Genomic DNA, 115,343 nt, shown 5'->3' on the forward strand with positions numbered 1-115,343 from the left:
AAAGGATACATGGTTGTTCTCAATCTAAATTTGTGCCACATTATAGGTAAATCGCGCTTGTTTAGCAAAATTTGTCACTATCATTACCCGACAAGTCACTATAATTACCCTACAAAAGGAAAGCAAATGACCAATCAATCACAGGTAGCAGCGCAACCCTTATCAGCGGACGCTAAAAAAGTATTAGATTTTTGGCTGCAGCAAAATACTAAGCCATTTTGGTTTGCCAAAGATGAGGATTTTGATAAAACTGTAACGGCTAAATTTTTAGCCACACTTGAGCAAGCCAAACGAGGCGAGTTAGGGGATTGGCGAGCCAGTACAAAAGGGCGACTGGCAGAAATCATTGTATTGGACCAGTTTTCGCGCAATATTTTTCGAGATTCTTCACAGGCTTTTGCCCAAGATGGCATGGCGTTAGTATTGGGACAAGAAATCGTCAAACAGCCAGATTTTGACAAGTTAAATCAAGACGAACGCAATTTTGCTTTAATGCCTTTTATGCATGCGGAATCGGCAACCATTCATCAGCAGGCGTTGCCACTGTTTAAAAAATACGCCAGTGCCGATACGTTAGCGTTTGAATATAAGCATCAAGCCATTATTGAAAGATTTGGGCGTTATCCGCACCGCAATGCGATTTTGGGTAGACAATCCAGTGAGGAGGAAATCGCCTTTTTACAACAACCCAACTCGTCATTTTAACTTTTATTAAGTTGTTGCTGGGTCGCCCAATCAATATGTTCTTGTGTGTTTTCGCTTAGCATGGGGCGTTTTTGTTGCAATTTTTCAATAATTGCTTGGCTAATTGGTGCATTGCCCAAGGCTACTGCCACATTGCGCATAAAATTATCGTAGCCCGTGCGGCGAATCGGCGAGCCTTCAGTTTTTGTCAAAAAATCTTGTGCGTCCCACGCCCATAACTCAAGTAGTGACACCTCATCTAAACGGTGACGCGGAGTAAAATCCTCAATCGTCGCTAATCTGGCAAATTTATTCCAAGGACAAATCAACTGACAATCATCACAGCCAAAAATGCGATTACCGATTTTAGGGCGAAGTTCTACAGGGATTTTGCCATCTAATTCAATGGTTAAATACGAAATACACAGCCGTGCATCGACATCATAATGCCCGGTGGGTGTTTTGCGGATAGCATGGGTAGGGCAGACATGAATACAAGCACGGCAACTGCCACAATGCGATGATATGGTTTCGATTTGCTTTTTATCCTCTGCCAAAGGCAAGCTGGTAAATAACTCCCCCAACACAAAAAATGACCCCGCTTGTGGATGAATCAGCAAGGTGTGTTTGCCTGTCCAGCCCAAACCTGCTTGCTCAGCCAACGCGCGCTCAAATATAGGCGCGGAGTCACTAAAGGGACGAAATACAAAGTCGTTGGCATATTGCGGATAATCGGTGGTCAGTTTGTCTTGAATCAGTCTGGCTAGGGTTTTTAATAAGCCTCGCATGGTTTTATGATAATCACGTCCGCGAGCATAGCGGGCAATAATCGCTGAGTTGGGGCGCTCGTTGTCTGGCACACTGCGTTTGGGCGGCGGCGTGACCAGATAATCTAAACGCACGCTAATGATACTTTGCGTCTTGTCAACTAACAACGCAGGGTTAGCACGTTTATCATGATTGTCTTCAAAAAACAGCATATCGCCATGTTTACCTTGTGCTAGCCAGGTTTGCAAGGCATCAAGCTGTTTGCTAAAGATGGGATTGCTAGGATGGACAAAGCCACAATCAGCAAACCCCAACGCCTTGGCTTGCGCCTTTATCCAGCCCTTGAGTGCATTAAGTTCGTTTGTAGTGTCCAACATGCCAACAACCAGGTAAAATTAAAATGCTATTATAGCAAAATAAACACCTACCACATCATTGGAACATCTTATGCAAAGTAATGCACGGACGGATAAAAATACTGTGATGCAAAACGCCATTGCCTTATATAGCCCCAAACAAATTTATGACATTGAAAAAAACTGGTTTAGCAATAATGACAGTTTTGCCTTAATGCAACAAGCTGCATGGCAACTTGCACACATCATCAAGCAGGAAAGTAGCAATCAAAAAGGCAGTTACCTTCAAAAAAGCAGTCACCCTCAAAAATCGGTATTGGTAGTAGCAGGCGCTGGTAATAATGGCGGCGATGCTTGGTTGGTGGCACATTATGTGAACAAGCTTTGCCCACATTGGTCAGTTACCGTAGTACAAGTCGCAGCGCCTAGCACCCTCGACAGCCAAACAGCAAAGCACATGTACCTGTCAAACTGTGCAAATGCGGCAAAATACTTGACGTTGACAGCATTTTTACAGCCATTCTATGAGCTTGGTTTAAGCTATCAGTATGATGTGGTGATTGATGGGTTGTTGGGGATTGGACTCGATGGCAAGCCTAGCGATGATTATCAGACAATCATCAATTGGATTAATCAATACCGCAAGCAAGTTCACGCTTGTCAAGTCATCAGCATCGATGTACCCAGCGGACTTAATGCCGCTACGGGCGAAGTGTACGATGACATTGCGATTAAAGCAGACAAGACACTTTGTTTAATCGGGCGAAAGGTCGGACTGCATATCGGGGATAGTAAAGATTATGTTGGCAGCGTTATCGATGTGCCTTTGCTCCCTATTGAGCAATCAGGCATCTTGCTGCATTCCACGCTACCTAACTTACCACAACGTCAGCAGGTGAGCCATAAAGGTACGTATGGTCATGTACTTATCATCGGTGGCAATCGGCTACAGGATGGGCATGGCATGGCAGGGGCAGCGATATTGGCCGCTAGTGCAGTATTGAGCAGTGGTGCAGGCAAAGTCACCGTTGCTTGTCATGGTGATTTTCATCCAGCCATTGTCACTGCGTTGCCCAATGCCATGACCGCGGATTTACACAATATCGCTAGCGTCATCGAGCTGATTAACGCGGTGGATGTGGTTGCCATCGGCATGGGTTTAGGTAGAGATAAAGCAACGTTAGAGTTATTTAACCAATATCTTACGGCCATCAAACAATCAGAGAAGCTATGCGTTATTGACGCCGATGGTTTATACCATTTGGCAGATGGGGCAGGCATGAGTGACGGTTTAAATGCGCCAATTCAACCACGATTGGGACAGTCAAACCAACGGTTTTACCTAACGCCGCATTCAGCGGAAGCAGGACGTTTGCTCAATCAACACTATGCTGACATCGATCGAGACAAAATCAGCGCGATTCGGGCATTAGCTCACCAATATGGGGGCAATTGGCTTATCAAAGGGGCACAAACGATTGTGCTTGAACGTGCCAGTCTTGAGCGTGACAGTTTTGAACGAGACAGCATTGATATTTGCGGCTTGGGCAATGCCGGTATGGCAACCGCTGGCATGGGTGACTGCTTGGCAGGTCTGATGGCGGGCTTATTGGGGCAAGCAATTGCCGCACCCATGCTAACCTCCGTGCTCATACATGCCAAAGCGGGTGATACGTTAGCAGAAAAAATGGGTGAATATGCGTTGCAAGCCAATCACATGGCATCGGCAATCGGTGACATCATCCATCAAATCACGCAAGATTAAAATCACGGCAGGTTAAGAATGTTCAATAGAAAAAAGGTGAGAATTCACTCACCTTTAACCTTTATATATCTTTAATCTTTACACGCCTTTAACCTTTGATTGAACGCTAAAGTTATATAGCATGCAAAGTTATTTACAGTATTGGCTCACTGTTTGCGCGACTTGCTGACGGCGTAGCTCAATTTCACGACCATCTAAATATTTACGTTCACCTTTATTATCCATCTCATAGACGCGCCCGCCTTGGTTTAGATTAGCAAGGGTATTTTGTAATGATTTACAGCGCTCAGCATCTTGCTGTTTTTTGAGTTGCTGATTTTGTGCTTCAAGTTCAGCAACGCGTTTTTGATCGGCTGTCAGCGTTGGTGATATACCTGATGCAGCACCTGTGCTATTGCCAGCGGTTGCAGGTGCACGACTACTAGGTCCAAGTTCACGGGTATTAACCACTTGCACTTGTCGCAAATTAACACCATTGGTCGGGGCATATTGGCTATAATGCGGCACACCATTTTTGTCAGTCCACTTGTAATAAGTTGCTGCATTTGAATTCGCCATAATGAATGGTGATAACATGAGTGATAACAAAAACAGTGGCTTTAACATTGTTTTTCCTATGCAAGAAACTAGAAAGTTATGCGATAGCCTATCACAGCTTGATAGCTTTTAGCAGTAAATTTTGACAAGATAATCGTTTAACTTCCTAAAGGTAGTTTTCTAAAAACGACTGGCTCAATCAGTCCGAGATTTTAAAGTTTATCAAGCCTTAAAACCAATCCTTAAAACCAAGCCTCAAACGAATTCATTTGCCTATAACTAAAAGTTATAAATTCTAGTAGCTTTTTTTTATTGACAAGTCTGTAAAAAACTCACATCATAAGTCCTCTACTGGTCGTTAGTAACAATTATCGTTGGTTACTAATTGGTAAAATCTAAGCTAATTGGCGCTATCCGCTGATTAGGCTCTACAATTGGATGAGAGTATTTTTTACCGTTGTTGTTGTTTATGAATCTAAACAAAAGAATCTAACAACCCTGACTTATCGGTCAACAAAGACAAAAAGTAGCCATCAATTTACTCATTACGTGATTTTCGTGATGCTTTCTTTTTTGGTTATCATGCTTTTTGCCCTCGTCTGATTTGTTCACTGTTACCTTATGGCAGTGTTGAAGATTCTTGCTAATCATTTAGCAATTTTTATCTAAAACAACTTCCCAGTATCATTTTTGAAGACGACCATAAAAGGTGATGACAGTGACTCAAACTACCCAAGCTCCCAATATGACGGGAGAAAACCAAACGGCTCACGCTGCACCCAATTTTGACAAAAAAACCGCCAAAGCCTCAGCAGGTGAACCTGTCATGATGTCTGGTGCAGAAATGCTGGTGCAAGCGCTAATTGACGAAGGTGTTGAATACATTTTTGGCTATCCAGGCGGCGCCGTGTTGCATATTTATGATGCTTTGTTCAAACAAGATAGCATTGAGCACATCCTCGTGCGTCACGAACAAGCAGCGGGTCATATGGCAGATGCTTATTCCCGTGTCACAGGTCAAACTGGGGTGGTATTGGCGACATCAGGTCCAGGCGCCACCAATACGGTTACCGCCATCGCTACCGCGTTTATGGATTCCATTCCGATGGTTGTCATCTCAGGTCAGGTGCCTTCAAGCCTCATCGGTGATGATGCGTTCCAAGAAACTGATATGATTGGTGTGTCACGTCCTGTCGTCAAACACAGTTTTCAAGTACGTCATGCCAGCGAAATCCCAGAAATCGTGCGTAAAGCGTTTTATATCGCAAGCTCTGGTCGCCCAGGTCCTGTGGTGATTGATGTACCCAAAGACAAAACCGCGCCTAACGAAAAATTCCCTTACCATTTCCCTGAGTCGGTCAGTATGCGTTCTTACCAACCATCGGTTCGCGGTCATTCAGGACAAATTCGTAAAGCCATCGAAACCTTAATTGCTGCCAAACGCCCTGTTTTATATTCAGGTGGTGGCGTGATTGCATCAAACGCAAGTGCAGAATTAACCGCATTAGCCCGTTTACTTAATTTACCGGTGACCAATACTTTGATGGGTTTGGGCGCTTATCCAGGATCGGATAAACAGTTTTTAGGTATGCTTGGGATGCATGGGACGTATGAAGCCAATATGACCATGCACAATTCAGATGTGATTTTGGCTGTGGGCGCGCGTTTTGATGACCGTGTGACCAACAATACGCAAAAATTCTGTCCAAACGCTAAAATTATCCATATTGATATCGACCCTGCATCAATCTCAAAAACCATCAACGCACACATCCCGATCGTCGGTGATGTAAAAAATGTGCTAGGTGATATGCTCGCCGTATTAACAGAAAATAACGCACAGCTTGACCAAGCCGCATTAAATGATTGGTGGGCGCAAATCAATGAATGGCGTAAACGTCATGGTCTACGCTATGACAAAGACGACAGCAATGGCATGAAACCACAGCACGTTGTTGAGCGCTTATACGAGTTAACGCATGGTAAAGCTATCATCACTTCTGATGTGGGTCAGCACCAAATGTTTGCCGCCCTATACTATAAGTACGATGAGCCGCGTCAATGGTTAAACTCAGGTGGGTTAGGCACCATGGGGGTAGGATTACCTTATGCAATGGCAGCCAAACTTGCTAATCCAGAGCGTGATGTGGTCTGCATCACCGGTGAAGGCTCAATTCAGATGAATATCCAAGAGCTATCAACTTGCCTACAATATAACTTACCAGTGAAGATTTTAAATCTTAACAACGCCCAGTTAGGTATGGTCAAACAATGGCAAGACATGATTTATGAAGGTCGCCATTCGCACTCTTATATGGATTCATTGCCAGATTTTGTCAAACTTGCAGAAGCTTACGGTCATGTCGGTATCCAAATCACTGACCCAGCCAAACTTGATGAACAACTTGCTTATGCTTTATCACTCAAAGATCGATTGGTATTTATCGATGTGCTCGTCGATAAAAACGAGCATGTTTATCCAATGCAATTAGCAGGTCAGTCAATGCGTGATATGTGGTTAGCCAAAGGGGAGCGTACCTAATGAAACATTTAATTTCTGTCTTAATGGAAAATGAATCAGGGTCACTGTCTCGTGTGGTTGGCTTATTTTCACAACGTGGCTACAACATCGAGACATTGAACGTCGCGCCAACCGATGACCCGACTTTATCGCGTTTGACCTTGACCACAGATACCGATCAAAATAAGATTGAGCAAGTGACCAAACAGTTGCACAAGCTGATTGAAATCGTTAAAGTAACCACGCTGACCGATAGTGTACATATTGAGCGCGAACTCATGCTGATCAAAGTACGTGCCACGGGTAGCAACCGCGAAGAAGTGAAGCGCTGTGCGGATATCTTCCGTGCAAGTATTGTTGATATCACGCCCAATGTCTATACCATTCAAATTGTCGGTGACACCGCAAAATTGGACGGCTTTATCGAATTGATGGGACGTGAACGCATTTTAGAGGTGGTACGTTCTGGTGTTATTGGTATCGCTCGGGGTGAAAAAATCCTCAGCGTCTAAATTTACCAACCTTTTAATAGTAGTTGTTTTTTACACAAGGAAATAGTTATGAACATTTTTTATGATAAAGATTGTGATCTATCAATCATCCAAGGCAAAAAAGTTGCGATTATCGGCTATGGCTCACAAGGTCACGCGCACGCATTAAACCTAAAAGACAGCGGTGTTGATGTTACGGTAGGTCTTCGTAAAGATTCATCATCTTGGAAAAAAGCAGAAAATGCCGGTCTAAAAGTGGCTGAAGTAGAAGAAGCAGTTAAGCAAGCTGACTTAGTCATGATTTTGACCCCTGATGAATTCCAAAAACAACTTTACAATGACGTGATTGAGCCAAACATCAAACAAGGTGCCACGCTTGCATTTGCCCATGGTTTCTCAATTCATTATAACCAAGTGGTACCACGCAAAGACCTAGACGTCATCATGATTGCGCCAAAAGCACCGGGTCATACCGTTCGTAACGAATTTACCACAGGCGGCGGTATTCCTGACTTAATCGCCGTTTACCAAGATGCCTCTGGTCAAGCCAAACAAGTGGCGTTGTCTTATGCGATGGGCGTCGGCGGTGGTCGTTCAGGTATCATTGAGACAACGTTCAAAGACGAAACTGAAACGGACCTATTTGGTGAGCAAGCGGTACTGTGTGGTGGTGCGGTTGAGCTGGTCAAAATGGGCTTTGAAACCTTGGTTGAAGCAGGTTATGCCCCAGAAATGGCGTACTTTGAATGTCTACACGAATTAAAATTGATTGTAGACTTGATGTACCAAGGCGGTATTGCTGATATGAACTACTCAATCAGTAACAACGCAGAATACGGTGAATACGTGACAGGTTTAGAAGTTATTAATGACCAATCACGTGAAGCGATGCGTAATGCCCTAAAACGTATCCAATCAGGCGAATATGCAAAAATGTTTATCGCTGAAGGTATGTCAAATTATCCATCAATGACAGCGCGCCGCCGTCAAACCGCTGAGCACGAAATCGAAAAAACAGGTGCCAAACTTCGCGGTATGATGCCTTGGATTACCTCAAGCAAAATCATCGACAAAGAGAAAAACTAGTTTTGTACCCAGTTAGTTTTACCAATGGCATCATACCCAATTGGTAAAAACAATAAAATGACAATAACCCTGCGCTGTGTAAAGTTACATGGACAGGGTTTTTTAGTATAAAATAATCGGTATCGATATAAAGTTTATGAGATTTGTTTTGAATATAGCGTCTGTTTGGCAGTTGTCGACTGCAACTTTTTTACACACTTTTAGCGGTATGAGTTCTTTGCCTGCATTGGCAAATCCTTTGAATCACCTGATGGGAGATAGCTATACGTTAAATTGGCAAGCAATTTATCTGTTCGGCACGCTAATTGTCGCCCTACTGATTGCGTATGAATCCATCGTTTTGAAGAAAAACTTAGGAAAATTGCCGCAATCGACGTTATTTAGCGTGAGTTCCATATTAGAAACTGTGTGGCTTATGGTATCCGTGGTCGCCGTATATTATGGCGCATTTAGTAGCATTGCCAAAGTCGTGCCATTTGCCTATATTCTGTATAGCGTATTTGGTTGGATTTACGGATTTTATCTACTCAAAGATCAGGCGGGCGATATTAAAGATGTCGATGATATGAGTATGCCCATCAAATATATGGACTACAGCCTATCATTTTCACTGGTGATTACGGTGACCAGTATTGCGATATTTATCAATATGTTGATGAACGGTGTTATCGCCTTTAATCTAGTTTAATAAAGTCAATTTAAATGCCTTTTTAATTGTAACTTTGTGGTAAAAAAATCAAAAAATAGTAGGTGAAACGCTAAAACTAGGCTATACTGTCATTATTCGCTAAAATACACTTAACAAACTTTTGGCGATGACAATTTATAACATCCTGTATTTACCTAAGTAATTGCAAGCGTTATAGATAACATAGTTAATTTTTAATGTAGGATTTTTTATGTCAGATAAAGCTACTGGTACTGTAAAATGGTTCAATGAAAGTAAAGGTTTCGGCTTCATCGCTCAAGACAATGGCGGTCAAGACGTTTTTGCTCATTACAGTGCAATCCAAGGTTCAGGTTTTAAAACACTTAAAGAAGGTCAACGTGTGAGCTTCGTATTGAGCCAAGGTCAAAAAGGCCCACAAGCCGAACAAATCGAAGCACAATAATAATAACTACAAGCTTAATTGTTTGTTTATTAACTGCTTATCTTAATTAGCTTGCAATAAAGAAAAACAACCAGACGATAGGTTGTTTTTTTTGCGCGTTTGTTTTGTGTTCCATATTCATATCAAACACAAGACATTGTATGTTGAATATTTAGTTAAAAAATTTCCCTAATTATTTTAGTTATGATATATTCGAAAAATTCAAGAATTTTTGATGTTTTCCAACCATTTTTTTATGACTTAAAATTCATAGGATTTTCTTGATTTGTTGGGTAAGTTATCGCAACATATATTATTAACGAAGATAATGGGTATTGTGAGTATTCACAGTATAACTATTCTTTTTAGCTTGCTAAGTTAGCTCACCAAGCTAGTTTAAGTTAAAAAGAATAGGATGTTCATTTTATCATGACTGGGGATACTTGGATTTATCCTCCTTTTTTAATTCATATAACAAACGAGGAACGTATGAAAGCATTAGTTGCTGTTAAACGTGTAGTTGACTATAACGTAAAAGTTCGTGTAAAAGCGGACAACACTGGTGTTGACTTAACCAATGTTAAAATGTCTGTAAACCCATTTGATGAGATTGCTGTGGAAGAAGCTGTACGCCTACAAGAAGCGGGCGTGGTCTCTGAAATTGTTGTTGTATCTATCGGTCCAAAAGAAGCACAAGAACAAATCCGTGGCGCAATGGCACTGGGTGCAGATCGTGGTATTTTAGTTGAAACTACCGACACTGTGCGTCCACTACAAGTGGCAAAAATTTTAAAAGCGATTGCACAAGCTGAAGCTGCTGACATCATTTTACTAGGCAAACAAGCGATTGATGATGACAACAACCAAACAGGTCAAATGCTAGCGGCATTATTAGATGTGGGTCAAGCAACCTTTGCATCCCAAGTAAAAGTCGACGGGGGCAGTGTCAACGTAACACGTGAAATCGATGGTGGCTTACAAACCGTTCAGTTATCATTGCCTGCGGTTATCACCACTGATTTACGTTTAAATGAACCACGTTATGCCAAACTGCCTAACATCATGAAAGCGAAGAAAAAACCATTAGAAGAGAAAAAACCAGAAGATTATGGTGTTTCTACCGCTAGTAACATTCAAATCGTAAAAGTAACGCCACCTGCAGAACGTAAAGCGGGTGTTAAAGTTAAATCGGTTGACGAGTTGGTCGATAAATTAAGAAACGAAGCTAAAGTTATCTAATCATTTAACTACCTTCAATTTAATTCGTCATTTAACGATAGCGATTATCAAATATTAAGGAAAATCTCATGGCAATTTTAGTATATGCAGAACATGATAATAAAGAGCTGAAAAAAGCAACACTCAACACCGTAACGGCAGCAAGCAAAATCGGTGGCGATATCGTTGTATTAGTTGCAGGTCTTGGCTGTGAAGCCGTAGCAGAACAAGCCGCTAAAGTAGCGGGGGTGTCAAAGGTGCTTTGCGCAAGTAATGCTGCTTTTGAGCATCAACTGGCTGAAAACGTCGCTAAACTCGTGGTATCGCTTGCAGGTGATTATAGCCATATCGTGGTACCAGCGACAACAACAGGTAAAAACTTCTTACCACGCGTTGCCGCTTTGTTAGACGTCAATATGCTAACTGATGTAACCGCTGTGATTGATGCAGAGACATTTGAGCGTCCAATCTACGCAGGTAACGCCATTGCAACCGTTAAAGATACTGAAAGCAAAAAAATTATCACAGTTCGTGCCACCGCATTTGATGCAGCGGCAGCAGAAGGTGGCGCAGCCAGCATAGAACAAGTAAGCGCAGGCGAAGATGCGGGCAAATCAAAATTTGTCGGTGAAGAGTTAGCAAAATCTGATCGTCCAGAATTAACGGCTGCAGAGATTGTTGTATCGGGTGGTCGTGCATTAGGCAGCGGTGAAAACTTCACCAAATATATTGAGCCACTGGCTGATAAGCTAGGGGCTGCGATGGGTGCATCACGTGCCGCAGTTGACGCAGGTTATGTGCCAAACGACCTACAAGTAGGTCAAACGGGTAAAATTGTCGCACCAAACCTATATATCGCCGCAGGTATCTCAGGTGCTATTCAGCATTTGGCAGGTATGAAAGATTCAAAAGTTATCGTTGCCATTAACAATGACCCAGAAGCGCCTATCTCTCAAGTAGCTGATTATTTCCTAGAAGGTGATATTTTTACAATCTTGCCAGAGCTAACTAGCAAACTGTAATTGTCGCTGTCATAAGCTACCAAGCGATAAATATATAAGCAATAAATATAAAAAAACCTCATATTTTTTGAGGTTTTTTTATTTGCTATTTACTGGGTAAGCACTGACTTAATTATCGCTAAAAGTATATTGATTGTTGTATAGCGACTAGGTAATATAATAAAAATTATGGGATTTTATTGATAGTAAATTTTTTGGGAATAAATCGTGAAAATGGATTTAAAAAAATTCCGTACAGAAATGCAGCAGCGGCTTAGCGAGCAGCAACTAGACAATGTGAAAGTACGTCCCTTTATCTGTTCAGGGTCACCCCTTAATTGCAAAATCATGATGGTCGGCTACAATCCAGCTCGCGAAGTTAATTTAGACGTGTTTGATGCAAATATTTGGCATGATGACATAGGGTTTGATCGTGAATCGTTTGCTGAGCATTATGACATCGCTAGCTACAATGATGATTTACAGTGGAATCGCAACCATATATTTCAGCAAAATTTGATTGATGAAATCTCCAATCATCCTGTGATTGAAACCTACCTTTATAGTGTTATCAACCCTAAAAAAACTTTATTAAGCCCTCAGCATAAACACACGCATCTATTTGATTGGCTATATAGCATTTTAAAACCTGTCTTAGTCATTACCCAAAATATTGATGTAATTAAATATTTTGAGCGAGAAGCCAATAAAATTCTGGTGAGAAATACTTTTAATGCCATCACTTATCGCGATTTACACTGTGTGATTTTGCCCATCAGCCATTTATCCAAAAAATGGAATGACACCGAAATGTACCATTTGAAAGAAGAAATTGATGAGCTGTTTAATTTAATTACTGTTTAGAGAATAGTGTTTAATTGATAAATTTATAAACCAATAATAAAAAAGCTTAACAGCATCATCTGTTAAGCTTTTATAATTAAAGATCAAATTTACAGCCAACCTGCCTTTTTAAAGCGATAGTAAAGCGTGAAACAAATGGTCAAAATAACGGCTAATAAGACATAGTAGGCATAATGCATTTTTAGTTCAGGCATATTGTCAAAGTTCATCCCATAAATCCCTGCGACGGCGGTCGGAACCGCGAGTATACCTGCCCAAGCGGCAAGTTTTCGTACCACCTCATTCTGACCCATATTGACCACTGCCATGTAAGTATCCATGGCAACACTGAGCATTTCGTTAAGTCCATTGACCGCATCGAGCGCACGCAGTAGATGGTCATTGACGTCGCGAAAATACGGTTTGGCTTGGCTAGGAAAACTTGGAATTAAATCAGTCTTTTTATGATTGATAAAAAAATTACAGATATCTTGTACGGGTAAGATGACAGCACGCATATGTACGAGCTGTGATTTTAATTCATACAAATTCCGCAGCGTATGTTTGTTAAAGTTTTCAGAGAAAATTTCCCGTTCTTGCTCACGCAAATAACGTCCTAATTTTTCAGTGATAGGTAAGTAGTTATCGACGATAAAGTCTAGAATGGCATGCAGTACAAAGATGGGTCCAAGGCGTAATTTTTCTGGTCGGCGATGACAAAAATCTCGCACACTTTCGTAGCTATGAGAGGCACCTTGACGAATAGTGATGATATATTGCTTGCCCATAAAGATAGCCGTAGTGCCATAACGAATGGTGTTTTCGGTCAATTTGGCAGTTCGTACCACCACGAACACGCTATCATTACCATAGCTTTCAACTTTGGCGCGTTGATGCTCAGCGAAAGCATCTTCAATGGCAAGTTCGTGCAAGTCAAATGCCTCTTGGACTTCTCGAATGGTTTCAATACTTGGGTCGTGTAGTCCTACCCAAACAAACACGTTGTTGTTGGATAATTCGCGGCGCACATCATCAAGCTCAATTTCGCCGATTTTTTCCCCAGATTTACGAGAATAAGCGAAGCAGTTGGCAATCTCATTTTTCCCTTTAAAGCGATCTTCGGTGATTTCAGCTTCAGGGTTGTACTCGGGGGGTGGTACATCGGTAGGTGCATAGACTTCGACAGTGCCGTCATCATCATAATCTTCGCCATAGATATAACTATCATCACCGTGCAAATCGAGTTCTTCATCAGCGATTTCATCATACATGACATCAGCGTTGGCGAGGGTAAAAGCATCTGCAGACATATCATGTGGCGGATTAAGCGTTGAGGCTAAAGGCGGCGTTACGCGCTGGGTCGTCTGAGTGGGGTGCTCTAATAAATCGTCGCTGCGTTCAGATAAATTTTTGTTTTGGTGGGGTGGCGTCATAACCAAAAACCTCGCTATCACGATTTGAAAGAGTTGTATCAGATCGAATAAATGTGTCCAGTCGTTATCAAAGTACTAAAAGGTAGCAACCACAAAACAGCAAGTAAACATCAAAGTAGGCAAATGCACCTGTGTGTTCTTGCTATTTTGTAATTCTCAGTGATTTTTAAACGAATAAAAAAAGAAGTCATGCATTGACAATGCAATCATACGGCTAAAATTAGATGGATAATGATAACAGTGAAAAATGACAATCTCAAGATAATTATACGTGACAGACCGCTAAAACCTAGTTGAATCTAGTTAACCATGGACTTAGCAACGGGGATTTTTTCACTATCGCCTTAAATAGCGTACTGCTGCAGTGTTTCTATATCTACTAACTCTAAGAGGCTCTCATGGCATGCGGCAAGCTTTAGCGGCGGCGCAACCCCCGCATCCAATGCTTCCACCCAGCGTAGGGCACACAAGCACCAAAAATCATTGGGCTGCAGCCCTGGAAAACCAAATTCGGGTAAAGGTGTCACCAAATCATTGCCTTTGGCAACAGAAAACTCTAAGAATTCTCGGGTCATTTTGGCGCAGACTGTGTGTAAGCCGACGTCACCAGCGCCGGTATGACAAAAACCATTTCGATAATAACCTGTTAACGGGTCAAAACAGCAACTCGCTAGTGCGGTACCCAGCACATTGGTTTGGTTTAATTCAGCTTTTGGATGATAGGACATAGTGAGCTCTTTTTACGTTTTAATTGGGTTAGATGGAAGATTGGCTAAAGTTGAGAGATAGACGTTGGTAGTTTTTCTAAAGCAGTGCTTTGAGTTTTTTGCATAAAATCTCGCTGGTAAAATTGCTCGAGTGCGGCTTTGTTTGCCTCACTTACTGCCTTGTCAAATACCTCAGCCAAACGTAATTTTAAATACCCTAAGGCGATACCAAAAAAGATTTGGCTTAACGCATCGCTTTGTGCATCGAGCTGTGGTGCATTAGGCAGTAAATTAGACAATAGACTGGTCGAGCGCTCAATAAATGGATGTGGGGTAGCAATTGATGGCTGAAAGCGCTCGGTAGCAAAGGCACGAACAGTTTGGTTGATAATGCCGAGGCTCAGGCTTATTAAAGCGGCAGATTTTTCATCAGCGAAAATTTGCGGCATAAGGTGCGCCAAAATCACACTGCTTTCTGTGATGAGTAATTGATTATCGGTGAGCAGGGCAGGTACTTGGCTAAAAGGGTTGACCGCTAATAATTCTTGTGGGTTTTCCCAAGGCATGACAAATATAAGCTCGGCATCAATCTGCTGGCGTAAACAGGCGACCATCACGAGACGGGCGAAAGGGGAGGTGGTTGAGACAAAGAGTTTCATGGGTAAATTGGATTTCCCTATACTGGTTGCATGGGTGTAAGTTTTAATAAATAAGTTTCAATAAAATTTTATAGGAGTTTAGCATAAAAAATTGGGCAATAAAAAAATGCCTAACCCCAGTGAAGCTATGATACAATGAAAAGGAAAAGTGCCCTTATTTTATTCTTTGCTTATTTTATTTTTGTAAGTGCCCTTCTCATCGATTATTCTATGATTTTACATGGTAATTCATGGTCTATGTTTTCATATGGCCGCTTGTTGTCATGTCTAGTGATATATCATTTAATCATCCTTAGGATTTATTGTGTCAAATTTAGCATCAAATTCCACAAACGTGGCAAATCAGTCTGCTTTTTATCTTAATACAAAAAATACTTGGCTATTACCCGATGGGGTTGTCGATTTACTATCAACCGAAGCGGTAAAGCAAGAAACCCTGCGTTATCAATTGACCCGGATTTTAATCAGCCATGGCTATGAATTTATTAGCCCGCCCATGATTGAATATACCGAAAGCTTGCTCGGCTATGCGTCTGAAGATGTTAAATTACAAACTTTTAAAATCATTGATCAGCTAACGGGTCGGCTCATGGGGGTACGCGCGGATATCACCCCACAAATTGCGCGGATTGATGCGCGTCTACACAATAATCAAGACACTAGTAACCCAGCAAAATCAATTTCCCGCTATTGTTATGCAGGGCATGTAATCTATACCATGCCAAAGGGCTTATTTGGTTCGCGCACCCCGCTACAGTTGGGCGCTGAAATTTTTGGTACCGATTCACTAGCCAGTGAAGTGGAGCTATTAGATGTGCTATTTACCTTGTTAGATAGCACGGATGTGATTGCACGCTCGCATATTGATATTGGTCATGTGGCGATTTTTCAGCAGCTTTGCCAGCTTGCCAGTGTACCTACGCATTTGCAAGAAAAACTAATTGAGCTCTATGCTAATAAAGCGTTACCCGAGCTGAAACTTTTGACCAGCAAAATGCGCCAGTTTGGCGAACTTGCCAACGATTTTTATGTGCTTGGCGAGGCAGGTAATGACTTGCAAAAACTGAGCGAACGACTATCAACTCAAGCCAAACACGATGCTATCATTGCCAAAGCCTTGTCTGATTTGACTTATCTGGTGAGCTATCTTGAAGAGCACTGGGATGCCAATGTCAGTGTCGATGTCACAGGGTTGGGATATCACTATCATACAGGCGTTGTCTTTAATGTGTACGTGGCAGATGAGTCATTGCCGCTGATTCGTGGTGGTCGTTTTAGCAATCATTTTCATCATGAAGTTGATAATACCGATGCCGTGCGTTCCGGCGTTGGCTTTAGCTGCGAGCTAAACCGTTGGCAAAATCATATCCAAATACATGAGCAGCCTTTTACCGTGGTGCCTTATAGCCATGTACAAACTATTTTACATGTACCCAATCATCCGGATGCGCCAGCGCTCAAACAAGCGATTGACTCACTACGCCAAGAAGGGCATCGGGTGATGATTGCGCTGGATGAAACCGATGAACCTGAGCAAACCACCCATCGCTTGCAAGTAGCGAATGGGGTTTGGTACTTAGAGCATTTGGCAGAAAATTAATTTTTAAGCTGTTGTAAACTTGTTTTTAGCAATTACTTTGATAAAAGGTGACTTATCATGAAACATACGGGAAAAAACGTCGTTGTCCTTGGTAGCCAGTGGGGCGATGAGGGTAAAGGCAAAATCGTTGACTTATTGACTGAAAAAGCCAGTGCGGTGGCGCGCTATCAAGGCGGTCATAATGCCGGTCACACCTTAGTCGTTGGCGGTAAAAAAACCGTATTACATTTGATTCCGTCGGGTATTCTACGTGAAGGCGTCACTTGCTATATCGGTAATGGCGTGGTGCTAGCCCCAGACGCGCTATTAAAAGAAATGCAATCACTGGTTGAAGCAGGCGTGCCTGTGCGTGAGCGACTACGTATTTCACCCAACTGCCCACTGATCATGCCACAGCATGTAGCGCTTGACCAAGCTCGTGAAATCAAACGCGGCAACAATAAAATTGGCACAACTGGTCGTGGTATCGGCCCTGCCTACGAAGATAAAGTAGCGCGCCGTGCGTTGCGTTTTGCTGACTTGTTGCGAGCTGACTTCGCCGATAAACTAAAAACTAACCTTGAGTTTCATAACTTTGCCTTGACCCAATACTATGGCGTGGACGCAGTCGATTTTGATGCGACCTTAAAGTTGGCAGAAGAATGGCGTGATGCGCTAAAAGACTTGGTGGCTGATGTGACGGGCGAGCTTGACAAGCTATGCAAAGAAGGCAAAAACTTAATGTTTGAGGGCGCGCAAGGTACGTTGCTTGACGTTGACCACGGCACTTATCCCTTCGTTACCAGCTCAAACACCACCGCTGGCGGCGTGGCGACGGGCACCGGTCTTGGACCCTTGTACTTTGACTACGTATTGGGTATCACCAAAGCTTACACCACGCGCGTGGGGGCGGGTCCCTTCCCAACTGAGCTATTTGATGATATCGGTGAGCACATCGGTACTGTGGGTCAAGAATTTGGTGCTACCACGGGCCGCGCCCGTCGTTGTGGTTGGTTTGATGCGGCGATTCTACGCCGTGCTGTGGTACTAAACTCATTATCTGGTATCTGCTTGACCAAGCTTGATGTGTTAGACGACCTTGAACAGCTCAATATCTGCACGGGTTATGAGTTGCCAAGTGGGGAAGTTTGCGGCTCTAGCGATGCGGAGTTCTACGAGAATGTCAAACCCATCTACGAAACTTTGCCAGGCTGGAAAACTAGCACTGTGGGTGTGACAGAGTATGACAAGCTACCTGAAAATGCCAAAGCTTATATCAAACGCATTGAGCAGCTGATCGAGTGTCCCGTTGACATTATCTCAACAGGTCCTGACCGTGCCGAAACCATCGTGCTACGCGACCCTTACGATGCCTAACCCTCACTCATCAAAAAACCCGATGTGACATCGGGTTTTTTATTTTAGGGTAAAAAATGCTGAATGATAGCTTACTCGCCTTAGCCAATTTATTAACCTCTGCTTTAACCGCTATCACAGGCGTGGGCGGCGGCATGATACTCATTGGACTGATGCCATTTTTTGTGCCTGCTGCAGCGATTGTGCCAGTGCATGGCGTGACCCAGCTTGTCAGTAATGCCACGCGCGCTTGGTTTGGGCGCGATGCCTTAGACTTTACCTATTTTTGGCAATTTTTGGCGGGCTCATTGACGGGACTGTTAGTATTTGGCGTGTTAGTGCGCTTTATCCATTTAGAGCTTATTCCGTTATTTATCGGCATTTATATCTTACTAATAACTTGGTCAAACACTTTTAACCGAGTGATTCGCCGTTTTGAAAGTTTCTTTTTGGTCGGGTTTGCACAAACGGGCTTGGGCGTGTTTGTTGGCACACCGGGTCCGCTCAATATCGCCATGCTCAATAAATATTATGATGATAATAATGTCGTTGTCACCACGGGCGCCTTGATGATGACGGTGGTGCATACCGCTAAATTGATAGTTTATGTGGCGATGGGATTTGTGTTTGCCGACTATTGGCAGTTGCTAGTGATGATGGTCATTATGGCAACCGTGGGCTCATGGCTTGGTATCCGACTGCGCCATAAAATCCGTTTAGACTGGCTAGAAAAAATCCTGCCGTATTTACTGACCCTCATAGCACTCAAATTGATTGTCGATATCGCCCGCCGCTATTTTTTTTGAACCGCTAATGCCAAAAAATCTCAGTGATAAGCGCCATGGCAATGATGATAAATATCAAGCCACATAATCGATTAAGCCACATTAAGCGATTGCCCAATTGCAGCCAATCCGACAGTTTTTTGCCGCTCATGGTATAAACCAGCTGCCACGTTATCTCAATCATAAAAAAACCCACCGTGAGCATGAGGTATTGCGGCAGTAAAGGCGCGGAAAAGTTGATAAATTTGGGAAAAAATGCTGCAAAAAACAAAATCGCCTTGGGGTTGGACAACGACACCCAAACCCCTGTTTTAAACAGTTGCGCGGGGTTCGGTATGACCTGTAACTGGTCACTGTGCAATTCGCTATCAGCTTCGCGCCAAGATTTCATGCCAAGATAGGCTAAATACAGCGCGCCAACGACTTTGATAATGGTCAGCAAAAAAGGCGCTTTGGTACTGATAAGCCCTAGCCCTAACAGTGACGTTGTCAGTAATATAAATAAACCCATGCTCAGCCCTGCTAATGTCCATAGAGTTTTTTTGATGCCATAATTGACACCAAATTGGAACGCTAACAGCATATTAGAGCCAGGCGCTGCCGAGATAAGGCAAGTACTGATTAAAAAAAATAAGAAATTTTGCAGGGTCATTAGAATTTTTAGTAAATAAGTGAAAGATAGCCAGTCAACGGTTAGTCAGCGGCCTTGGCAGAAGGTGGAATGACAAACTGCCATTGTGGGTTAAAAAACCGTCGAAAAATCAGCAAAGTCGCTATTGTACACCCTAAGGTACTGCTGGTGGCAATTAAAAACAGGGTTATAATTTGATAAAGCACGGCTTGGTGCGGGTCTGCGCCTGCCAAAATTTGTCCTGTCATCATACCCGGCAAGCTCACTAATCCTACAACCATCATGCTATTAATCGTCGGTGTGATACCATTTTGAATGGCAGCGATGACATAGGGTTTTGCAGTTTCCCAAGGCGTGGCGGACAATGCCAAATAGGTATTAATCATACTTTGTTCGCGATGAAAACTGCTGACAAGTTGGTTCATAGAGAGTGAGACAGCAGTCAATGAATTACCTAAAATCAGCCCCAATAACGGTATCATCACTTGGGGGCGAAACCACGTAGCAGCGTTATCTGACAGCACCCACCCACCACCAAATATAGCCACCACCCAACTACTGACAAACACCGCCAATGCCGTATCCCAAAATAAACCTTGATAAGGTTTGTTAACCCGATTTTTGGCAGCGATAGTGGCGATAATCGACATAAAAGTCAAAATTGCTAACACTTCATACCATTGCTCTCTGGCAAAAATCCACGCAAGGACCAGTCCAATGAGACTTAGTTGAACCACCGTGCGAAAACTTGCAATGAGCAGGGATTTGACGATACCCAATTTCAACCAAACACTGATTGCCATCACCAGTAATAATGCCAGACTTGCTAGCGCCACTTGTAGGTAGGTGATAGGATGCATGGTGCTGGCTAACATCATCATGGCTGATTGCCTTGTACTATGGATGCGCGTATTTTGCTATCGATTGTTAACTCGTCATTGCTCAATTGACCATTAGCCATCGTCCAGTGGCTAGTGCCAATCGCCAATAAGCGCTGAATTTGGGTCGGCTCATGGCTGATCCACACCACGCTAGCATTGGGGGTGGATTGATACCAGTGGTTAATCAATGTTTCGACTTGGTGGGTGGTAGTGGTATCAAGGGAAGCAGTAGGCTCATCGAGTAATAAAATGGTCGGGTGCAACTGTAGCGTGCGTAATAAGTTGACAAGCTGTTTTTCGCCACCCGATAAGCTGCGGCTATCTTGCTGTAAAAACTGGGGTGATTTGCCAAGGTTAACTAGCTGCTGTTCATGCCAAGATACATCGAGTTTTTTGTCTTTATAAAGTGCAAAGCTAAAGGGCAGGGTCAAGTTATCTAAGACGCTGCCCTCAATCATCTCACTTAGTTGCGCAATATAGGCCACCTGTGAGCGCCAAATAGCCGGTGTCAAGTCGGTCAAATTTTTGCCGTTTAACGTGATGTGACCTGTTGACATAGGTAATAGGCTTGATAGTAGCTTTAGCAGTAACGATTTGCCACTGCCAGACTGTCCTGTGATGACAATAAAATCATGGTCATGGATTTCACCTGAAACATGATTAACGAGTGTTCGATTGTCGATTTGGTAGGACAGTTGGCTAAATTGTAGCATGGCTTTTTAAAGTATAGTGTTTTTAATGGATAGCGTTTTTAAAGTATCGTGATAGAGTTATGACAAGGTGGTTTTATCCCAAAGCACTTCTTGACCAGCATCCAACCGAGCAACGACACGCGCCAATACAAACAGCCAATCGGATAGACGATTGATAAACTGTAGACTGAGTGGTGAGACATTATCATCCCGCGAGTTTAATGCCACGAGTAGGCGCTCAGCGTCTCGGCAATAACAGCGAGCGATATGCACTTGGCTAGTCACCATGGTGCCTGCAGGCAAGATAAAATCTTTGAGGGGTGGTAAATGGGTGTTCCACTCATCAATTTGATTTTCCAGCTCCGTCACATACTCTGCCAAAATCCCGCGGTATTCGGGCATAGCAAGTTCACCCCCTAGATTGAAAAGCTGATGCTGCAAGCGGCTTAGTTTAGCATCAAATTGGGCGTGGTTGGGTTGGACATGGTTAGGTTGGGATTGGCTATCTTGAGTAAGATAGCCCCGCAATAAACCGATTTGGGAGTTTAATAAGTCAATTTTGCCCATGGCGTCAAAGCGTAAGTCTGCCTTGGAGACGCGTGAACCATCCGCCATGCCAGTGGTGCCGTCATCGCCCGTTCGGGTGTAAATCTTTGATAATCGATTGCCCATTATAGAGACCTTAAAGTGTGAAATATGCCAAATCATAGCACTTTTAACAAAATTTCGGTATGATAACCGATTGTCTTTTTTACCCAACTTGCACAGGTGACTATCCCATGACACAGCTGACACAGCCCATGCCGATTACCATATATGACTCGATGAGTGGACAAAAACGCCCATTCATGCCCTTAGAAGCAGGCAAAGTTGGCATGTATGTCTGTGGGATGACGGTGTATGATTATTGCCACATTGGTCATGCACGGGTCATGGTCGGCTTTGATGTGGTCGTGCGCTGGCTGCGTCATATTGGCTATGATGTCAATTATGTGCGTAATATTACCGATATTGATGACAAAATTATTAACCGTGCTAAGAACAATGGCGAAAGTATCTATCAGTTGACAGACCGCTTTATCAAAGCCATGCATGAAGATGCGGATAATCTGGGCTGTGAGCGTCCTAACAGTGAGCCAAAAGCCACGGATTTTATCCCGCAGATGCAGCATCTAATCCAAACGCTGGAAAGCAAAAAGTTAGCCTATCAAGGCGCAACGGGCGACGTCTATTATGCGGTCGAAAATTTTGCTGAGTATGGCAAGCTCTCAAAGCGTCGCCTAGCCGATATGCAAGCAGGTGCCAGTGAGCGGGTAAATGTTGAGACTGACAAAAAAAATCCGTTTGACTTTGTATTGTGGAAATCTGCCAAAGAAACAGAGCCATCTGAGACCAAATGGCAATCACCTTGGGGTGTGGGTCGCCCAGGTTGGCATATCGAATGTTCGGCGATGAGTACTTGCTGCTTGGGCGACACCTTCGATATCCACGGCGGCGGGCATGATTTGCAGTTTCCGCACCACGAGAACGAAATTGCCCAATCTGAAGGCGCAACTGGTAAAACCTATGCCAACAACTGGATGCATGTGGGCTTTATCAATGTTGACGGCGAGAAAATGTCAAAATCACTGGGTAATTTCTTTACCATTCGCGATGTGATGGAACAATTTCACCCAGAGACCATTCGCTTCTTTATTTTATCGAGTCATTATCGCAGTCCAGTGAATTTCTCAGATAGCGCGCTTAAAGAAGCCCAAACTAGCCTCACGCGTCTGTATCAAGCATTAAAATCGGTCGAAAACTTAACTGAACAGGCTGGCGAGATTGATAAAACCCCATTTGAAACCCCTTTTAATCAAGCGATGTGCGATGATTTCAACAGTGCCGGGGCAGTGAGTGTATTATTTAGTCTGGCACGTGAAATCAACAAAGCGGTCAATCTTGAAACCGCTGAGGGCAATGCCCAAGCGCTGGCGTTGGCAACATTGCTAAAAGATTTGGCACAACCGCTCAATATTTTACAGCTTAATCCAACCGATTTTTTACAAGCGAAAGTGGGCGAAACGACCGGGTTAAGTGATAACGAAATTGAAGCATTCATCGAAGCGCGCAAGCAAGCCAAAGCGGACAAAGACTTTGCCAAAGCCGACCAAATTCGTAATGATTTGAAGGCGCAAGGCGTTGAGCTTGAAGACGGTAAAAATGGCACGACTTGGCGCCGTGTTTAAGCTGATTTAAACCCGTCACCATTTAAATTGCTTGATAATTTAACCGATTTTAGCTAGAATAGACGGTTAATCAAAAACTAAACGATGGTGTCAATTGAACATACCAATGACAACACGCTAAATCCAAAGGCTGGGCAGGGAACTGTTCAGCCTTTTGCGGTTTTTTGGCTGTCAAATTTTTCACCACGACAAAATTTTAATTACTATTTAACTACTTTTAACTGCTCCGAGGTCTTTATGTTACGAATCGTTGATGAAGCACTTACCTTTGATGATGTGCTGCTACTACCTGCTTATTCTGAAGTCTTGCCTAAAATGGTAGATTTAAAAACTCGTTTGACGCGCGGTATTGAGCTAAATTTACCCATCGTATCTGCCGCGATGGATACTGTGACTGAATCGCAAATGGCGATTACCATTGCCCAGCTTGGCGGTATGGGTATTTTGCACAAAAACATGGACATTGATTTACAAGCCATGCAAGTACGCCGGGTGAAAAAATTTGAAGCCGGTACGGTTGTTGACCCTATCAGCGTATCACCCGATACCAGTGTTGGCGAATTGCTTCGCATCACCAAAGAAAACAAAATCAGCGGTGTGCCTGTGGTAGAAGGCAACCAAGTGGTCGGTATCGTCACCCACCGTGATATCCGTTTTGAAAATAACCTAAGCCAGCCTGTTCGTAATATCATGACCCCAAAAGAAAAATTGGTGACAGTTAAAGAAGGCGAGCCCACAGAAAATATCAAACGTTTGCTACACGAACACCGCATCGAAAAAGTGATTGTTGTGGATGACAATTTTCAATTAAAAGGCTTGATTACTGTCAATGATTTCACCAAAGCGGAAAACAACCCAAATGCTTGCCGCGATAGCAAAGGTCGCTTACGTGTTGGCGCGGCAGTGGGTACGGGGGCAGATACCGAAGCCCGCGTTGAAGCGCTCATCGCTGCCGATGTGGACGTGATTGTCGTAGATACCGCACATGGTCATTCAAAAGGCGTTATTGATCGCGTGGCTTGGGTGAAAAACAACTATCCAAACATCCAAGTGATTGGCGGTAATATCGCCACTGCTGATGCGGCACTAGCGTTGCGTGATGCGGGTGCCGATGCGGTCAAAGTGGGTATCGGTCCGGGCTCTATTTGTACCACGCGTATTATCGCAGGTATTGGCGTGCCGCAAATTTCAGCGATTAGCAACGTGGCTGAGGCGCTAAAAAATGACATTCCACTGATAGCCGATGGCGGTATCCGTTTTTCAGGCGATATGGCAAAAGCTTTAGCAGCGGGTGCCTCTTGTATCATGGTGGGTTCTCTACTTGCCGGTACCGAAGAAGCGCCAGGGGAAGTAGAGCTATTCCAAGGTCGCTACTACAAAGCCTATCGTGGTATGGGTTCGTTAGGTGCGATGTCAGGACAAAACGGTTCATCCGATCGTTATTTCCAAGACGCCAAAGAAGGGGTAGAAAAATTGGTACCCGAAGGTATCGAAGGTCGCGTCCCTTACAAAGGTCCAATGAACGGTATCATCAACCAATTAGCCGGTGGCTTACGTTCGTCAATGGGTTATACAGGCTGTGCCAATATTGAAGAAATGCGTAGCAAACCACAATTTGTGCGTGTGACTTCGGCCGGTATGAAAGAATCTCACGTACATGACGTACAAATCACCAAAGAAGCCCCCAATTACCGTGTAAACTAAGTGATAGGTTGGTTGCGCTAAAACTGGGTTAACTACCCAGTTTTTTTATAGCCCAATTTATCGCCTAAATTTTTTATAGCCTAGATTGACCCCTTGCCGAGTGACCCATAAAAACAAACAGATGTCGCAACATGCGTGAAATTTTGCTATGCTAAAATTTTATATTTTGATAACAACAACGGGCGACAAAGGAGAATTAAATGAGTTATTTTGGTACTGATGGTATTCGTGGTAAGTTTGGGGAATTTCCGATACATCCGCAGTTTTTAATCAAATTAGGCTATGCCACGGGTAAAGTGCTGCTAGCCAACCAAGCAGCTCCAAACGAAAATCATCGTCCCAATGTCGTCATTGGTAAAGATACGCGACTCTCTGGCTATGTTATTGAAGCCTGTCTGCAAGCAGGGTTTAACGCCGCAGGCGTAGATGTACATATGCTAGGCACTATTCCAACTCCTGCCATCGCGCATTTGACCCGAAGTTTTCACGCTGATGCGGGCGTAGTGATATCCGCATCCCACAATCCGTTTTATGACAACGGTATCAAATTTTTCTCCAATGAAGGCAAAAAGCTGTCAGATGAAATTCAGCAAGCCATCAATGAAAAAATTGATGAAATCAAAGATATCAATGTCGTCATTGACACTCCAGAAGCGCTAGGCAAAAGTTATCGTGTGGAGGATGCCAAAGGTCGCTATATCGAGTTTTGTAAGGGCACTTTCCCCTACAATCTAAATTTAAATGCCCTAAAAATTGTCGTTGACTGTGCCAATGGCGCAGGATACAGCGTCGCACCCCGTGTATTACGTGAGTTAGGTGCTAGCGTAATTGCCATTGGCGATAAACCCGATGGCATTAATATCAACGACAATGTCGGCTCTACCCATCCGGCAAACTTGCAACAAGCGGTGCTTGACCATGATGCCCAAGTGGGTATTGCTTTAGATGGCGATGGCGACCGTATCATCATGGTCAACGAAAAAGGCGAGTTGGTTGATGGTGACGGCATCTTATATATTTTAGCCACCCAAGCAGAGCAACAAGTCGATGGCGTGGTAGGTACCTTGATGACCAACATGGGTCTGCAATTAGCGTTTGATAAAGCGGGCATTGCCTTTGAGCGCGCCAAAGTTGGCGACCGCTATGTCATGCAAGGGCTTGAGAAAAATCGCTGGGTACTGGGCGGTGAGTCATCGGGTCATATTTTAACGCTAGATAAAGCCAGTACGGGCGATGCGATTGTGGCAGGTTTGCAAGTGCTTGCGGTGATGGCGCAGAGCAAACAATCATTATCAGAGCTGATGAAGGGTTATACCCAGCTCCCACAAAAATTGGTCAATGTCAGATTGGCGCAAAAACAAGATCCCTATACCTTCCCAGAATTGGCAAATGCGTTTAAAGCTGCCGAAGAAAAATTGACAGGACGGGGTCGTTTACTGATTCGTCAATCAGGTACAGAGCCATTGATTCGGGTGATGGTCGAAAGCGATGATGAGATTGAGTGCGATATGCTAGCCAATGAACTTGCTGAAAAAGTACGTCAAGTGATGGCGTAAAGTTGACATTTCATAAGGATAAAAAATGAGTATTGATTTTACCAGTCAACGATTATCTTATGAGCAAGGCGAGCTTATCGAATCACACTTGCCAGAGCAGCCGTTTGGCTTACTACAAACTTGGGTGCAACAAGCGATTGATGCCAAGCAAGGGGAAGCGTATGCGTTTTCACTGGCGACTTGTGGAAGTGATAGGCAGCCAAGTGTGCGCACATTACTGATGCGTGAAATTATCCAATTGGATAACGCAGGCATTGGCCTCGTGTTTTATACCAATTACGACAGTGCCAAAGGCTGTGATTTGGCGACCAACCCCAATGCTGAAGCATTATTTTTTTGGCCGAGCCTAGAAAGACAAATCCGTCTTACCGGCGCTGTGCAAAAAGTTAGCCGTGAACAATCCGCCCGGTATTTTCATAGCCGCCCCCGTGACAGCCAACTAGCGGCTTGGGTCAGCGAGCCACAAAGCAGCGTGGTTGCCAGCCGCGAGGTAATGGAAGACAAATTTGCCCAATTAACTGTGCAGTACGGGGACAACCCAATTCCTTTACCAGAATTTTGGGGAGGCTATCTGCTGACCGTAGAGAAAATCGAATTTTGGCAGGGAAGAGCCAATCGTATGCATGACCGAATTGTCTATTCGCTAGATGGCGACCAATGGGTGATGGAACGCTTATTACCTTAAACTACAAGCCATAAAAAAACACGGTATTTTAAACCGTGTTTTTTTATTTGATAAAAATTAGTTTTGCAGTGAACGTAGTAAACGTACAAATTCAATATACATCCATACCAGTGTTGATAAGATACCAACGCTTAAGACCCATTCATAGCTTTCATCCACCCCTGCAGCATAAGCTCGCTCAACGCTATCAAAATCTAATAACAAGCTCAATGACGCAATCACAATCACCAGCAAGCTAAAACCAATACCCACCACACCACCGCTAAAAAAATACGGCAGTGAGCTACCAAATAGGCTAAACCCGATTTGTACCAGATACACCAGCATGATAGCAATTACAGCCGACATCATCACAGAACGAAATTTTTGGGTGACTTTAATCACGCCACTGCGATAAAGCGCTAGCATCACTGCAGCGGTTACAAAAGTTGCGACCAACGCCGTCGGCGCAACTGTGGGAAACTTCATGCTAGCAAACAGCGAAATCGCGCCAATCACGATGCCCTCTAAAATGGCATAGGGAATCGCCAATGTTTTAGCTATATGGGGTTTTGAGATAATTACCATACTCAATACAAAAGCCAACAAGATACTGGCTAAAGCCGCTACACTAACAAAACCTGAAGTGACGCCACTAGTTAGGAAATAGCCAAAAAATCCAACACCCGATAACGTCGTCAAACCTAACAGAAAAGAGGTTTTTCGGATGACCCCTTTGACCGTCATCGGTGTCGTGCTAACCGCAAGTTCAGCGCGGGATATAATCGGATTTGCCATAAAAATTTGCTCCCAAGAGTTAAAAAATTTCAAAAGTTAGTTATATATCAATCGCCTTAAATTAGCAAATAGCAATGAGTTTGTATACATTAACTGCACAACGAAGGTTAGCAATTTTGTAATATAAAATACTGATTGGGCATAACGTGAGCCAGTAAGCTGTGATAAAATAGTTCAATCTTTATCAGTTAATTTTCTGCTATGACGTCCACACTTATTCCCAATCCTGCCTTTGGGCGTATCGGCATTATGGGTCGTGCCAACAAGCCAAGTGTCATTCAAAGTATCTACCAAATTTGTGACTTTTTTCATGAGCAAGGGTTGCCTTTATTAATTGACCATCAGACGGCACGGTTGCCGGCATTGAGTTTTGCACGTCTGGGCGAGATTGCTACTATTGAACGCAGTTTGCTCGGCGGTGCTTGTGATTTGGTCATTGTGGTCGGTGGGGATGGCTCGCTGCTACATGCGGCGCAAGTACTGGTCAAACACAAAGTCCCAGTGGTGGGGGTGAACCGCGGACGTTTAGGGTTTTTAACTGACATCTATCCTGATGATTTAAACGTAAAATTGACCAGTATCTTACAAGGTCATTATCAGCTTGAAGATAGATTCTTGTTAAAGATGGAAATCCGTCAAGGTGCCCATGTGATTTATGAAGATATGGCGCTAAATGACATTGTGCTGCATGCGGGCAAGTCAGTGCATATGCTAGATTTTCATTTAAAAATTGATGGGCTTAATGTCTATCGTCAGCACAGTGATGGTCTGATTGCCTCCACACCGACGGGTTCCACCGCTTATGCGCTATCAGGTGGCGGGCCGATTATTCATCCTAGTATGGATGCCATTTGTCTGGTGCCCATGCATCCACATACCTTATCAAGCCGCCCGATTGTGGTCAGCGGCAACAGCGAAATCAAAATCCGCATCCATAAAGATAACCGCACTCAGCCGATGGTGAGTGCAGATGGCAAACCGTCGGTGCCGCTCAACCAAAACCAGCGCTTAGTGATTCACAAGCATCCTAACAAACTCACGTTATTACACCCACCTGGGGTGGATTTTTTTGAAGCTTGCCGTACCAAACTCGGTTGGAATAGCTACGCTGAAGAATTTAGCATGGATAATTAAAAGAAAAGCCACCTGAATCATTCGGTGGCTTTTTTATGAAGAAATACCTTAATTAATCAGCCCATTTGCCGAGCGTTTTGAGATAAATCCATCTGGGATTTGGTTATGATCGGCTTGCCAGCGCTGAAATGCCAATTTAGTATTGGTGCCTACGACGCCATCTGACCCTTTGGTATCATAACCCATTGCCGTCAAACGCTGTTGCAGTTGGCGTACTTCATAAGTAGCAAGTGGCTGCTCATAGCGCGGCCAAGATTGCTGTAAGCCTGGTTGCCCGATAATGGCTTTGGCAAGTAAGCTTACCCCCATGGCATAATTGGAGGAATTATTGTACACCTTAATGGCATCAAAATTTTTGGTTAATAAAATCGCAGGACCCTCTTTACCCGCGGGCAGCCACAATTCTGCCATCGCATCCATGGGCGCATTTGGGGTGATAAATTGAACGCCCAAATTTTGCCAGTCCGCCATGGTTTTTTTGGTACTGACCTGGCGATAATCAAAACCATTTGGTAATCGTACCTCATAGTACGAGCCCATACCACGTTGCCAGCCGGCATTTTTGAGATAGCTTGCGGTAGAGGCTAACGCATCAGCGGTATGCCAAGGGTTACGATGACCATCACCATTGCCATCTACTGCTTCATCTAACCAAGTTTTGGGAATAAATTGGGTATGTCCCATGCCACCTGCCCAAGAGCCGCGCAGTTGCGACCAATCAATATCACCACGCTCAAGCAGCGACAACAGCGCTAGTAGCTGATCCTCTGCAAAACTGCGGCGACGACCATCATATGCCAATGTCGCCAAACTATTGACCAGTGATGAGTTGCCTGTGCCTTGACCATAAGAAGATTCCATACCCCAAATGGCAGTCACAATAGAGGCCGGCACACCATACTGATTTTCAATGCGATCAAGTAGCGCGCTTTGGCTGGCAAAATTGCGCTGACCGCCACTGACACGACCACTCGATGCGGCACCATCGATATATTCCCAAGGCATTTTGGCAAATTCGGGCTGCCCTTTATCCAGTGACACCACTTGCTCGCTGTAGTTGGCACTTGACAGCAAGCGTTCAACATCAGCACGGGGGTAACCTTTTTGCACGGCGCGCTCAATAAAATCCGATTTCCATTGATAAAAGCTGCTGTATTGATTGGTTGGAACAGTCACAGGTGGCACGGGCGTGACTTTCGGGGGTGCCGTAATCACCACAGGGGTAGTCGGCAACGTACCTGGTAATTTTTGGGGTTGGGTCTGAATAGGTGCTGATGAACAAGCTGCCAACAAGGCCGCTAAGCTGACAGGTAGTGCCAGTTTTTGACCAGCTAAACGATGCGACAAACAGAGCGATAAAGCGACGATAGACGACGAATATTTAACATACATAGAGCAATAACCTCAATTAATACAAGCCAAATGCGTACAAACATAACAACTGTGGTAAAAAAATTGAATATAGCACAAAAATAGGAAATTTTAATTGTTAAGGAATAATTGATATAAAAATACTACAAAAATTGCGGAAAAATATTTGCAAGATTTTGGCAGTTTTGCCAGTGTTTTTGGAAAATAGGATTGATAATTGGTCAAAAAAGTTTATGATAATCGGTTTACAGTAGCTAATTTTGAGGAATAACTATGCTAAAAGTCAATCAATATTTTGATGGGAATGTGGCATCAATCGGTTTTCAAACAGCCACCCTACCTGCGACCGTGGGCGTGATGAAAGTAGGCGAATACGAATTTGGCACGAGTCAATTTGAAACCATGACCGTCATTAGCGGGGCTATCTCGGCATTGTTGCCAAACCAAACTGACTGGCAAACTTTTAAAGCCCATGAAACCTTTACCGTCGATGCCAACCAAAAATTCAAGGTAAAAATTGACGAAGAAACGGCTTATCTTTGCACTTACCAAGATAAATAAGAAATAAAAAAGCGATATCAAATCCATGATATCGCTTTTTTTAGCCGAAAAATTTATTGAATACCGCCAAATTTCCCCGCATTAAAATCTAAGATGGCTTGACGGATTTCGGCTTGACTATTCATCACAAAGGGTCCGTAACCCACCACAGGCTCATTAATCGGCTCACCACTCATCAGCAAGATTTTCGCTCCTGCTTTGCCCGCCGTTAAGCGTACAAAATCCTCGCCCGTATCGCCACTTTCAATCTCAAAAGTGATTAATTGATTGGCGTGTGCTTGCTGGTCGTGATCAGCGTTGATGATAACATCGCCTTGCATCGACAATAACAACAAATTGTGAGTGCGAGAAATCGCGACTTCTACTGAGCGATTGGGTTCAATACTGATATCCCACAAGTTAATGGGGGTAAAAGTCGTGCCAATGCCGCGTGCCTTATTATCATCCTGGGGGGCTTGGGTATTGACAGTAGGGGTAAACTCCCCAGCAATTACCTTAACTTGTCCTGCATGCAGTCCTTCATCATCATGTAGACTGATCACAGGCATGTCATCATTGGCAAGATGTTGGTATTTGGCAGGCGTGGCTTTATCTTTGGCAGGTAGATTGACCCAAAGCTGTACCATACTAAAATCACCACCTGCTTGGCTAAATTCAGGGGAGTGAAATTCCTCATGAATCACGCCATTGCCCGCCGTCATCCATTGCACGTCACCTGTCTTAATAGTACCGCCACCGCCACTAGAATCACGGTGAGACACTTCACCTGCATAGGCGATAGTCACCGTTTCAAACCCTTTATGCGGATGTTGTCCGACACCGCGAGGGGCTTGAGCATTGGGCTCAAAATACTGTGTTGCTGCATAATCGAGCATTAAAAAGGGATCGGTGCGTTTATCACCCACCATGTGATTGAACATAGGGTTGACATGAAAACCATCACCCACCCAATGGGGGCGTGGGGCGGCATGGATTTTATCCACTTGTCGATAGGTTTTATTGCTATTTTGCTTGCTATTTTGCATGGCCATGATTTTTCTCCTTATTGATAGCTTTAATATAGGAGCAAAAAAGCTATTTTCAAGTATAAATTACATTATATTGGTTATTGTCAATATTAACTAATATAAAAGATAAAAAAAGGCAAAGTTAATTGCTAACTTTGCCTTTATAAATTGTTTACTTGTCTTAATCATCAAGTTCTGACCAACGTGCCATTTTTTCAAGTAGCAAATCATCAATCTCGTTGAGTCGTTCACTGGCTTGGGTAGCGGCTGCCATATCGCTCACAAACCAGCTGCCATCAGCTAATTTGTCTTGAAGTTCAGCTTGCTCTTGCTCGAGTAGCGCGATTTCATTGGGGAGACTATCTAATTCACGCTGTTCTTTGTAGCTCAGCTTTTTCTTCACTGTATCAGTTTTTGGCGCATCAGTGTTAATGGCTTCTTTGGGCTTTGCTGTTGTCTTTTCTGATTTGTCCGCTTTGGGTTTAATCGCTTGTTCACGGGATTTTTGCGTCAAATAGTCTTGATAGCCGCCCACATATTCTTTGACAATACCATTGCCATCACTATCTTCATCAAAAACCCAAGTTGATGTTACGACGTTGTCCATAAAGGTACGGTCATGGCTAATCAATAAGATGGTGCCATTAAAGCTATCGACGGCTTCTTCTAATAGCTCTAGGGTTGCCATATCCAAGTCGTTGGTCGGCTCATCAAGTACTAAGATATTTGCAGGTTTCAGTAGCTGTTTGGCTAGCAAAACGCGGTTACGCTCACCGCCTGACAAGGCTTTGACGGGTGTTCTGGCGCGTTCTGGGGCAAATAAGAAATCTTGCAAATAGCCGATGATATGTTTCTTTTTACCTGCCACTTCTACAAAATCAGAACCTTCTGCGACGTTTTGTACCACGGTTGCTTCTAAATCAAGTTGGTCACGCAACTGGTCAAGAAAGGCGATTTGTAGATTGGTGCCTAATTTTACTGAGCCAGATTTGGTGATATCAGGCTGTGGAATATCCAAAATCGCATGAATGAGCGTGGATTTGCCGACACCGTTTTTACCGATAATACCAATACGATCACCACGCATGATACTGGTGTTAAAATCTTTTACCAAGGTTTTATCGCCATAACCTAGATTGAGATGCTTGACATTGGCAACCAATTTGCCGCTGTTGTCGCCATCGTTCATGCTGATATTAACTTGTCCGACTTGCTCACGGCGGGATTTACGTTCTTCACGCAGCGCCTTTAACGCGCGCACCCGACCTTCATTGCGGGTACGGCGCGCTTTGATGCCTTGACGAATCCAAACTTCCTCTTCAGCCAGTTTTTTATCAAAATTGGCATTGGCTTTTTCTTCGGCACTCAGTTGTTGTTCTTTAAGTTCTTGGTAGCGGGCATAGCCTTTATTGACATTGCCTGCTTGCTTGGTGACGTCATAACTGCGTAGAATACCGCGGTCAAGCTCGACAATGCGGGTGGCGATTTTGTCAATAAACGAGCGGTCATGCGAGATAAACAGCAGGGTTAATCCTTGCGCGTTTAACAAAAATTGCTCAAGCCATTCGATACTTTCGACATCCAAATGGTTGGTCGGTTCGTCAAGTAGTAGCACATCAGGTTTGGTAATCAGCGCACGGGCAAGCAGCACACGGCGTTTGCGACCGCCCGATAATTCACTAATATCGGCGTCGCCGTCCAAGTTCATCATGGACAGCATGGTCTGTACTTCGCGGGTCAGGTCCCACCCATGGGCATCATCAATTTTATGCTGCAAATCTGACATTAATTCGCAGGCTTTCATGTCACCGCTGGCGCATTTGTCGCTGGCTTGCTCGTAGGCTGTCAGCCATGTTGCCACGTCACCGGCACCTGCCATAACGATGTCGCTGACTTTGCCCGACGTTTCTGGAATGTCTTGCTCGAGCATGGCAATTTTCAAATCACCACTGATTTGGAATTCGCCACTGTCAGCCTTGACTTGACCGCTAATGACCTTAAACAAAGTTGATTTGCCTTCACCATTGCGCCCAATCAAACACACGCGTTCGCCTTGTTCGATATTAAAATCAATACCGTCCAAAATCGGTGCAATACCAAATGCCAAATGAATATCTCGTAAATGAATCAGTGCCATAACTTTCTCAAAGTTTAGTAAAAATATTTGTATAATAGGAAAATGCGGCTATTGTAGCAGACTTTATGGCAAAAAATTGTGGGGAAACTTATGAGGTATTCTAAATGAGCGAAAAAGATCACCAAAAACAGGCAAGCGATGAAAATGGGTTGGTTACCATGGTGGAAAAATTAACCCAAGAGTTGATTGACTTACAAACGCAAGTGCTGTTTATGGAAGATACATTGGATAAACTTGATAATATCGTTACCGAGCAAAGCCAGTTAATTGCTGACCAACAACGGCAATTACAGCTACTTTATCAAAAATTGGAAACTCAAACGCAAGGCTCACAAATTCAGCCGTTTGATTTGCTTAGCGATAAACCGCCGCATTACTAATTTTATTGACAAAAATTGAAATTTTTATCAACATGGCAAGCGTTTTATGCGCTATAGACTGCCAATGTCCTAAATAGGAAAAAACAATGGTAGCTAGTTGCATCTGACTATCAGCAACAACCTCGGCAAGAATTGACCGTGATACATATCAAACGCAAACTGCTTTATCAATGCTTTATCAAGGCGTGCCGTCAAAGATAGGCAAGGATGAGAGGTTAAATGAGTCATTTTTTTAACGTAAATTTTGTACATGTATCTATCAATTTTCACCAGCATAGCAAATAAGTTTCACAAGTATTTCAAGCAAGCATAGTGCTGTGACCAAATAATCTGCTTTCATTTATTGTTAGGAATATCCTATATGAGTCATAATGAATCTTTAATCAGTGTTGCCGAAGAAACATTACATGAAGCCAAAACAGTCATGTTTAATATGCTGTCCAAAGTGGTAGAAATCGGTGGTTCTGATTTATTTATCTCAGCGGATTTTCCACCCAGTATTAAATATCACGGGCTCATGAAACCGCTCAATAAACAACCACTGACAGCTGAAAAAACCAAACTGTTTGCCTATAGTTTGATGAACCAAAAACAGCGCGAAGAATTTGCAACCAATCTTGAGTGTAACTTTGCGATTAATGTGCCCAATGTATCGCGATTTCGGGTTAATGTGTTTCAGCAGCAATTACAAGTGGGTATGGTGATTCGTACTATTACGGCAGAAATACCCAACTTTAAACAGCTGCTGCTACCTGAGCAGCTCAAAAAAATTATCATGGAAAAACGTGGGTTAGTGTTGGTCGTAGGGGGAACGGGGTCAGGTAAATCAACATCGCTGGCGGCAATGATTGACCATCGTAATGAAAACTCCGCAGGTCACATCATCACCGTCGAAGACCCAGTAGAATATGTGCACAAGCACAAACAATCCATGATCACCCACCGTGAAGTAGGCGTGGATAGTCATTCATGGCATAACGCACTCAAAAACACCTTGCGCCAAGCGCCTGATGTGATTTTGATTGGGGAAATTCGTGATACTGAAACCATGGAAAACGCCATTGCATTTGCTGAAACAGGTCACTTATGTTTAGGCACTTTGCATGCCAATAATGCCAACCAAACCTTAGATCGTATTATCAACTTTTTTCCAGAGGAGCGTCGTAACCAATTGCTGATGGACTTGTCATCGAATATGAAAGCTATCATTTCGCAGCGTTTGATTCGTACAGAAGATGGGAAAGGTCGTCGGGCAGCGGTAGAAATTATGCTTAATACCCCATTGATGGCGGATTTGATATTAAAGGGTAATTTTCATGAAATTAAAGCGCTGATGACCAAATCTCGAGAATTGGGTATGCAAACCTTTGACCAAGCCTTATTTGATCTATACGATGAAGGCGCCATTTCGTATGATGAAGCAATTCGCAATGCCGACTCTGCCAACGAACTGCGGTTGCAAATCAAACTTAAAAGCCGACGCGGTGAAGGCGACACGCAAAGCACAAGTGAGCTAAAGCTTTAATAAAAAAACGCCCTGTGACTAAACAAGTAACACAGGGCGTTTTAATCAGCTATTTGAAAAACTAGAGTCAATTAATAATTAATAATCACTTACTCATTACTAATCACTTAAAAAATAACAGTTACTCATTCAACTCGCGAGTGGGTAATACATCTTTAATGGCATCACGTAAATCATGCATCGCTTTGACCGTGGTATCCCAATCGATACAGCCATCGGTAATAGACTTGCCATATTCAAGCTGGGTCAAATCCGCGGTCAAATCTTGACGACCGCCTTTAAGATGACTTTCAACCATCATCCCAATAATCGAGCGATTACCGTGTTTGATTTGCTCAGCGATATTTTGAATGACCATCGGTTGTAGGTAAGGGTCTTTATTTGAATTGGCATGGCTTGAGTCAATCATGATTTTGCCTGAGACTTTACCTTTAGCAAGTTCATTTTCTGCTTGGGCAACGGCAGTGGCATCATAGTTGGGTTTGCCATTACCGCCGCGAAGCACCACATGACCGTATGGATTACCTTTTGATTGGATGATAGACACCAGACCATCGGCAGATAGACCTAAAAAGCTATGACCAGATTTGACCGCTTGCATGGCATTGACAGCTACTGTCATACCGCCGTCTGTACCGTTCTTAAAGCCAACTGGACAAGACAGACCTGAAGACATCTCACGGTGAGTTTGACTCTCAGTAGTACGTGCGCCGATGGCTGACCAACTAATTAAATCTTGGATATACTGCGGTGTATTAGGATCAAGCGCTTCGGTTGCACAAGGTAAGCCTTTTTCATTCAAATCAAGCAGCAGTTTGCGCGCAACACGCAAGCCCTTATTGATATCAAAGCTATCATTCATGTCTGGGTCATTGATTAAGCCTTTCCAGCCCACTGTGGTACGAGGTTTTTCAAAGTACACACGCATCACCACATAAATACTGTCTTCAATTTCTTTGGATAAAGCCAACAGTTTATCGGCGTATTCATGGGCAGCGTTAACGTCATGAATCGAGCAGGGGCCAATCACCATCAATAAACGTTTGTCTTTACCGTCTAAAATATTACGCACGGTTTCGCGACCTTTGGTCACCGTCTCGATAGCTTTGGGGCTTAGTGGTAGTTCGTTTTTTAATTCCGCAGGCGTCACTAGCGGTAAAATTGCTTCAATATTCACATTATCTACATCAGCGATATCAGTTTTGGCAAAAGTTGTCATAATTCTCACAGGCTGTTGGCAAAAATTTAAAAAATCACTATAAACCAAAAAATTTATAATGTCATTACTTGAGTCAGTAGGAAAGCCTACTTTTAGTTTGGCAGTTGATAAAATCTGTTTGGTCAAAGTTTTTTTGGATGCTTGGGTAATCTGCATATCCTATAGCGACAGTATAACAGTTATTGTATCAGCATACTAGTACAAAATAACAAATAACTGTCATTTAAATTTTTTGATGGTTTTACTTTTCATCTGTTTACCCCTAAAATATTTTTTTAAAATGATAACCAAACAAGGCTGTTTAATCTCATGTACGCTAACGCCCCTGCACAAACCATTTCAGACCTTGCTGCAAACGCAACACTCGCAACCGATATTGTTAACCCAAGCACAGCCAGCTTTTATAACGTCAGCGAAGCGAGCTTTTCTAAGCTAAATGAAGAGAGCTTGCCACAGAACGTGGCTAAAACCAAATTTCAGCCGATTGTCATTGGTATCGTAGCAGGCGAGGTCTCAGGCGATGCGCTGGGGGCAGACTTCATGCGCCAGATGAATAATTTGCGTGATGACATTGTGTGGGTGGGCGTGGGTGGTGCACAGATGCAAGCGCAGGGGCTTAACTCAGTGATTGAGATGTCTCGTTTGTCGGTGATGGGCTTGGTGGAAGTGGTTAAGCATTTGCCAGATTTATTTAAAGCACGCGATGAGATTTTGGCGGCGTTTAAACAAAATGCAATCGATATTTTTGTCGGCATTGATGCGCCTGATTTTAATTTACGATTGGGGGAGCGGTTAAAATCAGCCGGTATTTATTGTGTGCAATATGTCAGCCCATCGATATGGGCATGGCGGGAAGGGCGAATTGAGAAAATCAAACGAGCCACCAATTTGGTGCTGTGTTTGTTTCCGTTTGAGTTGTCTGTCTATCAAAAACATGATCATCCTGCCGTGTGTGTCGGGCATTCACTTCTCAAGACCATTGATGACAATTTGCTTACAACCCCCATGGACGAGCTGCGCCGTGAGTTGATTTGGGATAATGCCACCTATCATCAGTTTTTTGTCAAAATGGGCGAGATGGAGATGACTCATCTTATTGCAGTGATGCCAGGCTCAAGACGCAGTGAAATCGATGCGATTTTTCCAAAAATGCTCAAAGCCATTCATCAACTGTTGATTATGGATGATAAGCTATGCTTTATCGTACCAACGGTCAACGAGCATCTACTGACTATCGTAGAGCAATATCTGGAAGCCCAGTCAGCGCAGGTGCGCCATCATGTCACAGTGAGCTGTGATGAAACACAAGCGGATTTTAGCCAACGGGTGATGGCGGCGTCAGATTTGGTGCTGCTCGCATCGGGTACCGCCACGCTTGAAGCCATGCTACTGGGTAAACCGATGGTGGTGGTATATTCACTCAATAAAATGACCTTTTGGCTGGCAAAACGCCTAGTCAAAGTGCCGTATGTAGCACTGCCTAATATTTTGGCAGGTCGAGAAATCGTACCAGAATTGCTACAAGAAGACGCCAACCCAGACAATATTTGCCGTGTGGTACAGCAATCATTAAAAGTTAAAAACTATAACGAGCAGCTGCGAGATTTGCGGCAAACGTCAGAATGGCTGCGTGAGCAAAGCAACATCGACCCCGCCAATGCGGTGATTGACAATTGGCTGACGTGGAAAAAACAGTAAAAATCTCAGGCAAAATTTGACGCTTTATCAAGTTGGGCGCGGTGATAATGATGGCAAACTTACGTCCAATCTTCTGAGGTGAATGTTGCCATCAAATCATGCGCTTTGGTTCTTGCATCAAGCACAGTCATAAAGGTATAAGCGCCGATGAATTTACGGCTAATAAACATCAGCTCTTTAGGCGGCACGCTAAAGGATTTTGAGGTCGCTGATTTGCTGGCAAGCTTAATGACACGGTTATGTAAATCACTTTTTGCCCAAATATAATTGCCATGTACATCAAGTACATGGGGTGGAATCGTCGGATTATGACTTGGCAAACTAAAGGGTTCACTGGCAAGCAAACATAGCTCTACCATATCATTTTTCACCGAATCACTAAGATTAGCAAAGAATTCAAAATGCTTGCCTGCTTGATCAATCGCTTGGCGCATTTTGCTACGGTCGTGAAAAAAGCCTGCCAACAGCAAATTACGGGCGATGAGTAGCAGATTGTCATCAAACTGACGAATGGCGCCAAAGTCCAATAACACCAATTGGTCAAGCTGTGTATCAGGCTGCTGTGCAAGGCGAATCAGATAGTTGCCAAAATTGGGGTCGGTCTGCATATCGCCCCATTCAAAAATCTCACGCAGCATAATTTCAATCGAAGCCTGCCCAATCGCATTCCGTCTTTCTTGTGGCAGCGCAAATACTTGCTCATTCAAAATCGACACGCCATCTTCATAGGTCATACATAGCAGCCGATCGGTGCTATAAGCTTTGAAGATGCGCGGCACCACATAGCGACTATCCCCAACAAAACGTTGAAAAAATAGCTCAGTGGTATCTGCCTCTAGGAGGTAGTTGACTTCATGATGCAGCAGGTCACGAATTTCTTCAAACCAATCATCGAGTTGGCGCGTTTGCGGGACAACATTGGTGACTCTAAGCAGTTGGCGGAACAAATCCAAGTCACTGTCTACGGCATCAGCGATATTGGGATATTGCACCTTAAATACCACTTGTTCGCCCGTGGCTTTATGAACTGCTCTATGCACTTGCGAAAGTGAAGCGGTGCCAATTGGGATATGGTCGATATCAAACTCATGGATGGTATCGCCCAATTCTTTTTGCAGTGCTGATTCGATAATTGACCATGAAAAAGCAGTCGTCTGACTGTTCAATGTCTGTAAGGCTTCTGTGATTTCGGGGGGCAAAAAATGCTCGCCGTACAGGGCTAACATTTGACCGATTTTGACCACCGAGCCTTTGAGTTTACCCAGCTCATCCACCAAATATTGGGCTTGCTCGCGCATAAAAGCTTGTTTTTGTACCGCTTTTTCTTCTTTTGACTTAAATAATCCAAAGGCGCTATTGGTCGCCCATCGTCTGCCGATATTGAGCGATGCTTTGGCAATCGATAACCGACGGTCAAGCGCCGAGGTTTTGAGCTGTTCAAGCGGTTGGTTATCGTGATTTTGCGGATTTGCCATACAAGGTGCCTAATGTTTTTGAAAGAAAAAGCCAAATAAAAAGCAAATCATTTTAACACATGATTTGCTTTGATTGTTGTTACCGATTTTTAATAAAGTGGATTAAGACTTGCCGTAACCACTTGGCGTAAGACAGTGGCTAGATGTCTAAATGCCATCTTATTGGTTGTTGGTTATTTGGCGCTAGATTGAATAGCGCGCCAACCGATATCACGGCGATAGTGCATACCATCGAAGCTAATAGCGCCACAAACTGCTAAGGCTTTGGTTTGGGCATCCAAAATATTATCACCGAGCGCCGTCACGCAAACCACACGACCGCCATTGGTGATAATCTCACCATTGTCAAACGCTTTGGTGCCAGCATGGAACACTTTGACATCCATATCCGTTTGCGCATACTGAGACTCAAGCGTTGGTAACCCATGGATGACATCGCCGTTGCTCGCGCTTTCTGGATAGCCTTTGCTAGCCAGTACCACACCCAAGGCAGGACGCTCATCCCACTCGGTTTGTTTGGGAAGATTGCCATCCAACCCTAATGCTATCAAATCGACCATTGAGCCTTTTAGGCGCATCATAATGGGCTGTGTTTCTGGGTCGCCAAAACGGCAGTTAAACTCAATCACATAGGGGTCATTGTGGTCATCAATCATCAAGCCTGCGTACAAAAATCCTGTATAAGGCGTGCCATTGGCGTTCATGGCATCGACCACTGGCTGAATCACACGCGCAATCACCTTGTCATGTACTTGCTGTGTCACCACGGGGGCAGGTGAGTAAGCCCCCATACCGCCTGTATTAAGACCGCTATCACCTTCGCCAATACGTTTGTGATCTTGGCTGGTTGCCATCGGTAAAATATGGTTGCCATCTATCATACAGATGAAGCTGGCTTCTTCGCCTTGCAAGAACTGCTCAATCACCACACGGCTGCCCGCATCACCAAATTTGTTGCCCGATAACATATCATTGATGGCATCAACGGCTTCTTGTTCGCTCATCGCCACAATCACGCCTTTACCTGCGGCTAAACCATCGGCTTTAATGACAATCGGCGCGCCTTCGGCTTTCACATAAGCAATCGCTTGCTCGGCATCGCTAAAAGTTTGGTATTTGGCGGTAGGAATATGGTGTTTTATCATAAAATCTTTGGCAAAGGCTTTTGACCCCTCAAGCTGCGCGCAATACGCCGTGGGTCCCCAAGTTTTGATACCTGCTTTTGTTAAGTCATCGACCATACCTGCCACAAGTGGTGCTTCAGGACCAACCAGCACAAAGGCAATGTCATTGTCTTGGCAAAATTGAATCACCGCCGCATGGTCTTTAACGTTTAAATCGACATTTTGTAGTTTGTGTTCAAGCGCTGTGCCTGCATTGCCGTTGGCAACAAAAACTGTGCTAACTTTGCTATCTTTGGCGCATTGCCATGCCAATGCGTGCTCACGTCCACCTGTGCCAATTACTAAAATATTCATATTGTTTCCTTAAAAATGTAAAATAGCCGTATGGCAGCCATTGTAACAAATTTTGGGATCTAAATTAAATGACAAAGCATTTTATTATTGGCGTAGATGAAGTCGGGCGAGGGCCGTTATTGGGCGATGTGGTGGTTTGTGCGCTCATCTTCGATAAGGCAATTTTATCTGTCAAAGAAGATAGCCTCAGCACTGATTTACCCACGGCTGATAGTGTGAGTATTAGCCACACTCATCCGCTAAGTGCGCTAACTGACTCCAAAAAACTGTCAGAAAAAAAACGAGAAGCGTTATTTTCCTTGATTGAACAAACGGCGAGTGCGCATCAAGTTGTCAAAATTTCTGCCAGTCTAATAGACCAGCTCAACATCTTACAAGCGACATTGCTAGGGATGAAACAAGCAGTGGCAGGCGTGATGGCGCAAATGTTAGCGCAATACCCAACGGCGACCTTTAGTGTCATGGTGGATGGCAATAAACTGCCCGTGTTGTTTGATTTGCCCAATTATCAGCAAATTACCCATGAGCAAGCGATTGTGAAAGGGGACGGCAAACATGCGTGTATCAGTGGCGCCAGTGTGATTGCCAAAGTGACGCGTGACCGAGACATGGTGGCGTTGTCAAAGTTATATCCTGATTATGGCATTGAGCAGCATAAAGGCTATCCCACCGCCGCCCATATCCAAGCGATACAACATTACGGCATTTTGCCCATGCACCGCAAAAGTTTTGCCCCCATCAAACAGAGGATTTTAGACAAAAAAGGTGAACATACAGTCAATATCCGGTAGTAATGAGTGCAGGTCTAAAGTCGCCTTTTGGGCGAGTTTAACTAGTAAAGTGTGCTGAGCATGACGAGTAAAAAGATGGTCTTGCTCGCAGACCTGCAAGCTGTGCCCGATTTGTTTTCAACCTCTCGGTGGACAGCGCGCCAAACAAGGTCTGATAGTCGCCCTGTATGTTCAAATCCATCATAGCAAATTGTAGGCTTTTTTCAAACTAGCTTATACTAAATCAATCTGCCAATTAGCGGCTTGCAATTGGATATTTAAGTTTCTGAGTTTGACCGCTATGTCATCTGCTTGTTTTTGCAGTCTGACCGGTTCAATCACTTTTTGCCATTTAATTTCTCGATAGCTATAGCGATCGCCTTCCGTCTTAGCATTATCAATCGCAGTTTGCAGCAGGCGATGGCGTTCGGCAAGTTCATCACGCTTGACTAAAGTGCTGAGCATGGTTGAACCGTCGGGCATGACAGCGATGGCATTGGTGCGATGGATATGGTCTATTAACGCATACAGCTCGCTCATGACTTGATTGGCTTGTAGCAGCAGTTCATTCGGGTTTTCACTTGGGGTGTCGCCGTCTTGGACTTTGACGTTTTCAGCAATGCGCGATTTCAAGCTGGCGAGCTTTTTTTGCATATCGGCACGTCGTAACAAAGCTTCTGCAAGTTTCATGGTTATCTCCTTATTGGTCAATTTAAACGTTAAGCTCATATAATTGGGTTAAAAATTGGGTAGGATAATCTGTAATCACACAATCGACGCCCATCCCAATCAAGCGTTTTGCCACCTCAACTTCATTCACCGTCCAAGCGGTGACTGTTAAGCCATAAATTTTGGCAATTTCCAACAGGGTTGGGGTGATAAGCGGATAATAAATGCCCACTTGGCTACAGCCTAAAGCACAAGCGCGATTAAAGGTTTGCAATATTAAGTTTTTACCCGCTGCATCAGGCGTCGGCAAAAAAGCAATTTGGCTTGCCATCATGGTTTCGGGTTCAAGTATTTTAGGCTCAAGTAATAATCCTGTCGGAAAGTGAAAGTTTAAAAATTGCTGTTGGCTTTGAATTTGGTACAAAATATCGGTATCAAAACTGGTCAAAGTGACGGGTAAAGCTTGCCATACCTCTTGTGATAATAGCCTAAGCAGATTTTTAACCAACGAAGCTGGCTGGGTTTTAGCATGGGTTTTGATTTCCAGTTCAATATGGCGAAAGTGTTGCAAATAGGGTGGTAAATCGTCTAGCAACAATACATGATGTTTTAAAAACCCTAGTTCAAAACGTTGGGAAAAACGCCCATAGTCCGATTGCACAATGGATTCTAATTCCGCCCATGTTTTATCAGCAATCCACGATTGTTGTCTTGCAAGCCGATTTAAGGTTTCGTCATGTACTACCACAAATTTGCCATCGGCGGTCATTTGAACGTCAAATTCAACCCCATCAAGCTGCTTACCATGTTTTTGTAATTGCTGCACGTAGGAAAATCCGTCTTGACAGTTCTCTAGCATTTCAGCCCGCGCAGCACGATGACCGAGTAAATAATACGTTTGATTTGGATGGCGCATACCATGGCTCGCAATAGACAATAAAATTTTATGACTACTAAAAATTATTACAACTAAATTTTATTATAAATAATAGTGAACAACTACCCAATTTGCAAAACTTTGCTTTATAATGGCATGGTAATAAATTCTGCGTGAAAGGTGCCTTATGTCTATGATTTTCCCACAAAATACGTTGTCAAAAAAAATGCTTACGCCGTTATTGATGGCGTGTTTTGCCTTAACCGTCGTGGGATGTAGTCGCAATGAGCAAAAAGACGAGCAAACTGGCAGTGCTGCAAGCAGTGAGCAAAAGCCAATTGAAACGTCTGATATTGCCTGTAACAATGAGAAGGCAACCAGTGCTATTCACAGTTATCTGGCCAATCGCATCGACCAGCAAGCCAAAAAGCAGTCTGACATCATTCAGCAGCAAGCAGGTACGATTGTTGATATGACTATCTTGCAAAATGGCTTGTCGCAAGTGGCAATCAACCTAGAAGGCGTGAATGGTAGCAATGGTAAATGCCAAGCGACGGTGTCATTTAATATGCCTCAAGCGCAGCTCGATAACGCGGATAAAATTTATACCCGTCTAAAAATGCCAGCCGCCGCCGAGCAAATCACGTCGCGTGGTTATCAACTACAAAATAGCACGTTGGTGGCAAACAATGTTGGGTTTGGTCTATCAGCCAGTGGCACCAATTACCAAGTCAATAGCACCACAGGCGACGATGTGATTGGGCTAGTCGGTGAGATTATGGCAAATTCGGCATTAGCGCAAACGCTGACCCAGCCATCTAATACGCCCTTAGCCGGTTCTTCGGCAGGCGCCATACCCGTTGTACCAACAGTGACTAGCAAACCCAGTGTCGCTGCCAACAACAGCCAAAATTCAACGACCAAACCTGTCAAAAAACAAACCACAGAAGAACCAAAAACAGACAGTGAAAAAAACGACAGCGAAAAAACCAAGACTGACGTGACCACCACATCAGACAAGAAAAACACAGCATCAGATAGCGCGGATAAAAAATCGGTAAAAAAATCTGAGTCAACCACCGCAAATGCTGATAGCAAATCAACCGCTACTAAGTCAGCGGCTAGCACAAGTACAGACAAATCGACCAAGTCAGTATCGCATGAAAAAGTCCCAACCGACACCAATGTCAAATTAACCATTGAAGAAAAAAACGAGCAATACTAACGTAAACCACTGTTAGATGATGTGTTTAACGTATATCACCCAGTCATCAATTTGTTTTAGCATGTTTTGATGTAGTAATGTGACTAAACATAAAACAAATTGATGCGTCAATTCTCTGCCTGCCACCATAAGGATATGAACATGGCTCATTTTGCCTCACAAATCGCTGTTAAAGCTACCTATATGCGCGGTGGTACGTCAAAAGGTACTTTTTTCAAGCTTGATGACTTACCTGAACGCTGCCAAACCCCAGGGCAAGCCCGAGATAATTTTTTACTGAGAGTGGTTGGTAGTCCAGATCCGTATGGTAAGCAAATTGACGGTTTGGGAAATGGCTCATCATCAACCTCCAAAGTGGTGATTTTGTCAAAAACAGACGTTGCCGATCATGATGTGAATTATTTATTCGGTCAGGTCGCTATTGATAAAGCGATGATTGATTGGTCAGGTAACTGTGGCAACTTAACCGCGGCGGTCGGTTCATTTGCGATTGCCAATGGGTTGGTGGATGCCAGTAAAGTGCCCCAAAATGGCATTTGTGAAGTGCGAATTTGGCAGCAAAATATCAGCAAAACCATCATCGCGCATGTACCTATGACCGATGGTCAAGTGCAAGAAACGGGCGATTTTGAGCTAGATGGTGTGACTTTTCCAGCAGCCGAAGTCAAAATTGAATTTATCGACCCTGTGGATAGCGATGGCGATATGTTCCCGACGGGCAACTTGATTGACAAACTTAAAGTACCTGAAATCGGTGAATTTGACGTCACGATGATCAATGCAGGTATCCCAACGATTTTTTTAAATGCCAAAGACTTGGGTTTTACGGGTGCGGAGCTGCAAAAAGACATCAACAGTAACCAAGAAATTTTGGCGAAGCTTGAAAAAATCCGTGCCCATGGCGCAGTTAAAATGGGACTGATTGCAGAGTTAACAGAAGCTCAAACCCGTCAGCATACCCCAAAAATTGCTTGGGTTGCGCCACCCGCCGATTATACCGCCTCTAGTGGCAAAGCAGTCAAGGCAGGCGATATTGATTTGCTTGCCCGCGCGATGAGCATGGGTCAACTGCACCATGCCATGATGGGTACAGCCTCGGTTGCGATTGGCACCGCAGCGACCATTAAAGGTACGCTAGTCAATCAAGCGGCAGGTGGCAAAGCCTTGTCTGAAGTACGCTTTGGTCACCCATCAGGCACGCTACTGGTCGGGGGTGAGTCCTCGAAAGTAGATGGCAAATGGCAAGCCAAAAAAGTGTCTATGAGTCGCTCAGCGCGACGTCTGATGGTGGGTGAGGTGTATGTGCCTGGCGATGCGTTTTAATCAATAAATCATTCACAAGCCAACTAATAGCCCAATACCCAAGAGCCTAATACCTAAGTCCCCAATACCTAAGAGCCCAATAATGACAGATAAGCACTCACACTGGATTGAACTGACGCACGCACCTAGCCAAGGGGTAACCGTGGTTCAAACCCTATCTGGCTGTGAGTCTATGCCAACCAAGTCAAACAATGATGCAGTGGGGCAGTCTAGTTTGAATGCTATGTACGGTCAATTCAATCTAGGCTTGCATGTAGGGGATGATAGCATGCAGGTGCATCAAAATCGTGCGCACTTGCTGCAATCCTTGCAACAATATCATCCCACATTAAACAGCATTCATTGGCTTAATCAAATTCATGGTAATGACGTTTATCAGGTTACTGATAAAATTGCTACCGCAGTGATATCTGCCGATGCGCATATCACGCGTTTGCCTAACGTTGCCTTAGCGATTATGACAGCAGATTGTGTACCCGTCATGATAGCCACCGATGCAGCAGATGATAACAAACTGATTGCGGCAATTCACGCTGGCTGGCAAGGTCTTAGTAAAAATATTATTGCAAAAACAGTGCAAAAAATGGTACACCAGTTTGATTTTGCAGCGGGGGACAATGCGACTGCCGAAATGCACAAGGTCACTCGTGGGTGGCACGCTTGGATAGGCGCTAGCATCGCACAATCGAGCTATGAAGTGGACAGTCGTGTCAAAGATGCCGTGTTATCAGTGTTAAACGTATCTGAGGCTGTCGCTACCCAGTTGTTTCAGCCAAATGCTGATAAGGTCGGTCATTATTTTGCCGATTTGCCTGCAATAGCGGAATTACAGCTCAAGGCTTGTGGTATTTATCAGGTGCATAAAAGTGGTTTAGATAGCCATGGTGATGCACGATTTTATTCATATCGTCGGCAAACCCAGCATCAATTGCCTGCAACAGGTAGAATGGCAACACTGATTTTTATGGACTAATTTAATTATAAAAAAAGGCAGTATGTTAATCCTACTGCCTTTTTTGTGAAAGCTAAATTATTGCATGATTTTTACATAAGCCTGCGCTCTTAATTCTTGCATCCAATCATCTAGCGCTTGCGGTGCCATACGTTGGTATAGGATTTCACGCGCCATGTTTTTACGATAGACATCACTCACATCTTTTTGGCGTTTTTCATCGACTTTAACAATATGCCAGCCAAATTGTGTTTGGAATGGCACAGAATAGTCATTTACCGACGTTTTTTTCATCATTGCTTCAAAGCTTGGTACCATATCACCTTCACTGACCCAGCCCAAATCGCCGCCGTTACTGGCACTTCCTGGGTCTTTTGAGTAGGTGCTTGCTAAGGTAGCGAAGTCCTCACCTTGACGCAGTTTTTCATAGATAGTGTCGATCTGCTGTTTCGCCATGTCAGCCGGTAGGGCAGTCGATGGGCTGATTAAAATATGGCGGGTATGCCATTGATCGATGATTTTTTGTTGACCGCCGCGTTTATCGACCAGTTTAATCACGTTATAACCTTCTGCCGTGGCAATGGGGTTGGTGACTTGCCCGACTTCAAGGGCGGTGATGTTTTTTGACAATTCTGTCGGTAACTCTGCCGCGACGTGGTAGCCCATATCGCCCCCTTGAATTTGCGCGTTATAGTTGGTTTGCGCGTCAGTCATGATTTGCTCAATATTGGCATTCTCAGCTTGCAAGTTTTTGGCAATTTGGGTGGCTACGGTCAGCGCTTGTTTTTTTTGTTTGTCGCTGGTTTTACCTGCGGCATCGGCTACAAAAGGCACGCGAATATGTAAGGTGCGATATTGTGATTTTTCTAAAGCGTTGCTCTCTGGTGATTTTAAGAAGTTGTTAATATCTTGATCTGAGATTTTAATGCGGCTGGCAAGTTGTTGCTGCTGCAAAGTTTGTATCGCCAAGTCTTCACTGACTTTTTGACGCAATGCTTGGTAACTACCTACGCGCTGGGCGTCAAGTTTTTGTTGGAATTCGGCAAGGCTTGCGACCCCATTTTGTTGTGCTAAATTGGTCAACGCAGCATTCACTGCATTCTCTTCAGCCTGCAGTCCTTGGCGTTTGATGATGTCAAGTTGGATTTGCTTAGTAATTAGCTGATCCAATACTTGCGGATAAAGTTGCTGTGCGGGTGGTACAGGTTTGTTTTGCGCTTGAAGCTGTGCAGAAGCTTGAGCAACCGCGCGATCTAACTGGCTGCGTAAAATAGGGGTGTCGTTGACAATAGCAATCACGCCATCAATGACCTGATCTTGCGAGCTGTTAGTGACGACAGGCGCTGGCTCAACCAATGAGTTGGCGACCTCTGATGCTACGGGCGCAGTTTGGGAGATAGCTTTTGCTGTTTTTTGAGTGGTAGGTTTTGAGCCGCTGGCTTTAGTGTCAGCTTTGACTGATTTGGCAGCGTTGGTGGTTTTGTTTGCTGTCACAGCTTTGGTTGATTTGCTTGTGGTTTGCGCTGCAGGTTTGGTGCTAGATTTTTTGCTAGATTCCACCGTCGTTTTGCTGCTGGTTGTGTTGGTTTTAGTGGTTACCGCTGTTGCAGTCACGGCTTGCGCGCTCAATGTTGGCATAACCAATAGGGCGCCATATATCAAAGCGCTAGTGAGAGCAGATAGGGTGTTACGGTGAAAACTGGGTAAATTATGCATGACGGCATGGTTCATGACATGTATCCTTAAAATAAAAACCAAAAAATAAAAAAAGTAAATTCGATCATTCAGAAATCGTGGCAAAACCATTTAGCTTAAATGACGGGTCTTTGACCAAGTGGCTTGGAGGTTGCTAAATGATATTGCTAAGTGATGTTGTAAAGCTTGGGTCATTTTATACAATAATATTTGCTGGTGTATGTCTATATCATAATAAATCCTAAAAAACCTCAAGTTTTAGGCAGTTTTTTGCGTAAAAGGCGTTTAGTATTTAGGGTCATAACCCAATACCCGATTACGCATCAAGCTAGCCAGTCGACCGTCACCTTTGTTGGATAATCCATTTAAGCTAATTTCTGCCATGATAGCGTGGTCAGCACTGTCTTTATCACTTAATTCATCATAATAACGGCGAGCATAAATCGATAAGCCATAACAACAGCTATCATAAGTAAAGCCCGCTAACACATCACTAAAACGACTCTTCTCATTATCGTATTGCACAGCCCCTAAAAACTGCCAATTATCATTAATAGGTAAAACAGCAGAGCCGGTGAAAGCAGAGAGGGCTTTTTGTCCAAATCTACTCTCATTGCGTTTGATATACCCTAAGTTATAAAGGCTATTGTAAGTTGGCGCATAACGAAATTGGGTGTTGATATAGTTTAAATCAGCGTTGTCATCAACCGAGCCATCTAAATCCACCCAAAAATCTTGACGCGGTTGGGTGCTTACTTCAAAGACGGTACCGGTATTGTCAATTTTTAACCCATCATCGGTATTGTCAAGATGTACCCGAATATCACTAAAATAAATTTGTTTGCCCACGCTGGCATCCAAGCGAGTCAAACCATTGCCATCAATATAGCGATAATTTAATGAAGGGGTTAAATGGTTGTTGTCGGGCAGGCGATCATATCCCAAAAACCATGAATCTTCATACAATTGCGAAAAATTGAGCGATGCCAAACGGGTATTGAAGTTGGGTACGTCAGTCTGGTCTTTATAGGGCGAGTACACATATTTTAGGCGCGGGCTTAATAACTGATAGCCGCCCAAGGATTCATCAAATTTACCAAATGGGGTGCCTGCTTTAAAGAAATTTAAGCCACTGTCAATACTAAACTGCGGTACAAAAATAGATTGGCTTTTGCTATTTTTATCCAGTCCATTGGCGTTGGCTGATTCTTGGTCAAATTGGGTATAAAGGTGCTGTAAACTCACTGACGGCGTCACATATCCCCAAGTTCGCGTCATTGGATAGGCAGCAGTGAGTTTGTTATACAGTCTGCCACCGCTTTGCTCAGGTGCAGAACCATCATCGATTGGGCGTTTAAAATAGGCAAAATCGCTGATACCCGTCAAATCAAATTGGGTCACCCAAGGTACACGATATTTGACCGATAACTGCGGCAGACGGTCATACGGTTTATCTTTGTCCAAGATTTTGTCTGAATTGGTTAAATTACGATCCAGTGTTTGAAAGGTTTCAATCTTGGCAAGCGCAGTCAAATAGTCATTGTAATAATTGGCTTGAATGCGGCGCGGTAAATTTAATTGAACGGTTTCGTCACCCAAGGTCTCAAAATCGTTTAAGAATTTAGGATCTGAGACATACTGATAGAGCGCATCAATGGACAGGTTAGGGATATCTTTTGACTGCCAATGATGATTATAGTAAAAGCGCTTACGGTCTTCATCATCATATTGTTTGTCGTTGGGCAGATAAGAGCCTGTCAAGCTACCATAACCAAATTTTTCTGTCAGATAGCGGAACTCACCTGTCAACATCGGATTGCGATCAGTAAAAATGGTTGGCGTGACAGTGGCATCGTAATTTGGCGCTAGATTAAAGTAATAAGGTAACTGTACATTAAAACTCCCTTCCGTACTAAAGCCACCGCGTGGTAACAAAAAACCACTGGTGCGGCGATCGTCAATCGGAAAGTTGAAATACGGTAGGTACAATACTGGGGTGTTTTTGACTTTTAACGTGGCATTATAGGCTTCACCGCGACCCGTGTCGGTATTGATATCGATGTTTTTGGCATTGATTTGCCAAGTCGGATTGTCAGGCGCGCAGGTAGTAAACATGACATCGTCAATTTCAACACGGCTTTCATCGACTTTATTAAGCCGTTTGGCATAACCATACGCTTGTAGCGGTACGCTGGCAAACGCCACATCTTTGGCGGTTGCTTTGCTGCTATCCGTTTGATACGCCAGTTCGTCGGCAACGGTAATCAGCCCCCCTTTTGGGCTATCTTTAAGGCTTACACGTGGATTGCCGTCTGTCGATTGGGTGCTTTGCGCGGCATCCACCAACAAAACATTACCTTGAGCGGCCGCAATGCCATCTTGCACGTTAACGACCACTTTATCGGCAGAGATTTGCTGACGACCTTGGTTGATTTGCACATCGCCTGACAATTCAGCGTAGTTTTCATTGTCGTAATAGCCATAGTTAGACGACGCATAAATTGGGAAGCTGCTATTGGGCTGATCGGTACCGGCTGCCGCTAATGCCTGTTGTTGATAGATGGTCGAAGTGGGATATACCCAGTTGCCATGGCACATGGCATCTTTTCGGGTCCCTGCTTTTGATTGCGTGTTTGCTTGAGCACCTGACTGTTGACTATCAGGCGCGAGCGGGTTCAGTAAATTTGGATTAGAATTTGGATTAGCAACCGTGGCGCTAGTATCGTCCGTGGTTTGCGGGGTTTTGGGTTGATAAAAGGTTTTGAGCTTTTCTAGACTGGCTTGCTGCTGTTGATTTGGGGTAAAGTTGGGACGAGTACGCGCAGAGTTTGGTTTGATATCAGGCGCGCTAATCGGTGTGATGCCTTGATTGGTGGTTACATCGACAGTAGTAACCCTGTCTGCTGTGGTGGCGATACTACTATCGGTATCGGGCGTTGCAGCTGAGGTATCAAGGTTTTGTTTTTCAATACTCTGTGATTCAGTGCTTTGTGCTGTCGCTGCATCAGTCGATTCCGTAACGGCGGTTGTCGGCAACACCGCAAGTGCTGATGCTGAATACAAAGTAGTGAACATCGCGCCAAGCGTCATCGCTAAAACATTGGTATGTCGATAAATTTGGTGTAATGATTGATACAGGCGTGTAGGCTGGGTTGGCAAAGACGAATGTGAAGTTAAACGATTAGAAGTTGACGAAATAGGCGACAATTTCACAGATTTTTTCATTAGACATTTACCAAAGACGCAATATAAAAACCTTCACATCATATCACTAGCGTCATCAATATACTATTGCAAAAGATGTTTAAAATTGCAAACATGATAGACGCCACTTGAGAGATACGCAGATTTTCGGTAGCATAACTTATTTTTATTGAGTAAGCCCACCTTATGAACCATCCCGCCGCACAACTTGCTAACCAAGACCCTTGCGATAGCACAGCTTCGCCATCAAATACCGAGCCACTTGAACAAAAATCACTTGAACGACAATCACTTAAGCAACAGCCACTTAAGCAACAGTCACGGGAACAACAGCTGCACACTTGGTTAACCCAAGTTTTTCCAAATCAATCATTGCAGCATGAAAAAATACCTGGTGATGCCAGCTTTCGCAGCTATCATCGCTTAACCGTCGACAATCAACACTATATCGTGATGGATGCGCCGCCAGAAAAAGAATCGGTGAAAGAATTTATCGCCGTGGACAACTTAATGGCAGGTCATGTGCATGTGCCAAAAATGATTGCCACGGATGAACAGCAAGGTTTTATCGTCCTTGAGGATTTGGGAAATACGGATTTTGCCGATGTCATTGCCAAGGATTTAACGGATGCAGGCGAGCTGGCAAAAACTGCGCGCTATTATCAGCAGGCAATGCAGGAAATTTTGGCGATTCAAAAAATTGACATCAATGACGCCAAAGCCGTTATCCCAAGTTACGACGATGCCTTGCTGCGCCGAGAAATGGGCTTGTTTAGCGAGTGGTTTTTACCCTATATCGGCGTGACGATGACGCCAGACTTAGAGACGCTGTGGCTAGATTTGCAGTCTGATATTATCCAGCAAGTCATCGCGCAGCCTCAAGTGGTGGTGCACCGTGATTTTCACAGCCGTAATTTGATGGTATTAAATCACAGCGATGAGTTGGGCGTGATTGATTTTCAAGATGCTGTCATCGGTGCCTACACCTATGATTTGGCGTCTTTATTGCGAGATGCCTATATCAATTATGATGAAAACTGGGTGAACACGCATCTGGCTCATTATTATCAATTGGCGCAAATTGACAAAAGCTTGGCAGAGTTTACCGTGGATTTTAATATCATGAGTATGCAGCGTCATCTCAAGGTATTAGGTATTTTTGTACGTTTGTTTGAGCGAGATGGCAAAGACCGTTATTTGGTAAACCTTCCCAAAGTTTTCAATGATTTATTAACTTGTTTAAAAGCTATCAGCCAATGGGATGAGCGTCCTACTTTTGATAAGTTTGCTGATTGGATGACCGCCGTCGTTGAACCTGCTTTTCATCAAAAAATCCAAGGATAAAACCCCATGTCAACCACCATCACCCAAGCCATGATTTTATCCGCGGGTAAAGGCACCCGGCTGCGCCCTTTAACCTTGACCACGCCAAAGCCACTTGTCGAAGTCGGCGGGCAACCGCTTATCGTGTGGCATATCAAAGCACTCAAACAAGCAGGTATCACCGATATCACCATCAATGTGTCATGGCTTGCTGATAAACTGCTCAATGCAATCGGGGATGGCAGTCAATTCGGTGTCACCATTCATTGGTCGATTGAGCCAGAAGAACCGCTTGAGACAGCAGGTGGTATCAAGATGGCTTTGGCTACCGGAAAATTAAAAGACCAGCCATTTATTTTGGTCAATGGGGATGTGTGGACGCCTTTTGATTTTGCTCAACTAAGCCAGCTTCAGTTAAACGATTCGCAGGCTTATTTGCTACTCACCGACCAAGCGACGCACAACCCAACTGGCGATTTTGCCTTAGAAAATGGCAAGGTCAAGGTAGAAGGCACGCCAAAATATACTTTTGCAGGGATTAGTGTGATGTCACCAAGATTATTGGATACGGTCAAGGTAGGTGAAACTGCGCCGCTTGCGCCACTACTCAAACAAGCCATGCAAGCAGGTTTGGTAATTGGCGATTTGCTGAGCGATGCGTGGGTCGATGTAGGCACGCTTGAGCGTTTAGAAAATTTGAACCAAAAATTGTCGGCTAAAAAGTGATTTGACAGAAAATTGCATCTTTTGCCATTTTGCTTTTATTTGAAAGCCGAGCAAACTAAACGGTTAAAGCTAAAAAAATGACCCAAAACTGTGATAAAATTTGTCACAGTTTTATTTTTAGCATGTTACATACGACAAAATTTAATTCTGCAATTAATTCTGTAACTAATTCTGTAATATAGGAAAGCCAATGACCACCCCAATTTCTGAACGTCGTCTTGCCAACGCCATCCGTACCCTAGCTTTTGAAGCGGTGCAAAAAGCCAATTCTGGACATCCAGGCGCGCCGATGGGCATGGCAGATATCGCTGAAGTGTTATGGCGTAAGTTTTTAAAGCACAATCCAACCGACCCAAATTGGCTAAATCGCGACCGTTTTGTGCTATCAAATGGTCATGGCTCAATGTTGCAGTACGCTTTGCTGCACTTGACAGGGTATGACGTTAGCATTGAGGATATCAAAAATTTCCGCCAATTGCACTCTAAAACCCCCGGTCACCCTGAATATGGCTATACCGCAGGTGTGGAAACTACCACAGGTCCGTTGGGTCAAGGGATTGCCAACGCCGTAGGTTTTGCGATTGCAGAAAAAACCCTAGCCGCACAATTTAACCGAGATGGTCACCAAGTCATCGACCACCAAACCTATTGCTTTTTAGGTGATGGTTGTTTGATGGAAGGTATTAGCCATGAAGTTTGCTCATTAGCCGGTACGCTGCAACTGGGCAAATTGGTTGTGTATTATGATGACAATGGTATTTCGATTGATGGTGACGTTGAAGGCTGGTTCTCAGATGACACCCAAAAACGTTTTGAAGCTTATGGCTGGCAAGTGCAAAAAGTTGACGGTCACGATACCGATGCCATCACCCAAGCGACCCAAAATGCTATAGCTGAAAAAAATAAACCCTCACTCATCATTTGTAAAACCGTGATTGGCGCAGGTTCGCCCAACAAGCAAGGCTTGGAGGCCTCACATGGCGCACCTCTTGGTGCGGATGAAATTTTGCTCACCCGTCAAGCCCTCAAGTGGGATCACGAAGCGTTTGAACTGCCAGACGATATTTATGAAGGGTGGGACTGTACAGTTAAAGGTCAAGCGCTACAACAATCATGGGAAAGTGAGTTTGATGCTTATAAAGACGCTTACCCAGAGCTTGCCAGTGAATTACTTCGCCGTGTGAATGGTGACTTGCCAGCAAATTTTGAGACACAAGCACAGGAATTTATCAAGGCTTGTCAAGATAACCCAGAAAACATTGCAACGCGTAAAGCCAGCCAAAATTCAATCAATGCCTTACAGCCATTATTACCAGAGCTACTGGGCGGTTCTGCTGACTTGGCAGGGTCAAATCTGACTTGGTTTAAAAATGCCAAAGCGCTCGAAGATGATGCGGCAGGCAACTATATTCACTACGGTGTGCGTGAATTTGGTATGACGGCGATTGCCAATGGTATAGCCTTATATGGCGGCTTTATTCCGTATGTGGCAACGTTCTTGATGTTTATGGAATATGCACGCAATGCAGTGCGTATGTCAGCCTTGATGAAACAACGCGTCATTAATGTCTATACTCACGACTCAATCGGTCTGGGTGAAGATGGACCTACTCACCAACCTGTCGAGCAGTTATCAAGTCTGCGTGCCACCCCAAACCTACATACTTGGCGCCCGTGTGATACGGTTGAGTCAGCCGTGGCATGGGTAGAAGCGTTGAAAGCAAAATCAACGCCATCTGCGCTGATTTTTAGCCGTCAAAACCTACCGCACCAAGCGCGAGATATCGAGCAAGTAGCCAATATTGCCAAAGGTGGCTATGTGCTAGCCAAAGAACAAGGTGAGCTACGTGCCATCATCATCGCCACAGGTTCAGAGATTGAGCTTGCAATGAATGCTTATACTGAGTTGACTGCCGAAGGTTTGGGCGTGCGCGTCGTATCAATGCCCTGTGCTGAAGTGTTTGCCAAACAAGAAATCAACTACCGTGACAGCGTGTTGCCACCGCAAGTGCGTGCCCGTGTGGCGGTTGAAGCCAGTCATATCGATTATTGGTACAAGTTTGTAGGGCTTGATGGTAAAGTCGTGGGTATGACCACCTTTGGTGAGTCTGCCCCTGCCAAAGACTTGTTCCCATACTTTAACATCACCACTGATGCGGTCATTCAAGCCGTGAAAGCGGTTGTTTAAGCAATATCATGGATAGTATATATGCTAAAAGAACAACTTGGGTGGATTTTCCACCCATTTTGGTGTTATATGCTTTAAATACATTGAAAAACCTCGATGAAGACCTGTATATACAAGCTAAATCGGGTAATGAATTATCCGCTATTAAACTCTTAACTCAATTGATGACACAAAAGGATATAGCAAGTATCAAGCATTGCTTACAAGGAAAATCTCCTATTATCGCTCCTGTATTAGCGATAGAATTTTTGGGAAATAATAGACTTCCAATGGTATTTGGTCAAATTCTTGCCAATGAGTTAAATCTGCCCATCACCTTTGACATCGTACAAGCTGTAAAAGCGAACCATACTAAGGCTAGTGCTTATGAGCGAATCGTCAGACAAGCTATTTTTACTGGCGAAGTTGAACGTGGTCGAGAATACTTAATCGTTGATGATACAGTGGCGATGGGTGGTACATTAGCAGGACTTAAAGGCTATATAGAAACAATGGGCGGTAAGGTAATTCAAGCAATTGTATTAACTGGCTATCAATTACCTTTTTTTGATATTGTTCCAACCCAAAAAATGATACAATTAATTCAGCTTAAACATCCTGATTTAGCTCAATGGTGGCAAAATGAATTTCACTTTCCTCTCGAATACCTCACAAGCGGTGAACTCGGGCATTTCAAAAAACCAAAATCACTTGACGAAATCAGAAATAGACTCATTGAAGCAGGACTTTAAAAGAGCCTCTATTAATAGTCAAAAAATTTTAAAGATGACTAAAGTGGTAATAAGATAATCGAGGTTTCATCAATAAGACAAATTTCAGCAAGTACCTGATTATCTCTAATCCGCCAATCGCCGAGCACTAACCGTTGTTTATCGCCAATTTGATGAAGAGCAGGGCGGTGAGTATGCCCATGCATCAGTATATCGGCTTTTTGCAAGGCTTGTTTGACGGCGTGTTCATTGACATCCATGATTTGCAGGGATTTTTTGGCATTATCAGTTTTGCTTTTTTGGCGTAAATCTTGCGCGATTTGTTGGCGTTTTTTGATGGGTAGCGCGAGCAAAATTTTTTTACTGATAGGATGTTGGATGATTTTGCGAAAGCGTTGGTAACCTTTATCATCGCTGCACAGCGCATCGCCATGTTCTAGGCGAACTTTTTTGCCATTTAATGTCAAATAAAACGGCTCAAAAATCAATTGCCCGCCAAACTTGTTGCAAAATTGCTGCCCAAGCAGAAAATCCCGATTACCATGCATGACAAAAATCTGGCAATTTTTATCGGATAATGTTTTGAGCTTTTCTATAATCGGTTGAAGCGCATCTGTTAAGGTGTCTGTATCGGCAACATCATCCCCTAGCCAAGCTTCAAACCAATCACCCAGAATAAAAAACTGTTTTAGGTTAGGCAGTAAAGCCAGTTTATCCAAAAAATCTAAAAAAGCCTGCCCTAAAGGATTAGTGGCAGGCTCATTCATACTCAAATGTAAGTCACTGATAAGCACTTGTGCAATGGCTGAGGGATTATCGGTGACCAAATCTGCAAAACTTTGCATACAAAAAAATTATTTCTCAATTACTTTTGCATGGGTGATCACCACAGGCGTGGTTGGTACATCAGCGTGGAAACCGTATTTACCAGTCGGCACACCTTTAATTTTATTGACAATGTCCATGCCTTCAGTCACTTTACCAAACACGGCATAACCCCAGCCTTGTGGGTTTTTGCCAGAAAAGTTTAGGAAACTATTGTCTTTTACATTGATAAAAAATTGCGCAGTCGCTGAATGTGGGTCAGAAGTACGAGCCATCGCAATCGTGCCGACTTCATTTTTTAAACCATTATCCGCTTCGTTTTGGATTGGGGCATTGGTAGATTTTTCTTTCATGTTGGCGTCCATACCACCACCTTGAATCATAAAACCGTCAATGACGCGGTGAAAAATCGTGCCATCATAATGACCTGATTTGACGTATTCTAAGAAGTTTGCCACGGTGTTGGGGGCTTTTTCTTGATTGAGTTCGATAACGATGTTACCCATGGTGGTTTCTAATTCTACGTATGGCATATCCATTGTGTGCTCCTAATGGTTTTTATGGTTAAAAAAACGTATCTTGCAATTGTTGTGGCTATCCTAGCGATTTTCAATCAAAAAGTCAGTATTTAGTTTGCAAAGTTGGCAAAATTAAATGTTTCAATTAAATTCATTTAAGTTTTTTCAATGTCAAAAAACTGCTAGAATGGCAGATTAGTTCACCATTTTTGTAATAGGTAAGGGGCAACCAAATGACGGCGACGACCGACAAAAATACAAAAACCGACGATACAGCAACCAATAGTGAAAAAAATGACTTTATCCGTGCGATCGTACGCGATGACCTTGCTTCGCAAAAATATAGCCAGATTGTGACCCGTTTTCCACCTGAGCCCAATGGCTACTTACATTTGGGTCATGTCAAATCTATTTGTCTCAACTTTGGGCTTGCCAAGGAGTTTGCAGGGCTGTGTAACCTACGGTTTGATGACACCAATCCTGATGCTGAAGATCAGGAGTTTGTCGATAATATCAAAGATGATGTCAAATGGCTCGGGTTTTATTGGGCAGGCGAGGCGCGCTATGCGTCTAGTTATTTTGGTCAATTGTATGATTGGGCGGTGAAATTAATCAAACAAGGCGATGCCTATGTTGATTTGCAAAGTCCTGAAGATATTCGTGAAAACCGCGGTAATTTTGGTCAAGCAGGTAAAAATTCACCTTACCGTGATGCCAGTGTTGAAGAGAATTTGCAACGCTTTGACGATATGAAATCAGGCAAATATGGCAACGGTGAAGCGGTGCTTCGTGCCAAAATCGACATGGCAAGCCCCAATATGAATATGCGCGATCCAATTTTGTATCGTGTCATGCACCAAGCGCATCACCAAACAGGCGATGATTGGTGTATTTATCCCATGTACGATTATGCTCACCCGTTGTCAGATGCCATCGAAGGTATTACCCATTCGATTTGCACCCTAGAATTTGAAGACCACCGTCCGTTTTATGATTGGGTGGTAGATAAAGTGGGCTTTGAGAAAGAACCACACCAATATGAATTTGCCCGCCTAAACGTAAACCATATTTTGACCAGTAAACGCAAACTCAAAAAACTGGTCGAAGATGACTTGGTGAGCGGGTGGGACGATCCTCGTATGCCGACAATTGCCGGTATGCGCCGCCGTGGTTATACCCCTGAAGGCTTGCGAGATTTTTGTGACCGTGTAGGCGTCAGCAAGTCAGACGGCGTGGTGGATTTTGGCTTACTGGAATTTAGTATCCGTAACTCATTAGAGCATGTGAATCGTGCCATGGCGGTACTAAGCCCACTAAAAGTGACCATTACCAATTTTGATGAAGCCGTCGCCAATGTTGAAACACTCAAAAAAGACAGTGTAAAAACTAAACTCGACAATGGTGTTTTATGGTTGACCCAGCCTAAAAATAGCCATGATGACAGCCAAGGTACGCGTGACATTCCTTTTACTAAAGAAATTTATATTGATAAAGGGGATTTTGAAATCACGCCACCTGAAGGCTATAAACGTTTATCACCGCAAAACCCAGAAATCCGCTTACGCAATAGTTATGTGTTAAAGATTGAGGAGCACATCACCGATGACAATGGTGAAGTGGTGGGGTTAACAGCGACTATTGACCCAAAAACGTTGGGCAACAATCCAGAAGGACGTAAGGTTAAAGGTGTGATCCATTGGGTGTCAGCCAGTCTAGGTGTACCCGCGAAGGTACGTCTGTATGAGCAGCTGTTTACCCAAGAAGACCCTGCCAAAATTGACATCAATAATTTAGCTGAAGAGATTAACCCTAACTCGCTACGTGAAGTAGATGCCATTGTCGAGCCTTCTTTATCACAAGTCAATGCAGGCGAGCGTTTCCAATTTGAACGCGAAGGGTTTTTTGTGGCAGATAGTAAAGATTATTCACCAGAGCATTTGGTGTTTAACCGTATTGTGACCCTAAAAGACAGTTTCAAACCATAAATCATCTTTAACCTATTCATCAGCTGGCATAGCAATATGTCAGCTTTTTTTGTAAAAGGATATCTTAACCTATTGTTACTTATGGTTTTATTATTGTATTAGCTAGACTGTTTTGTTATTTTTTTACATGCGTAATATTTGTATTGTGCTAAACTACTGATCGTAAATTTAAGTCAGTCTTGCGTAATCAATCCGTTATTCTTGTTAGATTTTGTAACTTTTAATGGCTTGATTTTAATGGCTATTAGGCTTAAGGTATCGTTGTTGATCTGTTTTTCGTAAATGTATTGGTAGTTTTGGTAACTGTATGCTTTATCCAACAGCAAGTTAACCATGATTTGATTGAGAGTGTTGAAATGAAAACATTGTTAAAGAAAACGTTGTTAGGTGCTGTCATTGCACTGGTTGGCGTACAAAGTAATGCTGAATTAAATATGCAGACAGGTAGCCAAGCTAAGGTGAGTTGGGGTGGGCAGGGTAGCTTAGATAAAGCCCGTGCTATTATGTATAACAGCACGCCACAGACGACAAGTTTTAATAGCGGTAATTATAATAACTATAACAATGCATACAGTGAGGATGATGGCTACAATCCAGCGTGGTCTCAAGATAGCACACGGGCTTCGGGTAGCTATTTTGCCAATTCCAAAGGCGCTTTGGTAGTGGATGCGTTAACAGGCAATACTATTTATGAAAAAAATGCTGATATCGCCCGTCCGATTGCCTCAATCAGTAAATTGATGACGGCTGTGGTGGTAGCGGAATCAGGCGCTAACATGAGCGAAACATTGACGATTAGTCCCTTAGATTTCAAAACCCCAAAACAATCGGGTAGTGACCGTCTAAAAGTTGGCGATCAGCTTAATCGTGCTGAAATGCTGTTGATGATGATGATGAAATCAGAAAATCCCGCGGCTAAAGCATTAGCACGTACTGACCCTATGGGCTATGACAATTTTATCAGCCGTATGAATCAAAAAGCGCGTGAATTGGGGATGACGCAAACCCGTTATTATGACCCATCGGGTTTGGATTCTCGGAATGTGGCATCACCGCGTGATTTGGCAATTTTGGCGCGCTATGCTTATAAGCATAATTTAATTAGCCAGTTTAGTACCACGCCTAGCCGCCAATTTTGGGTAAATAATATCAATTCAGGTTACCGCACGGTTGCGGCGCGCAGTACCAATTACATGGTACGCGATGGTTTATACAATATTGGCCTATCAAAAACAGGGTATATTCGTGAAGCCGGCAACTGTGTTTTGTTTGAAACCAATGTCGGTAATCGTCCAGCCATCGTAGTTTTATTGGGCGCCAATGACTCAAAAACCCGTTGGAACGATGCAGAAAATATTATTGCTAACTTAAGCATGCGCCGATTCACCTAATCAATTCGCAATTTACTGACTAATTTTTTGATAAAAAAGCAAGGATAACTGTCCTTGCTTTTTTATGGGTGCAAAACTACCAAAACCAGCTATTTGGTGTGTTTTATAAGCTATTTAGCGTGTTTCATACAAGTGGTGGCAAAGGGTACTGCTTCTAGGCGCGCGGGCTCGATTTCTTCACCACTCACAGTGCAAATACCGTAAGTCCCATTTTCGATACGAAGTAAGGCATTATTCACCAATTCAAGGTTTTGCTTGGCTTCGACTAGCAAGTTTTTACGTACATCGTTTTGCTCATTAATCACCGCTTGGTCATCCCAATCTTGGGTCATATCCGTATCAGGATTTTGCATATCATGTTGGATTTTATGCACGCGAGTTTGGTATTCTTGTTTTAGGTCAAGTAATCGTTGTTTTGCTTTGTCAAGGTCAATCATACGGCCTCCAATTTAATAATAAAATATTGAACGCAGTGCTGCATTCATGTTTTTGTTCTTATAAGCTTATCATCAAGACCCTTCTTAATAAAGTGGTAATATAGTAGTAATACCGTGTTATCACCGCGCGTGGCGTTAATTGATAGCATCAATGTTAGTTGATAGCATCAATAATGTTAAAAATACTCAAAATATGCTAATCTACGCGTATTTTTTATTCAATTTTTGTTGTCATGTGACGACGTTTTATCAACCCCTACGGGTCACCATCCTGTTGTTAACTTAGAGGTTAATCCATGCAATTTGCTCGTTTAAACGATATTGATGTTTCTGGCAAAACAGTTTTGATTCGCGAAGATTTAAATGTACCGTTAAAAGATGGCAAAATTGCCAATGATGCCCGCTTAAAAGCAAGCTTGCCCACTATTCAGTTGGCTTTAGATAAAGGCGCAGCGGTTATCGTGTGTTCACATCTAGGTCGCCCAGACCCATCAAACCCTGAAGCCAAATATTCGCTGCAGCCAGTCGCAGATTATTTGGGCGATGCTCTGGGCAAGCCTGTCAAATTAGTGATCGATTATGCCCAAAATAATGTGACAGTAGCCCCGGGAGAAGTTGTGTTATTGGAAAATGTACGTTTTAATCCGGGTGAAAAGAAAAACGATGCCGCTTTATCTGAACGCTATGCCGCTTTATGTGATGTATTTGTGATGGATGCTTTTGGTACTGCTCACCGTGCCGAAGCGTCAACAGAAGGCGTTATCGCCAAAGCAAAGATTGCTTGTGCAGGTCCGTTGTTAGCGGCAGAACTTGATGCATTAGCCAAAGCTTTAGATAACCCAGCCAAGCCAATGCTTGCGATTGTTGGTGGCTCGAAAGTTTCTACCAAATTAGATGTGCTTAAATCATTGGCAAAAATCTGTGACCAAATCATTGTAGGCGGTGGTATTGCCAATACATTCTTGGCGGCCAAAGGTGCCAATGTCGGTGCATCGCTATATGAAGCGGACATGGTGGAAACGGCCAAAAGCATTATGCAAGAAACCCATGTTTTACTACCTGACGAAGTGGTCGTCGCCAAAAAATCACAGATTGATTTTGATGATTTTTTGGGCTCGCTAGAATCTGCCGATGCCGTAACCAAATCGGTCGATATCATTGCAGATGATGAAATGATTCTAGATATTAGTGCAAGCAGTGCGGCGAAACTTGCCGATGCGATTAAAAATGCCAAAACTATCTTATGGAATGGACCTGTCGGCGTATTTGAAGTCGATAAATTTGGTGAAGGTACCAAAATCGTCAGTGAAGCAGTCGCAGCAAGTGAAGGCTTTAGCATTGCAGGCGGTGGTGATACGCTCGCTGCGATTGATAAATACAAGGTCGCCGATAAAGTAAGCTACACATCAACCGGGGGCGGGGCGTTCTTAGAATTTGTGGAAGGTAAAACGCTACCTGCCGTGCACGCACTGAGCCAACGTGCCTAAACGCTAATAATCATTGTCATTAATTCAGCGATTTAAATTTATCATGGCTGAATTAATGTAATGTTAAGTTAATATTTGTATGGTAAACATTGTAATTAATTGCACCAAAAATATATTGTCGATAAGATATTATGCAAGTATGTATACCCATATGTTTGGCGTTTAAGGAATGAATATGTTAAAACGTAATTTAGTATTGGCAACTTTATTAGCCACTTTATCAATTACTGCGTGTAGTAAAAAAACGGAAGAAGCCGCAGCTAACGGTCAGCCTGAAGCTGCAGCGAGCGCAGCGGGTCAAGACATTAAAGACGCGACTGCAAGTGCCGCCAGTGCAACAGCAAATGCAGGTGACGCAGTTGCCAGTGCTGCTACCACGGGTGCCGCGGTTGCCCAAGGCGCAGCAATCAACGCGACTGAAGCTGTTGCCAATGGTGCCGCCCAAGCTACCGAAAACGTAGCTTCTGCTGTAGCGACTGGTGCAGCCAATGTAGCACAAGGTGCAGAAGCGGTTAAAAACGATGCAGCAAATAGCAACACTGATATCCAAACCACGGTACCAGAAAAACAAAAATATTAATTTTTAGCATTCAGCCTAAAAAAGCCCCAAAATTATTTTGGGGCTTTTTGATTGGGTTAGGCATGTTGTCATGATATCTATCATCGCAAAGTTATTTTTTTTGAATTCAAATTGTAGTGCACTTCTGTTATACTCAAGCCTTGTCCAACACGGCAAAACCCAGTTTTTCTAAAATTTTCAATTGATTATTAACTTTACTAAGAGAAAGTAATATGGCTTTGATTTCTTTGCGTCAGCTTTTAGACCATGCAGCAGAAAACAACTATGGTGTTCCTGCATTTAACGTCAATAACTTAGAGCAAATGCGTGCCATTATGATGGCAGCCGATGAAACCAACTCACCTGTGATTGTGCAAGCATCGGCAGGCGCACGCAAATACGCAGGTGCTCCATTTTTACGCCATCTTATTTTGTCTGCCATTGAAGAGTGGCCACATATTCCAGTGGTTATGCACCAAGACCATGGTACCAGTCCAGAGGTTTGCCAGCGTTCAATCCAATTGGGTTTTTCATCAGTGATGATGGATGGCTCGTTAAAGAGTGATGGTAAAACCCCTGCAGATTATGATTATAATGTGGCAGTGACGCGTGAAGTGGTAAAACTCTCTCACGCTTGTGGCGTATCAGTAGAAGGTGAGATTGGCGTTTTGGGTAGCCTTGAAACGGGTATGGCTGGTGAAGAAGATGGCGTAGGGGCGGAAGGGAAACTTGACCACTCACAGCTATTAACCAGCGCCGATGAAGCTGAGCAATTTGTCAAAGATACCCATGTTGATGCACTAGCGATTGCAGTCGGTACTAGCCACGGGGCGTATAAATTTACCCGACCACCTACCGATGATATCTTATCGATTGCACGTATCAAAGAGATTCATGCCCGTATTCCTAATACTCACCTTGTGATGCACGGCTCTTCAAGTGTGCCACAAGAATGGCTCAAAGTGATTAATGAAAATGGCGGCAATATCGGTGAGACTTATGGTGTGCCAGTTGAGCAAATCGTAGAAGCCATCAAACATGGCGTACGTAAAGTTAATATCGACACCGATTTACGTTTGGCATCAACGGGTGCGATTCGCAAATTCCTCGCTGAAAATCCAGCAGAATTTGACCCACGCAAATATTTTGCCAAGACTATCGATGCGATGAAAGCGGTTTGTATCGATCGCTATACTGCATTTGGTACAGCGGGTAATGCGGATAAAATTCGCCCAATTAGTCTAGAAAAAATGGTTAGTTTCTATAACTAAACACTAGAACTAAAGTTTTAGCAAATGACTAAAAAGCATGACATTCAAGTGGGTTGACTGAGGTTGCCCACTTTTTTATTGGATTAAATTATTTGTAGTGAGTCATCAATGATAGGATTAATTCAAGGGCAAGTGCATCATCTCATGGCACCTACGGTAGTGGTGATGACCACAGCGGGCGTTGGGTATGAAATTGAGATGCCGCTCAATGCATTTTGCCAAGTACAATTAAATCAGTCCGTCACCTTATGGACGCATTTTTTGGTACGAGAGGATGCTCAGTTGCTATTTGGGTTTTTAAGCCATAGCGATCGGGAAGTGTTTAGACTGTTGCTTAAAGTCAATGGGGTTGGGGCAAAGATGGCCTTGGCAATGATGTCAACCGTAACGGTGCAGGAGTTGCACCAGTTTGTGATGAACAATGATGAGCTGGCATTGACGCGTATCCCAGGAGTTGGCAAAAAAACCGCACAGCGATTGATTGTTGAATTAAAAGACAAAATCAAGCATTTAGGTGATACGTCAGGTTTTGCACCTTCATTGCCATTAGAGACCGATAGTGGTAATGAAGGCATTATCATTGCTGAAGTCGAAGCGGGGTTGATTGCACTAGGTTACCGCGATAAAGAAGCGCAAGCTGCGATAAAACTGGCAAAATCTGCCATTGATTCACCGTTAACCATCCAAAATCTGCTTAAAGCGTCTCTTAAAAATTTGGCGATGAATTAAAATTGCATAAAAAAAAGAGGCGCAAATGACCCTCTTTTTTAACCATTAACCTTATTCTGTTTCGGTTTTTGACGCATCTGGCTGAGATAATAAGTTTTTTTCTAGATAATGAATGTTTTGCGCTTGTTTACAAAATGCCTTGTCTTGCAAAATCACATCGCGATGCAATGGTACATTGGTTTTGATGCCGGTGATAATCAGCTCATCAAGGGCATGGCGAAGCTTGGCAATCGCTTGTTCACGGGTTTGACCATGACAGATTAATTTGCCAATCAATGAGTCATAAAAGGTAGGAATAGCATAGTTGGGATAAAGGTGCGAGTCAAAACGTACACCGCTACCATTTGGCATAAAGAAGTGGGTGACCGTGCCGGGTGAGGGCATGAAAGTCACAGGGTCTTCGGCATTGATACGGCACTCGATGGCATGACCGCGAATTTCGATTTCGTTTTGACGATACGATAAGCCATAGCCAGATGCGATTTTAAGCTGCTCAACCACCACATCAATACCGGTAATCATCTCGGTGACAGGATGTTCAACCTGTACACGGGTATTCATCTCAATAAAGAAAAATTGCTCATCTTCATATAAAAATTCAAATGTCCCTGCACCGCGATAGTTAATTTGCTCACAAGCGCGGACGCAAGCTTGCAAAATGGGCTCTTTGATATCATCAGGAATCTCTGGGGCAGGGGCTTCTTCAAGCACTTTTTGGTGACGACGTTGTAGCGAGCAATCGCGATCAAATAAATGAATGGCATTGCCTTCGCCATCACCTAAAACTTGCACTTCGACATGGCGTGGGTTTTTTAAAAAGCGCTCCATATAGACGCTATCATCCCCAAACCACAATTCGGCTTCTTGTTTTGCGGCTTGCACTTGAGACAATAACTGCTCAAGGCGTTCAACCACGCGCATACCACGACCACCACCACCAGCTGCCGCTTTGATCAATAGAGGAAAGCCAATGGCTCTAGCTTGTTCTTCAGCGTTAGCCAGAGTGACGCTACCCACTGAGCCAGGGACGGTAGGCACACCGGCTTTTTTCATGGCATTGATAGCGGATATTTTGTTACCCATTAAGCGAATGTGCTCAGGCGCAGGACCTACGAAGGTCAGCCCTGCCTCTTCCACGCGTTCGGCAAATTCAGCATTTTCAGATAAAAACCCATAACCTGGATGAATGGCATCAGCGCCAGAGATTTCTGCGGCTGTTAAGATAGTATCGATATTGAGATAGCTTTGACTGGCATTGGGCTTGCCAATACAGATGGATTCGTCAACGAATCGAAGGTGCATCAAGTTGTCATCTGCAGTTGAGTAGACACCCACCGTTTGGATGCCAAGCTGCTTACAAGCGCGAACAATGCGAAGTGCAATTTCACCACGATTGGCGATCAGTAATTTTTTTATCATTGCTATCCCTAATTTTTATCGATAATCAAACTTCAAATATACAAAAAAGTTAAAAATTAAGACTCGTAACGGACAATCGGTTGACCAAATTGCACCACATCGCCGTTTTGTACCAAGATTTCTGCAATGATACCGCTTTGGGTTGCTTCAAGCGGGTTCATGATTTTCATGGCTTCAATAATGCCTAAACTATCGCCTGCTTGTACTTGTTGACCGACCTTGATAAATGGCGCGTCATTAGGACTCGGTGCAACATAATACACCCCAACCATCGGTGATGTTTCTACCATGCCAGATTTTACAGGGGCAGCATTAGCGGTTGTCGTGGTGGCTGTAGTTGCTGTGACGGGTTGAACATTCGCTTGGGGTAAATGGCGGGAAATAGAGACCTTTTTATCGCCATCTTGTACGGTTAATTCTGCTAACGTTCGCTCTTCCATTAAGTCAATAAGTTGTTTGATTTTACTTATATCCATATCCTAACTACCTTAAAATTATACGCTTCATAGACAACTAATTCATAGATTGCCGTATTGTAACAAGATTTTTCTAAAATAAATAGATATAGCAGGGTATATTTGTGTACGTTTGTACACTTAAAATTTGCTGCGATGTTGCTATTGATTTTAGGCTAAATTATGTTGCTACTGATATTTTTGAACTAGATAATTAAACGCTGCGGTATAACCAAAAGCGCCCATACCACAGATGACGGCTTCAGCTTTGTCGCTAAAATAAGAATGCTGTCGAAATGGCTCACGCGTGTGAATATTGGAAAGATGAACTTCTATAAAAGGTTTATTCACGGCGAGTAGCGCATCGCGAATTGCCACCGATGTGTGAGTAAAGGCAGCGGGATTGATGATAATCGCGTCAATCTGCTCGTCAGGATTTGTGGTCAACAAACCGTGATGATGGATTTTATCAATGAGAGCAGATTCTTGATTTGTTTGAAAACAGGTGAGTTTGACTTGATGATTGCTGGCTAGTTGTCTTATATCATCTTCAATATGTTGTAGGGTTTGAAATCCATAGATTTCTGGTTCTCGCTTGCCAAGCAAATTGAGATTGGGACCATTTAATACTAACACATGGGTTAGTTGGGTCTTAGCTATTGCTGTCGTTGTCGTCATGATGCTTCCTTTATCGTGGCTGATTTAAAATTTCCTCAAGTTTTTGCAACCTCAACTTGTCAATGGCTTCACCGATCTGTTTGCCGCTCAGCTCGCTTGCCACATCTTTGGCAGAAATTTGAGTTAATTGTGTTTTGATGGTGGTTAATAGCGCGGTTTGTTTGACCTGTTGATAAAGATGAACGGCTTTTAAGGCTTGCTCTAAAAGTGAGGTGTCTTTAAGGCTATTAGTTAATCTTAACAATTCAAATAATGGGTCTGCGGTTAAGTGATCGAAATTTTTTAATTTATCAAAATGCTCAAGAATAAATAACCCCAAGCGCTCAGTGTTTTTTGGTACCTTTAAACCTTGGCAAAATTCTAAATACTCGGTGGCTCGGCTGTTATGTTGCTGATCAGACTTAAAGCAGGTGGCTATAATGGCGAATTTCATGACGTTGTCCGCTTGTTGCTCTCCCGCCATTCGCAGCGCAGATAGCATCAATTGCCATTGGCTAGGATTATCAATCGATGCTTGATACAATTTTGGCATAATGATATCAAGGACATTGAGCTGATAAAGCGTATCAAAATAAATATCCGGCCAAGCTTGCGTTAACGCTTTTGACGTCTCTGACCATACCCGTTCAGCGACAAGATGATTGAGCTCACCTGCGGCTTTCATTTGACTGGTAAGTTTCGTGGTTGACTCATCGACCGTAAATCCGAGCGGGGCATAACGACTGGCAAAACGGGCAAGGCGCAATACACGTACCGGATCTTCTGCAAAAGCGGCGGACACATGGCGTAATTTTTTTTGGTTAATATCTGCTAAGCCACCATACGGGTCGATGATATCGCGCACATCAAATTTGCCCCGTTTAAAACTACTGTCAAACAATCCATTGACTTGTATGGCCATGGCATTGATGGTGAGATCGCGCCTAGCTAAATCATCTTCTAAGGTGACAGCGGTGTCAGCGTGTACGTTAAAACCAAGATAGCCGTTACCGCTTTTGCGTTCCGTGCGAGCCAGTGCATATTCGTCATGGGTCTTTGGGTGTAAAAAAACCGGAAAATCGGCACCTACTTGCGAAAAACCCAGTTCCAGCATCTGCTCAGGCGTTGCGCCGACCACCACATAATCGTGCTCAGTGACCTCGCGCGCTAATACATAATCGCGTACCGCACCACCGACCAAATAAACTTGCATGACTCCCCCGATGTTTTAACTAAATTAAACCCATAAAAAAACCAGTTTAGAGCACTAAACTGGTTTTATCAATCAACACAAAATTATTTTGCCAATTCCTGCGCTTGCGTTACCGCTACAGCTGTCATATTGACGATACGACGTGCTGTGGCAGAAGATGTCAAGATATGCACAGGTCTTTGTGCTCCCAATAACAATGGCCCGACAGTGACACTATTGGTCGCGGTTTTTAGCAAGTTAAATGCGATGTTAGCCGCATCTAAGTCTGGCATGATGAGTAGGTTGGCTGAACCCGTCAACTTGCTAAATGGGAATGAGGTATGGCGGATACGGTCATCAAGCGCGGTATCACCATGCATTTCGCCGTCAAACTCAAAATCAACATTCATATCGGTCAATAAATCATAGACTTGACGCATTTTTTTGGCGCTTTCAAAGTCAGATGAACCAAAGTTTGAATGTGATAACAATGCCACACGCGGTTCAAGACCAAAGCGGCGGACTTCTTGCGCTGCTAAAACTGTCATTTCCGCTAGTTGTTCAGCAGTTGGGTCTTCATGCACGTAAGTGTCAGCGATGAACAAGTTACGACCTTGAATCAATAAGGCATTTAACGCATAAAAATCTTTAGCATCTGCTTGTTTTTTGATGACGTTTTGCACGTAGTTTAAGTGCAAGTGATATGAACCAAACGTACCACAAATCATACCGTCAGCATCGCCACGTTCAACCATTAGCGCGCCAATCAAAGAAGTTTTACGGCGAACATCACGACGTGCCAACTCAACCGTCACACCATTGCGTTTGTTCATCTCATAATAAAACTGCCAGTAGTCTTTGTAACGTGGGTCGCTTTCGATGTTGACTAGTTCATAATTTTCACCTGCCACCATACGTAAGCCCAACCGCTGGATTTGGTTGGCAATAATGGTGGGACGACCGACCAAGATAGGTTTTGCCAGGCCCTCATCCACCACCACTTGCACTGCCCGTAATACGTTTTCATCCTCACCTTCACAGTAAACGATACGTTTTGGTTCTTGTTTGGCACGGGTGAAAATAGGTTTCATCAAGAACGCAGAGTTATAAACAAACTCTGAGAGTTTATCGCGATAAGCACGCATGTTTTCGATGGGTAGCGTGGCAACGCCAGAATCCATCGCAGCTTTGGCAACCGCTGGTGCAATCTCCAAAATCAAATTTGGCTCTAACGGCCCCGGGATTAAGTATTCACGACCAAAACGTTGGGTTTCATCCACCGTTTTTTGACCTTTTTGTGGGGTGGCTTCCACATGTGCCATGGCAGCAATGGCTCGCACGCAGGCAATTTTCATTTCTTCGTTGACGGTCGTGGCACCTACATCAAGCGCTCCACGGAAGATATACGGGAAACACAGTGCGTTGTTTACTTGGTTTGGATAGTCAGAGCGACCTGTGGCGATAATCGCATCGGGACGCACCGCTTTGGCGTCTTCGGGTAAGATTTCTGGGTTTGGATTGGCTAGGGCAAAGATAATGGGATCTTGCGCCATGCGTTTTACCATATCTTGGGTCAGCATGCCAGCGGCAGATAGACCTAAGAACATGTCTGCGCCTTCAATCACATCCGATAAGGTTTTGGCTTCGGTATCGCGGGCATAACGCTGTTTTGATTCATCTAGGTTTGCGCGGTTGCTAGTGATAATACCTTTTGAGTCAGCGACAAAGATGTGTTCTTTTTTTGCGCCCAACGCACAAATCAAATCCAAGCAAGAAATCGCTGCAGCACCTGCACCAGAGACCACAATTTTGATGTCTTCGATTTTTTTACCGGTAATTTCTAGCGCGTTTAATAACGCCGCAGACGCAATAATCGCGGTACCATGTTGGTCATCATGGAACACAGGGATATTCATGCGTTTACGCAGTTCTTTTTCGATATAAAAACACTCAGGGGCTTTGATATCTTCAAGATTGATACCGCCGAAGGTGGGCTCTAAAGAGGCAATCGCTTCGATGAATTTATCTGGATCGTTTTGTGCCACTTCAATGTCAAATACATCAATGCCGGCAAATTTTTTGAACAGTACCCCTTTACCTTCCATCACGGGTTTTGACGCCAAAGGACCAATATTCCCCAATCCTAGAACAGCGGTACCATTGGTCACCACCCCGACTAAGTTGCTACGAGCGGTATAAAGCGCGGCTTTTTTTGGGTCTTTTTCAATTTCTAGACAAGGTACGGCAACGCCAGGCGAATAGGCAAGTGCCAAATCCCGTTGGTTGGCAAGTGCCTTGATGGGGGTAACAGAAATTTTACCTGGGCGTGGATTGGCATGATAATGCAAGGCGGCTTGTTCAAATAATTCTTTGTCTGATAAGCCATTGTTGGTCGGCGATAATTTATCCATAATATCCTTCGTTGCGACAGTCGTTTTCGAATCGTAGTGTTCGCTATTCTAGCACTATTGACAGATTGATGACTAGTTGAGTACCGGCAAAAAATAAAACTAGTTAGGTAAAAAATCGCGCTAACGACCTTGCCTCTCACCTCAAGATGAGCAGCTGACGCATATTTCAGGCGCATCTGCCAACGGTGGCTCGGTGTCACTTGGCTTGGCTAATGCACTAACTTGGTAAGGATTAGCCAGTAGCTGATACAGTCTATCCACCTCGCTCATGTCATTTTGTTCAGCCAATTCAATGGCTTGCTGTGCCATGCTGTTTCTTAGGACATACACGGGATTGTGGCTCATTACCAACTGCAAAGAATCCTGCTGTAATTTGGTATGGTAGGTAGCAATCCAATCCGCTAAGGTGGCATTGGGTTGACCGTTACCGCTGCTAATTGAAATTTTCAACTGATTAAGTAAATTAAATTCATGTAATAGGTTTAATTTATCATTAGGTTTGGCGTCAGCAACGATTGCTACTAGCGCTCGCAAGCTGTTGGTAAAGTCGAGTTTGTTTTGCTGCATGATCTCCAAGTACTGCAAAGCAAAGTCACAGTTTTCTTCACTGATGGCTAAGCCAAATTTTTGGCAGAGACCTTGCTGATAATACTGATAAAAAATCTCACCAAAACTGTCTAAAATGTCGGTCAAATGCTCGCGCGACAAGGTTTCTGGCGGATGATTGGCGGTCAGTTTTTCGCCATTAAGGCGTAAAAATAAGGTAATCAGACGTGACAAATTCCAAAGTCCAATGGAAGGCTGGTTTTGATAAACATAACGCCCGTTGTAATCAGAATGGTTATTGATCCAAATCGGATTAAAGCGCTCCATAAAGCCATAAGGACCAAAATCGATGGTCGCACCTGTGATAGATAAATTGTCGGTATTCATCACCCCATGGGCAAAGCCAATCAGTTGCCAATCCGCCAGGGTTTTGGCAGTTTTATCAACGACCTGTCTCAAAAAATCTTGAATGGGCGTGTCACTGTCAAAACACGGGTTAAAATAGGTTTTGATGACATAACGGGTAAAATACAGCAATAAATCAGGCGCATAATTTGCCACCCATTCAAAATGCCCGAAGCGAATGTGACAATCTGCGGTACGTAGTAGCGCCGCGCCGCGTTCGCGTGTCTCACGGTTGACAGGGGTATCTGAAACCACAAAGCCCAGTGCGTTGCTAGACCGAATGCCCAAGCAATTAAGCGCATGACCCGCCAAATACTCTCGCACTACGCTTCGAATCACCGCACGACCATCCCCCATGCGTGAGTAGGGGGTTAATCCTGCCCCTTTAAGATGCAAATCGGTCAATTGTCCGTCTTTATCGATTATCTGAGCGAGTAATAGACCACGACCATCGCCTAATTGCCCTGCCCATTGCCCAAATTGGTGTCCAGCATACGCCATGGCTAACGGTTCAAAGCCGTCGGGAACGATGTCACCGCCCAAGATTTTGACCCAATGCTGCCTTAAAAACTCATCGTCTGCCCAACCAATTTGGCGGGCGACTTGCGGATTAAAATGCCCTGCTTGCGGGTTATTGAGCGGTTTGGGGGGTTGTTTATGGTAGAGCCTTGGATCGAGCGTGGCATACGAGTTTTCGATTTTCATAATTTTTCCATGTTTATAGGCATGACTAATCTGGCGGTTAAATGCACCCTGTTTAGGGCGTTTTAAGTTATTAATTGCGCTATAATAGCGCGTTAATAGCCGGCTGAAAATTTGATTAAGCTTGCTGACGTTTTTTAAAATTTATATTGCTTACTATACCTTTATCCGACGATAGCGTCTGTGCAATAACTGTGCATGAGTCAATGCCGCTGTAAAATTCACTTTTTGCTGTGATAACTTTCTGCTGTCATCAAGTATTACTTGTTAGAAAATCCGCTTAAAAAAAGCAGTTAAAAAAACAGGTAAAGAAAGCCACTTAAAAAAACTACCTAAAAAGCCACTTATTTAAAGGAAGGTCATGCCTGCGTTAGATCTGAACAATCCCAACAATGTCTATTTGGTTAAATCGGGGTTTAATGTCCAAGATATCGAAAAATCGCCTACCTTGGTCAATTTACTTAATCGCTTCCAAGGTAACTTACTCATTGATGAGCAAGATACCACCCTCGGTGTCGGCGCAAAAGCCTACGGCAATACCATTCATATTGCTAAAAGTTACAAAAATTTTTTGAACATCGCCCATGAGCTAGGGCACGCAACCGGTCAATACCAACAAGTCAATAGTGATAAAAACAATTTGTATCAATTTGATACGCCACAAGCCTATGGAATGGCACGCGCCAAAGCGGAGGGTGAGGCAACTTATTATGAGTTTTTGGTGGCAAAAGAATTGGGGTATCAACGGTTTGTTAAACCCTTGTGGCTCGATAACGCGGCAAAACCGCAAGATAAAGATGTGTTTACTGAAGTCGATGAAATCATGCGCCAAGCAATCAGTGAAAACGACAAAATAACTCAATTGGCAGTGCTCAATCAGAGCATGTTGCCCAGTGGGCAGTTTCATGCGCCACTTTATACCTATGATGAATACAATACCTTGGTGTTCTTGAATAACCGTTTTGCCATTTCGCGTATATCGCAAGATTATCAGCAAGCATTTGGCAAGCCACTGGATTGGAACAGTTATGAAGCTAAATCCCTTGCCAATAAAGCTAACCAGCATTTTGGCACCTTAGCTAATGACATCATTATCAATCACCATATTGACGGTTCTGTGCTTGGGAAGCAGGGCGTAGGGGATTTATTATGGGGTAGTCAGGGGGATGATGTGCTAGTAGGTAATAGCGGTCAAGATCGGCTGCTGGGCGGTGCTGATGATGATGTACTCATCGGCAATGCCGGTGATGATGTGCTAGTGGGTGGCACGGGCAATGATTTATATTATTTCACCAAAGGATTTGGTCATGATACCATCATCAATGCGGGCGGTGGCAAAGATACGCTTTATCTTGCGGATAGAGCCTATGACGAGCTGAGCTTGGTCACTCAAGAAAAGCAGGACTTAACGCTGGATTTTGCAACTAGTTCGCCCAATAACAACGAGAACAACCATACGCCGACTGACGATCAACTTACCATCAAAGATTTTTATTTGGGCGGCGATAATGCCAGTTTAGCCATCGGTTTTGCAAAAAGCGGTATCGCCAACCCTGCGACGCTGATGCCAGTCAGTCAATTAGCAAATTTTGGCTCAGTCGCAGAGCGTGATATGACTGATTATCAGCCAGTGCTAGAAAAATCTCTTTTACAACTGGGCAAAGTCAATCTTACTGCTACAAACGACAAATAAGCGGTTTGTCACATAAACGCAAAAAGCTACTGCAAGGAAATGCGATGTTACCATTAGAAATTAAATATTTGCAAAACGCTCAATATGAACCCACCCATGCGGCGATGCTGGCACGTGTGTTATCGCGTATCGAGCAAAAAAAATCTGCCAGCAGCGAGCAGGCGCAGCTTAGCGCTGATGAGTTATGGATTGTGGATCACGAAAATGTGTTTACACTGGGTCAAGCGGGCAAACCTGAACATATTTTGCAAAGAGATAATACCCCCATCATCCACACCGATCGTGGCGGTCAAGTCACTTGGCATGGTCATGGGCAGTTGGTGGCGTATTTTTTATTTGATTTAAATGCGTTGGGGTGGGGCGTGCGCGATTTGGTCAGCAAAGCTGAAAACATCATCATTGATGTCATCACGCCTTATTTGCCGCCAGATTTTTATGCTAAAGCGCGTGCGGATGCGCCAGGAGTGTATGTGTATAATCAAGACGATTTAGAACTTGGTAAAATTGCGTCATTGGGATTTAAGATAAAACACGGCTTTAGTTATCATGGCATCGCCATCAATGTACAAAATGATTTGACCCCGTTTCAAATGATCAACCCTTGTGGCTATGCCGGCATGACTATGTTGCGTCTAGCAGATTTTGCGGATGTGGATTATCAAGCATTTACCCAACAATTCATCAGCCGTGTCAACCAAGAACGTCAATTTAGCCTAAGCAAATAAAATTTTACTAGAGGCTTAAATATAAGCGCCTTTAATACAACTGTCTTTAATTCAACGATTGGTTAGAGTAGGTAATGCCCTTAGCTTCATACACTTGGTAAGTCGCCTGCAGTAAATCATCAATATACGGATTGGATTGGTGTGCCAACACATTCATAAAAATTGGGGTCGTCGCATCTTCGTGGCGTAGACGATGATAATGAATTTGCTCGGTACGGACGGTTTTTAAACTATCAGGCACTAAGGTGATACCTTCACCTGCCGCCACCAAGCCCAAAGCAATTTGGATATCGCGCACTTTGGTGATCAAATGAGGTGACAACTGATGGCGGGCAAACAAATACATGAGTTGGTCAGTTTCGCCATTAAATAGCGGATTTTGCAGGATTGGCAAGGGCGTGCGATGATACAAAATAAGCGTATCTTCTAGCAACTCTTTAAATGCGATGCCGATATCATCCGGGCGTGATGCCAAGGGGTGCGCCATTGGCAGTGCCACCACAAAGCGTTCATGCCGTAAAAATATCTGTTGCACAAAGTTGTCACTGTGCCGAAATCTTCCAAATCCCACATCGATGTCCCCCGACTTTAGCGCTGACATTTGCTGCTCCGAATTGATTTCGACCAGCTTGATATCCAAATTGGGATGTCGCTGTTTGACTGTAGAAATAATTTCAGGCAACAAACCGTACAGCACTGAGGCGACAAATCCAATCGTGAGATGATTGGTTCGATGCGGCTGGGCAAAGCGCTGAGTCAACTCACGGGCTTGCTCAAGTTGTAACAATATTGGCTCAATCTGTGCCAAAAAAAAATGTCCCGCCGCTGTTAAAGTCATTGGGCGGTGATAGCGATCCAGCAGCTCGACACCCAGCTCGCTTTCAAGTTGCTGCACATGGCGGCTTAGCGATGGCTGTGATATAGCCAAGGTTTTGGCAGCTTGGCTAAAACTACCTGCTTTTGCCACTACCACAAAATAAGTGAGTTGTGAAATATCCATATCAATACTCAATGATAATTACAGCGTTGTGTTATCGGGGTTAAAAGCTATTTATTGATTTATTAAGTTTGCTATCACGCCAAAAAATTCAATGAATGTTACAAAAAATGTCAAATTTATGTGCCCATTTCAAGATATTCTAACCAATATATTATAAAATTTGGGCAATACTACGTTAAAAATATGACGCTAAAAACCTTACGCTAAAAAAAGTTTAAACCTCTAGATTAAGTTGCTCATTATGGCCATCCGTCTACCCAAGCCAAAAAAAGCCCAGTCTTTACCCCCGATTGAACCCAGTTTCGATAATGTGCATCAAGTTAATGAAATGCAAGCTGATGAAATAATTGAAACTGAAGCTGGTACGTCTTTTGTCACGTTAACCGAGCTGCATGAAGGCTTTAATGATCGTCGGTTTTTTGATTGGCACGGTCGGGTTAGCCGTGTTCAGTTTTTAGCGTATTCCACCTTCAATGCGTTGATAGCATTAATGCTGGTCGCTTTGCTATTTGTGATGATTGGTGGCTTTCAAGGCATGGTAAATGCCAGTAGTGAGCAGTTGCCGATGAGTTTGCTTGGTGCAAGTAGTGTTGGTGTGGCGGTTTTGTTTTATCTACAGCTTGCCGTTAGCAAACGCCGCTTCAATGATCTTAACAAAACAGGGTGGCTTGCGCTATTGATGCTAGTCCCTGGGGTAAATGTCTTAGTTTACCTTTACTTGCTAGCAGTCAAAGGCAGTGAAGGCGCCAATTATTATGGCTTACCTGCTAGACCTGCTAGCCAATTAAAAACGGTACTGATGCTATTGATTCCGCTGTTAGTCATGTCACTCATCGGTTTGTTAACCCAAGTTGTCGTGCCCAGTTATCAGAGTTATCACAGTTATCAAGTGATGAAAAATAGTAGCGACGCTCAAAACAATGTCATTGTGACGGCAACAAACCCTAGCCAATCGGCACAGGCATTGCCTGCAACTGCTTCAGCGGTTGCCGCCTCGACCACTCAACCAGAGAATTTAAGAACAGAAGCGGTGGTAATTACCGGTGAGCAATTAGGGAACGGCGTGGCTTCCACCCCACAACCCACCGCGCCAGCGAATGTCAATCCCGCTATGACCACCAATCAAGTGTCAACAGATACACTTGCCAATACGCCAAGTAGGACTAATCAGATGCCTGAGGCGCCAACTGACGCCGCTAATTCTAATAGCTCAAATCCCGATACCTCAAATCCCAATTCCCCAAATCAAGGTTCAAATGAGCGCGCGCAGACGGGCAGCAGTAATTCCACAACAAATGCCCCTAATAGTCAAGGGGTGGTTTCTTATGAAGATTTTGTCAAAGCCTCTGAACAACAAATATTCATCGATAGAAGATAAGTTGTTTAAAGTAAAGGTTAAATAAATGGTTTAATCATGACCAAAATATAAATTAACTGTCAATGAGTTTAATTATTAGTGGTTTACAAACGGTTTCAAATCTGCACATTTGCTAATACAAGTTAGCTGAGTATAACAAAACCACAATCAAACCTATGATTAAATAACGCCGCGATATCCCTATAATGTTACTTATCAAGAAGGGGTATTTAACATGAAGATTAACAAAACATATGACAATATAAGGAGTGGCTTAGCATCTCAAAGTTTGGCGTCTCAGTTAGTTTTTGCTGACGTGGCTGAGCATGATTATCGCCAAGCGACCGTCAAATCGGTATTACCGCATTCGCTTAGTTCTCAAACTTATTTAGCAGATTACTCATCTAATTTTTTTACCATAAAAGATGAGGACAATCAATTAACCAAAGACTTGCGGTTTAAAGATAGCGTTAGAAAGTCTGCAAAGCTACCACAAAAATCAGCTAAAGATGATTTGGTGGATGATTGGGCAACCGATAATAAAATCGATGATGAGTCTTGGCGCTATCATCGTAAATGGCTTAGTACCGTCTTTATAATTTGGTTCTTTTTAGCGGTCGCCTTATTGCTAAACGCTGCTTATTATTAACTGTAACTTTTAACTACCACAGTTTTTTTGAGTAATCATTACATTTCACCATGTAATGATTTTTTTTGGCTCAAATAAATGAAAAAAGTTTTATAATGAAGTTATTATGATGAAAAAAATCATTTAGATAAACAAACCATTTTAGATAGACAAATCATTTAAAAGGAAATCGCTTGCTAGTCACTCAAACGGATGTTAATACACAAACTATAGCCAAGAGTACAAACAATAACACAATCATAGATTTGCTTGCGCTTATCACTGATACCATGCCGCAGTGGAAAGTGCATCGGTGTCAAGTGACGGACGGGGTTATCTCACAGCACCGGCCTATGAAGTTTATTTACCATTATGAGTATTTATCCGACCTACTCAAACTGCAACATCCGCTAAATGGTCAATTGCTAGCAAGCTTTGATCGATTGCTGACGCGAGAGCAATTTGCGCAAATGCTTGGCATTCATCTCCACCAAGTTGTCAATCCTTGGCAAATAAAGTTTGCTGGCAAATTGGTGGTGTTTTATCAACACCCTGACATTGCATTACGCTTGCATTGGGTGAATACCATCAAAACATTTGAGCCCATCTATCTACAATCAAAATTATCTCAAGCAGAATCGTTGCCCTATGCGATTGATAATGCTTTTACCAATTGGCAGATTACCGGGGTGGAAATTATTCAAAAAAATCCACAGGTTGAGCTTGTGTATGACAGCGATGACACCAATGGCAATGGCGTCCAATCCATTTTGCCTTCCACCCAATTTGTGCCTGTGCCTAAGCCGTTAGCCAATTGGATGATGGCATATTTTCAGTCGCATCCCGTCATTGCCAATGAATGGTTGGCGCTAATTAAATCAGAAGCGCAATCTTATGCCCAAACACAGCATTTTATTGCCGACCCGTAAATAGCCACCAAAAATCTAGACGCATTTAGCCATCTGCTGCAGCTTTAGCGCTTGACTAAGTGATTTTTTAATCTTTATGCGTCTAGAGTGTTAACTTTTTTGATTGTATATCTTCTCTGCTGACTTCGATAAGTTCAGTTTAATAAAAAGCTGTCACGCCCCACAGCCAACTAACCACAAAGCAGATTTACTCTGTTTGGTAATCTGAGGCGTGGATAGGGGTGTTTGGCTAATATTGTGAGTAAGCTCGCTCACATTAAGACCGCCGCTTGTCAAAAGCGCAGATAATAATTGATATTTGACGGCATAGTTCATATTTTGGGCGTTGGTAATGGTATGGGTAACCATACCAACGACTTCGCCTGTGGGAAGCAGGAGCGGACTGCCACTTGAGCCAGGCTGAATTGGAGCAGTAAACTGCAGAAAACGAATATCATTGCCAATGCCTTGTAGCCCTGCGATATTGCCTTGGGTGACTTGTAATTGACTACCAAGACCTGTTAGCGGAAAACCAAGCGTGGTAATCTGCTCACCCAGCAAATCATAGCCACGTTCTCGCACGGGCAGATAACTTGGTAAAGGCTGATTAACTTTAAGTAACGCTGTATCACTACCTTCATCTGCTAGCACCACTTGGCATTCCATGTCGGGATAACCTTGTTGACGCAGTGCGAGTTGCGTTGCCCCGTCCACCACATGCTCACAAGTGAGTAAATGATAGGGATCAATTGCAAAAGCCGTCCCAGTCCAAGTGTCACCTGGCTGAGGGCGAGGACGTCTGTTGTCTGGTATGGCGTGCAAAACGTTGCCTGTTGTCATGTTGTTAGGGTAACGGGCGTCAAGGCTGATTTGTAAACGGTCGGCAAAATTGGCTAGACTTTGACTAGATGTTTCCGCGAGTGCTCGGCATTTATATTGCCCATTACGCTGATAGATCTCCAGTACAATACTGGCTTTGATATGGCGCTTTGGGGTATGAAACGTATAATCAATGTCATTGCCCACTTTAATGCTTATATCATTGACTTCCACCACAGGGGCAATCACACTGGAGTCTTGGTAAGCATACACGATCAGTTGCAGATGCTGGGTTTGATTTTGTGAAAACACATGGGCTAAGTCTAATGTCCAAACATGGCTTTTCTCACTCTCGACGGTCACCGCTGCCCAATCTTTGCTTTCATGCAGATAAGCAGGGCTGGTAGTTGCTCGGCGACTTGCATCCATCGCTATCCAAACGCAGCCCATCTCAATCCCAAAACGACTAGCATTTTGGCTAGTTACTGTCACTTTGCAAGGCGTGTGGGGGATAGGCGTATTTGCCCCAGGTACCAAAGTTGGCATCGTGTTTCCTTATTATTTTTTTTATTATCCGAATAAAAAAATACCCCATTGACAGCAAATAGGGCATTTTTATCTACAATTAGACGTTAGGCATGTGGTGTAATGGCAGGCATCAAATCATGAAAGGTACGACCACTGGCAATTTCGCCAATGGCATGCATTTTCCATTCACCATTGTGTCGATAAATCTTTGCTAAAATCAGCGCGGTATGACTGCCTTGGGCTGATAAGTTATAGCGAGCCACTTCGCTATTATTGCCGGCATTAACGATACGACAAAACGCATTGGCAACTTTCTCAAACGTTTGACCCGTAAAGCTATTGACGGTAAATACCAGTGACTGTACATGAGCAGGGACACGAGATAAATCGACATTGATGACTTCATCATCGCCATCCCCTGCGCCTGTGCGGTTATCGCCTGTATGAACGATACTACCGTCCTTTGACTGCAGTTGACCAAACCAAATTGCATCGATGGGCTGTTTGCTCGCGTCAAACATGATGCAAGATGCATCCAAATCGATACTATCATTATTACCGCCGCCACCGAATAGACTGCCCAAAAAGCCACCGGATTTTGGGGTGGATGCAACATCCCACCCTAGACCCATTTTGATCCGAGTCAGTGCCGTGCCTGCTTCTTTATCAAGTGAGATCTTTTGCCCTTTTTGTAGACTAACCGCCATCTTCATATCCTTTATTTAATGAGTTTTTATCATTATTTTAATGGTAAATTGCTGCTTTAAATCCGATTTAGCCGATATTTACGCCATATTGTTGGCACATAGCTGCTAAGCCACCTGCATAGCCTTGACCCACCGCACGAAATTTCCATTCGCCATTGTGTTTATAGACTTCACCAAATACCATCGCAGTTTCGATGGAATAGTCTTCTGCTAAGTCAAACCGTACTACCTCTGCCCCTGTTTCTTCATTGACCACACGAATGAAGGCATTGGATACTTGACCAAAGTTTTGATTACGAGCTTGGGCATCGTGGATGGTCACAGTGACTGCAATTTTTTCAATATCGGCTGGTACTTGTGACAGGTTAACTTTGATCACTTCGTCATCACCGTCACCTGCCCCTGAGCGGTTGTCCCCGGTGTGTTCAACTGCACCGTTGTCAGATTTTAGTTGGTTATAAAAAATAAAGTCATGGTCACCGCGTACTTTGCCTGTATTATTAAGCAAAAATACGCTGGCATCTAAGTCAAATTCTGCCCCTGATGTGGCACGCTCATCCCAACCTAGACCAATTAATAACCGTGTTAGGGTAGGATCTGTTTTTGACAGGGATAAGTTACCGCCTTTATTAAGTGAAATAGCCATTTGTATCTCCTATATTATAATATTGAATTAGCTAAAATTTTTCTGAGGGTGTTTTCCTCCCTTAAATTAAACAATTATCTGTATAAAGTCAAAGCTCTATTCTTTAGCTTAACGCTTTATACAAAAAATATTTTAAAATGTTTGATGTATGCTTAAAAAAACGGAAGAAAAATATTTGCTAAACTTGCATCCTAAACCAGAGTTTACCATGAGTAAGAAAAGAGTAGAACACAGCGACACCTATAAGGCTGAAGCCCGCGCCAAAATCAACTGATGGCAGCCTTGTCACCTGCGGGGATTTCTAATACTTTGACCGTCAAGCTGCTTGATAAAATCTACCAAAAGTTTTTATACGATTAGCAGATGTTATTGGTTACAATATGCTTATGTTAATTCTAGTGCTCGACCTTATAATTGCACTAGTTTTTGGTTTTAATCGGGTATTGCTGGCAGGCTGTTGACAAGCTGGCATCAAAATATTTAGTGATTTATATTTAGTAATTTATATTTAGTGATTTGGATGGTTGGGGAAGCATAACTTTATGGAAGGCTCGATTGATCTCGTTAGTTTGGTAACGCATGCCAGTATTTTCGTCAAAATTATCATGGGCATTTTATTATTTGCTTCTTTGTTGTGTTGGGTCACTATTTTTCGTTTAAGCAGTCGTTTGGCAATTGCCACGCGCGCCGATAATTATTTTGAGAAAACTTTTTGGTCCGGGGTTGAATTGCCAACCCTATACAAAGGCGTTCAAGGTAATCCTGATAGAAGTGGACTTGAGCAAATCTTTTTTATTGGCTTTAGTGAGTTTTTAAAACTGCTAAAAAACACCCAAGCCCGTAGTGAAATCATTGAAGGCGTCGAGCGCAAACTTCGCGTTGGCTTGGGGCGTCAACAACTCGAGCTAGAGCAAGGATTGCCGTTACTAGCCAGTATTGCTTCGGTCTCGCCTTATGTCGGTCTGCTTGGCACGGTCTGGGGGATTATGACGGCTTTTATGGGCTTATCGACTTCTGCGCAAGCCACACTGGCTGCGGTTGCCCCTGGTATTGCCGAAGCCTTGATTGCCACGGCGCTCGGGTTGTTTGCTGCGATTCCAGCGGCACTGGCTTTCAACCATTTTACCGCAAAAAACGATAAAGTTTATCAAAGTCGTAGCCTGTTCTGTGATGAGATGACAGGCATGTTGTTGCGACAAACTGTGGATACGGCTACCAACTTACCGACAGGGCTGAATTCACCTGCCATGATGCCACCGCTCGCTCGCTAGATAAATGCTAAACGCTAAATGCTAAATAAATGTTAGATAAATTTTATTGAACAACTTGACACTATGAAAGCAAACCCTTACAGCCGTAACCGTCCTCAAAAACTCAATGCAGGTATGAATGTGGTGCCTTATATTGATGTTATGTTGGTGCTGCTGGTCATATTTATGGTGACCGCGCCCATGCTAACAACGGGGGTGGATATTGATTTGCCAAAAGCGCAAACCAAATCACTACAGCAAGGCACGCAGTTACCGGTGATTGTGTCACTAAAATCCGATGGGCAGCTATATTTAAGTACCCAAGACAAAACTGATGAGCCAATGAGCGAAGAGGCGTTAATCGCGACTTTGAATAATTTACAATCTCAGCCTCAATACCAGTTCGATGGTAAGCCCAATGTCAATGTGATGATTAATGCCGATCAAAATAACCAATATGGTGATATTATCCAATTGATGGCAAACTTGCAGCAAGCGGGCATCCAAAAGGTTGGCTTGTTAACCGCATCGCCAAAAGCAGCCAGCAATTAGCCTTTTAATCAAATGGCTTTTTAATGAAGCAGCTTTTTAATCAAGTAGCCTTCTAATACGATGACCTTTTAATTTTTGATTGAATATTTTTGGTAGAATAAGGAAATACTGAGACGATGTATGCTGAAGTGACCTCAGTCTATGTACCCGTCAAAACACCCGATTACCCGGTATGGGCGATTGTGCTCAGTGCCATTGCTCATGCATTGGTGGTTGGGTTATTGTTTTTCTTTTATCATAACACCCCGCCAGCGCCCATGGAAACCTCGTTGATTACCCCTGAGCAGTTGTCGGTAATGGAAGAGCAAATCAAAGCCAACCAACAAAATGAGCTTGCGCAAAACCAAGCCACGGCTGGCGAGATGGCTGGTGCGCCCACACCGTCCTTAAATTCCCAAACCCTATCAACTGTGCCAATGAACACGCCCCATTCGACATCAACCAATCAAATTGAAACGGTTAAAAATACGTTAGCCGCCAAGCAGGCGCAATGGGAAAAAGAGCAGGCGCTGTTTGCTGAAAAGCTAGACCGGGAAGTAGCAGCTGAAAGACAAAGCGTGATTGATGAATTAAACCAGCGCAATGAAACCCAGCAGCGAAATCTGCAAGATTATAAAATTGCCGAAAGCAATATTGATGAGGTAAAAAACGAAATACGCGCGAACAATGCCGCCTACAATAAAAATCTCAATGCAAGTAGCGAGCGGCAAAGTGAAAATAATATAAAGTCACTGGATTTGGGTAAAGATGGTCAATCTACAGGTGCAGCGCAATCACAATCATTTGGCGGTCAAGGTTCTAGCAGACGTGGTGGTGCCTCGGGTGGGAGCTCGGCAGGCTATGTCAGCCAAGTCATGGCGATGATTGATGCAAACTGGAATGTACCAACCAATAGTAATGGCAATTCATTAACGGCGTCATTTAGCATTGCTGCGGATGGTACAATTAGTAATATCACTATTCGCGGCAGCAGTGATGCCGCTTTTAAAGCAAGCTTACAACAAGCAATCAACCAATCAAGTCCACTGCCGCCCCCGCCCAATGGGGCAAGAAGCATGACGGGCAATTTTAGAGCTAAATAGTAAAGTCAAATAGTAAAGCTAAATAGTGTTGTAGCGCCTAGCCTTGCCCAATCTTTTTTGGCGAGCAAAACAATGCTATTATTTGAAAACCAATTTTTAATAATTATAAATATTGCAGGCTAATTATGAACCATACTTTTTTTAAAGCGGCAGTCATTGCTTTGGTTACTACTGCGATGCCAACTCTAGCAAACGCTGCCGACAATGTTGACTTTACCCTAGTCAAGCAGGCACCACGCTCTAACTTGCAAGTCGCCATCGTACCATTTGCTGGCGCAGAGAGTATCTCAGGGATTGTTACCAATGATTTGACCAATTTGGGGCAATTTACCTTAGACAGCAATTTGCCAGAGCGGCCTCATAGCAGTCGTGAAGTCACTTTGCCTGTCTGGCAGCATAACGCCGTCCCTTATTTGGTGGTTGGCAATACGCGCAGCAATCGGGGCAATGTTGAAATCAATTTTGAAGTGATTAATGTGGCGACAGGTGAGGTGATGCAGGGTCTGCAAACCGTTACCAGCAAAAATAACTCACAAAGTTTGCGTATGGCAGGGCATAAGGTTGCTGACCGTATCTATGAGATATTGACAGGCATCAAAGGCGACTTTTCTGGGCGTATTGCGTATGTGGTGGAAACAGGCAAGCCCAAAAACCGTGTGTCACGTTTGGTCATTTCTGACGTGGATGGGTTTAACCCAAAAGTGATTTATGAGTTTAACGGTACCATTAAAACCCTAAACACCTCTGCTGACAATCAAACCTTCACTTTCCAAGTTCAGCCCGACACGCTAGGCTATCCGCAGGTCATGTCTGCCAATATTGTCAGCGGGGCAGTCAGCAATTTGACGAATTTTAAAGCCATGAATTATGGCGCATCCGTGAGTAAAGATGGTCGTGTGATATTTAGTAGCAGTTTTGAAAACGGCATACCGCAGATTTATTTGGCGCAAGGTGGCAATTCTCGTCGCTTGACCAATGACCCCGTGGGGGCTATTTATCCTAGTTGGGCGCCTGATGGGCAGTCATTTGTCTATACTTCAGACAGAGCCGGTGGTAAAAAAGGCGGTAATAAAGGTCAAATCTATCTATACAATCTGGCAACCGGTAGTGAGCAGCGTTTGACGGGCGGCGGACTGAGCAGCATGGGGCGTATCAGCAATGATGGTAAAAAAATGTCCTATTTGTCGGGTGCCAATCAAGGCGTGGTGATGGATCTGGGTTCGCGCTCGGTAACCGCTGTCAATAACGTTGGCTTAAGTGAAGCCCCAGGTGTCTCACCCAATGGACAACACTATATTTACTCCAATAAAAATGTCATTACCATTGTCTCCAATGGCAAATCCATCAGCATTAGCCCGTCCCAAAATGGCGTGCCCAATGGCTTGATTTATGGACCACTTTGGCTCAATCCAGACGCCAATAATGTTTTGCCGTAACGAAACCTCAAATAACATGAAGCATGTTTATCTCTTACCCCGTTTATGGTGCGCCCCTGTTATGGCAATTGTCATGGCAATTAGCTTGGCGATGACAGGGTGTCAGACCATGCGCTCGCCATCAACAAACTTATCTAACACCACCTTGCAAAGTTCGACCTCACTGCCCAAAGTCATAGCGACTGCGCCAACCAATTTGCCGCATATGGATGCTAGACAGCTGTCAGGCAAGTTAATTTTTATTTATTTAACTGGATTTGGGGAAAATCGCCAAGGGCAGCTGATTGAAACCCAAATCGATGGCAGCGACCTAAAGACTTTGTATAAGGTCAATGGTACGATAATGAGCTTATCTGCCAGTCGCTTAGGCGATCGCCTGATTTTTACGGTTCAAGCAGGCAAAAGTTATCCTAAAGTCGTTATCCTTGATAGAGCGACTTTGCAAGTTACTGAGATTTCTGGGGTGTCTGCGGTTTCTGCCAAACGCACCCATAGTTTTAGCGGCGCAATCTCCCCCGATGGGCGCCAATTGTTACTAGCAAATAGCCAAATGGGCAATCCAGAGATTTTTTTGACCGATAGCAGCGGCAATGTAAAACAACAACTGACCCATCAACCAGCAATTGATTTAGCCCCTGTGTGGTTGCCCGATGGTCAATCCTTTATATTTACGTCAGATAAAGCCAAATTTTTACAACCGCAACTTTATCAGTACTATTTTGCAAAACAACAATTTTTGCCTTTAGACTTGCCTGGTAAAATCAATGCCATCGCTCGGGTTAGTCCTACGGGGCGTTTGATCACTTATGTCAGCGATAATAGCCAAGGCAGGCTCGCAGATATGGCAACTAAAAAAAATATCGCTATCAATGATGAAGGATTGGCTGAACCTGCCAACTTTTCGCCCGATGGCGACTATTTGTTGTATTCGGCAAAAAACCGCATAAAAATCATCCCAGTACCAACCTTTGAGCCGTTGACACTGCAACAGTCGCCTGCTAGCTGGACGATTCAGTTTGCCGATAGCAATCACCAACCATTTACCATTCGAGAACCGATTTGGGTAAACTATTAATAGTCTAATAGTCAATAAAAATCAATTGAAATTCTATACTACGACCCGATAAAAAAAGTAATAATCATTGATGGAAAATTATAATGAACCTAGAAAAACCAACAGACTCTCATACACCTGACACAGCCAACCCACAATTTGGTAGTGGGGCGAATGGTTATCCATCAGCGTTACCGCAATACACACAGCTTAGTCAAAACTTACCGGTGACCCAAAGCCAAGTCAGTTATAACCACATTACTTATGCGTTGGCGCTGTTTAGTTATTTTACCGCGGGTCTGACTTGGATTATTCCGATTGTGATGAATTATTTAAAGCGCGATGAGGCTAGAAACACGTGGCTTTATAGTCACTTTGACTGGCAAATCAAAACGTTTTGGTACAGTATATTTTTTTGGGTGATTGGTTTTGTCATGGTGATTTTTGCAACGGGTGGGCTATTTTTTGGCGCTGCCGTTGATAGCAATCATACAATGGGTGGTAGCTTTATTGTCGGTGCTTTAGGCGGCCTGATAATCGTCGCCACAGTCTTATGGCATCTGTATCGCATTATTCGCGGTTGGATTGCCTTGTCTAATGGTCGAGCCGTGCCTTAGCCTTCGATTAAAAGACGTTAAAAGCTAAATCCTGCAATCTATATTCTAAATACTCTGGGTTAATAGCTGATATGGTAGTTAATATAGCAGTGAAGGCAAAGAAAATTGCAGGTGTTTATTTAGCCTCAACACTGATATAATAGCTTCTCTGATTTTGACGAGGTAGTCTAGACAGCGCGTCAACGGCTGCTATCTCTCAAGCTAAATAGGTTAGTTCTGCTTGTATAAAGGGCAGAGTCAATTAGATTCACCCATGCAATGTGAGTGCTTATTCAACTATGTATGCCTTTCTTCGTCCGTTCTTATTTAATACCGATCCTGAAAAAGCCCACGAAATCACGTTATCGTTACTCGAAAGATCGCAAAAATTTGGCATGCTCGGGTTTTTGTACGGTAAGCAAGAACTAATAACCGAATGTATGGGGTTAACCTTTACCAATCCGGTTGGTTTGGCAGCAGGGCTTGATAAAAACGGCGAATATATCGATGCGTTAGCGGCGTTGGGTTTTGGCTACATCGAAATTGGTACGATTACCCCAAAACCACAGCCTGGCAACGACAAACCCCGTCTATTTCGTATCAAAGAAGCCCATGCCATTATCAATCGCATGGGATTTAATAATAAAGGCGTCGATTATCTCATCGAGCAAGTTAAGCGTGCAAAATATCAAGGCATTTTGGGTATTAATATTGGCAAAAATGCCAGCACGCCGGTTGAAAATGCCCTAGATGACTATATTTATTGTCTAGAGCGAGTGTATCCTTACGCGTCTTATATTACGGTGAATATCTCCTCTCCCAATACCAAAAACCTGCGCGACCTGCAAAGTGGTGATGCGCTCACGGCGCTGCTTGATGGTATCAAATCACGTCACAGCCAACTGGCTAGCCAACATCAGTATTATGTACCATTGGTACTGAAAGTTGCCCCAGATTTGGAAGAAGACCAAATTGATTATATTGCCAAAGAATTGGTGCGTTTTGATATTGATGGGCTGATTACCACCAATACCACCTTAAGCCGCAATGGGGTAGAAGACTACAAAACCAGTCAAGAAGCAGGCGGGCTATCAGGTCGACCACTCAGTCACCGTAGTACCCAAGTTCTTGAGCAGTTTGCCGAACGCTTACCGAGCTCAGTTGCGCTTATTGGTGTAGGCGGTATTGACAATGGTCAACGTGCGGTTAAAAAGATTGAAGCAGGTGCGGATTTGATTCAGCTCTATAGTGGTTTGATTTATGAAGGACCTGAGCTTATTCAAACCTGTGTTGAAGCCATTGACGGTTATCGTCTAAGCCAACATTCACCCTCTAATTTGTAAATCCCATGATACGAGCTTGACCCGATGACTTTGTTAGATATGGTAGTGTTGTTTGTATTGTTTATCGGGTTGTGGCAGGGATTTAATAATGGCTTGATGCGCTCACTGGTGGGCATGTTTGGTTGGCTATTGGCGCTGCTGCTAGCCAGTTATTTGGCAAAACCTTTAGCGCCGTTTTTTGTGTCATTCACTGGCTCAACTGGCCTTAGTATCATTGCGGCATTCTTGGCAATTGGCTTATTTGTCATCGTGGGACTGCAAATCGTATTATGGGTGATGAGTAAAACCTTGCAGGGGCTTAGACTGAGTATCGTAGATAAATTGGCGGGCGCGGGGTTTGGCTTGGTCAAAAATTTGGTCATTGTGTTGATGTTGCTGAGTTTATTGGCGCCTTTTGTCGGTCAACGTGACTTTTGGCAGCAGTCTAAGTTTGCCAATGCGCTACTGCCACTGGCACCTTTTGCAAAGCAAATCACCCAACAGCTTGCTACCACGCTCGGTAAAACCGCTACCGATAAAATAGGTCAATAGTGGGGCAAATGGGCAATAGCATTGGTAAGTTTGACTGACGGCTAAAGTATTGTCAGCCGGCAAAAAAGTTAGTTTCATTCAATTTTCATCAGGTCTCATTTCATCAGGTCTCTTTTCATCAGGTTTTAGAGCCATCGGTGAAAAATCAAAGGGGTAAAATATGTGTGGAGTTGTTGGTATAGCCGCTCACAGTGAAGTTAATCAAATGCTATACGATGCGCTGACTATGCTGCAGCATCGTGGGCAAGATGCCGCAGGTATTGTGACATGTCAAGATGGCCGTCTGTTTTTGCGTAAAGAAAATGGCATGGTGCGCGATGTGTTCATGACCCGTCATATGATGCGTCTTGTCGGTCACCAAGGCATCGGGCATGTACGCTACCCAACGGCTGGTACGTCTAGCAGTGCGGAAGCGCAGCCTTTTTATGTTAATTCGCCGTATGGTATTACCTTAGCGCATAATGGTAATTTGACCAACGCCGAAGAGATTGCCAAAGAACTGTTTATGGAGGATATGCGCCATATAAACACCGATTCTGATTCAGAAGTTTTGCTCAATGTGCTAGCGCATGAAATGCAAAAACTCGGTATCCGGCATCCAAGCCCTGATGATATTTTTGAAGCGATGACATCTGTCTACAAGCGTATCGAAGGCGCGTATGCGGTTGTCGCTATGATTACAGGCTATGGTATTTTGGCATTTCGTGACCCCAATGGCATTCGCCCGCTGATTTTTGGTCAACGATTAGCGGAAAATGGCGGCTTTGAATATATGGTGGCATCTGAGTCAGTTGCGTTAACCGCATTGGGTTTTGATATCGTTCGAGATGTGAAGCCCGGTGAAGCGATTTTTATTGATGAAAACAATAACTTCTTTAGTCGCCAATGTGTCGAAGCCAAAGAGTTTAGACCTTGCATTTTTGAATACGTCTATTTTGCCCGCCCAGATTCGATTATTGATAATATTTCTGTCTATAAAGCGCGTATGCGTATGGGCGAGACTTTGGCGCAGAAAATCATCAAAGAATGGGGCGAAGATCACGGGATTGATGTGGTTATCCCTATTCCCGATACCTCACGAACTTCTGCGATGGAGCTTGCTCAGCATCTAGGCGTAAAATACCGTGAAGGTTTTATGAAAAATCGCTATATCGGTCGCACCTTTATTATGCCAGGTCAACAGCAGCGCAAAAAATCGGTACGTCAAAAATTAAGCGCGGTGCCGTTTGAATTTAGAAATAAAAACGTCTTGTTGGTCGATGATTCAATTGTACGTGGCACGACCTGTCACGAGATTATCCAAATGGCACGGGATGCAGGCGCCAATAATGTGTATTTTGCCAGTGCCGCGCCACCAGTCAAATATCCCAATGTGTATGGTATTGACATGCCAGCGCGCAATGAACTGATCGCCTCAGGTCATAGTGTGGAAGAAGTGTGTAAAATCATCGGCGCGGACCGTTTGATATTCCAAGATTTGGATGACTTGATTGAAGCGGTACAAGACAAACACAGCGATGCCAAAAAATTTGATTGTTCGGTATTTGATGGCAAATACATCGCCGGTGGTATTGATGAAGATTATTTGGATGAATTACAGCGTAAACGCAGTGATAAAGCCAAACAGAAAAAATCTGGGATACAAGACGGGGCTGATACGCCTGTGGATATCGTCGGGGTGCAAACCGAGGTGTAAAATATCCTTTATAAAAAAAGCCCAAGTAGGGCTTTTTTTATGGCTATTGAAAACCTATCAGATTTAGTAGCCATAAAAACCCGTTAAGGCTAGCAATCCCCACCAGCATACTTAGCAGTAATTGCTTTTTCCAATGATAGCTGAGCAGCACCACTAAAAGCGCCAATATCTCTGCCACAAGTAATGGCGATAAGCCCAGACTCACACTCAGAGCGTTGGGCATAGCCTTGGGCTGCTGCCAATGCAAAGAAGTTAAAATCAACAGCGTCATCACGGATAATGGCAATGCTTTATTCACCGCGAGCAACAAGGGGACATCCAATAATCGCTTTGGCAAAATTATCGGGGTCAAGCGGGTGAGTAAAGTCACCAAAGCCATGGCAAAAGTAGCGGCGACTAAATAAACGTTATCAGGTGGTGTGTTCATAATATTCTAACGATTAATGGATAAATTTTTTGGCGGTTGAGCTGTCAGATAGTTTGAACTGTCAGAGAGCTTGCTGATGAGTGGATTTATTGCTCATCAAAAAATGGATGATAATGAGTGCCAAACTCCCGCAAATCGCTGATAGTAGCAACCAATCGGATGTAAAATAAAACGCCGCTACAAATGCAATGATGGCGATGAAGATGGGGTAATACGCCTTGACCGCTTTAAACTGCTCGTAGGCTAAAATAGCAAACAAGCACACTAACGCAAAATCCAAATGAGGCACCCAATCATTGAGCCCTGCACCCAGCAAAATCCCCAATATGGTACCGATAACCCAATAACACTGATTGAGCAAACTCACAGGTAGTATCAGCCTTTGGCGTTCATTTTCATGAAGGGTGGTTAACACGGAAAAAGTTTCATCGGTTAACGCAAACAAGCAATAAAATCGACTGATAGGATTGGTTGGTAATTGTTTTAACAAAGGAATGGCATAAAAAGCATGGCGCAAATTTATCGCTAAGGTATTGCTGGCGAGGGTTGAGATTCCAACCCCGCCCGCTAACAGCGCAATAGAAGCATATTGCGCCGCACCCGCGTATAACACCACACTAGATAAAATCGCCGCCCATATAGGAAGCTTGGCTGCCACAAACAACACGCCAAAGGCAATCCCTGCGGGGATATAGCCCATTGCCACAGGCAAGCTTACTTTAAACGCCTGTTGCCATAACCCATTTTTCATTAATTCATTTGTCATCATTGCTATTCTTGTTTAAATTTTAGCCATAAAAATACCCTAGCAAGTAGGGTATTTTTGCCGCTCAACCCATTTATTGATTATCTAATACTTTGTTGTCATAGATAGGCGCATTGCGGTCTTCAAAAACCACTTCGTCCTCAACAAATTCTGGTTTGACTTCGACAATAAAGTCTTTGCGCGACATACCGAGCCACAGTGGAATCGCACTGGCAATATACACCGATGAGAAAGTACCTAAAATCAAGCCAATGAGCAATGCTACAGAGAACCAATGTAAGCTTTCGCCGCCAAGCAGCAGCATCGCGACCACCACCAGCAACACTGTTGAAATGGTCATAATAGTACGACGTAGCGTTTCAGTGAGCGATAAATTGACAATTTGCGCTGGGCTAGCACCACGGACACGGCGAAAATTCTCACGGATACGGTCAAAGACGACGATGGTATCGTTAATCGAGTAACCAATCAATGATAACACGGCGGCAAGCACGGTCAAATCAAATGGCCAGCCAAAAAATGCGAAAATACCCACGGTGATAATACTATCATGAAATAACGCCAACACCGCGCCTAAGGCTAATTTGGCTTGGAAGCGCACCATCACGTAAATAAACATACACAGTAATGCCAGTGCCGTTGCCCCCAAGGAGCTGATATAAATCTCATTACCTACTTGACTGCCAACCACGTCAATGTTCTTGATGGTGGCATTGTTGTTGGGTAAATCTAACGCTGTATCAAGAGAGTTTGATAACCCTTCGATTTGTTTTTGCGGGGGCAGGCGTACCAAAATTTCTTTGTTACTGCCCAAATATTGCACCACACTGTCATTGATTTTATGGCTCGCTAGGGCTGACTTAACTTGGGCTTGTTGCACGGGTTGCTCATAAACAACCGTGGCTGACACACCGCCAGTAAAATCTAAGCCTAGGTTTAAACCTTTGGTTAAAATAGCAACCAAACCAAGAATCGTTAAGATGGCGGAAAATATGGCAAAAGGTTTAGCTACCTTTAAAAAATCAATAATACGCCGACCCGCAAAGAATTTTTCACCGCCAAAATCTTCTGCCGAAAATTCAGCAGTGGCAGCATTAGCCACAGCCACCTCAGCGTTTTGGGTTGCAGTATTGGTAGGTTGAGCAGGCTGCTTGACCAAATTTTTATTCACCCCTTTACCATTACGGCGCGGCGTTCTGCGGTGCTGTGTATTTGATGCCATTTCATCGCTACGACGTACACCCAGCTCGGAGAGTTTTTGCTCGGGGTTAATGGGTTCTGAGCCGTCTAAACCGTCTAGATCCTCTAACTTGTCATCATTCATGATTTGCTCCTTAACCAATACTTAGGCGTTTGACAGTTTTGCGGTAGCCATAAGCTAACTGTACCAGTGCACGCGTGACGGTCACTGAGGTGAAGATAGAGCTGGCAATACCAATGGCTAAGGTGACAGCAAAACCTTTAATCGGACCTGTGCCAATCGCAAATAAAATAAATGCGACGATCAAGGTAGTCAGCTGCGCATCAAAAATACTGGTAAATGCGCGGTTGAAACCCGCCACAATCGCAGATTTGGGTCTGGCGCCGTTGGCAAGCTCTTCGCGGATGCGTTCAAATATCAGCACGTTGGCATCCACCGCCATCCCGATGGTTAACACGATACCTGCGATACCCGGCAAGGTTAGGGCAGAACCAATCAATGACATGATGGCTAAAATCATCATTAAGTTAAAAATCAACGCGATATTGGCAATTAAGCCGAATAAACGATAAAATATAATCATAAATAAGAACACGAGTAAGTAGCCGACTTGGGTAGAGAACATACCTTTTTGGATGTTATCTTGCCCCAATGATGGACCAATAGTACGTTCTTCAACAAAATACATGGGCGCCGCTAGCGCACCTGCACGAAGTAACAAAGCCAGCTCTGAGGCTTCTGCATTACTATCTAAGCCCGTGATTTGGAAAGTTGAACCAAAGACCCCTTGAATGGTCGCTTGATTGATAATATGGCTTTCTGCGTAAGGTGTTCTTACTTCTTTATTTTGACCCGTCACTGGGTCTGGCTGAAAGGTGACACGCTGCTTATTTTCAATAAACAGCACCGCCATTTGTTTGCCCACCGATTTTGCTGTGGTATTTTGCATCAAACGACCACCCGCATTATCCAGCGTAATATTTACTTGGGGGCGACCGTTTTGATCCATCCCTGCTTGGGCATCCTGTACGTTTCGACCGGTGACCACAGCTTGACGTTCCAATAAGGTTTTTTGTGGGCTGTCGACTTGACCAAATGAATAGGCTTCAGTGCCTGCAGGCAATACCCCAGAGGGATTGGCTTGGAAGGTATTGTTTTGGTCAGAAACCATACGAAATTCGAGATTGGCGGTACGACCAATGACCCGTTTGGCTTCTGCGGTATCTTGCACCCCCGGTAATTCCACCACAATACGATTGGCACCTTGTGATTGCACCACGGCTTCAGCCACGCCTAGCTCATTAATACGGTTTCGTAAAGTCGTCAAGTTTTGGGTGACCGCATCTTGAGAGATTTGTGAAATCGTCGACTGGGTCAAGGTCATGTTAATCGCTGGACCCCCCGCATTGATGAGCGGTTGTAATTCGTAATTTGTCCCAAAGCGACTACGTAACACATTAATGGCTTGATCACGCGCGGCATTATCGACAAAGTTTAACGTCAGATTATTTTGCCCTGCTTGTAAATTAGTCACGGCAATTTTTTGGTTGCGTAGCTCTGTACGGATATCTCGAGTTAAGTTTTCCAAACGCTGAGAGACGGTTTTGCTCATATCGACTTCTAGTACAAACCGTACACCACCTCGCAAGTCCAACCCTAATTTAATAGGATTGCCACCAATATTACGTAGCCATGCTGGCGTGGTTTGCGCCAAGTTCAGTGCTACCACGTAATTATCGCCAAGCTTTTCTTTTAGCACTTGTTGCGCTTTAAGCTGCGTTTCAGTCGACTCATCACCAATTTTTAACAAAGCTGATTTACCATCAAAACTGTTGTTTTTGGTTGGGATGTTGGCGGCATTTAGGATGGTTTCCGCTTGTTTTAGCACATCATTGGTCAATGTAGTACTAGCGGAAGCCCCCGTGATTTGAACGGCGGGCTTGTCTGGGTAAAGGTTTGGTAGGGCATACAGGGTGCTCAGTAGCAGCACAATGCCGATTAAAAAGTATTTCCAAGCAGGGTAGTGCATAATCTTGACTTCTTAAACTTGATTTTTTTAGGTAACTAGTTGTTCTACTAGGGCTATTAACCGCGATCAACAAGGCAGTACAATATTATAATAGCCAGTTGGCAACTTAACAGAATGCTAGGTCGCCAACCTGACAGGTGAGCTGCATCAGCAATTATTTAAGACTATCAATGGTACCCACAGGCAATACCGAAATGATTGAGGCACGTTGCACCATCACCTCTTGGGTAGTATTTAATGCAACAACCGCATATTCACCTTGAAGCTTTTTGATTTTCCCCATCAAGCCACCGGCAAATACCACTTCATTGCCTTCTTTAATGGCATCAATCATTTGACGATGCTCTTTGTTACGACGGCTTTGTGGTCGGATAATAATGAAGTAAAAAATAGCAAAAAAAGCCAATGGCAATAGCATTTGCATAATGGTGGAAGCACCCGTTCCAGTAGGCGCTGCCGCCGCACCTTCCGCATGGGCAGATTGGATAAATGCTAAAATAGCGGTAAGTAGCATAATTGAAATACCCTTAAATTGAGATTTAGTCATAAAATGGTGATAAAAACAACCTGTAATGATAACCGATTTAGCCAAATTAATAAATGATTAACCCTTGTTTGCTGAAATAATTCAGCGCTGGGAAGATGAACGGTGAGTAGAAAATCCAGCGATTTTGGATGGTTTTTGATGATAAGGTCAAAAATTTTTATCAGTGTCTTTCACTATTTTATGCTTGATTATTAACAATGAAGTAACAATAAAGTTAATGGTTATGCTATGCTTAGTTGTAACAAATTATTTCTTTTAGGGTCAAACAATTGGGTGTTACCAATTGAAGGAAAATCTCATGACTATCACGTTAAATTTTCAACCGATTGATAAAATCCGAAAGCAGGTAAGGTCAAAACTATGGCTAGGTGTAGTCATCGCGACTTCGTTAACCGTCCCAACGCTGGCAAATGCTGAAATTACCCAGCGTGATATCGAGAATTACGGTACTGCGATGGCGGCTGCAGCAAATGCCAAAAGTATTTCGCGCGTTGCAAGCCTAGTAGCAGATGATGCGTTGATATCTGTGTCGCGTAAAGGAAAAACCACGACCTTAAATAAAAGCAATTATCTAAACCTGCTGCAAAACAACTGGTCAAAAGCAACGCGATATGGCTATGATATACAATTAAACAATGTGGTATCTAGCGGTAACCATGCCAAAGCAGATGCGATAACAACAGAAGTTATCGTCGAAAATAACGTAACGACACGTTTAGTAACAACTTCACGTATTACCTTCGCTGAAAGCGGTAACTCAGTGTTATTGTCCAGGGCGATTAGCCAACTTGTGATTGAAAAGCATTAATTTAGTGGTATTAAAAGTGGTGTTAAACAGGGTGGTACAAAAGTTTTGTGCCACTTTTTTTATGGATTCTAGTATAATTTCAGCCAATATTTAATTTCACTGGCTTGAAATCACAGCCGTTTTTTTATTTATAATGTCAAATTTTAGCTTATATTCTTCCATAGTTTTACGCTATGGGATGGGTATATGTCCTACATCTAAATTGCAAAAAAGAGCTAGGAATTATCATGTTGCTTTCGATAAGCCATTCATCAAAAAAAACTATCAAACCGTTAAGTTTAGCTATTTCCTCTATTATTTTGGCAGCCTGTAGCAGTGCGCCAACCAGCACCACCAGTCCAGCGGGTAAACCCATGATTGGATCATCCAGTCACAGCAAAAGCACGGTGCGTAGCGCGCAAGAAAATGCAGCCCTACTGGATATGGATAGTTTGGATGAACTGGAAGGGCTGCTTGAAGCCACCGACATGACTATGGTAGAGAATAACGCTTTGTTGGTTCAGCGCTATGGTAATCTGTGGGATAGACTGCGCGTCAATTTTCGTATGAACTCGAATGTGTACGATCCGCGTATTGAAGCGCAGAAAAGTTGGTTTATTAGTCGTCAAGACTATCTAAACCGCTTAACAGCGCGTGCTAGCCGCTATTTATACTACACAGTGCGCGAAGCTGAGCGTCGCAATATTCCAACGGAACTGGCATTATTGCCTGTGATTGAAAGCTCTTATGACCCCAATGCCAACAGTAACGCATCTGCTGCAGGGTTATGGCAGTTTATTCCAAGTACAGGTCGTATTTATGGGTTGAATCAAACCAGCACCTTTGATGGTCGCCGTGATGTGATTGAGTCAACCCGTGCTGCTTATGACTTTTTGACCGCCTTGTATAACCAGTTTGGTAGTTGGGAGTTGGCATTGGCATCGTACAATGCCGGTCCAGGCCGTGTCCAATCTGCGATTAATTACAATGCCGCGCGCGGGCTACCCACGGATTATTGGTCGCTCAAATTACCTACTGAAACGATGAACTATGTCCCTCGGTTTTTGGCAGTGGCGCAAATTGTCAAAAATCCGAGTACCTACAATGTGTATTTACCCGCAATTGCGAACCGTCAACATTTTAGAAGTGTTCCTGCCAATGTTGGCGTGAGCTTGTATGAAATTAGTAGTTTGACAGGCGTAAGCTACGATGAACTGCGTGCCCTAAATCCTGCGTTAATTGCAGGTACGGTAGATATGTCAGGCCCAAGCCGTATTCTGATTCCCAATGATCTCAATGAATCAATTGACCGTAAAATCACCCAGTTACGGGGTAATGGTTATATGAGTCAGCAAGGTTATTTGGCAAACAATAGTTATGTCACCCCTAAAACTACTACGTCTACTTATAACACACCGCCGACAAACTTTGGCAACCAAACTAGAACCACAACCGCAAGTCAAGGTGATTCGCTCACTGCCGCCCAACAAGCCTATAGCAAAAAAGAAAAAGTTACCTTGCCATCCTCTAGCAGCGACTTGGCGGCGATGGCAACTAGTATGGTTAAAAACCAAACCACGACTTATATCGCCCCCATTCCTAGTACGCCAAGTATCCAAAGCCGTAATACGGTAATCAAAGAACCGCCGATCACCGCCACCGAGCAAAAAATAGTGACCGCTGAAATGCAGTCTAGCAATACACTACCAACGACTTCAGCGATTGTCACTGCCAATAACACCGTTGTGCAAGAACCGCCTTTATCCAATCAAGAGCGTAACTTGATTGCTAAAGAAATCGAACAAACCGCACCACAAGTAGAGCAAGCGATTAACCCTACAGATGGTAATATCAAGCTCAATGCCATTCAAACCCAGCAATCTGTGCTAGAAGCCAAAGGTGAGACCAAAAAACTCACTTACGAAGAACCACCCGTGGTGTTGCCAAAAGAGGTCAAAATTACCCAATCATCGAGTTTAAATGGCAAAGCACCAAGCACGGCGCAAGCAACCACGAGCAAACCTGCCACAGTTAGCAAACCGGCTGCTAAAAAACGTTCGAGCGGCACACGTAGCACCTATCAAGTCAAAGCTGGCGACACCTTGGCAAATATCGCCAGCCGCATGGGCGTAAATTGGCGAGATATCGCTGAATGGAACCAAATTGATCCAAATGCCGCCTTGCTAGCAGGTTCAACACTTTACTTATACAACGCCAAGCCTATCGAACCCAAAGTAGCGGAAGCGCCAAAACGTAAAGCCAATAGCTATATCGTGCAAGCGGGGGATACCTTGACAGGCATCGCCGACAAGTTTGATTTAAATGTCAGTGAGTTAGCAAAATTCAATAATTTGCCTGTAACTTATCAAGTGCGTACCAATCAAAACTTGTGGTTAATTCCAGACAAAATGCCGAAGCCGACCGTGGCACAGCCCGGAGCGCAAAAGCCTGCTCCTACTAGAGCCGAAGTTCAACCGGTATCAAGTCGATATACGGTTCAGACGGGTGATACCTTGTCGGGTATCGCTGATCGATTATCCGTATCGCCCAAAGACATTGCCGATATCAATGGTTTTAACACCAATTATCGGGTGCAAAAAGGGCAAGTCATCATCGTGCCTGTCACAGTTGAAAAGGTCAAATATGCGCTAGCTGGCAAATCGATTAACTACACGGTACGCCCAGGTGATAGCTTAGGTAGCGTCGCCAATAACTTTGATTTAACGGTAGCAGCTTTAGCCAAAGCCAATTATCTAAAACCGACGGCAAATTTAATTCAAGGGCAAAAACTGGTTATTCCTCAGGCAGGATTGGGTACGGTGGCTAGCGTGACAGCGACCCGCGAACCGATGAGCAAGCAGGACTCTGCAAAACCAGAGAGCAAAAAAGAAACAAAAAAAGAGACCAAAACAGCCAAAGATACCCAATCAGAGGATGATAACAAGCCAGCGTCAAAACCAGTAAGCAAATATAGCCGTGGTGATACGCAAAGCTACCAAGTAAAATCTGGTGATAGCCTGACAAACTTGAGTGCAAAATATGGCGTTTCCAAAAGCGAACTTGCCGCCTTAAATAATTTAAAAGGTAATGAGTCGTTATTGATTGGTCAAAACATCAAAATCCCGAAAACCACAACAACCTATAAAGTTAAAGCAGGCGAAGGCTTAATTTCTTTGGCGGGACGCTTTGGCATCAGCCCTAAAGAACTGGCTAGTTTAAATAACTTGTCACCAACGGCGTCGCTAAAAGTGGGTCAAATCATTACGGTGCCAAGATAGGTTAACTATAGTTTATAAAATAAAAAACCACTATGTAAAAATAGTGGTTTTTTACTTAAGTTTTTACTCAGTTTTTATACTTAGTAAGGAAATTATAAGGCAATAAAAAAGCGTATTTAATTAAAAATACGCTTTTTTAGCTATAAAGAGATAAGTGTTAATTAGTTAACGATATCTTTTAAACTTTTGCCTGCTTTAAAGCTTGGGACTTTGCTTGCTGGGATTTGGATTTCTTCTTTAGTTTGTGGGTTACGGCCAGTACGTGCTTGGCGTTCTTTGACACTAAACGTACCAAAGCCAACTAATGACACGGTATCATTGGCTTTCATCGCTTCGCCAATTGTTGCGATAAAGGCATTTAATGCTTCAGTTGATTGGGCTTTAGAAAGGCCACTTTTTTTAGCAATGCTATCAACTAATTCTGACTTATTCATAAGAATATCCTTCAAATTTTTAGGGATGAAAATAAACGTTATATATACAAAGCACACGCTTGGCAATTAATTAGGCTCAAAGCCTTAAGTATCAAGTGCTGCATAAGTAATTATGATTCGATTATAAGTAAACTCCAACGGCTTCACAAGCAGTTTAAGCATAATTTCTGTGCAATTAAGCATTGATTAACGTGTTTTTGCAAAATATAGCGGTTGGCACACCAAACGATAACATTTTATTTCAACAAAAACCGCTAAAAATTGATATATACAGCTATAGTGAATAAAAGTGGCTAAAAATCAATCTCGCAATGATTTCTTGACTAATACTCAGCGCCTGACAGTGTTTTGTACCAGACTTACAATAATTAATGTTATTAATACCCTTTTAAAGTTACACTATCGACAAATTACAAAACCCATATTTGATTAATTTTGTGGAAATTTAATGAACGATAATTTTCAAACTTCGACCAATGCCCCAAGCAATATAGCCACGACAGCGCTCAATGTGGTATTAGTGATTATTGAAACCTTGCTGACCCTGTTGCTACGTTTTGATGCAGATCTTCGTAAGACTGTTTATCCTTTAGCCACGACCAATACTGTCGTTCGTATTCACGCTTATATCCCAAACGTCACTTTTTATGTGACTTTTACCGTTAACGGCATTTTGTTAGACAGTCAATTACAGCCTTCTCAGCAGGTCGATGTGACCATCAATGGCTTTACTTGGCAAATCGCCCAGAATTTATTTACCAACCAGCCCAAAGCCATCGAGCAGCTACAAATCCGCGGCGAAGCACAAAAGATGGCAGAGGTGAAGGCTTTTTTACATCAAATTGGTATCAATCAGCTATTACAAGTCATCACAAAAGCAGTCAAAGGCGATAAAGACAAGCAAAAAGTCAAAAAACCTATCAAAACCGATGCTGACTATAAACAACAAGTCGAGGCACTCAATAGCCAAGTCAACGCCGCAAATCTACAAAAAACAGTGCTTGAAGCACAAATTTTAGAATTAAACAGTAAAAATAAATGGATGAAACGCGCGGCAATCGCATTTTTTGTATTATTCATCATTTGTGCGATTGGTTGGGTAGTAAAATAACACCCATTCTCCTATATTACTTTGATAAAAAATTGCTTTGATAAAAAATCGCTTATCATTGAGTAAATAAATCCGAGAAATAAATAAATCCGAGTGTTTTAGTAAGAATTAATCTTGACTAAAAGACTCGGATTTTCATATAATAGCCATACCAACCATAAAACGTGTTTTCACAGCTTACTGTGCTTGAACGGATTTAAATTTTTAACTTAAGTGGGGCTACTATGCGATTGACAACCCGAGGACGCTATGCAGTGACGGCGCTGCTAGATTTGGCATTGCAAGAGCAAAAACATGAATTGGCTGTGTCATTGTCTGATATCGCAAAACGTCAAGAGATTTCTATTTCTTATCTTGAGCAGTTGTTTTCAAAGCTGCGTAAAAAAGGGTTAGTCGTGAGCACTCGCGGTGCGTCAGGCGGTTACCATATTGCCAAACCCATCAATGAAATCTCGATTATGACCATTATTTCAGCGGTTGATGAGTCGGTGGATGCTAGAGCTTGCGAAGGCAAAGGCAACTGCCAAGACGGCGCCATGTGTTTAACCCATGATTTATGGAATGGATTGTCTGAGCAAATTGAAAACTATTTGTCCACCGTGACACTAGATACACTTATTAATCGTCAAATTATCCGTGAAATTTCTGAGCGTCAAATTTTGATGGTTGAAGACATGCAGGATAAAAATCAGTCTGCGGCAAACCCAATGACAGAAGCACCCGTATTACAACGGGCAAAGCATAGCACCACTAAAGTTAGTAATATTAGTAATAATCATTCATTAGCTGATAACAGCAAAACCTTAAAACAAAATTCTGGGGAGAATTTGTTAGCATGAATAAATTAGTCTATTTAGATTATGCCGCGACCACACCAATTGATGAGCAAGTCGCCCAAAAGATGATGAAGTACATGACTTTTGATGGCGTGTTTGGTAATCCTGCCTCGCGTTCACACGGGTTTGGTTGGCAAGCGGAAGAAGCGGTTGAAACTGCCCGTGAGCAAATCGCAGAATTAATCAACGCCGATTCACGTGAAATTGTCTTTACTTCAGGGGCTACTGAGTCAGACAATTTGGCGATTAAAGGTGCGGCGCAATTTTATAGTGGTAAAGGCAAACACATTATTACCAGTAAAATTGAACATAAAGCCGTGCTAGACGTCTGCCGTGAATTAGAAACAGAAGGTTTTGAAATTACCTATCTAGATCCACAGCCAAAGACAGGTCTGATCACGGTTGACCAAGTTAAAGAGGCTATTCGTGAAGATACTATTTTAGTAAGCCTAATGATGGTGAACAATGAACTTGGCACGTTAACAGATGTCGCAGCGATTGGTGAAATCACCCGTGAAAAAGGTATTATTTTTCATGTCGATGCGGCGCAGGCAGCCGGTAAAACCCCGATTGATTTAGAGCAATTAAAAGTTGATTTGATGAGTTTTTCTGCCCATAAAATTTATGGTCCTAAAGGTATCGGTGCTTTATATGTTCGCCGTAAACCACGTGTGCGTCTAAAATCACAAATGCAAGGTGGTGGTCATGAGCGTGGTATGCGTTCAGGTACTTTGGCAACGCATCAGATTGTGGGGATGGGTGAAGCGTTTGCCATTGCGGGCAAACGTATGGCAGAAGATGAAGCCAGACTGACAAAACTGCGTCAACGTCTGTGGGATGGCTTAAAAGAGCTTGATGAAATTTATCTTAATGGTGATATGAATCACAGCATTCCAAATATCGTCAACATCAGCTTTAACTTTGTAGAAGGCGAATCCTTGATGATGTCATTGAAAGATTTTGCCGTGTCGTCGGGTTCTGCTTGTACGTCAGCGACGCTTGAGCCTTCATATGTATTACGCGCGCTTGGATTGTCAGATGAGCTCGCTCACAGTTCAATTCGTTTTAGTTTGGGTCGCTATACGACCGAAGAAGATGTTGACCATGCGATTGCTGAGATGCGAACTGCGGTTGAAAAATTACGTGCTTTATCACCGCTTTGGGACATGTACCAAGAAGGCGTTGATTTAAATAGTGTGGAATGGAACGAACATTAATTTGTATTAAAAATTAATTTCCATTAAAAATTTATTCAATTTAATAAGTAAAGATTAGTCAGTTACGTTTGACGTAACCAGCCAAAAGGAAAATGAAATGGCCTACAGTGATAAAGTGCTTGACCATTATGAAAATCCACGTAATGTGGGAAACTTAGATAAAGATGCCAAAAATGTCGGTACTGGTATGGTTGGCGCGCCAGCGTGTGGTGATGTGATGCGCTTGCAAATCCAAGTGGGTGATAACGGTATCATTGAAGATGCGCGCTTTAAAACCTATGGTTGTGGTTCAGCCATTGCCTCAAGCTCATTGGTCACAGAATGGCTTAAAGGCAAAACCCTGGATGAAGCTAGCACGATTAAAAACAAAGATATCGCTGAAGAGCTGGCATTGCCACCGGTTAAAGTGCACTGCTCAGTGTTGGCAGAAGATGCCATTAAAGCAGCGATTGAAGATTATAAATCCAAAGCTGAAGCTTGATTGATTTCACGATTGTCACAGTCTTATTGATTCATCCTCAATAAGACTGTGTGAGTCGCTCGAAGTGACTAGCTTGAAGATTGAAATGAATAGATGGGGTAGTAAAGTGATTGAATTATCAAACGATGCAGCTCAACATGTACGAGAGTTTTTGCAAAACCGTGGTCATGGCGAAGGTATCCGCGTAGGTATCCGTACCGCAGGTTGTTCCGGCTTAGCGTATGTACTGGAATTTGTTGATGAGCCAGACCCTAACGATCAACGTTTTGAAAGTAATGGGGTTAGTGTATTTGTCGATCCAAAAAGCTTAGTTTATCTTAATGGTTTGAAAATGGATTTTGTCAAAGAAGGTCTCAATGAAGGCTTTAAATTTAGTAATCCAAACCAAAAAGGTGAGTGTGGCTGTGGTGAATCTTTCACCGTTTAGTTTTTAATATTTTTTGTCAGTATAGTGATGGCTCGGTAGGGGAAATTGAAAATGGTTAATTATTTTGAGTTGATGAATGTACCCCAACACTATCAAATTGATATAGCCAAGCTTCAGCAGACCCTTCGCCAACTTCAATCTAAGTTCCATCCTGATAATAATCTTGATGCGTCTGTAGCTGAGCAACACCTTTCGCTATCTGCTAATACGGATGGTTTTTTGCGTGAATCAGTCGCCAAATTATCCGCACTAAAGCCTGAGCAAGCGTCTGCGATTATTAACGAAGCCTACAATACGCTTAAAAACCCTGATTCTCGCGCGTCACATTTATTGGCACTCAAAGGCATTTCGCAATCTATTAATCAGCCGATTCGTGATTTGGACTTTTTAGACGATGCCATGTCATTTCGTATCGATTTAGACGATGCTGATAGCCAAAGTATTACGCTACTTAGCAAAAAACTTACCGAGTGGCTAAATAATTATCAACTTGCCTTTGACGAAGTTTACCAAAAAATTGATAATTCAGCTGCAGCTGAGGCTAATGATGATGCCTTAACCAAACAGGCGATAGATATCATTCAAAAACTGCAGTTTTTGGTTAAACTGCAAGCAGATGTGGCAAAAACCACCGATGAATTAGCCAAGCAAAATTTTGATAATGATGACGATCTGTACGTGTAAATCATGATTGAAGGGTAAGTCGTCATAGCGTTGGTTAATTTATTTGGTTTATCATATTTTTAATTTATAATACCATCCGTTTTGACTTTCTATAAAGATATAACCTAAGCTAAAGATATAAACTAAGCTAGTTTTATCTTCAAATTATTTTTTCTATTTGTTAATTGGTCCAATATATGTCGTTATTACAAATCGCTGAACCCAATCAAAGTGCCAAGCCCCATGCGCATCGTTTTGCTTTAGGAATTGATTTAGGAACCACGCGTTCAATTGTAGCGGTAGTCCGTTCAGGCGAGCCACAAGTGATTGGCGATAAAGTTAGCGAATGTCAATCCAGTGACAATAACGCCAATGACGACAGTCAAATTGCTAATCAGGTAAAAGGTATCGATTGCCAAAAGCTTTTACCCTCGGTGGTGTATTTTGGCTTAGATGACAATGGCAATCCAGAAACTTTGGTAGGTAGTCAAGCGGAAGCAATGGCAGAGCAAGCGCCAAGCTACACTGTACGCTCGGTCAAACGGTTTATGGGTCGAAGCATCAAGGATATTAAGTTTAATCATCCCTATGAATTAGTCGGCGATGTCGACGTCATGCCAAGTATCCAAACCCCACAAGGTGCCAAAAATCCTGTTGAAGTATCAAGTATCCTGTTAAAACATCTGTATGATCGGGCAAAATTGGCGTTACCTGACAATAGTATTGTGGGTGCGGTGATTACGGTGCCGGCTTATTTTGATGAAGCACAGCGCCAAGCGACTAAGGATGCGGCTAAATTGGCAGGCATTCATGTGATTCGCTTATTAAACGAGCCGACTGCCGCCGCGATGGCGTATGGGCTGAACCAAGCACAAGACGAAGCTTATCATCTCATTTATGATTTGGGTGGGGGCACGTTTGATGTATCAGTGTTAAAGCTCAATCACGGTGTGTATGAAGTGCTGGCAACGGGCGGTAATAGCGCACTGGGTGGCGATGATATTGACCGCCTGATTGCTAATTGGCTGATTCAACAAACAGGCTTGAATCCATCAACCATTGATAACCATCAAAAACAGCTGCTAAACGTACAGGCTCGCACGCTTAAAGAACAGTTGTCAAAAACAGACCAAGTGACTGCCGAGCTTTCAATCAACGGTCAAACTTTTGACATTGTGTTAACCCAAAGCAATCTTCGTCAAATCATCCAGCCTGTGACCGACCGTACATTAGCGGTGTGTGCGCAAGTGCTACGTGATGCTGGACTTGAAACGTCCCAGCTTGATGAAGTGGTGTTGGTAGGTGGTTCGACACGAATGCCATTGATTCAGCAAATCGTAGCAGAAACGTTTAATCAGCCGCCACTGTCACGCATCAATCCCGATGAAGTCGTTGCGTTGGGCGCAGCCAAATATGCCGACCAATTAATCGGACAACAGCAAAATACGGTGTTGCTGCTTGATGTCACGCCTTTATCCTTGGGGCTTGAGACCATGGGTGGTCTTACCGAAGTGATTATTCCGCGTAACACGCCCATTCCTGTGACGCGCAAACAGGTATTTACAACCTATCAAGATAACCAAAATGGTATGATTATCCATGTGGTACAAGGTGAACGCGATACAGTGGCTGACAACCGCTCGTTAGGGCAGTTTAAACTGACTGATATTCCAGCGATGAAAGCAGGGTTGGCGCGTATCGAAGTCACTTTTCAAATTGATGCCAATGGTCAGTTAACCGTCTGGGCTAAAGAGTTGACAACGGGCAAAGCAAGCCAAATTCAAGTCAAGCCGTCTTATGGATTGTCAGAAGATGAGCAGGAAAAACTGCTCAAAGCAGGCTTTGATTTTGCCATGCAAGATCGATTGCAGCGTAGCTTGATTGAAAGTCGAGTAGAAGCAAAACGAGAATTATTGGCGCTAGCATCCGCGCTTGCAGAATTTGGCTTTTTGTTAAGCGATGAGCAGAAAAATACGCTGCAAGCCTCAATGGCTGATGTTCAACAGGCGATTGATGGTGCTGAACAAGCCCAGCTAGAAACAGCGAGCGCGCAGCTAAAAGTTCATAGTGATGATTTTGCTGCACTTATCATGAACCAAGCGGTCAATGAAACCATGAAAGGCACTTCAACCGCGGATTGGTCAAATTAATTTTGAATACATAAGACTATTAATCGTTAAGAGATTGCTATGCCAAAAATTACTGTATTACCGCATCACCAAATTTGCCCTACTGGCGCAGAGATTGAACTCAATGAAGGCGATAATCTATGCCGTGGTTTGCTAGAAAAAGGCGTGAAAATTGAGCATGCTTGTGATATGTCAAAAGCTTGTACTACTTGCCATGTTATCGTGCGAAAAGGGTTTAATAGCTTGGAAGAAATGGACGATATCGAAGCTGATTTGCTGGATCGTGCTTGGGGGCTAGAGCCAGATTCAAGACTGTCTTGCCAAGTTATCATTGAAGATCAAGATTTGACGATTGAAATTCCAAAATATACCATCAATCACGCCTCTGAAAATCATTAATACCAACCAATAAAAAAAGGCTTACTAATCATGGTTAGTAAGCCTTTTTTAATGGCGCTACGTATCGCTAAACACTCGTTATTGCTAGAGCAAGGCGCTGACTCATTCAGCGCATATGTATTCACAGCATATTATGGCGCAGCAGTCTGCGGTTTAACCGTAACCTCAGTGATGGATTTTAGGTATGCTAAATAATCCTCAAACTGAGACTGACCGATATTTTCGCGCACGATTTGGGCAGTCTGTTGTTTGACTTGCGGTGTGATTTGCGCGTTATCATTGGTGATAACACCACCAACAATCACACTCGCACCCGATACAGTAGGCCGCGTCATGACCGCTAGTTGATTGTTAACAGCAGGTTGACTAAATGCCACACCACGCTCGTCATCGCTGAGTTTGCTGTCTTGACGAGTCACAATCCCCAAATCTTGGAATGGGGCACCCGCCGCCGCAATTGAATTGGCTTGTTTGACTTTGGCAGCGATGGCATTGGCCTCTGCCACGGCTAAACTTTTTGCTTTTTCTTCAATAAGTTTGGCTTTAATAACCGGCTCGGCTTCGGCTTGTGTCATGAGTTTGCTGGTGCGGTGATTGGTTGATTGTAACCATACCACTTTATCAGAGACATCTATGCCGACTGACACACTGCCTTCTTGCAGCGCCAGTGGCTCAAATGCTGCCGCTACAATGGCAGGTTGATTGAGAGCAGACGAGTTATTGGTTTTAGGGTAGTTTTTAATCGATTTCGCGGTTAATTTATAGCGATTGGCAAGCTCGGTGATAGTAGCGCCAGCAACTGCGTCATTGTTGATTTTACCAATCAAATCTTGATAGGCGGCTTCACGCTTTTGCGCCATAATTTGTTCGGTTAACACAGGCGTCAAGCTTTCAATGGTTGGTGGAGTTTGACCATTGATTTTTATCAATTTGAATAAATGATAGCCATAGTTGGTTTTGATGGGGCTGGTGACTTGACCGACTTTTAGAGTCTTGATTTGGGTCATGATGGAATCATAATCATTGGGGAACATCGATTGGGTAATTGGACCGATATTACCGCCATCGTTTTTACTGCCTTCATCTTGCGAGTACTGTTTGGCAAGTGCCGCAAAATCCGCTTGGTTGGCATCAAGTTTGCTTTTTAATGAGGTTAAGGTGGCTTGTGCTTGAGCGCCATTCATCAAAATCATTGCCAATTCGTATTCGGTCTGGTTGTTGCTATTTTTCAAATAGGTTTGATACTGTTGCTGCAATTCCTGAGCTGTTGGGGCAGCAACAGGCAGGGCATTTTTATTGAGTTCTAGATAAGTTAAATCCACCATCTCACTAGATTTAAGTGTCGCTTGGTTTTTTTGATAATAACTTGCAATCTCTTGCGGTGTCACTTGCACCTGCGGCGCAAAGCTGTGCCAGTCCAAACGTAGCACTTGCACAGGGCGAGACTCAGACTGCATTGACATAAGTTTATCAATGCTCCCTTGCGCAAAAATCCCTGTATTAATGATACCGCGGCTAAAGGCAGTTACCAACAAGTCTTGACGGACCGAATCAAATAATTGTTCTTTGGTCATGCCGCGACTGGTTAAATAGCTAGCAAACAACTCGTTAGAAAATTTTCCGCTGGCATCTTGAAAGGTTTTTTCTGCCATCAACATTTGGGTGATGGTAGCATCTGACACAGTAAAACCAAGCTGGTTGGCTTGGTTGATAATCAAATAACGGTCAATCAAATTGTGCAGCATTTGCTCACGTAATTTATCGCTATTAAGTAGGCTTGCATCGCCGTTCACTTGCTCTAGCAAGGTTTCGCGGCGATTGTTAATCATGGTTTGCAAGGTAGCATTATCAATATTTAACTCTGCAACTTTGGCGACAGCATTGGGGTCATCTCCGCTACGGACAATTGACTCAAACCCCGTGATGGCTAAAGGAAGTAAAAAAAGAACGAGCAAGGCTTTGCCCATCCAACCTTTTAAAAAATTGCGTAAAGATTCCATATTGCTCACTTGCAGTTTAGATGGATTTATTAAGAATCACTAATCAGGCTAAATAATCAAATCAAACACGATATTATAGGGGAACTGTCCACCAAAATCATTATCTTTCATCAAGTTGGGTAGACAGTTTTAAGATATAGCAAAATAGTAAAAAGGCAGACTGTTAACAATTTATAAATTTTTAGATAACCCGTTATAAATTTTTCGATAGCTCGGAAATAATAGCATCAAGGATTTTGAGTCTCGCGGTATATTTATCATCGGTAGCAATCACATACCAAGGGCGTTTTTTATGGTGAGTCAAATGAATCATGTCGGAAGCGGCTTGCACGTACTCATGCCATTTGGCGCGGTTACGCCAATCGTCATCGGTAATTTTAAACTGCTTATTGGGCGTCTCTTCACGCGCCTTAAAGCGTTTAAGTTCTTCTTCTTCACTGATAGCGAGCCAAAACTTGACCACAATGGCATTGCTCTGTACCAAGTCGTTTTCAAAGCGATTGATTTCGCCATAAGCACGTTGCCAGTCTGCCTCTTTTGCAAAGCCTTCAATACGCTCAACGAGTACCCGACCATACCAACTACGGTCAAAAATGGTCACTCGGCTATTATGTAGGCGTTGTTTAAGTAAGGCGACGCATTTATTGCGTTTGAATTTTTGCGATAAATACACTATATCCACATCTGCCATTTCATCATGGGGCAGGCGCGTCCAAAAACGCCACAGATAGGCGTGTTTTAATTCATCTTCGGTTGGTGCAGAGATAGCGTGGATGGTAAATTCACGCGGGTCGAGTGGGGCAATGATGCGGCGTATCGCACCGCCTTTGCCTGCGGCATCCATACCTTCAAAGACAAAGATGATATGGCGCTGACCTCGCTCACGAATCAGTTCAGCGAGTATATGTTGTTTGCTATGTAGTTGTTTTTTATAATCTGCCTTTGCTAATGCTTGGTTATCGACGCTAACCAACTCATTAATCAGAGGGGTGGGTTTAAAAGGCAGCGGGTTGGGTTTAACAGGATTTTCGTCCGTTTTAAGGTGAACCGATTTATCAGTTTTTGCTCGGTTGTCTTGGTCATCATCGGCTGCAGCTAGTTGGTTCATGGTTTGCAGCGCTGCTAATACAACATTCGCAAATTGGATGTTTGAGGCATCAATATCCTGTCCATCTATGTGGTGCCAGCTTGATTGTAACCCCATCAGTCTGCTGCTAAAGCGTTTGAAACGTTTCACGTCTTTTTTTCGAAACCAATCTAAATGGTACAACTGCTCAGGGTCAGGCTCTTCATCGGTCAAGCGTTTTTTTAGCGTTTTATTATCGACCCAAAACAAGCACTTGACGATATCGGTGTTGTTATTGACCAAATCTTGTTCAAACGCCTCAATATCTTCAATCATTTGCTGTAAGCGCTGTTCATCTATATCATCGCCACAGTCAAACACATAACGAATCAAGTCAGCGTACCAGTTGCCAAAATACACCGCAATCTCACCCTTTCTAGGCAGTTGCCATGTGTGACGTTGCCAAATAGGTTGGTAGCGGCTGGGATGCTGTCCCATAGTGGCGTGAACCTTGATATAGCGTGCGTCCATCCATTCGGTTAGCGCTTTGACCGCTTCGCCTTTGCCCGAATTTTCCATACCATTCACCAAGATTAGTAACCCGCGCGAGTTTTTGCCAGCCCGTTGCTCGCGTAGGGTGGTTTGCTCGGTAATTAAGTCAAAACTTAATTGTGCCTCAAGCGTCGCAGGTGGCGTTTTGTGAGCGTTATCGGTTTTGGCAGATTTGGCAGTGTTATTAGTGGGTGCAGACGCGGCTGTATTATTATTCAAGTTGTTATCTAAGCTATTATCTAAACTGTTGCTATTTTGCGTTGGCATACGACCTTCTTAGGGAAATACCCGAAATTTTGCTAATGACCGCTTCATTTTTTTAAAAGATAGCAGTTATCCTACCGGTGAACAATTTACGATTTGTATTTTTGCTGGATTTACATTAAGGTAATGCGTCACAAAACTTCATTTTACTGTGGGTTTATACAATGGATAAACTGCAGTTTCTCTGTTTTGAATTTAAAAATTTTGCAAAAAAATCGAGGCCCTATGAGCAGCTTAAGCCAATTAGAACAAGATTTAAAACAATTTCGCGCCCTTCCATACCACAGCGATACCCAGTTAGCGCAAAAACTCAGTGAAGTACAAGCCTGGCAACGCGGTCGTATTCATAAAACCCACCAAGCGTTATTTGCCAGCGCCAACAACCAAGCCATGGGGGAATTTTTAATTGACCAACTGTACGGGGGCGAAAAATTCAACGTGCTCGCTGAACAGCTAGAGCGCATGGTGCAAAAGGCTGAAAAATTAGAAAAATTTATCCCTGCCAATGCCGTGAGCACAGGCGCAGCCGGTATCATCGAAGCGATTAACGCTATTAAGCTTGATTTACAGCTTGCTCAATATTTACAAGAGAATCATTTATCCGTGGATGAGCCATCCATGATTAAAGCCTATCAATCCGTCAATGCAGAGTCCGCCAGACGCCAGCAGATTGCTGACCTCAAACAAATGTGCTATCGCACAGACAAATATCTTAAATCATTTATCTTACAAAAAGCATTTTCACTTGCCAAAGGCACAGCGTACAAAAAAGGTTTTCAGCCATTATATGACTTTATCGCTGAAGGTTTTGCTGCCATCAAACCGATTAAAAGTATTGGCGCATTTATTGAGCCATTTTGTGAAAAAGAATTGCAAATCATTACCAATGTGCATGCTGGCAAAGAACATCCCTTTGATGTTTAGTGATAAAATAGAAAAAAAATTTGCACGAACTTTGCGCTTTTAACTTTGCCAATTTTTGATTGGCGATGACCTCACTAGGAAACCACATGAACGACAATAACCATCATTCAATCCAAGACAGCTTGGTAAAAGACAGCCTCCAAGCAAATGACAAGCTCAATAGCCAAGTACAACAGTCACTGACAGCTGACAGCACCATCAACCGTCAATTTACTGGCACAGCTGATTTGCCAGAATCCGTGCCGCAAGGTCAGCAGCTCACTCGCCCTGCATCCGCTACCCCAAATGACGCTATCCCCAATAAATCATCAGCGCAATCAACTAGCAGTTTTGATAAATCAGCCATCGACAACCCCCATACCGAAGCCACCGATGGCAATGAAGAAACCCATTTTGGCTATAAAACCGTCAAAAAAGCTGAAAAACAAGAAAAAGTAGCAGAAGTGTTTACCTCTGTTGCCAAAAAATACGACATCATGAATGATTTAATGTCACTCGGTATTCATCGTCTGTGGAAACGCTATGCCATAAGCCTAACGGGCGTGCGTGCAGGTCAACGGGTGTTAGATATCGCAGGCGGCACA

General features: G+C 43.4%; 103 protein-coding genes and 1 pseudogene (2 of these 104 only partly in view). 62 read left to right on the forward strand and 42 right to left on the reverse strand.

Annotated elements, in window-relative coordinates; genetic code table 11:
• Window positions 1–11 carry the beginning of an acyl-CoA thioesterase gene (locus H9W84_RS05170; RefSeq protein WP_007116790.1) on the reverse strand. Its footprint begins 571 nt before the window's first position, so only the first 11 of its 582 coding nucleotides appear in the window; the start codon lies at window positions 9–11; its stop codon lies beyond the left edge, outside the window.
• Between the two features lie 115 nt (window positions 12–126).
• Here H9W84_RS05170 and H9W84_RS05175 point away from each other — a divergent pair, with 115 nt between their 5' ends.
• Window positions 127–705, forward strand: a complete 579-nt coding sequence (locus tag H9W84_RS05175) for a DUF924 family protein (RefSeq protein WP_239742128.1) — start codon at window positions 127–129, stop codon at window positions 703–705.
• Here H9W84_RS05175 and queG read toward each other — a convergent pair.
• Complete coding sequence (gene queG, locus H9W84_RS05180; protein WP_239742130.1) at window positions 702–1,829, reverse strand: tRNA epoxyqueuosine(34) reductase QueG; 1,128 nt, start codon at window positions 1,827–1,829, stop codon at window positions 702–704. The genes H9W84_RS05175 and queG overlap by 4 nt on opposite strands.
• Window positions 1,830–1,899: 70 nt before the next feature.
• Here queG and H9W84_RS05185 point away from each other — a divergent pair, with 70 nt between their 5' ends.
• The gene (locus H9W84_RS05185; RefSeq protein ID WP_239742132.1) at window positions 1,900–3,573 is read left to right on the forward strand and encodes an NAD(P)H-hydrate dehydratase; all 1,674 of its coding nucleotides are present in this window, start codon (window positions 1,900–1,902) and stop codon (window positions 3,571–3,573) included.
• A gap of 129 nt (window positions 3,574–3,702) precedes the next feature.
• On the opposite strand, the gene H9W84_RS05190 is transcribed toward H9W84_RS05185, so the two are convergent.
• Window positions 3,703–4,179: a DUF4124 domain-containing protein gene (locus tag H9W84_RS05190; RefSeq protein WP_239742133.1), complete on the reverse strand. Its 477-nt coding sequence runs from the start codon at window positions 4,177–4,179 to the stop codon at window positions 3,703–3,705.
• Between the two features lie 757 nt (window positions 4,180–4,936).
• On the opposite strand from H9W84_RS05190, the gene H9W84_RS05195 reads away from it, so the two are divergent.
• From H9W84_RS05195 to H9W84_RS05230, 8 genes are all read left to right on the forward strand, one after another.
• Complete coding sequence (locus H9W84_RS05195) at window positions 4,937–6,652, forward strand: acetolactate synthase 3 large subunit (RefSeq protein WP_239743672.1); 1,716 nt, start codon at window positions 4,937–4,939, stop codon at window positions 6,650–6,652.
• Window positions 6,652–7,143 (forward strand): acetolactate synthase small subunit, encoded by a 492-nt coding sequence (gene ilvN, locus H9W84_RS05200; RefSeq protein ID WP_007116784.1) that lies wholly within the window; start codon window positions 6,652–6,654, stop codon window positions 7,141–7,143. Before H9W84_RS05195 ends, ilvN begins: the two co-directional genes overlap by 1 nt.
• A 48-nt stretch (window positions 7,144–7,191) precedes the next feature.
• Window positions 7,192–8,208 carry a ketol-acid reductoisomerase gene (gene ilvC, locus H9W84_RS05205; RefSeq protein WP_239742136.1) on the forward strand — a complete coding sequence of 339 codons (1,017 nt, stop codon included), beginning with the start codon at window positions 7,192–7,194 and terminating at the stop codon, window positions 8,206–8,208.
• 148 nt (window positions 8,209–8,356) lie between these two features.
• A complete protein-coding gene (locus H9W84_RS05210) occupies window positions 8,357–8,896 on the forward strand; it encodes a hypothetical protein (protein ID WP_239742138.1) in 540 nt (179 codons plus the stop codon).
• A gap of 211 nt (window positions 8,897–9,107) precedes the next feature.
• Window positions 9,108–9,320: a cold-shock protein gene (locus H9W84_RS05215; protein ID WP_007116781.1), complete on the forward strand. Its 213-nt coding sequence runs from the start codon at window positions 9,108–9,110 to the stop codon at window positions 9,318–9,320.
• Window positions 9,321–9,788: 468 nt separating this feature from the next.
• The gene (locus H9W84_RS05220; RefSeq protein ID WP_065263577.1) at window positions 9,789–10,538 is read left to right on the forward strand and encodes an electron transfer flavoprotein subunit beta/FixA family protein; all 750 of its coding nucleotides are present in this window, start codon (window positions 9,789–9,791) and stop codon (window positions 10,536–10,538) included.
• A gap of 68 nt (window positions 10,539–10,606) precedes the next feature.
• Window positions 10,607–11,539, forward strand: coding sequence for an electron transfer flavoprotein subunit alpha/FixB family protein (locus H9W84_RS05225; RefSeq protein WP_239742140.1), 933 nt, complete (start codon window positions 10,607–10,609; stop codon window positions 11,537–11,539).
• Between the two features lie 207 nt (window positions 11,540–11,746).
• Window positions 11,747–12,382, forward strand: coding sequence for a hypothetical protein (locus H9W84_RS05230; RefSeq protein ID WP_239742143.1), 636 nt, complete (start codon window positions 11,747–11,749; stop codon window positions 12,380–12,382).
• Between the two features lie 89 nt (window positions 12,383–12,471).
• On the opposite strand, the gene corA is transcribed toward H9W84_RS05230, so the two are convergent.
• The 3 genes from corA to H9W84_RS05245 form a co-directional block, all read right to left on the reverse strand.
• Window positions 12,472–13,632, reverse strand: coding sequence for a magnesium/cobalt transporter CorA (corA, locus tag H9W84_RS05235; RefSeq protein WP_239743674.1), 1,161 nt, complete (start codon window positions 13,630–13,632; stop codon window positions 12,472–12,474).
• 506 nt (window positions 13,633–14,138) lie between these two features.
• Window positions 14,139–14,522: a DUF2237 family protein gene (locus tag H9W84_RS05240; protein ID WP_007116775.1), complete on the reverse strand. Its 384-nt coding sequence runs from the start codon at window positions 14,520–14,522 to the stop codon at window positions 14,139–14,141.
• Window positions 14,523–14,566: 44 nt separating this feature from the next.
• Window positions 14,567–15,160 (reverse strand): glutathione S-transferase N-terminal domain-containing protein, encoded by a 594-nt coding sequence (locus H9W84_RS05245; RefSeq protein WP_239742145.1) that lies wholly within the window; start codon window positions 15,158–15,160, stop codon window positions 14,567–14,569.
• A 304-nt stretch (window positions 15,161–15,464) separates the two neighbouring features.
• Here H9W84_RS05245 and H9W84_RS05250 point away from each other — a divergent pair, with 304 nt between their 5' ends.
• Genes H9W84_RS05250 through H9W84_RS05260 form a run of 3 tightly spaced genes read left to right on the forward strand, consistent with a single transcriptional unit; the run spans window position 15,465 to window position 18,901 of the window.
• On the forward strand, window positions 15,465–16,760 hold the full coding sequence (locus H9W84_RS05250; protein WP_239742147.1) for an ATP phosphoribosyltransferase regulatory subunit: 1,296 nt from the start codon (window positions 15,465–15,467) through the stop codon (window positions 16,758–16,760).
• 57 nt (window positions 16,761–16,817) lie between these two features.
• Window positions 16,818–18,116 (forward strand): adenylosuccinate synthase, encoded by a 1,299-nt coding sequence (locus tag H9W84_RS05255; protein WP_219331185.1) that lies wholly within the window; start codon window positions 16,818–16,820, stop codon window positions 18,114–18,116.
• Between the two features lie 56 nt (window positions 18,117–18,172).
• Window positions 18,173–18,901, forward strand: a complete 729-nt coding sequence (locus H9W84_RS05260; RefSeq protein WP_239742150.1) for a sulfite exporter TauE/SafE family protein — start codon at window positions 18,173–18,175, stop codon at window positions 18,899–18,901.
• 4 nt (window positions 18,902–18,905) lie between these two features.
• Here H9W84_RS05260 and H9W84_RS05265 read toward each other — a convergent pair whose 3' ends face one another.
• From H9W84_RS05265 to H9W84_RS05280, 4 genes are read right to left on the reverse strand one after another with little or no spacing between them, the layout of a single operon-like run.
• Complete coding sequence (locus H9W84_RS05265; RefSeq protein ID WP_239742152.1) at window positions 18,906–19,532, reverse strand: LysE family translocator; 627 nt, start codon at window positions 19,530–19,532, stop codon at window positions 18,906–18,908.
• A 41-nt stretch (window positions 19,533–19,573) separates the two neighbouring features.
• Complete coding sequence (locus tag H9W84_RS05270) at window positions 19,574–20,392, reverse strand: ABC transporter permease (protein WP_239742153.1); 819 nt, start codon at window positions 20,390–20,392, stop codon at window positions 19,574–19,576.
• The gene (locus H9W84_RS05275; RefSeq protein WP_239742157.1) at window positions 20,389–21,105 is read right to left on the reverse strand and encodes an ABC transporter ATP-binding protein; all 717 of its coding nucleotides are present in this window, start codon (window positions 21,103–21,105) and stop codon (window positions 20,389–20,391) included. Before H9W84_RS05275 ends, H9W84_RS05270 begins: the two co-directional genes overlap by 4 nt.
• A 57-nt stretch (window positions 21,106–21,162) precedes the next feature.
• Entirely contained in the window at window positions 21,163–21,756 is a 594-nt protein-coding gene (locus tag H9W84_RS05280) for a cob(I)yrinic acid a,c-diamide adenosyltransferase (RefSeq protein ID WP_239742159.1), read from the reverse strand.
• Window positions 21,757–21,863: 107 nt separating this feature from the next.
• Here H9W84_RS05280 and cysS point away from each other — a divergent pair, with 107 nt between their 5' ends.
• From cysS to pdxH, 4 genes are all read left to right on the forward strand, one after another.
• Window positions 21,864–23,312, forward strand: a complete 1,449-nt coding sequence (gene cysS / locus H9W84_RS05285) for a cysteine--tRNA ligase (RefSeq protein ID WP_239742162.1) — start codon at window positions 21,864–21,866, stop codon at window positions 23,310–23,312.
• 237 nt (window positions 23,313–23,549) lie between these two features.
• Complete coding sequence (guaB, locus tag H9W84_RS05290) at window positions 23,550–25,016, forward strand: IMP dehydrogenase (protein ID WP_239742164.1); 1,467 nt, start codon at window positions 23,550–23,552, stop codon at window positions 25,014–25,016.
• Between the two features lie 200 nt (window positions 25,017–25,216).
• Window positions 25,217–26,572, forward strand: coding sequence for a phosphoglucosamine mutase (glmM, locus tag H9W84_RS05295; protein WP_239742166.1), 1,356 nt, complete (start codon window positions 25,217–25,219; stop codon window positions 26,570–26,572).
• A 25-nt stretch (window positions 26,573–26,597) separates the two neighbouring features.
• On the forward strand, window positions 26,598–27,257 hold the full coding sequence (gene pdxH / locus H9W84_RS05300) for a pyridoxamine 5'-phosphate oxidase (RefSeq protein ID WP_239742168.1): 660 nt from the start codon (window positions 26,598–26,600) through the stop codon (window positions 27,255–27,257).
• A gap of 57 nt (window positions 27,258–27,314) precedes the next feature.
• Here the strand turns inward: pdxH and H9W84_RS05305 are convergent, their stop codons facing one another.
• The gene (locus tag H9W84_RS05305; protein ID WP_239742170.1) at window positions 27,315–28,034 is read right to left on the reverse strand and encodes a Bax inhibitor-1/YccA family protein; all 720 of its coding nucleotides are present in this window, start codon (window positions 28,032–28,034) and stop codon (window positions 27,315–27,317) included.
• A gap of 201 nt (window positions 28,035–28,235) precedes the next feature.
• Here H9W84_RS05305 and H9W84_RS05310 point away from each other — a divergent pair, with 201 nt between their 5' ends.
• Window positions 28,236–29,168, forward strand: coding sequence for an NAD(+) kinase (locus H9W84_RS05310; RefSeq protein ID WP_099807974.1), 933 nt, complete (start codon window positions 28,236–28,238; stop codon window positions 29,166–29,168).
• 48 nt (window positions 29,169–29,216) lie between these two features.
• Here H9W84_RS05310 and H9W84_RS05315 read toward each other — a convergent pair whose 3' ends face one another.
• Window positions 29,217–30,560, reverse strand: a complete 1,344-nt coding sequence (locus H9W84_RS05315) for a lytic murein transglycosylase (RefSeq protein ID WP_239742172.1) — start codon at window positions 30,558–30,560, stop codon at window positions 29,217–29,219.
• A gap of 252 nt (window positions 30,561–30,812) precedes the next feature.
• Between H9W84_RS05315 and ppnP the strand changes: the two genes are divergently transcribed.
• Window positions 30,813–31,100 (forward strand): pyrimidine/purine nucleoside phosphorylase, encoded by a 288-nt coding sequence (gene ppnP / locus H9W84_RS05320; protein ID WP_062330345.1) that lies wholly within the window; start codon window positions 30,813–30,815, stop codon window positions 31,098–31,100.
• 53 nt (window positions 31,101–31,153) lie between these two features.
• Here ppnP and H9W84_RS05325 read toward each other — a convergent pair whose 3' ends face one another.
• Both H9W84_RS05325 and H9W84_RS05330 read right to left on the reverse strand, forming a co-directional pair.
• The gene (locus H9W84_RS05325; protein ID WP_239742174.1) at window positions 31,154–32,131 is read right to left on the reverse strand and encodes a pirin family protein; all 978 of its coding nucleotides are present in this window, start codon (window positions 32,129–32,131) and stop codon (window positions 31,154–31,156) included.
• A gap of 157 nt (window positions 32,132–32,288) precedes the next feature.
• Window positions 32,289–34,244: an ATP-binding cassette domain-containing protein gene (locus tag H9W84_RS05330; RefSeq protein ID WP_239742176.1), complete on the reverse strand. Its 1,956-nt coding sequence runs from the start codon at window positions 34,242–34,244 to the stop codon at window positions 32,289–32,291.
• A 104-nt stretch (window positions 34,245–34,348) separates the two neighbouring features.
• Between H9W84_RS05330 and H9W84_RS05335 the strand changes: the two genes are divergently transcribed.
• Together H9W84_RS05335 and H9W84_RS05340 are read left to right on the forward strand one after the other, a co-directional pair.
• Window positions 34,349–34,624: a SlyX family protein gene (locus tag H9W84_RS05335; RefSeq protein ID WP_224053819.1), complete on the forward strand. Its 276-nt coding sequence runs from the start codon at window positions 34,349–34,351 to the stop codon at window positions 34,622–34,624.
• 361 nt (window positions 34,625–34,985) lie between these two features.
• A complete protein-coding gene (locus H9W84_RS05340; RefSeq protein WP_219298603.1) occupies window positions 34,986–36,149 on the forward strand; it encodes a PilT/PilU family type 4a pilus ATPase in 1,164 nt (387 codons plus the stop codon).
• A 121-nt stretch (window positions 36,150–36,270) separates the two neighbouring features.
• On the opposite strand, the gene H9W84_RS05345 is transcribed toward H9W84_RS05340, so the two are convergent.
• The gene (locus H9W84_RS05345) at window positions 36,271–37,368 is read right to left on the reverse strand and encodes a 3-deoxy-7-phosphoheptulonate synthase (RefSeq protein ID WP_239743679.1); all 1,098 of its coding nucleotides are present in this window, start codon (window positions 37,366–37,368) and stop codon (window positions 36,271–36,273) included.
• Between the two features lie 309 nt (window positions 37,369–37,677).
• Here H9W84_RS05345 and lpxB point away from each other — a divergent pair, with 309 nt between their 5' ends.
• A complete protein-coding gene (gene lpxB, locus H9W84_RS05350; RefSeq protein WP_239742178.1) occupies window positions 37,678–39,066 on the forward strand; it encodes a lipid-A-disaccharide synthase in 1,389 nt (462 codons plus the stop codon).
• A gap of 59 nt (window positions 39,067–39,125) precedes the next feature.
• Here the strand turns inward: lpxB and H9W84_RS05355 are convergent, their stop codons facing one another.
• Together H9W84_RS05355 and purD are read right to left on the reverse strand one after the other, a co-directional pair.
• Window positions 39,126–40,541: an ABC1 kinase family protein gene (locus H9W84_RS05355; RefSeq protein ID WP_239742180.1), complete on the reverse strand. Its 1,416-nt coding sequence runs from the start codon at window positions 40,539–40,541 to the stop codon at window positions 39,126–39,128.
• Between the two features lie 173 nt (window positions 40,542–40,714).
• The gene (purD, locus tag H9W84_RS05360; protein WP_239742183.1) at window positions 40,715–42,019 is read right to left on the reverse strand and encodes a phosphoribosylamine--glycine ligase; all 1,305 of its coding nucleotides are present in this window, start codon (window positions 42,017–42,019) and stop codon (window positions 40,715–40,717) included.
• Window positions 42,020–42,087: 68 nt separating this feature from the next.
• Here purD and H9W84_RS05365 point away from each other — a divergent pair, with 68 nt between their 5' ends.
• Window positions 42,088–42,810, forward strand: coding sequence for a ribonuclease HII (locus tag H9W84_RS05365; RefSeq protein ID WP_239742185.1), 723 nt, complete (start codon window positions 42,088–42,090; stop codon window positions 42,808–42,810).
• A gap of 213 nt (window positions 42,811–43,023) precedes the next feature.
• On the opposite strand, the gene H9W84_RS05370 is transcribed toward H9W84_RS05365, so the two are convergent.
• Window positions 43,024–43,479, reverse strand: a complete 456-nt coding sequence (locus H9W84_RS05370) for a DIP1984 family protein (RefSeq protein WP_065252602.1) — start codon at window positions 43,477–43,479, stop codon at window positions 43,024–43,026.
• Between the two features lie 22 nt (window positions 43,480–43,501).
• Entirely contained in the window at window positions 43,502–44,374 is an 873-nt protein-coding gene (locus H9W84_RS05375) for a glycerophosphodiester phosphodiesterase (RefSeq protein ID WP_239742187.1), read from the reverse strand.
• 148 nt (window positions 44,375–44,522) lie between these two features.
• Between H9W84_RS05375 and H9W84_RS05380 the strand changes: the two genes are divergently transcribed.
• From H9W84_RS05380 to pgeF, 3 genes are all read left to right on the forward strand, one after another.
• Window positions 44,523–45,560, forward strand: a complete 1,038-nt coding sequence (locus H9W84_RS05380) for a hypothetical protein (RefSeq protein WP_239742188.1) — start codon at window positions 44,523–44,525, stop codon at window positions 45,558–45,560.
• A 141-nt stretch (window positions 45,561–45,701) separates the two neighbouring features.
• Window positions 45,702–46,883, forward strand: a complete 1,182-nt coding sequence (prpF, locus tag H9W84_RS05385; protein ID WP_239742190.1) for a 2-methylaconitate cis-trans isomerase PrpF — start codon at window positions 45,702–45,704, stop codon at window positions 46,881–46,883.
• Between the two features lie 82 nt (window positions 46,884–46,965).
• Entirely contained in the window at window positions 46,966–47,856 is an 891-nt protein-coding gene (gene pgeF / locus H9W84_RS05390; RefSeq protein WP_239742192.1) for a peptidoglycan editing factor PgeF, read from the forward strand.
• Between the two features lie 57 nt (window positions 47,857–47,913).
• Here the strand turns inward: pgeF and H9W84_RS05395 are convergent, their stop codons facing one another.
• Window positions 47,914–49,566: a peptidylprolyl isomerase gene (locus H9W84_RS05395; RefSeq protein WP_239742193.1), complete on the reverse strand. Its 1,653-nt coding sequence runs from the start codon at window positions 49,564–49,566 to the stop codon at window positions 47,914–47,916.
• Window positions 49,567–49,815: 249 nt separating this feature from the next.
• Window positions 49,816–52,755, reverse strand: coding sequence for an LPS assembly protein LptD (lptD, locus tag H9W84_RS05400; protein WP_239742195.1), 2,940 nt, complete (start codon window positions 52,753–52,755; stop codon window positions 49,816–49,818).
• A gap of 165 nt (window positions 52,756–52,920) precedes the next feature.
• Here lptD and H9W84_RS05405 point away from each other — a divergent pair, with 165 nt between their 5' ends.
• From H9W84_RS05405 to H9W84_RS05420, 4 genes are all read left to right on the forward strand, one after another.
• A complete protein-coding gene (locus tag H9W84_RS05405; protein WP_239742197.1) occupies window positions 52,921–54,078 on the forward strand; it encodes an aminoglycoside phosphotransferase family protein in 1,158 nt (385 codons plus the stop codon).
• A gap of 6 nt (window positions 54,079–54,084) precedes the next feature.
• Complete coding sequence (murU, locus tag H9W84_RS05410; RefSeq protein WP_239742199.1) at window positions 54,085–54,783, forward strand: N-acetylmuramate alpha-1-phosphate uridylyltransferase MurU; 699 nt, start codon at window positions 54,085–54,087, stop codon at window positions 54,781–54,783.
• A gap of 190 nt (window positions 54,784–54,973) precedes the next feature.
• Entirely contained in the window at window positions 54,974–56,971 is a 1,998-nt protein-coding gene (gene tkt, locus H9W84_RS05415; RefSeq protein WP_099833937.1) for a transketolase, read from the forward strand.
• 8 nt (window positions 56,972–56,979) lie between these two features.
• Window positions 56,980–57,702, forward strand: coding sequence for a phosphoribosyltransferase (locus H9W84_RS05420; RefSeq protein WP_239742201.1), 723 nt, complete (start codon window positions 56,980–56,982; stop codon window positions 57,700–57,702).
• 38 nt (window positions 57,703–57,740) lie between these two features.
• Here H9W84_RS05420 and H9W84_RS05425 read toward each other — a convergent pair whose 3' ends face one another.
• Together H9W84_RS05425 and H9W84_RS05430 are read right to left on the reverse strand one after the other, a co-directional pair.
• Window positions 57,741–58,526, reverse strand: coding sequence for a UDP-2,3-diacylglucosamine diphosphatase (locus H9W84_RS05425; RefSeq protein ID WP_239742204.1), 786 nt, complete (start codon window positions 58,524–58,526; stop codon window positions 57,741–57,743).
• A 9-nt stretch (window positions 58,527–58,535) separates the two neighbouring features.
• Entirely contained in the window at window positions 58,536–59,045 is a 510-nt protein-coding gene (locus tag H9W84_RS05430) for a peptidylprolyl isomerase (RefSeq protein ID WP_036593522.1), read from the reverse strand.
• Window positions 59,046–59,257: 212 nt separating this feature from the next.
• On the opposite strand from H9W84_RS05430, the gene H9W84_RS05435 reads away from it, so the two are divergent.
• Entirely contained in the window at window positions 59,258–61,009 is a 1,752-nt protein-coding gene (locus tag H9W84_RS05435) for a glutamine--tRNA ligase/YqeY domain fusion protein (protein ID WP_239742206.1), read from the forward strand.
• 356 nt (window positions 61,010–61,365) lie between these two features.
• Window positions 61,366–62,400: a D-alanyl-D-alanine carboxypeptidase family protein gene (locus H9W84_RS05440; RefSeq protein WP_239742208.1), complete on the forward strand. Its 1,035-nt coding sequence runs from the start codon at window positions 61,366–61,368 to the stop codon at window positions 62,398–62,400.
• A 110-nt stretch (window positions 62,401–62,510) separates the two neighbouring features.
• Here H9W84_RS05440 and H9W84_RS05445 read toward each other — a convergent pair whose 3' ends face one another.
• Window positions 62,511–62,837: a TraR/DksA family transcriptional regulator gene (locus H9W84_RS05445; RefSeq protein WP_239742210.1), complete on the reverse strand. Its 327-nt coding sequence runs from the start codon at window positions 62,835–62,837 to the stop codon at window positions 62,511–62,513.
• A gap of 296 nt (window positions 62,838–63,133) precedes the next feature.
• Here H9W84_RS05445 and H9W84_RS05450 point away from each other — a divergent pair, with 296 nt between their 5' ends.
• From H9W84_RS05450 to ruvA, 4 genes are all read left to right on the forward strand, one after another.
• Complete coding sequence (locus H9W84_RS05450; RefSeq protein ID WP_239742212.1) at window positions 63,134–64,324, forward strand: phosphoglycerate kinase; 1,191 nt, start codon at window positions 63,134–63,136, stop codon at window positions 64,322–64,324.
• A 175-nt stretch (window positions 64,325–64,499) separates the two neighbouring features.
• On the forward strand, window positions 64,500–64,904 hold the full coding sequence (locus H9W84_RS05455) for a hypothetical protein (protein WP_007116727.1): 405 nt from the start codon (window positions 64,500–64,502) through the stop codon (window positions 64,902–64,904).
• Window positions 64,905–65,116: 212 nt separating this feature from the next.
• Complete coding sequence (gene fba / locus H9W84_RS05460) at window positions 65,117–66,154, forward strand: class II fructose-bisphosphate aldolase (RefSeq protein WP_239742214.1); 1,038 nt, start codon at window positions 65,117–65,119, stop codon at window positions 66,152–66,154.
• 108 nt (window positions 66,155–66,262) lie between these two features.
• Window positions 66,263–66,883 (forward strand): Holliday junction branch migration protein RuvA, encoded by a 621-nt coding sequence (gene ruvA / locus H9W84_RS05465; protein WP_007116725.1) that lies wholly within the window; start codon window positions 66,263–66,265, stop codon window positions 66,881–66,883.
• Window positions 66,884–66,934: 51 nt separating this feature from the next.
• On the opposite strand, the gene accC is transcribed toward ruvA, so the two are convergent.
• The 6 genes from accC to H9W84_RS05495 all read right to left on the reverse strand — a co-directional run bounded on the left by accC (window position 66,935) and on the right by H9W84_RS05495 (window position 74,673).
• A complete protein-coding gene (gene accC, locus H9W84_RS05470) occupies window positions 66,935–68,302 on the reverse strand; it encodes an acetyl-CoA carboxylase biotin carboxylase subunit (RefSeq protein ID WP_239742217.1) in 1,368 nt (455 codons plus the stop codon).
• 56 nt (window positions 68,303–68,358) lie between these two features.
• Window positions 68,359–68,778 (reverse strand): acetyl-CoA carboxylase biotin carboxyl carrier protein, encoded by a 420-nt coding sequence (locus tag H9W84_RS05475; protein ID WP_060995000.1) that lies wholly within the window; start codon window positions 68,776–68,778, stop codon window positions 68,359–68,361.
• A 168-nt stretch (window positions 68,779–68,946) separates the two neighbouring features.
• On the reverse strand, window positions 68,947–69,435 hold the full coding sequence (gene aroQ, locus H9W84_RS05480) for a type II 3-dehydroquinate dehydratase (RefSeq protein ID WP_160001891.1): 489 nt from the start codon (window positions 69,433–69,435) through the stop codon (window positions 68,947–68,949).
• Window positions 69,436–69,445: 10 nt separating this feature from the next.
• On the reverse strand, window positions 69,446–70,627 hold the full coding sequence (locus H9W84_RS12110) for a tRNA nucleotidyltransferase/poly(A) polymerase-related protein (RefSeq protein ID WP_275579719.1): 1,182 nt from the start codon (window positions 70,625–70,627) through the stop codon (window positions 69,446–69,448).
• Between the two features lie 83 nt (window positions 70,628–70,710).
• Window positions 70,711–73,017, reverse strand: a complete 2,307-nt coding sequence (locus H9W84_RS05490; RefSeq protein ID WP_188875781.1) for an NADP-dependent malic enzyme — start codon at window positions 73,015–73,017, stop codon at window positions 70,711–70,713.
• 141 nt (window positions 73,018–73,158) lie between these two features.
• Entirely contained in the window at window positions 73,159–74,673 is a 1,515-nt protein-coding gene (locus H9W84_RS05495; protein WP_239742218.1) for a protein adenylyltransferase SelO, read from the reverse strand.
• A gap of 358 nt (window positions 74,674–75,031) precedes the next feature.
• Here H9W84_RS05495 and H9W84_RS05500 point away from each other — a divergent pair, with 358 nt between their 5' ends.
• Both H9W84_RS05500 and lipB read left to right on the forward strand, forming a co-directional pair.
• Window positions 75,032–76,363, forward strand: coding sequence for a calcium-binding protein (locus H9W84_RS05500; RefSeq protein WP_239742220.1), 1,332 nt, complete (start codon window positions 75,032–75,034; stop codon window positions 76,361–76,363).
• Between the two features lie 44 nt (window positions 76,364–76,407).
• Entirely contained in the window at window positions 76,408–77,088 is a 681-nt protein-coding gene (gene lipB / locus H9W84_RS05505) for a lipoyl(octanoyl) transferase LipB (RefSeq protein WP_239742221.1), read from the forward strand.
• A gap of 46 nt (window positions 77,089–77,134) precedes the next feature.
• Here lipB and H9W84_RS05510 read toward each other — a convergent pair whose 3' ends face one another.
• A complete protein-coding gene (locus H9W84_RS05510) occupies window positions 77,135–78,088 on the reverse strand; it encodes a LysR family transcriptional regulator (protein WP_239742223.1) in 954 nt (317 codons plus the stop codon).
• Window positions 78,089–78,329: 241 nt separating this feature from the next.
• Between H9W84_RS05510 and H9W84_RS05515 the strand changes: the two genes are divergently transcribed.
• The 3 genes from H9W84_RS05515 (at window position 78,330) to H9W84_RS05525 (ending at window position 81,002) form a co-directional block, all read left to right on the forward strand.
• Window positions 78,330–79,466, forward strand: coding sequence for a DUF805 domain-containing protein (locus H9W84_RS05515; protein ID WP_239742225.1), 1,137 nt, complete (start codon window positions 78,330–78,332; stop codon window positions 79,464–79,466).
• Between the two features lie 214 nt (window positions 79,467–79,680).
• Window positions 79,681–80,094, forward strand: coding sequence for a hypothetical protein (locus H9W84_RS05520; protein ID WP_219299500.1), 414 nt, complete (start codon window positions 79,681–79,683; stop codon window positions 80,092–80,094).
• 173 nt (window positions 80,095–80,267) lie between these two features.
• A complete protein-coding gene (locus tag H9W84_RS05525; protein WP_239742227.1) occupies window positions 80,268–81,002 on the forward strand; it encodes a hypothetical protein in 735 nt (244 codons plus the stop codon).
• A 153-nt stretch (window positions 81,003–81,155) separates the two neighbouring features.
• Here the strand turns inward: H9W84_RS05525 and H9W84_RS05530 are convergent, their stop codons facing one another.
• The 3 genes from H9W84_RS05530 to H9W84_RS05540 all read right to left on the reverse strand — a co-directional run bounded on the left by H9W84_RS05530 (window position 81,156) and on the right by H9W84_RS05540 (window position 83,681).
• Window positions 81,156–82,346, reverse strand: coding sequence for a S1 family peptidase (locus H9W84_RS05530; RefSeq protein WP_239742229.1), 1,191 nt, complete (start codon window positions 82,344–82,346; stop codon window positions 81,156–81,158).
• 86 nt (window positions 82,347–82,432) lie between these two features.
• The gene (locus H9W84_RS05535; RefSeq protein ID WP_050324412.1) at window positions 82,433–83,035 is read right to left on the reverse strand and encodes a TerD family protein; all 603 of its coding nucleotides are present in this window, start codon (window positions 83,033–83,035) and stop codon (window positions 82,433–82,435) included.
• A 67-nt stretch (window positions 83,036–83,102) separates the two neighbouring features.
• Window positions 83,103–83,681, reverse strand: coding sequence for a TerD family protein (locus tag H9W84_RS05540; RefSeq protein ID WP_007116710.1), 579 nt, complete (start codon window positions 83,679–83,681; stop codon window positions 83,103–83,105).
• A 542-nt stretch (window positions 83,682–84,223) separates the two neighbouring features.
• Between H9W84_RS05540 and tolQ the strand changes: the two genes are divergently transcribed.
• The 9 genes from tolQ (at window position 84,224) to purF (ending at window position 93,221) form a co-directional block, all read left to right on the forward strand.
• The gene (tolQ, locus tag H9W84_RS05545; protein ID WP_239742230.1) at window positions 84,224–84,952 is read left to right on the forward strand and encodes a protein TolQ; all 729 of its coding nucleotides are present in this window, start codon (window positions 84,224–84,226) and stop codon (window positions 84,950–84,952) included.
• Between the two features lie 63 nt (window positions 84,953–85,015).
• On the forward strand, window positions 85,016–85,483 hold the full coding sequence (gene tolR / locus H9W84_RS05550; protein ID WP_239742231.1) for a protein TolR: 468 nt from the start codon (window positions 85,016–85,018) through the stop codon (window positions 85,481–85,483).
• Between the two features lie 116 nt (window positions 85,484–85,599).
• Window positions 85,600–86,565 (forward strand): cell envelope integrity protein TolA, encoded by a 966-nt coding sequence (gene tolA, locus H9W84_RS05555; RefSeq protein ID WP_239742233.1) that lies wholly within the window; start codon window positions 85,600–85,602, stop codon window positions 86,563–86,565.
• Window positions 86,566–86,690: 125 nt separating this feature from the next.
• A complete protein-coding gene (locus tag H9W84_RS05560; RefSeq protein ID WP_239742235.1) occupies window positions 86,691–88,001 on the forward strand; it encodes a TolB periplasmic receptor in 1,311 nt (436 codons plus the stop codon).
• A gap of 73 nt (window positions 88,002–88,074) precedes the next feature.
• A complete protein-coding gene (locus H9W84_RS05565) occupies window positions 88,075–89,076 on the forward strand; it encodes a hypothetical protein (RefSeq protein ID WP_239742238.1) in 1,002 nt (333 codons plus the stop codon).
• Between the two features lie 83 nt (window positions 89,077–89,159).
• The gene (locus H9W84_RS05570) at window positions 89,160–89,672 is read left to right on the forward strand and encodes a DUF4870 family protein (RefSeq protein ID WP_239742239.1); all 513 of its coding nucleotides are present in this window, start codon (window positions 89,160–89,162) and stop codon (window positions 89,670–89,672) included.
• Between the two features lie 278 nt (window positions 89,673–89,950).
• A complete protein-coding gene (locus H9W84_RS05575; RefSeq protein ID WP_239742241.1) occupies window positions 89,951–90,994 on the forward strand; it encodes a quinone-dependent dihydroorotate dehydrogenase in 1,044 nt (347 codons plus the stop codon).
• 24 nt (window positions 90,995–91,018) lie between these two features.
• The gene (locus H9W84_RS05580; protein WP_239742244.1) at window positions 91,019–91,525 is read left to right on the forward strand and encodes a CvpA family protein; all 507 of its coding nucleotides are present in this window, start codon (window positions 91,019–91,021) and stop codon (window positions 91,523–91,525) included.
• A gap of 160 nt (window positions 91,526–91,685) precedes the next feature.
• Window positions 91,686–93,221 carry an amidophosphoribosyltransferase gene (gene purF, locus H9W84_RS05585; RefSeq protein ID WP_100269943.1) on the forward strand — a complete coding sequence of 512 codons (1,536 nt, stop codon included), beginning with the start codon at window positions 91,686–91,688 and terminating at the stop codon, window positions 93,219–93,221.
• Window positions 93,222–93,264: 43 nt separating this feature from the next.
• Here purF and H9W84_RS05590 read toward each other — a convergent pair whose 3' ends face one another.
• The 5 genes from H9W84_RS05590 to yajC form a co-directional block, all read right to left on the reverse strand.
• Window positions 93,265–93,648, reverse strand: coding sequence for an AzlD domain-containing protein (locus H9W84_RS05590; RefSeq protein WP_101963715.1), 384 nt, complete (start codon window positions 93,646–93,648; stop codon window positions 93,265–93,267).
• A gap of 61 nt (window positions 93,649–93,709) precedes the next feature.
• Complete coding sequence (locus H9W84_RS05595; RefSeq protein WP_239742246.1) at window positions 93,710–94,417, reverse strand: AzlC family ABC transporter permease; 708 nt, start codon at window positions 94,415–94,417, stop codon at window positions 93,710–93,712.
• A gap of 70 nt (window positions 94,418–94,487) precedes the next feature.
• On the reverse strand, window positions 94,488–95,636 hold the full coding sequence (gene secF / locus H9W84_RS05600) for a protein translocase subunit SecF (RefSeq protein WP_239743682.1): 1,149 nt from the start codon (window positions 95,634–95,636) through the stop codon (window positions 94,488–94,490).
• 112 nt (window positions 95,637–95,748) lie between these two features.
• The gene (gene secD / locus H9W84_RS05605; protein WP_159676258.1) at window positions 95,749–97,644 is read right to left on the reverse strand and encodes a protein translocase subunit SecD; all 1,896 of its coding nucleotides are present in this window, start codon (window positions 97,642–97,644) and stop codon (window positions 95,749–95,751) included.
• A 154-nt stretch (window positions 97,645–97,798) separates the two neighbouring features.
• On the reverse strand, window positions 97,799–98,143 hold the full coding sequence (gene yajC / locus H9W84_RS05610; RefSeq protein WP_081454568.1) for a preprotein translocase subunit YajC: 345 nt from the start codon (window positions 98,141–98,143) through the stop codon (window positions 97,799–97,801).
• 346 nt (window positions 98,144–98,489) lie between these two features.
• Between yajC and H9W84_RS05615 the strand changes: the two genes are divergently transcribed.
• Both H9W84_RS05615 and H9W84_RS05620 read left to right on the forward strand, forming a co-directional pair.
• Window positions 98,490–98,999, forward strand: coding sequence for a hypothetical protein (locus H9W84_RS05615; protein WP_076776141.1), 510 nt, complete (start codon window positions 98,490–98,492; stop codon window positions 98,997–98,999).
• 227 nt (window positions 99,000–99,226) lie between these two features.
• Window positions 99,227–102,256 (forward strand): LysM peptidoglycan-binding domain-containing protein, encoded by a 3,030-nt coding sequence (locus H9W84_RS05620; RefSeq protein WP_239742248.1) that lies wholly within the window; start codon window positions 99,227–99,229, stop codon window positions 102,254–102,256.
• A gap of 161 nt (window positions 102,257–102,417) precedes the next feature.
• Here H9W84_RS05620 and H9W84_RS05625 read toward each other — a convergent pair whose 3' ends face one another.
• Window positions 102,418–102,690, reverse strand: coding sequence for an HU family DNA-binding protein (locus H9W84_RS05625; RefSeq protein WP_099808014.1), 273 nt, complete (start codon window positions 102,688–102,690; stop codon window positions 102,418–102,420).
• Window positions 102,691–103,138: 448 nt separating this feature from the next.
• Here H9W84_RS05625 and H9W84_RS05630 point away from each other — a divergent pair, with 448 nt between their 5' ends.
• The 8 genes and pseudogenes from H9W84_RS05630 to fdx all read left to right on the forward strand — a co-directional run bounded on the left by H9W84_RS05630 (window position 103,139) and on the right by fdx (window position 109,953).
• Window positions 103,139–103,801, forward strand: coding sequence for a hypothetical protein (locus H9W84_RS05630; protein ID WP_239742250.1), 663 nt, complete (start codon window positions 103,139–103,141; stop codon window positions 103,799–103,801).
• A gap of 224 nt (window positions 103,802–104,025) precedes the next feature.
• Window positions 104,026–104,457 (forward strand): annotated as a pseudogene (locus H9W84_RS05635) (Rrf2 family transcriptional regulator); the annotation flags it as partial.
• Between the two features lie 179 nt (window positions 104,458–104,636).
• Complete coding sequence (locus H9W84_RS05640) at window positions 104,637–105,854, forward strand: IscS subfamily cysteine desulfurase (protein WP_239742252.1); 1,218 nt, start codon at window positions 104,637–104,639, stop codon at window positions 105,852–105,854.
• Between the two features lie 97 nt (window positions 105,855–105,951).
• The gene (gene iscU, locus H9W84_RS05645) at window positions 105,952–106,335 is read left to right on the forward strand and encodes a Fe-S cluster assembly scaffold IscU (protein WP_100269949.1); all 384 of its coding nucleotides are present in this window, start codon (window positions 105,952–105,954) and stop codon (window positions 106,333–106,335) included.
• 85 nt (window positions 106,336–106,420) lie between these two features.
• Entirely contained in the window at window positions 106,421–106,762 is a 342-nt protein-coding gene (gene iscA / locus H9W84_RS05650) for an iron-sulfur cluster assembly protein IscA (RefSeq protein WP_239742253.1), read from the forward strand.
• Between the two features lie 51 nt (window positions 106,763–106,813).
• Complete coding sequence (locus H9W84_RS05655; protein WP_239742255.1) at window positions 106,814–107,446, forward strand: Fe-S protein assembly co-chaperone HscB; 633 nt, start codon at window positions 106,814–106,816, stop codon at window positions 107,444–107,446.
• A gap of 176 nt (window positions 107,447–107,622) precedes the next feature.
• Window positions 107,623–109,575 (forward strand): Fe-S protein assembly chaperone HscA, encoded by a 1,953-nt coding sequence (hscA, locus tag H9W84_RS05660; protein WP_239742256.1) that lies wholly within the window; start codon window positions 107,623–107,625, stop codon window positions 109,573–109,575.
• Between the two features lie 39 nt (window positions 109,576–109,614).
• The gene (gene fdx / locus H9W84_RS05665) at window positions 109,615–109,953 is read left to right on the forward strand and encodes an ISC system 2Fe-2S type ferredoxin (protein ID WP_036597564.1); all 339 of its coding nucleotides are present in this window, start codon (window positions 109,615–109,617) and stop codon (window positions 109,951–109,953) included.
• Between the two features lie 131 nt (window positions 109,954–110,084).
• Here fdx and H9W84_RS05670 read toward each other — a convergent pair whose 3' ends face one another.
• Together H9W84_RS05670 and H9W84_RS05675 are read right to left on the reverse strand one after the other, a co-directional pair.
• Window positions 110,085–111,953 (reverse strand): SurA N-terminal domain-containing protein, encoded by a 1,869-nt coding sequence (locus tag H9W84_RS05670; protein WP_239742259.1) that lies wholly within the window; start codon window positions 111,951–111,953, stop codon window positions 110,085–110,087.
• 193 nt (window positions 111,954–112,146) lie between these two features.
• Complete coding sequence (locus H9W84_RS05675) at window positions 112,147–113,838, reverse strand: ATPase (RefSeq protein ID WP_239742261.1); 1,692 nt, start codon at window positions 113,836–113,838, stop codon at window positions 112,147–112,149.
• 222 nt (window positions 113,839–114,060) lie between these two features.
• On the opposite strand from H9W84_RS05675, the gene H9W84_RS05680 reads away from it, so the two are divergent.
• Together H9W84_RS05680 and ubiE are read left to right on the forward strand one after the other, a co-directional pair.
• Entirely contained in the window at window positions 114,061–114,759 is a 699-nt protein-coding gene (locus tag H9W84_RS05680; RefSeq protein ID WP_007116680.1) for a DUF8198 family protein, read from the forward strand.
• 86 nt (window positions 114,760–114,845) lie between these two features.
• Window positions 114,846–115,343: the 5' portion of a bifunctional demethylmenaquinone methyltransferase/2-methoxy-6-polyprenyl-1,4-benzoquinol methylase UbiE gene (gene ubiE / locus H9W84_RS05685; RefSeq protein ID WP_239742263.1), read on the forward strand. Its footprint extends 534 nt past the window's final position; 498 of the gene's 1,032 nt are visible here — the first part of the coding sequence; the start codon lies at window positions 114,846–114,848; its stop codon lies beyond the right edge, outside the window.

This window comes from Moraxella tetraodonis (genome assembly GCF_022359095.1).
Lineage (GTDB): Bacteria > Pseudomonadota > Gammaproteobacteria > Pseudomonadales > Moraxellaceae > Faucicola > Faucicola tetraodonis.

Coding starts and splice junctions, on each gene's coding strand:
- hscA (WP_239742256.1), top strand. CDS start 107,623: ATGTCGTTATTACAAATCGCTGAACCCAATCAAAGTGCCAAGCCCCAT.
- pgeF (WP_239742192.1), top strand. CDS start 46,966: ATGACAGATAAGCACTCACACTGGATTGAACTGACGCACGCACCTAGC.
- H9W84_RS05455 (WP_007116727.1), top strand. CDS start 64,500: ATGTTAAAACGTAATTTAGTATTGGCAACTTTATTAGCCACTTTATCA.
- H9W84_RS05620 (WP_239742248.1), top strand. CDS start 99,227: ATGTTGCTTTCGATAAGCCATTCATCAAAAAAAACTATCAAACCGTTA.
- lptD (WP_239742195.1), bottom strand. CDS start 52,755: ATGAAAAAATCTGTGAAATTGTCGCCTATTTCGTCAACTTCTAATCGT.
- H9W84_RS05340 (WP_219298603.1), top strand. CDS start 34,986: ATGAGTCATAATGAATCTTTAATCAGTGTTGCCGAAGAAACATTACAT.
- tolQ (WP_239742230.1), top strand. CDS start 84,224: ATGGAAGGCTCGATTGATCTCGTTAGTTTGGTAACGCATGCCAGTATT.
- H9W84_RS05540 (WP_007116710.1), bottom strand. CDS start 83,681: ATGGCTATTTCACTTAATAAAGGCGGTAACTTATCCCTGTCAAAAACA.
- secF (WP_239743682.1), bottom strand. CDS start 95,636: ATGGCATCAAATACACAGCACCGCAGAACGCCGCGCCGTAATGGTAAA.
- purF (WP_100269943.1), top strand. CDS start 91,686: ATGTGTGGAGTTGTTGGTATAGCCGCTCACAGTGAAGTTAATCAAATG.
- H9W84_RS05500 (WP_239742220.1), top strand. CDS start 75,032: ATGCCTGCGTTAGATCTGAACAATCCCAACAATGTCTATTTGGTTAAA.
- H9W84_RS05475 (WP_060995000.1), bottom strand. CDS start 68,778: ATGGATATAAGTAAAATCAAACAACTTATTGACTTAATGGAAGAGCGA.
- H9W84_RS05370 (WP_065252602.1), bottom strand. CDS start 43,479: ATGAAACTTGCAGAAGCTTTGTTACGACGTGCCGATATGCAAAAAAAG.
- accC (WP_239742217.1), bottom strand. CDS start 68,302: ATGATAAAAAAATTACTGATCGCCAATCGTGGTGAAATTGCACTTCGC.
- H9W84_RS05425 (WP_239742204.1), bottom strand. CDS start 58,526: ATGCAAAGTTTTGCAGATTTGGTCACCGATAATCCCTCAGCCATTGCA.
- H9W84_RS05640 (WP_239742252.1), top strand. CDS start 104,637: ATGAATAAATTAGTCTATTTAGATTATGCCGCGACCACACCAATTGAT.
- H9W84_RS05195 (WP_239743672.1), top strand. CDS start 4,937: ATGATGTCTGGTGCAGAAATGCTGGTGCAAGCGCTAATTGACGAAGGT.
- H9W84_RS05310 (WP_099807974.1), top strand. CDS start 28,236: ATGACGTCCACACTTATTCCCAATCCTGCCTTTGGGCGTATCGGCATT.
- H9W84_RS05430 (WP_036593522.1), bottom strand. CDS start 59,045: ATGGATATGCCATACGTAGAATTAGAAACCACCATGGGTAACATCGTT.
- H9W84_RS05565 (WP_239742238.1), top strand. CDS start 88,075: ATGGCAATTAGCTTGGCGATGACAGGGTGTCAGACCATGCGCTCGCCA.
- H9W84_RS05490 (WP_188875781.1), bottom strand. CDS start 73,017: ATGGATAAATTATCGCCGACCAACAATGGCTTATCAGACAAAGAATTA.
- H9W84_RS12110 (WP_275579719.1), bottom strand. CDS start 70,627: ATGCAAGTTTATTTGGTCGGTGGTGCGGTACGCGATTATGTATTAGCG.
- pdxH (WP_239742168.1), top strand. CDS start 26,598: ATGAGTATTGATTTTACCAGTCAACGATTATCTTATGAGCAAGGCGAG.
- H9W84_RS05575 (WP_239742241.1), top strand. CDS start 89,951: ATGTATGCCTTTCTTCGTCCGTTCTTATTTAATACCGATCCTGAAAAA.
- purD (WP_239742183.1), bottom strand. CDS start 42,019: ATGAATATTTTAGTAATTGGCACAGGTGGACGTGAGCACGCATTGGCA.
- H9W84_RS05365 (WP_239742185.1), top strand. CDS start 42,088: ATGACAAAGCATTTTATTATTGGCGTAGATGAAGTCGGGCGAGGGCCG.
- H9W84_RS05520 (WP_219299500.1), top strand. CDS start 79,681: ATGAAGATTAACAAAACATATGACAATATAAGGAGTGGCTTAGCATCT.
- H9W84_RS05375 (WP_239742187.1), bottom strand. CDS start 44,374: ATGCGCCATCCAAATCAAACGTATTATTTACTCGGTCATCGTGCTGCG.
- ppnP (WP_062330345.1), top strand. CDS start 30,813: ATGCTAAAAGTCAATCAATATTTTGATGGGAATGTGGCATCAATCGGT.
- H9W84_RS05220 (WP_065263577.1), top strand. CDS start 9,789: ATGAAAGCATTAGTTGCTGTTAAACGTGTAGTTGACTATAACGTAAAA.
- H9W84_RS05625 (WP_099808014.1), bottom strand. CDS start 102,690: ATGAATAAGTCAGAATTAGTTGATAGCATTGCTAAAAAAAGTGGCCTT.
- H9W84_RS05530 (WP_239742229.1), bottom strand. CDS start 82,346: ATGCCAACTTTGGTACCTGGGGCAAATACGCCTATCCCCCACACGCCT.
- ilvC (WP_239742136.1), top strand. CDS start 7,192: ATGAACATTTTTTATGATAAAGATTGTGATCTATCAATCATCCAAGGC.
- H9W84_RS05190 (WP_239742133.1), bottom strand. CDS start 4,179: ATGTTAAAGCCACTGTTTTTGTTATCACTCATGTTATCACCATTCATT.
- H9W84_RS05435 (WP_239742206.1), top strand. CDS start 59,258: ATGACGGCGACGACCGACAAAAATACAAAAACCGACGATACAGCAACC.
- H9W84_RS05225 (WP_239742140.1), top strand. CDS start 10,607: ATGGCAATTTTAGTATATGCAGAACATGATAATAAAGAGCTGAAAAAA.
- H9W84_RS05240 (WP_007116775.1), bottom strand. CDS start 14,522: ATGTCCTATCATCCAAAAGCTGAATTAAACCAAACCAATGTGCTGGGT.
- ilvN (WP_007116784.1), top strand. CDS start 6,652: ATGAAACATTTAATTTCTGTCTTAATGGAAAATGAATCAGGGTCACTG.
- lipB (WP_239742221.1), top strand. CDS start 76,408: ATGTTACCATTAGAAATTAAATATTTGCAAAACGCTCAATATGAACCC.
- cysS (WP_239742162.1), top strand. CDS start 21,864: ATGACACAGCTGACACAGCCCATGCCGATTACCATATATGACTCGATG.
- H9W84_RS05275 (WP_239742157.1), bottom strand. CDS start 21,105: ATGCTACAATTTAGCCAACTGTCCTACCAAATCGACAATCGAACACTC.
- H9W84_RS05405 (WP_239742197.1), top strand. CDS start 52,921: ATGAACCATCCCGCCGCACAACTTGCTAACCAAGACCCTTGCGATAGC.
- H9W84_RS05670 (WP_239742259.1), bottom strand. CDS start 111,953: ATGGAATCTTTACGCAATTTTTTAAAAGGTTGGATGGGCAAAGCCTTG.
- H9W84_RS05265 (WP_239742152.1), bottom strand. CDS start 19,532: ATGACCCTGCAAAATTTCTTATTTTTTTTAATCAGTACTTGCCTTATC.
- H9W84_RS05580 (WP_239742244.1), top strand. CDS start 91,019: ATGACTTTGTTAGATATGGTAGTGTTGTTTGTATTGTTTATCGGGTTG.
- H9W84_RS05175 (WP_239742128.1), top strand. CDS start 127: ATGACCAATCAATCACAGGTAGCAGCGCAACCCTTATCAGCGGACGCT.
- H9W84_RS05675 (WP_239742261.1), bottom strand. CDS start 113,838: ATGCCAACGCAAAATAGCAACAGTTTAGATAATAGCTTAGATAACAAC.
- H9W84_RS05420 (WP_239742201.1), top strand. CDS start 56,980: ATGGATAGTATATATGCTAAAAGAACAACTTGGGTGGATTTTCCACCC.
- secD (WP_159676258.1), bottom strand. CDS start 97,644: ATGCACTACCCTGCTTGGAAATACTTTTTAATCGGCATTGTGCTGCTA.
- H9W84_RS05305 (WP_239742170.1), bottom strand. CDS start 28,034: ATGGCAAATCCGATTATATCCCGCGCTGAACTTGCGGTTAGCACGACA.
- H9W84_RS05595 (WP_239742246.1), bottom strand. CDS start 94,417: ATGATGACAAATGAATTAATGAAAAATGGGTTATGGCAACAGGCGTTT.
- H9W84_RS05270 (WP_239742153.1), bottom strand. CDS start 20,392: ATGATGATGTTAGCCAGCACCATGCATCCTATCACCTACCTACAAGTG.
- H9W84_RS05445 (WP_239742210.1), bottom strand. CDS start 62,837: ATGATTGACCTTGACAAAGCAAAACAACGATTACTTGACCTAAAACAA.
- H9W84_RS05325 (WP_239742174.1), bottom strand. CDS start 32,131: ATGGCCATGCAAAATAGCAAGCAAAATAGCAATAAAACCTATCGACAA.
- H9W84_RS05680 (WP_007116680.1), top strand. CDS start 114,061: ATGAGCAGCTTAAGCCAATTAGAACAAGATTTAAAACAATTTCGCGCC.
- H9W84_RS05630 (WP_239742250.1), top strand. CDS start 103,139: ATGAACGATAATTTTCAAACTTCGACCAATGCCCCAAGCAATATAGCC.
- H9W84_RS05315 (WP_239742172.1), bottom strand. CDS start 30,560: ATGTATGTTAAATATTCGTCGTCTATCGTCGCTTTATCGCTCTGTTTG.
- H9W84_RS05335 (WP_224053819.1), top strand. CDS start 34,349: ATGAGCGAAAAAGATCACCAAAAACAGGCAAGCGATGAAAATGGGTTG.
- aroQ (WP_160001891.1), bottom strand. CDS start 69,435: ATGACGACAACGACAGCAATAGCTAAGACCCAACTAACCCATGTGTTA.
- H9W84_RS05560 (WP_239742235.1), top strand. CDS start 86,691: ATGAACCATACTTTTTTTAAAGCGGCAGTCATTGCTTTGGTTACTACT.
- H9W84_RS05590 (WP_101963715.1), bottom strand. CDS start 93,648: ATGAACACACCACCTGATAACGTTTATTTAGTCGCCGCTACTTTTGCC.
- fdx (WP_036597564.1), top strand. CDS start 109,615: ATGCCAAAAATTACTGTATTACCGCATCACCAAATTTGCCCTACTGGC.
- tkt (WP_099833937.1), top strand. CDS start 54,974: ATGACCACCCCAATTTCTGAACGTCGTCTTGCCAACGCCATCCGTACC.
- guaB (WP_239742164.1), top strand. CDS start 23,550: ATGTTACGAATCGTTGATGAAGCACTTACCTTTGATGATGTGCTGCTA.
- H9W84_RS05395 (WP_239742193.1), bottom strand. CDS start 49,566: ATGAACCATGCCGTCATGCATAATTTACCCAGTTTTCACCGTAACACC.
- H9W84_RS05655 (WP_239742255.1), top strand. CDS start 106,814: ATGGTTAATTATTTTGAGTTGATGAATGTACCCCAACACTATCAAATT.
- glmM (WP_239742166.1), top strand. CDS start 25,217: ATGAGTTATTTTGGTACTGATGGTATTCGTGGTAAGTTTGGGGAATTT.
- corA (WP_239743674.1), bottom strand. CDS start 13,632: ATGTATGATGAAATCGCTGATGAAGAACTCGATTTGCACGGTGATGAT.
- H9W84_RS05495 (WP_239742218.1), bottom strand. CDS start 74,673: ATGAAAATCGAAAACTCGTATGCCACGCTCGATCCAAGGCTCTACCAT.
- H9W84_RS05535 (WP_050324412.1), bottom strand. CDS start 83,035: ATGGCGGTTAGTCTACAAAAAGGGCAAAAGATCTCACTTGATAAAGAA.
- H9W84_RS05330 (WP_239742176.1), bottom strand. CDS start 34,244: ATGGCACTGATTCATTTACGAGATATTCATTTGGCATTTGGTATTGCA.
- ruvA (WP_007116725.1), top strand. CDS start 66,263: ATGATAGGATTAATTCAAGGGCAAGTGCATCATCTCATGGCACCTACG.
- H9W84_RS05510 (WP_239742223.1), bottom strand. CDS start 78,088: ATGGATATTTCACAACTCACTTATTTTGTGGTAGTGGCAAAAGCAGGT.
- tolR (WP_239742231.1), top strand. CDS start 85,016: ATGAAAGCAAACCCTTACAGCCGTAACCGTCCTCAAAAACTCAATGCA.
- queG (WP_239742130.1), bottom strand. CDS start 1,829: ATGTTGGACACTACAAACGAACTTAATGCACTCAAGGGCTGGATAAAG.
- iscU (WP_100269949.1), top strand. CDS start 105,952: ATGGCCTACAGTGATAAAGTGCTTGACCATTATGAAAATCCACGTAAT.
- H9W84_RS05440 (WP_239742208.1), top strand. CDS start 61,366: ATGAAAACATTGTTAAAGAAAACGTTGTTAGGTGCTGTCATTGCACTG.
- H9W84_RS05215 (WP_007116781.1), top strand. CDS start 9,108: ATGTCAGATAAAGCTACTGGTACTGTAAAATGGTTCAATGAAAGTAAA.
- lpxB (WP_239742178.1), top strand. CDS start 37,678: ATGTACGCTAACGCCCCTGCACAAACCATTTCAGACCTTGCTGCAAAC.
- murU (WP_239742199.1), top strand. CDS start 54,085: ATGTCAACCACCATCACCCAAGCCATGATTTTATCCGCGGGTAAAGGC.
- H9W84_RS05255 (WP_219331185.1), top strand. CDS start 16,818: ATGAAACATACGGGAAAAAACGTCGTTGTCCTTGGTAGCCAGTGGGGC.
- H9W84_RS05345 (WP_239743679.1), bottom strand. CDS start 37,368: ATGACAACTTTTGCCAAAACTGATATCGCTGATGTAGATAATGTGAAT.
- fba (WP_239742214.1), top strand. CDS start 65,117: ATGGCTTTGATTTCTTTGCGTCAGCTTTTAGACCATGCAGCAGAAAAC.
- H9W84_RS05280 (WP_239742159.1), bottom strand. CDS start 21,756: ATGGGCAATCGATTATCAAAGATTTACACCCGAACGGGCGATGACGGC.
- H9W84_RS05570 (WP_239742239.1), top strand. CDS start 89,160: ATGAACCTAGAAAAACCAACAGACTCTCATACACCTGACACAGCCAAC.
- H9W84_RS05450 (WP_239742212.1), top strand. CDS start 63,134: ATGCAATTTGCTCGTTTAAACGATATTGATGTTTCTGGCAAAACAGTT.
- H9W84_RS05380 (WP_239742188.1), top strand. CDS start 44,523: ATGTCTATGATTTTCCCACAAAATACGTTGTCAAAAAAAATGCTTACG.
- H9W84_RS05515 (WP_239742225.1), top strand. CDS start 78,330: ATGGCCATCCGTCTACCCAAGCCAAAAAAAGCCCAGTCTTTACCCCCG.
- H9W84_RS05615 (WP_076776141.1), top strand. CDS start 98,490: ATGACTATCACGTTAAATTTTCAACCGATTGATAAAATCCGAAAGCAG.
- iscA (WP_239742253.1), top strand. CDS start 106,421: ATGAATAGATGGGGTAGTAAAGTGATTGAATTATCAAACGATGCAGCT.
- H9W84_RS05355 (WP_239742180.1), bottom strand. CDS start 40,541: ATGGCAAATCCGCAAAATCACGATAACCAACCGCTTGAACAGCTCAAA.
- H9W84_RS05260 (WP_239742150.1), top strand. CDS start 18,173: ATGCTGAATGATAGCTTACTCGCCTTAGCCAATTTATTAACCTCTGCT.
- tolA (WP_239742233.1), top strand. CDS start 85,600: ATGTATGCTGAAGTGACCTCAGTCTATGTACCCGTCAAAACACCCGAT.
- prpF (WP_239742190.1), top strand. CDS start 45,702: ATGGCTCATTTTGCCTCACAAATCGCTGTTAAAGCTACCTATATGCGC.
- H9W84_RS05185 (WP_239742132.1), top strand. CDS start 1,900: ATGCAAAGTAATGCACGGACGGATAAAAATACTGTGATGCAAAACGCC.
- H9W84_RS05245 (WP_239742145.1), bottom strand. CDS start 15,160: ATGAAACTCTTTGTCTCAACCACCTCCCCTTTCGCCCGTCTCGTGATG.